General features: G+C 72.7%; 101 protein-coding genes and 2 riboswitches (2 of these 103 cut by a window edge). Of the genes, 69 read left to right on the forward strand and 32 right to left on the reverse strand.

The window, feature by feature from the left end:
* A protein-coding gene (locus tag ABZ719_RS02250; protein WP_366723355.1) for an efflux RND transporter permease subunit crosses the window boundary here: on the forward strand, positions 1-4 show its end. 3,119 nt of this gene lie to the left of the window's left edge; 4 of the gene's 3,123 nt are visible here — the last part of the coding sequence; the start codon falls outside the window, past its left edge; the stop codon is at positions 2-4.
* A gap of 305 nt (positions 5-309) precedes the next feature.
* Here ABZ719_RS02250 and nadA read toward each other — a convergent pair whose 3' ends face one another.
* On the reverse strand, positions 310-1,494 hold the full coding sequence (gene nadA, locus ABZ719_RS02255) for a quinolinate synthase NadA (RefSeq protein WP_366723356.1): 1,185 nt from the start codon (positions 1,492-1,494) through the stop codon (positions 310-312).
* Between the two features lie 306 nt (positions 1,495-1,800).
* Between nadA and ABZ719_RS02260 the strand changes: the two genes are divergently transcribed.
* Positions 1,801-2,157 carry an iron-sulfur cluster assembly accessory protein gene (locus ABZ719_RS02260; protein WP_061919812.1) on the forward strand — a complete coding sequence of 119 codons (357 nt, stop codon included), beginning with the start codon at positions 1,801-1,803 and terminating at the stop codon, positions 2,155-2,157.
* 95 nt (positions 2,158-2,252) lie between these two features.
* Here the strand turns inward: ABZ719_RS02260 and ABZ719_RS02265 are convergent, their stop codons facing one another.
* Complete coding sequence (locus ABZ719_RS02265) at positions 2,253-4,106, reverse strand: hypothetical protein (RefSeq protein WP_366723357.1); 1,854 nt, start codon at positions 4,104-4,106, stop codon at positions 2,253-2,255.
* A 411-nt stretch (positions 4,107-4,517) separates the two neighbouring features.
* A complete protein-coding gene (locus tag ABZ719_RS02270; RefSeq protein WP_366723358.1) occupies positions 4,518-4,742 on the reverse strand; it encodes a hypothetical protein in 225 nt (74 codons plus the stop codon).
* Positions 4,743-4,873: 131 nt separating this feature from the next.
* On the opposite strand from ABZ719_RS02270, the gene ABZ719_RS02275 reads away from it, so the two are divergent.
* Positions 4,874-5,848: a carbohydrate kinase family protein gene (locus tag ABZ719_RS02275; protein ID WP_366723359.1), complete on the forward strand. Its 975-nt coding sequence runs from the start codon at positions 4,874-4,876 to the stop codon at positions 5,846-5,848.
* A 36-nt stretch (positions 5,849-5,884) separates the two neighbouring features.
* Here the strand turns inward: ABZ719_RS02275 and ABZ719_RS02280 are convergent, their stop codons facing one another.
* Positions 5,885-7,264 (reverse strand): aminotransferase class V-fold PLP-dependent enzyme, encoded by a 1,380-nt coding sequence (locus ABZ719_RS02280; protein ID WP_366723360.1) that lies wholly within the window; start codon positions 7,262-7,264, stop codon positions 5,885-5,887.
* A gap of 345 nt (positions 7,265-7,609) precedes the next feature.
* Between ABZ719_RS02280 and coxB the strand changes: the two genes are divergently transcribed.
* The 4 genes from coxB (at position 7,610) to ABZ719_RS02300 (ending at position 12,110) form a co-directional block, all read left to right on the forward strand.
* Entirely contained in the window at positions 7,610-8,569 is a 960-nt protein-coding gene (coxB, locus tag ABZ719_RS02285; protein ID WP_366723361.1) for a cytochrome c oxidase subunit II, read from the forward strand.
* Positions 8,566-10,311 carry a cytochrome c oxidase subunit I gene (gene ctaD, locus ABZ719_RS02290; protein ID WP_366723362.1) on the forward strand — a complete coding sequence of 582 codons (1,746 nt, stop codon included), beginning with the start codon at positions 8,566-8,568 and terminating at the stop codon, positions 10,309-10,311. The genes coxB and ctaD overlap by 4 nt, the downstream gene beginning before the upstream one ends.
* Positions 10,308-10,706, forward strand: coding sequence for a cytochrome c oxidase subunit 4 (locus tag ABZ719_RS02295; protein ID WP_037855887.1), 399 nt, complete (start codon positions 10,308-10,310; stop codon positions 10,704-10,706). The genes ctaD and ABZ719_RS02295 overlap by 4 nt, the downstream gene beginning before the upstream one ends.
* A 132-nt stretch (positions 10,707-10,838) precedes the next feature.
* The gene (locus tag ABZ719_RS02300; protein ID WP_366723363.1) at positions 10,839-12,110 is read left to right on the forward strand and encodes an Ig-like domain-containing protein; all 1,272 of its coding nucleotides are present in this window, start codon (positions 10,839-10,841) and stop codon (positions 12,108-12,110) included.
* 60 nt (positions 12,111-12,170) lie between these two features.
* On the opposite strand, the gene ABZ719_RS02305 is transcribed toward ABZ719_RS02300, so the two are convergent.
* Positions 12,171-12,566 (reverse strand): hypothetical protein, encoded by a 396-nt coding sequence (locus ABZ719_RS02305; RefSeq protein ID WP_366723364.1) that lies wholly within the window; start codon positions 12,564-12,566, stop codon positions 12,171-12,173.
* A gap of 206 nt (positions 12,567-12,772) precedes the next feature.
* Between ABZ719_RS02305 and ABZ719_RS02310 the strand changes: the two genes are divergently transcribed.
* The 6 genes from ABZ719_RS02310 (at position 12,773) to ABZ719_RS02335 (ending at position 19,940) form a co-directional block, all read left to right on the forward strand.
* Positions 12,773-13,393: a heme-copper oxidase subunit III gene (locus ABZ719_RS02310; protein WP_009188180.1), complete on the forward strand. Its 621-nt coding sequence runs from the start codon at positions 12,773-12,775 to the stop codon at positions 13,391-13,393.
* A gap of 62 nt (positions 13,394-13,455) precedes the next feature.
* Positions 13,456-14,265, forward strand: a complete 810-nt coding sequence (locus tag ABZ719_RS02315; RefSeq protein WP_366723365.1) for a c-type cytochrome — start codon at positions 13,456-13,458, stop codon at positions 14,263-14,265.
* Positions 14,262-15,320, forward strand: coding sequence for a Rieske 2Fe-2S domain-containing protein (locus tag ABZ719_RS02320; protein ID WP_366723366.1), 1,059 nt, complete (start codon positions 14,262-14,264; stop codon positions 15,318-15,320). Before ABZ719_RS02315 ends, ABZ719_RS02320 begins: the two co-directional genes overlap by 4 nt.
* Positions 15,317-16,954, forward strand: a complete 1,638-nt coding sequence (locus ABZ719_RS02325; RefSeq protein WP_366723367.1) for a ubiquinol-cytochrome c reductase cytochrome b subunit — start codon at positions 15,317-15,319, stop codon at positions 16,952-16,954. Before ABZ719_RS02320 ends, ABZ719_RS02325 begins: the two co-directional genes overlap by 4 nt.
* A 180-nt stretch (positions 16,955-17,134) precedes the next feature.
* The gene (gene trpD / locus ABZ719_RS02330; RefSeq protein ID WP_366723368.1) at positions 17,135-18,199 is read left to right on the forward strand and encodes an anthranilate phosphoribosyltransferase; all 1,065 of its coding nucleotides are present in this window, start codon (positions 17,135-17,137) and stop codon (positions 18,197-18,199) included.
* Positions 18,200-18,282: 83 nt separating this feature from the next.
* A riboswitch (SAM riboswitch) is annotated at positions 18,283-18,399 on the forward strand.
* A gap of 179 nt (positions 18,400-18,578) precedes the next feature.
* The gene (locus ABZ719_RS02335) at positions 18,579-19,940 is read left to right on the forward strand and encodes an aminotransferase class V-fold PLP-dependent enzyme (protein WP_366723369.1); all 1,362 of its coding nucleotides are present in this window, start codon (positions 18,579-18,581) and stop codon (positions 19,938-19,940) included.
* A gap of 87 nt (positions 19,941-20,027) precedes the next feature.
* Here the strand turns inward: ABZ719_RS02335 and ABZ719_RS02340 are convergent, their stop codons facing one another.
* On the reverse strand, positions 20,028-20,309 hold the full coding sequence (locus ABZ719_RS02340) for an Lrp/AsnC ligand binding domain-containing protein (RefSeq protein WP_018567420.1): 282 nt from the start codon (positions 20,307-20,309) through the stop codon (positions 20,028-20,030).
* Positions 20,306-21,058, reverse strand: coding sequence for a rhomboid family intramembrane serine protease (locus ABZ719_RS02345; RefSeq protein ID WP_366723370.1), 753 nt, complete (start codon positions 21,056-21,058; stop codon positions 20,306-20,308). Before ABZ719_RS02345 ends, ABZ719_RS02340 begins: the two co-directional genes overlap by 4 nt.
* A gap of 155 nt (positions 21,059-21,213) precedes the next feature.
* Here ABZ719_RS02345 and ABZ719_RS02350 point away from each other — a divergent pair, with 155 nt between their 5' ends.
* From ABZ719_RS02350 to ABZ719_RS02370, 5 genes are all read left to right on the forward strand, one after another.
* Entirely contained in the window at positions 21,214-21,453 is a 240-nt protein-coding gene (locus tag ABZ719_RS02350; RefSeq protein WP_018567422.1) for a hypothetical protein, read from the forward strand.
* Positions 21,454-21,512: 59 nt separating this feature from the next.
* Complete coding sequence (locus tag ABZ719_RS02355) at positions 21,513-22,862, forward strand: NYN domain-containing protein (protein WP_366723371.1); 1,350 nt, start codon at positions 21,513-21,515, stop codon at positions 22,860-22,862.
* 291 nt (positions 22,863-23,153) lie between these two features.
* Positions 23,154-24,188: an NlpC/P60 family protein gene (locus ABZ719_RS02360; protein ID WP_366723372.1), complete on the forward strand. Its 1,035-nt coding sequence runs from the start codon at positions 23,154-23,156 to the stop codon at positions 24,186-24,188.
* Positions 24,189-24,503: 315 nt separating this feature from the next.
* Complete coding sequence (locus ABZ719_RS02365; protein WP_366723373.1) at positions 24,504-25,559, forward strand: NlpC/P60 family protein; 1,056 nt, start codon at positions 24,504-24,506, stop codon at positions 25,557-25,559.
* 31 nt (positions 25,560-25,590) lie between these two features.
* Positions 25,591-26,781, forward strand: a complete 1,191-nt coding sequence (locus ABZ719_RS02370) for a hypothetical protein (protein ID WP_366723374.1) — start codon at positions 25,591-25,593, stop codon at positions 26,779-26,781.
* A gap of 102 nt (positions 26,782-26,883) precedes the next feature.
* Here the strand turns inward: ABZ719_RS02370 and ABZ719_RS02375 are convergent, their stop codons facing one another.
* On the reverse strand, positions 26,884-28,131 hold the full coding sequence (locus ABZ719_RS02375) for a glycosyltransferase 87 family protein (protein ID WP_366723501.1): 1,248 nt from the start codon (positions 28,129-28,131) through the stop codon (positions 26,884-26,886).
* A gap of 240 nt (positions 28,132-28,371) precedes the next feature.
* On the opposite strand from ABZ719_RS02375, the gene ABZ719_RS02380 reads away from it, so the two are divergent.
* The gene (locus tag ABZ719_RS02380; RefSeq protein ID WP_366723375.1) at positions 28,372-29,514 is read left to right on the forward strand and encodes a glycosyltransferase family 4 protein; all 1,143 of its coding nucleotides are present in this window, start codon (positions 28,372-28,374) and stop codon (positions 29,512-29,514) included.
* Between the two features lie 226 nt (positions 29,515-29,740).
* Here ABZ719_RS02380 and ABZ719_RS02385 read toward each other — a convergent pair whose 3' ends face one another.
* A complete protein-coding gene (locus tag ABZ719_RS02385) occupies positions 29,741-31,537 on the reverse strand; it encodes an AMP-dependent synthetase/ligase (protein ID WP_366723376.1) in 1,797 nt (598 codons plus the stop codon).
* A 348-nt stretch (positions 31,538-31,885) separates the two neighbouring features.
* On the opposite strand from ABZ719_RS02385, the gene ABZ719_RS02390 reads away from it, so the two are divergent.
* The 6 genes from ABZ719_RS02390 (at position 31,886) to ABZ719_RS02415 (ending at position 37,321) form a co-directional block, all read left to right on the forward strand.
* Positions 31,886-32,641: a metallophosphoesterase gene (locus ABZ719_RS02390; RefSeq protein WP_366723502.1), complete on the forward strand. Its 756-nt coding sequence runs from the start codon at positions 31,886-31,888 to the stop codon at positions 32,639-32,641.
* A gap of 143 nt (positions 32,642-32,784) precedes the next feature.
* Entirely contained in the window at positions 32,785-33,255 is a 471-nt protein-coding gene (locus ABZ719_RS02395; protein ID WP_366723377.1) for an SRPBCC family protein, read from the forward strand.
* A gap of 231 nt (positions 33,256-33,486) precedes the next feature.
* Complete coding sequence (locus ABZ719_RS02400; RefSeq protein WP_366723378.1) at positions 33,487-34,659, forward strand: ArsA-related P-loop ATPase; 1,173 nt, start codon at positions 33,487-33,489, stop codon at positions 34,657-34,659.
* Between the two features lie 57 nt (positions 34,660-34,716).
* Positions 34,717-35,319 (forward strand): DUF5304 domain-containing protein, encoded by a 603-nt coding sequence (locus ABZ719_RS02405; protein WP_366723379.1) that lies wholly within the window; start codon positions 34,717-34,719, stop codon positions 35,317-35,319.
* 90 nt (positions 35,320-35,409) lie between these two features.
* Complete coding sequence (locus tag ABZ719_RS02410; RefSeq protein WP_366723380.1) at positions 35,410-36,363, forward strand: ROK family glucokinase; 954 nt, start codon at positions 35,410-35,412, stop codon at positions 36,361-36,363.
* Positions 36,364-36,580: 217 nt separating this feature from the next.
* Entirely contained in the window at positions 36,581-37,321 is a 741-nt protein-coding gene (locus ABZ719_RS02415; RefSeq protein ID WP_366723381.1) for an endonuclease/exonuclease/phosphatase family protein, read from the forward strand.
* A gap of 117 nt (positions 37,322-37,438) precedes the next feature.
* Here ABZ719_RS02415 and ABZ719_RS02420 read toward each other — a convergent pair whose 3' ends face one another.
* Together ABZ719_RS02420 and ABZ719_RS02425 are read right to left on the reverse strand one after the other, a co-directional pair.
* The gene (locus ABZ719_RS02420) at positions 37,439-37,969 is read right to left on the reverse strand and encodes a hypothetical protein (RefSeq protein ID WP_366723503.1); all 531 of its coding nucleotides are present in this window, start codon (positions 37,967-37,969) and stop codon (positions 37,439-37,441) included.
* Positions 37,970-38,573: 604 nt separating this feature from the next.
* Complete coding sequence (locus ABZ719_RS02425; protein ID WP_366723504.1) at positions 38,574-39,353, reverse strand: alpha/beta fold hydrolase; 780 nt, start codon at positions 39,351-39,353, stop codon at positions 38,574-38,576.
* Between the two features lie 197 nt (positions 39,354-39,550).
* On the opposite strand from ABZ719_RS02425, the gene ABZ719_RS02430 reads away from it, so the two are divergent.
* The 5 genes from ABZ719_RS02430 to ABZ719_RS02450 all read left to right on the forward strand — a co-directional run bounded on the left by ABZ719_RS02430 (position 39,551) and on the right by ABZ719_RS02450 (position 44,829).
* Positions 39,551-40,387, forward strand: a complete 837-nt coding sequence (locus tag ABZ719_RS02430; protein ID WP_366723382.1) for a lysophospholipid acyltransferase family protein — start codon at positions 39,551-39,553, stop codon at positions 40,385-40,387.
* A 122-nt stretch (positions 40,388-40,509) separates the two neighbouring features.
* A complete protein-coding gene (locus ABZ719_RS02435) occupies positions 40,510-41,751 on the forward strand; it encodes a DUF5931 domain-containing protein (protein WP_366723383.1) in 1,242 nt (413 codons plus the stop codon).
* Entirely contained in the window at positions 41,748-42,431 is a 684-nt protein-coding gene (locus ABZ719_RS02440) for a response regulator transcription factor (RefSeq protein ID WP_366723384.1), read from the forward strand. The genes ABZ719_RS02435 and ABZ719_RS02440 overlap by 4 nt, the downstream gene beginning before the upstream one ends.
* A gap of 154 nt (positions 42,432-42,585) precedes the next feature.
* On the forward strand, positions 42,586-43,614 hold the full coding sequence (locus ABZ719_RS02445; RefSeq protein WP_366723385.1) for a 6-phosphofructokinase: 1,029 nt from the start codon (positions 42,586-42,588) through the stop codon (positions 43,612-43,614).
* Between the two features lie 219 nt (positions 43,615-43,833).
* The gene (locus ABZ719_RS02450; protein WP_366723386.1) at positions 43,834-44,829 is read left to right on the forward strand and encodes a 2-hydroxyacid dehydrogenase; all 996 of its coding nucleotides are present in this window, start codon (positions 43,834-43,836) and stop codon (positions 44,827-44,829) included.
* On the opposite strand, the gene ABZ719_RS02455 is transcribed toward ABZ719_RS02450, so the two are convergent.
* Complete coding sequence (locus tag ABZ719_RS02455) at positions 44,781-46,661, reverse strand: anthranilate synthase family protein (RefSeq protein ID WP_366723387.1); 1,881 nt, start codon at positions 46,659-46,661, stop codon at positions 44,781-44,783. The two genes, ABZ719_RS02450 and ABZ719_RS02455, sit on opposite strands and share 49 nt — an antisense overlap.
* Before the next feature lie 142 nt (positions 46,662-46,803).
* Positions 46,804-46,866, reverse strand: a complete 63-nt coding sequence (locus tag ABZ719_RS02460; protein ID WP_107474434.1) for a trp operon leader peptide — start codon at positions 46,864-46,866, stop codon at positions 46,804-46,806.
* A 77-nt stretch (positions 46,867-46,943) separates the two neighbouring features.
* Between ABZ719_RS02460 and ABZ719_RS02465 the strand changes: the two genes are divergently transcribed.
* From ABZ719_RS02465 to ABZ719_RS02475, 3 genes are all read left to right on the forward strand, one after another.
* Positions 46,944-48,278 (forward strand): glycoside hydrolase domain-containing protein, encoded by a 1,335-nt coding sequence (locus tag ABZ719_RS02465; RefSeq protein WP_366723388.1) that lies wholly within the window; start codon positions 46,944-46,946, stop codon positions 48,276-48,278.
* A gap of 96 nt (positions 48,279-48,374) precedes the next feature.
* The gene (locus ABZ719_RS02470; protein ID WP_366723389.1) at positions 48,375-49,727 is read left to right on the forward strand and encodes a class II 3-deoxy-7-phosphoheptulonate synthase; all 1,353 of its coding nucleotides are present in this window, start codon (positions 48,375-48,377) and stop codon (positions 49,725-49,727) included.
* 178 nt (positions 49,728-49,905) lie between these two features.
* Entirely contained in the window at positions 49,906-50,187 is a 282-nt protein-coding gene (locus ABZ719_RS02475; RefSeq protein WP_366723390.1) for a (2Fe-2S)-binding protein, read from the forward strand.
* 23 nt (positions 50,188-50,210) lie between these two features.
* On the opposite strand, the gene bfr is transcribed toward ABZ719_RS02475, so the two are convergent.
* Entirely contained in the window at positions 50,211-50,729 is a 519-nt protein-coding gene (gene bfr, locus ABZ719_RS02480) for a bacterioferritin (RefSeq protein ID WP_366723391.1), read from the reverse strand.
* Positions 50,730-50,910: 181 nt separating this feature from the next.
* Here bfr and ABZ719_RS02485 point away from each other — a divergent pair, with 181 nt between their 5' ends.
* Positions 50,911-51,567 (forward strand): sulfite oxidase-like oxidoreductase, encoded by a 657-nt coding sequence (locus tag ABZ719_RS02485; RefSeq protein ID WP_366723392.1) that lies wholly within the window; start codon positions 50,911-50,913, stop codon positions 51,565-51,567.
* A 90-nt stretch (positions 51,568-51,657) separates the two neighbouring features.
* Here the strand turns inward: ABZ719_RS02485 and ABZ719_RS02490 are convergent, their stop codons facing one another.
* The 5 genes from ABZ719_RS02490 to thiO all read right to left on the reverse strand — a co-directional run bounded on the left by ABZ719_RS02490 (position 51,658) and on the right by thiO (position 56,945).
* Entirely contained in the window at positions 51,658-52,557 is a 900-nt protein-coding gene (locus tag ABZ719_RS02490; protein ID WP_366723393.1) for a deoxyribonuclease IV, read from the reverse strand.
* A gap of 62 nt (positions 52,558-52,619) precedes the next feature.
* A complete protein-coding gene (pknB, locus tag ABZ719_RS02495) occupies positions 52,620-54,560 on the reverse strand; it encodes a Stk1 family PASTA domain-containing Ser/Thr kinase (protein WP_366723394.1) in 1,941 nt (646 codons plus the stop codon).
* 211 nt (positions 54,561-54,771) lie between these two features.
* On the reverse strand, positions 54,772-55,566 hold the full coding sequence (locus ABZ719_RS02500) for a thiazole synthase (protein ID WP_366723395.1): 795 nt from the start codon (positions 55,564-55,566) through the stop codon (positions 54,772-54,774).
* Positions 55,567-55,569: 3 nt separating this feature from the next.
* Complete coding sequence (gene thiS, locus ABZ719_RS02505) at positions 55,570-55,782, reverse strand: sulfur carrier protein ThiS (RefSeq protein WP_366723396.1); 213 nt, start codon at positions 55,780-55,782, stop codon at positions 55,570-55,572.
* Positions 55,779-56,945 (reverse strand): glycine oxidase ThiO, encoded by a 1,167-nt coding sequence (gene thiO, locus ABZ719_RS02510; protein WP_366723397.1) that lies wholly within the window; start codon positions 56,943-56,945, stop codon positions 55,779-55,781. The genes thiS and thiO overlap by 4 nt, the downstream gene beginning before the upstream one ends.
* Positions 56,943-57,054, reverse strand: a riboswitch (TPP riboswitch). Its footprint overlaps the gene before it by 3 nt.
* A 52-nt stretch (positions 57,055-57,106) precedes the next feature.
* Between thiO and ABZ719_RS02515 the strand changes: the two genes are divergently transcribed.
* From ABZ719_RS02515 to ABZ719_RS02540, 6 genes are all read left to right on the forward strand, one after another.
* Positions 57,107-57,448, forward strand: coding sequence for a hypothetical protein (locus tag ABZ719_RS02515; RefSeq protein WP_366723398.1), 342 nt, complete (start codon positions 57,107-57,109; stop codon positions 57,446-57,448).
* A gap of 175 nt (positions 57,449-57,623) precedes the next feature.
* A complete protein-coding gene (locus ABZ719_RS02520; RefSeq protein ID WP_366723399.1) occupies positions 57,624-58,853 on the forward strand; it encodes an FAD-dependent oxidoreductase in 1,230 nt (409 codons plus the stop codon).
* Positions 58,854-58,931: 78 nt separating this feature from the next.
* Positions 58,932-59,297 carry an Rv2175c family DNA-binding protein gene (locus ABZ719_RS02525; RefSeq protein WP_037863461.1) on the forward strand — a complete coding sequence of 122 codons (366 nt, stop codon included), beginning with the start codon at positions 58,932-58,934 and terminating at the stop codon, positions 59,295-59,297.
* 171 nt (positions 59,298-59,468) lie between these two features.
* Entirely contained in the window at positions 59,469-60,128 is a 660-nt protein-coding gene (thiE, locus tag ABZ719_RS02530; protein ID WP_366723400.1) for a thiamine phosphate synthase, read from the forward strand.
* 140 nt (positions 60,129-60,268) lie between these two features.
* Entirely contained in the window at positions 60,269-61,192 is a 924-nt protein-coding gene (gene metF, locus ABZ719_RS02535) for a methylenetetrahydrofolate reductase [NAD(P)H] (RefSeq protein WP_366723401.1), read from the forward strand.
* A 56-nt stretch (positions 61,193-61,248) separates the two neighbouring features.
* Entirely contained in the window at positions 61,249-62,271 is a 1,023-nt protein-coding gene (locus ABZ719_RS02540) for a hypothetical protein (RefSeq protein ID WP_366723402.1), read from the forward strand.
* A 233-nt stretch (positions 62,272-62,504) separates the two neighbouring features.
* On the opposite strand, the gene ABZ719_RS02545 is transcribed toward ABZ719_RS02540, so the two are convergent.
* Entirely contained in the window at positions 62,505-64,001 is a 1,497-nt protein-coding gene (locus tag ABZ719_RS02545) for an NAD(P)/FAD-dependent oxidoreductase (RefSeq protein WP_366723403.1), read from the reverse strand.
* A gap of 429 nt (positions 64,002-64,430) precedes the next feature.
* Entirely contained in the window at positions 64,431-65,060 is a 630-nt protein-coding gene (locus ABZ719_RS02550) for a TetR/AcrR family transcriptional regulator (RefSeq protein ID WP_037863471.1), read from the reverse strand.
* A gap of 343 nt (positions 65,061-65,403) precedes the next feature.
* Between ABZ719_RS02550 and ABZ719_RS02555 the strand changes: the two genes are divergently transcribed.
* From ABZ719_RS02555 to ABZ719_RS02565, 3 genes are all read left to right on the forward strand, one after another.
* Entirely contained in the window at positions 65,404-65,967 is a 564-nt protein-coding gene (locus ABZ719_RS02555) for an SAV_6107 family HEPN domain-containing protein (RefSeq protein ID WP_366723404.1), read from the forward strand.
* 212 nt (positions 65,968-66,179) lie between these two features.
* Positions 66,180-67,010, forward strand: coding sequence for a methyltransferase (locus ABZ719_RS02560; RefSeq protein ID WP_366723405.1), 831 nt, complete (start codon positions 66,180-66,182; stop codon positions 67,008-67,010).
* A 276-nt stretch (positions 67,011-67,286) separates the two neighbouring features.
* The gene (locus tag ABZ719_RS02565) at positions 67,287-67,676 is read left to right on the forward strand and encodes a DUF3040 domain-containing protein (RefSeq protein ID WP_366723406.1); all 390 of its coding nucleotides are present in this window, start codon (positions 67,287-67,289) and stop codon (positions 67,674-67,676) included.
* A gap of 259 nt (positions 67,677-67,935) precedes the next feature.
* Here ABZ719_RS02565 and ABZ719_RS02570 read toward each other — a convergent pair whose 3' ends face one another.
* From ABZ719_RS02570 to ABZ719_RS02585, 4 genes are all read right to left on the reverse strand, one after another.
* On the reverse strand, positions 67,936-70,320 hold the full coding sequence (locus tag ABZ719_RS02570; protein WP_366723407.1) for a DUF3488 and transglutaminase-like domain-containing protein: 2,385 nt from the start codon (positions 70,318-70,320) through the stop codon (positions 67,936-67,938).
* 151 nt (positions 70,321-70,471) lie between these two features.
* Positions 70,472-71,950 carry a DUF58 domain-containing protein gene (locus ABZ719_RS02575; protein ID WP_366723408.1) on the reverse strand — a complete coding sequence of 493 codons (1,479 nt, stop codon included), beginning with the start codon at positions 71,948-71,950 and terminating at the stop codon, positions 70,472-70,474.
* Positions 71,950-72,963 carry a MoxR family ATPase gene (locus tag ABZ719_RS02580; RefSeq protein ID WP_366723409.1) on the reverse strand — a complete coding sequence of 338 codons (1,014 nt, stop codon included), beginning with the start codon at positions 72,961-72,963 and terminating at the stop codon, positions 71,950-71,952. Before ABZ719_RS02580 ends, ABZ719_RS02575 begins: the two co-directional genes overlap by 1 nt.
* Positions 72,964-73,352: 389 nt before the next feature.
* Complete coding sequence (locus ABZ719_RS02585; RefSeq protein WP_366723410.1) at positions 73,353-73,898, reverse strand: carbonic anhydrase; 546 nt, start codon at positions 73,896-73,898, stop codon at positions 73,353-73,355.
* A 423-nt stretch (positions 73,899-74,321) separates the two neighbouring features.
* Between ABZ719_RS02585 and rsmH the strand changes: the two genes are divergently transcribed.
* The 16 genes from rsmH (at position 74,322) to ABZ719_RS02665 (ending at position 92,479) form a co-directional block, all read left to right on the forward strand.
* Positions 74,322-75,278, forward strand: a complete 957-nt coding sequence (rsmH, locus tag ABZ719_RS02590; protein ID WP_366723411.1) for a 16S rRNA (cytosine(1402)-N(4))-methyltransferase RsmH — start codon at positions 74,322-74,324, stop codon at positions 75,276-75,278.
* Between the two features lie 13 nt (positions 75,279-75,291).
* On the forward strand, positions 75,292-75,903 hold the full coding sequence (locus tag ABZ719_RS02595; RefSeq protein WP_366723412.1) for a septum formation initiator family protein: 612 nt from the start codon (positions 75,292-75,294) through the stop codon (positions 75,901-75,903).
* A gap of 5 nt (positions 75,904-75,908) precedes the next feature.
* The gene (locus ABZ719_RS02600) at positions 75,909-77,867 is read left to right on the forward strand and encodes a penicillin-binding protein 2 (protein WP_366723413.1); all 1,959 of its coding nucleotides are present in this window, start codon (positions 75,909-75,911) and stop codon (positions 77,865-77,867) included.
* 138 nt (positions 77,868-78,005) lie between these two features.
* A complete protein-coding gene (locus tag ABZ719_RS02605; RefSeq protein WP_366723414.1) occupies positions 78,006-79,685 on the forward strand; it encodes a UDP-N-acetylmuramoyl-L-alanyl-D-glutamate--2,6-diaminopimelate ligase in 1,680 nt (559 codons plus the stop codon).
* Between the two features lie 119 nt (positions 79,686-79,804).
* Entirely contained in the window at positions 79,805-81,220 is a 1,416-nt protein-coding gene (gene murF / locus ABZ719_RS02610; protein WP_366723415.1) for a UDP-N-acetylmuramoyl-tripeptide--D-alanyl-D-alanine ligase, read from the forward strand.
* Positions 81,217-82,290: a phospho-N-acetylmuramoyl-pentapeptide-transferase gene (gene mraY, locus ABZ719_RS02615; RefSeq protein WP_360962984.1), complete on the forward strand. Its 1,074-nt coding sequence runs from the start codon at positions 81,217-81,219 to the stop codon at positions 82,288-82,290. Before murF ends, mraY begins: the two co-directional genes overlap by 4 nt.
* Entirely contained in the window at positions 82,272-83,702 is a 1,431-nt protein-coding gene (murD, locus tag ABZ719_RS02620) for a UDP-N-acetylmuramoyl-L-alanine--D-glutamate ligase (RefSeq protein WP_366723416.1), read from the forward strand. The genes mraY and murD overlap by 19 nt, the downstream gene beginning before the upstream one ends.
* Positions 83,703-83,797: 95 nt before the next feature.
* Positions 83,798-85,276, forward strand: a complete 1,479-nt coding sequence (ftsW, locus tag ABZ719_RS02625) for a putative lipid II flippase FtsW (protein ID WP_366723417.1) — start codon at positions 83,798-83,800, stop codon at positions 85,274-85,276.
* A 6-nt stretch (positions 85,277-85,282) separates the two neighbouring features.
* Complete coding sequence (murG, locus tag ABZ719_RS02630) at positions 85,283-86,371, forward strand: undecaprenyldiphospho-muramoylpentapeptide beta-N-acetylglucosaminyltransferase (protein ID WP_366723418.1); 1,089 nt, start codon at positions 85,283-85,285, stop codon at positions 86,369-86,371.
* 27 nt (positions 86,372-86,398) lie between these two features.
* The gene (locus ABZ719_RS02635) at positions 86,399-87,187 is read left to right on the forward strand and encodes an FtsQ-type POTRA domain-containing protein (RefSeq protein WP_366723419.1); all 789 of its coding nucleotides are present in this window, start codon (positions 86,399-86,401) and stop codon (positions 87,185-87,187) included.
* A gap of 278 nt (positions 87,188-87,465) precedes the next feature.
* Positions 87,466-88,683 carry a cell division protein FtsZ gene (gene ftsZ / locus ABZ719_RS02640; protein ID WP_366723420.1) on the forward strand — a complete coding sequence of 406 codons (1,218 nt, stop codon included), beginning with the start codon at positions 87,466-87,468 and terminating at the stop codon, positions 88,681-88,683.
* On the forward strand, positions 88,680-89,411 hold the full coding sequence (gene pgeF, locus ABZ719_RS02645) for a peptidoglycan editing factor PgeF (protein WP_366723421.1): 732 nt from the start codon (positions 88,680-88,682) through the stop codon (positions 89,409-89,411). The genes ftsZ and pgeF overlap by 4 nt, the downstream gene beginning before the upstream one ends.
* Before the next feature lie 6 nt (positions 89,412-89,417).
* On the forward strand, positions 89,418-90,137 hold the full coding sequence (locus ABZ719_RS02650) for a YggS family pyridoxal phosphate-dependent enzyme (protein WP_366723422.1): 720 nt from the start codon (positions 89,418-89,420) through the stop codon (positions 90,135-90,137).
* 127 nt (positions 90,138-90,264) lie between these two features.
* Positions 90,265-90,906, forward strand: coding sequence for a cell division protein SepF (gene sepF / locus ABZ719_RS02655; protein WP_037863360.1), 642 nt, complete (start codon positions 90,265-90,267; stop codon positions 90,904-90,906).
* A 51-nt stretch (positions 90,907-90,957) separates the two neighbouring features.
* Complete coding sequence (locus tag ABZ719_RS02660) at positions 90,958-91,248, forward strand: YggT family protein (RefSeq protein WP_009188102.1); 291 nt, start codon at positions 90,958-90,960, stop codon at positions 91,246-91,248.
* A gap of 52 nt (positions 91,249-91,300) precedes the next feature.
* Entirely contained in the window at positions 91,301-92,479 is a 1,179-nt protein-coding gene (locus ABZ719_RS02665) for a DivIVA domain-containing protein (RefSeq protein WP_366723423.1), read from the forward strand.
* Positions 92,480-92,723: 244 nt separating this feature from the next.
* On the opposite strand, the gene ileS is transcribed toward ABZ719_RS02665, so the two are convergent.
* Positions 92,724-95,879 carry an isoleucine--tRNA ligase gene (gene ileS / locus ABZ719_RS02670; protein ID WP_366723424.1) on the reverse strand — a complete coding sequence of 1,052 codons (3,156 nt, stop codon included), beginning with the start codon at positions 95,877-95,879 and terminating at the stop codon, positions 92,724-92,726.
* A gap of 602 nt (positions 95,880-96,481) precedes the next feature.
* Here ileS and ABZ719_RS02675 point away from each other — a divergent pair.
* From ABZ719_RS02675 to ABZ719_RS02700, 6 genes are all read left to right on the forward strand, one after another.
* Positions 96,482-97,543, forward strand: coding sequence for a TraR/DksA C4-type zinc finger protein (locus ABZ719_RS02675; RefSeq protein ID WP_366723425.1), 1,062 nt, complete (start codon positions 96,482-96,484; stop codon positions 97,541-97,543).
* Positions 97,544-97,800: 257 nt separating this feature from the next.
* On the forward strand, positions 97,801-98,577 hold the full coding sequence (gene lspA, locus ABZ719_RS02680) for a signal peptidase II (RefSeq protein WP_366723426.1): 777 nt from the start codon (positions 97,801-97,803) through the stop codon (positions 98,575-98,577).
* A gap of 78 nt (positions 98,578-98,655) precedes the next feature.
* Positions 98,656-99,600 carry an RluA family pseudouridine synthase gene (locus ABZ719_RS02685; protein ID WP_366723427.1) on the forward strand — a complete coding sequence of 315 codons (945 nt, stop codon included), beginning with the start codon at positions 98,656-98,658 and terminating at the stop codon, positions 99,598-99,600.
* A complete protein-coding gene (locus ABZ719_RS02690) occupies positions 99,597-100,070 on the forward strand; it encodes a GNAT family N-acetyltransferase (RefSeq protein ID WP_366723428.1) in 474 nt (157 codons plus the stop codon). Before ABZ719_RS02685 ends, ABZ719_RS02690 begins: the two co-directional genes overlap by 4 nt.
* Positions 100,071-100,156: 86 nt before the next feature.
* Positions 100,157-101,743, forward strand: a complete 1,587-nt coding sequence (locus tag ABZ719_RS02695) for a Na+/H+ antiporter (RefSeq protein WP_366723429.1) — start codon at positions 100,157-100,159, stop codon at positions 101,741-101,743.
* Between the two features lie 64 nt (positions 101,744-101,807).
* A complete protein-coding gene (locus tag ABZ719_RS02700; RefSeq protein WP_366723430.1) occupies positions 101,808-102,548 on the forward strand; it encodes an SDR family oxidoreductase in 741 nt (246 codons plus the stop codon).
* Positions 102,549-102,567: 19 nt separating this feature from the next.
* On the opposite strand, the gene ABZ719_RS02705 is transcribed toward ABZ719_RS02700, so the two are convergent.
* The gene (locus tag ABZ719_RS02705) at positions 102,568-103,707 is read right to left on the reverse strand and encodes a mechanosensitive ion channel domain-containing protein (RefSeq protein ID WP_366723431.1); all 1,140 of its coding nucleotides are present in this window, start codon (positions 103,705-103,707) and stop codon (positions 102,568-102,570) included.
* A gap of 236 nt (positions 103,708-103,943) precedes the next feature.
* On the opposite strand from ABZ719_RS02705, the gene ABZ719_RS02710 reads away from it, so the two are divergent.
* Complete coding sequence (locus tag ABZ719_RS02710; RefSeq protein WP_366723432.1) at positions 103,944-104,516, forward strand: dienelactone hydrolase family protein; 573 nt, start codon at positions 103,944-103,946, stop codon at positions 104,514-104,516.
* 81 nt (positions 104,517-104,597) lie between these two features.
* Here ABZ719_RS02710 and ABZ719_RS02715 read toward each other — a convergent pair whose 3' ends face one another.
* The 4 genes from ABZ719_RS02715 to ABZ719_RS02730 all read right to left on the reverse strand — a co-directional run bounded on the left by ABZ719_RS02715 (position 104,598) and on the right by ABZ719_RS02730 (position 109,467).
* On the reverse strand, positions 104,598-106,169 hold the full coding sequence (locus ABZ719_RS02715; protein ID WP_366723505.1) for an alkaline phosphatase D family protein: 1,572 nt from the start codon (positions 106,167-106,169) through the stop codon (positions 104,598-104,600).
* Positions 106,170-106,422: 253 nt separating this feature from the next.
* Entirely contained in the window at positions 106,423-107,241 is an 819-nt protein-coding gene (locus tag ABZ719_RS02720; RefSeq protein WP_366723433.1) for a thioredoxin domain-containing protein, read from the reverse strand.
* 90 nt (positions 107,242-107,331) lie between these two features.
* Complete coding sequence (locus tag ABZ719_RS02725) at positions 107,332-108,048, reverse strand: hypothetical protein (protein WP_366723434.1); 717 nt, start codon at positions 108,046-108,048, stop codon at positions 107,332-107,334.
* Positions 108,049-108,117: 69 nt separating this feature from the next.
* Positions 108,118-109,467, reverse strand: a complete 1,350-nt coding sequence (locus tag ABZ719_RS02730) for a DUF2252 domain-containing protein (protein ID WP_037863657.1) — start codon at positions 109,465-109,467, stop codon at positions 108,118-108,120.
* 249 nt (positions 109,468-109,716) lie between these two features.
* Between ABZ719_RS02730 and dnaE the strand changes: the two genes are divergently transcribed.
* The gene (dnaE, locus tag ABZ719_RS02735) at positions 109,717-113,256 is read left to right on the forward strand and encodes a DNA polymerase III subunit alpha (RefSeq protein ID WP_366723435.1); all 3,540 of its coding nucleotides are present in this window, start codon (positions 109,717-109,719) and stop codon (positions 113,254-113,256) included.
* Between the two features lie 143 nt (positions 113,257-113,399).
* Here dnaE and ABZ719_RS02740 read toward each other — a convergent pair whose 3' ends face one another.
* Entirely contained in the window at positions 113,400-113,573 is a 174-nt protein-coding gene (locus ABZ719_RS02740) for a hypothetical protein (RefSeq protein WP_366723436.1), read from the reverse strand.
* 236 nt (positions 113,574-113,809) lie between these two features.
* Between ABZ719_RS02740 and ABZ719_RS02745 the strand changes: the two genes are divergently transcribed.
* Positions 113,810-115,033, forward strand: coding sequence for an NYN domain-containing protein (locus ABZ719_RS02745; RefSeq protein ID WP_366723437.1), 1,224 nt, complete (start codon positions 113,810-113,812; stop codon positions 115,031-115,033).
* A 128-nt stretch (positions 115,034-115,161) separates the two neighbouring features.
* Positions 115,162-115,343, forward strand: the 5' end (the start) of a protein-coding gene (locus ABZ719_RS02750) for an ABC transporter ATP-binding protein (protein ID WP_037863682.1). 793 nt of this gene lie beyond the right edge of the window; 182 of the gene's 975 nt are visible here — the first part of the coding sequence; its start codon is at positions 115,162-115,164; its stop codon lies off the right edge, out of view.

Genomic DNA, 115,343 nt, shown 5'->3' on the forward strand with positions numbered 1-115,343 from the left:
CTGACACCCTCCGCACCAAGCAGAAAGAAGGACGGCCGGGCCTCTTGGAGGCCCGGCCGTCCGCTTCCCCCGTGTCCGCCCGTCTCCGCCTTCAGGGAGCGGACGAAGCAGTCCAGGACACCGCCCGGGACGACGAGGACGGGGCCGTAGGGGACCGCGCATCACAGGACCGGCGGCGTTCGGCTGACGCGGGCTCCCGGCCTGCCCTCGGTACCGGGAACCGGTCCCTCGATCGTGGCACGCAAGGGGCGCCCCCGGCCGTTGCAAGACGGCCGGGGGCGCCCCTTGTGCGTGCGCGGAGGAGGATCCCTACGGCAGCGCCAGCATCCGTTCCAGTGCCAGCTTCGCGTAGGTCTCCGTCTCCTTGTCGACCTCGATGCGGTTGACCAGGGTGCCCTCGGCCAGGGATTCGAGGGCCCAGACCAGGTGGGGGAGGTCGATGCGGTTCATCGTCGAGCAGAAGCAGACCGTCTTGTCGAGGAAGACGATCTCCTTGCCCTCGGGGGCGAAACGGTTCGCCAGGCGGCGGACCAGGTTCAGCTCCGTGCCGATGGCCCACTTGGAGCCGGCCGGGGCCGCCTCCAGCGCCTTGATGATGTACTCGGTCGAGCCGACGTAGTCCGCCGCGGAGACCACCTCGTGCCTGCACTCGGGGTGCACCAGGACGTTCACGCCGGGGATGCGGGCGCGGACGTCGTTCACCGAGTCCAGGCTGAAGCGGCCGTGCACCGAGCAGTGGCCGCGCCACAGGATCATCTTCGCGCCGCGCAGTTCCTCCGCGCTCAGCCCGCCGTTCGGCTTGTGCGGGTTGTAGACGACGCAGTCGTCCAGGGACATGCCCATGTCCCGCACCGCGGTGTTGCGGCCCAGGTGCTGGTCGGGCAGGAACAGCACCTTCTCGCCCTGCTGGAAGGCCCACTCCAGGGCCCGCTTCGCGTTCGACGAGGTGCAGATGGTGCCGCCGTGCCGTCCGGTGAACGCCTTGATGTCGGCCGAGGAGTTCATGTAGGAGACGGGGACGACCTGCTCGGCGACGCCCGCCTCGGTCAGGACGTCCCAGCACTCGGCGACCTGCTCGGCCGTCGCCATGTCGGCCATCGAGCAGCCGGCGGCGAGGTCCGGCAGGACCACCTTCTGCTCGTCGTTCGTCAGGATGTCCGCGGACTCCGCCATGAAGTGCACACCGCAGAAGACGATGTACTCGGCCTCCGGCCGCGCCGCCGCGTCCCGGGCCAGCTTGAAGGAGTCGCCCGTGACGTCGGCGAACTGGATGACCTCGTCACGCTGGTAGTGGTGGCCGAGCACGAAGACCTTGTCCCCGAGCTTCTCCTTGGCCGCGCGGGCGCGTGCCACCAGGTCCGGGTCGGACGGGGCGGGGAGGTCGCCGGGGCACTCGACGCCGCGCTCGCTCCTCGGGTCGGCCTCGCGGCCGAGCAGCAGCAGGGCGAGGGGCGTCGGCTGAACGTCGAGCTCCTGGGTCTGGGCGGTGGTCACGACACGCACCCTTTCTACTTTTCGTCGAATTGACGTTATCTATCATAACCGCTTCACGTCACTTTGACGATGGCCATCGTGTCGATGTGACGTGAATCCCGGCACCGCCACGGCCCGGGGCCGGCGCACACCCACGGCCCCGGCCGGTCGTCCACAGGGCCCTGCCCGGTCCCCGGAGGGTGTGCGAGCATGAAGGGGACGAGCATGGACAAGAGAACAATCAAGTGCCCGGCCCGGAATGAATCCGCGGCCTTGCCGGTTGCACTCGTCGGCAAGCAGTCTCCGTACAACCCGGGAGAGATGTAGATGTCCGTATCGGACGAGACCACCACCGTCACCGACGGCATCATCCTGACCGACGCCGCCGCGTCGAAGGTCAAGGCCCTGCTCGACCAGGAAGGCCGCGACGACCTCGCCCTGCGGGTCGCCGTCCAGCCCGGCGGCTGCTCCGGCCTGCGCTACCAGCTCTTCTTCGACGAGCGTTCGCTCGACGGCGACGTGGTGAAGGACTTCGGCGGTGTCAAGGTCGTCACGGACCGCATGAGCGCCCCGTACCTCGGCGGCGCCACCGTCGACTTCGTGGACACCATCGAGAAGCAGGGCTTCACGATCGACAACCCGAACGCCACGGGTTCCTGCGCCTGCGGCGACTCCTTCAGCTGAGCCGCGGCTCCGGCACGACGGGAAACGCACGGAACACGCACGGAAGGCGGCAGCCCCCGCGAGGGCTGCCGCCTTCCGTGCGTCCGCGCCCCGGCTCAGCGCACCGGCGTCCCCGACTGGGGGAGTCCGGCACCCGCCGCCCGGGAGGGGATCGCCCGCCCGTCCGGCCCCACCACCGCCCGGCCGTCGAGCGGCCGGTCCAGGCGCACGGTCCGGTGGAACACCTTGGCGATCATGATGCAGACCTTGCCCCGCCAGGGCGTCTCGGTCACCGTGACCGTCACCCGCCCGGAGTCCTCCCGGGCCGAGACCCGGTAGTCGGCGCAGACCCCGCCCTCGAAAGTCACGGTCAGGTCCCTGCCGTGGGCGCTGTAACCGGCCGGCCGCACCTCTCGGACGGCCGGAGCGGCGGTGCCCGCACCGGCCGCGGGGCCGGACGGGGCCGATCCGCGCGGCCGCGGCTCGGCCTGACCGGTCGGCGCGCCCGACGAGGCCAGGTACTTCGGGTCGACGGCCGGGTACGTCACCGTGAAGGCGTCCTGCCCGGCCGCCCCCCGCACCCTGAACAGCCAGGACGGCACCAGCGTCTGCCGCCCGCCGGACGGGTGCGCCGCCAGCCCGAACACGGCCTTGTCGACGGTCAGCGTGTTCCGCGTGCCCTTGCCGGGGCCGGACGCGCCGCACGGGGTCTCCAGCCGGTCCTTCAGCGGCACCGGCTCGGCGCAGCCGCCGATGCCCGCGCGTCGGTCGGTGCCCTGCGCGGCGTTCATCAGCTCCAGCGTCCGGCGCGCGTCGAGCACGGGATACGTGTCGCCCTTCACCGGCGCCTCCAGCTGCCCGCTGCCGCCGGTCACCCTGCCCTGCGCGTCCAGGACCAGGCTCGTCGCCCAGCCCTGGGTGGGCAGCCCGCCGACCACCGGATCGGCGTTCACCACCCGCTGCGCGCCCTGGGTCCGGCTCGCGTCCACCTTCGCGCCGTCCTGACCGGCCGCCTTGAGCACCGGCGCCGCCGCCTTCATCGCGGCGGCCACGCCCACCGGATGCGCGGCGGGGGCGGCGGGGCCGCGCCCGCACACCACGCCCTTGCAGTCGTCGGTGCCCGGGGCGTACCGGTCGAACGTCCAGCTGCCCGGCGCCGACCTGCCGATCCGCAGCACCGGACCACCGCCGTCCTTCGCGTTGCCGGCCCGCCACACCTGCCCGTCGGCCACCGGCGTGACCGTGATGCCGAGCGCCGCGGCGAGCCGGGCCGCCTCGTCGCGGGTGACCTCGCCCCGAGCCGTGTACACCGGCGCCGAACCGGGGCTCCCGGGCAGTGTGCCGACGGCCCGGTACGTGGTGCCGTAGGGGTCGGGCTCCCCGGGCGCGATGCCGTGGGCACCACCCGAGCCGCCCGCGCCCCCGGGGCCGCCCGTGCCCGCTCCCGTGCTCGCGCCGGCGGAGACGTGGTCGTCCAGGACGAGCGGCGGGGGAGTGCCGTGCCCGCCGCCGGACGCCGCCGTGTCCGTACGGTCCTCAGAGGCGCCGGAGGCGCTCGTGGCGAGGTACGCCCCGCCGCCCACCAGCAGGACGGCCGCCGCGACCGAGGCGGCGACCAGGGGCGACCGCCCGCGCCCCGGACGCCCGCCACCGCCCCCGCCGGGCGCACCGTCGCCGCCCTGCCCCTGTCCGCCGCCGGGCCCGCCGCCCTGCCCGGCGCTCCCGCCGCCTCCGGTACCGCGCTCCGGGCCGGCCGGCATCCCCGTCTCCGGAGTCCTCTTCTCCGGGGCCCCGCCCTCCGGGGCGCCGTTCCCCGGGGCCCCGTTCTCAGGCGCCTCGGCAGCGCGCTCCGGGGGTTCCCCGGCGGGCCCGGCGGCGCCGCCGCGCGCGCCCGCGTCTCGGGCAGTCCCCGCGGACCCCGCCGTCGCCGTCTCCACCGCGTCCTCGTGGTCGGGTCGCTCGGTGTTCACCGCATCGCTCCTTCGACTGCGCAGCCGTCCCGGTGACCCTGACCCGGCCCTGACAAAGTCAGCGGCCGACGGGTCGTGTCCCGCGTCCCCCCTACGGAGGACAGCGATGGGACGCACGGGAGGAGCGCCCGGTTCCACCCACCGCCCACCGCCCCTCGCCCACGGACCGCAGGCCGGTCGGACCACCGACGGACCACCGGCGGACAGCCGACCGCTCACGGCCGCCCGCACCGCCGGCCGCTCGCCGACGGCCGGACGGCCGGACCGCCCACGGCCGGCCGGACCGCCGACGGAGGGCGACCGCCCACGGACGGCCGCTCACGGACGCCCGGCCCGCCCCCCTCCCCGGCCGCCGAAAACGCAACCCCAGAGCGGTCCGGCCGCCTCCGCCGGCCCCCGAGCGCGGCGCGCTCAGTCCCCGTACTCGGACATCGACTCCAGCAGCCGGGCGGACGAGTCCGGTACCGACACGCCGTGGATCCGGGCGGGGGACACCGCCCCCGGCCCCTTTGGCCCGGACTTCCGGCCCGGCGCCGACCAGCGCGGGGCCATCCGGGCACAGTCACCACGCAGCGACGCCAGATCACCGTCCAGGTCGGCGGGGGCGGGGGCAGCATGGACCTCGTGGTTCGTCATGACCGAACCGTAAGCACGTCACACCCCGCCGAGAAAGATCTACTATCGGGTAGTTTCGCCCGCTTCAGCGCTCTGTGCGGAACGGGTAGCGTGAACTGTCCGTCCCTCCGCCCACCAGGAGCGTCCACGCCGTGCGCATCGCAGTCACCGGCTCCATCGCCACCGACCACCTCATGACCTTCCCCGGCCGCTTCGCCGACCAGCTCGTCGCGGACCAGCTGCACACGGTCTCGCTCTCCTTCCTGGTCGACCAGCTGGACGTGCGGCGCGGCGGGGTCGGCGCCAACATCGCCTTCGGCATGGGCCAGCTCGGCACCCGTCCGGTGCTGGTCGGTGCCGCCGGCGCCGACTTCGGCGAGTACCGCGCCTGGCTGGACCGCCACGGCGTCGACACCGCCTCGGTACGCATCTCCGAGACGCTGCACACGGCCCGCTTCGTGTGCACCACCGACGCCGACCACAACCAGATCGGCTCCTTCTACACCGGCGCGATGAGCGAGGCCCGCCTCATCGAACTGAAGACCGTGGCGGACCGCGTCGGCGGCCTCGACCTGGTGCTGATCGGCGCCGACGACCCGGAGGCGATGCTGCGGCACACCGAGGAGTGCCGCTCGCGGTCCATCCCGTTCGCCGCCGACTTCTCCCAGCAGATCGCCCGGATGAACGGCGACGAGATCCGGATACTGCTGGACGGCGCCACGTACCTGTTCTCGAACGAGTACGAGAAGGGCCTCATCGAGACCAAGACCGGCTGGAGCGACGCCGAGATCCTCGACCGCGTCGGCCACCGGGTGACCACCCTCGGCTCGCGCGGCGTGCGCATCGAGCGGTCCGGCGAGGACCCGGTCGAGGTCGGCTGCCCGGACGAGGAGCGCAAGGCCGACCCGACCGGCGTGGGCGACGCCTTCCGCGCCGGGTTCCTCTCCGGCCTGGCCTGGGGCGTCTCCCTGGAGCGCGCCGCCCAGGTCGGCTGCATGCTCGCCACGCTGGTCATCGAGACCGTCGGCACCCAGGAGTACCAGCTGCGCCGCGCCCACTTCATGGAGCGCTTCACGAAGGCGTACGGCGACGAGGCGGCCCGCGAGGTCAGGGCCCACCTCGCCTGACACGGTCCGTCACGGCCGTCGGGCCGGTCGGGCGTGTCAGGAGATCCGGCGGACGAGGTAGGCCGTACCCCGCTCCGCCGGTTCCTCCCCGGCGTACTCCTGACCCCGCATCGCGCACCAGGCCGGGATGTCCAGGCGCGCGGCCTCGTCGTCGGCCAGCACCCGGACCGTGCCGCCGACCGGAACGTCCCCGATCACCTTCGCCAGCTCGATCACCGGGAGCGGGCAGCGCTTGCCCAGGGTGTCGAGGACCAGCTCCCCCGGGCGCGCGGCCGTCTCGGGGGCGGGCGGCGCGCCCAGCTTCTCCCGTACGCCCGCCACCACGCCCGGCAGCACCGACAGGAACCGCTCGACGTCCTCCTCCGGCGTCCCGGCGGGCAGTGACACCCGGACGTTGCCCTCGCTCAGCACTCCCATCGCCTTCAGCACATGACTGGGAGTCAGGGTGCTGCTGGTGCAGGAGGATCCGGACGAGACCGAGAAGCCCTCGCGGTCCAGCTCGTGCAGCAGGGTCTCCCCGTCGACATAGAGACAGGAGAAGGTGACGACCCCGGGCAGCCGGCGGACCGGGTCGCCCACCACCTCCACGTCGGGCACCGACCGAGGCACCCGCGCCCGGATCCGCTCGGTCAGCTCCCGCAGCCGTACCGCCTCCGCCGCCGCCTCCGCCCGCACCGCCCGCAGCGAAGCCGCCGCGGCCACGATCGCCGGGAGGTTCTCGAACCCCGCCGCCCGGCCCGACTCCCGCTCGTCCACCGGGCCGCGGAGCGCGAACCGCACCCCCTTGCGCACCACGAGCAGTCCGACCCCGGGCGGCCCGCCCCACTTGTGCGCGCTCGCCGTCAGCAGCGACCAGCCGCCGCCCACCGGCCCCCAGCCCAGCGACTGGGCCGCGTCCACCAGCAGCGGCACACCGGCCGCCCGGCACACCTCGGCCACCTCGGCGACCGGCTGTTCGGTGCCGACCTCGTGGTTGGCCGACTGCAGACAGGCCAGCGCGGTGTCCGCGCGCAGCGCCCGCTCGTACGACGCGGCGCTCACCGCACCGCCCCGGTCGACCGCGACCCGGGTGACCGTCCCGCCGTCCGCCTCGTGCGCCTCGGCCGAATGGAGCACCGAGGAGTGTTCGACGGATGACACGATCAGGTGACGTCCGACCCGGCGCCGGCCGGCCAGCGCCCCCGCGACACCGGTGTGCACCGCCCGCGTGCCGGACGAGGTGAACACCAGCTCGTCGGGCCGGCACCCCACCGCGGCGGCCGCCGCCTCCCGGGCCGCGTCCAGCAGCAACCGCGCCCGCCTGCCCTCCTTGTGGAGGCGGGCGGGATCGGCCCACCCCTCGTCGAGCGAGGCGAGCAGCGCCTGCCGGGCCACGGGGTGCAGGGGGGCGGCGGAAGCAGCGTCGAAGTAGGACACGTGCTCACGCTAAGCGCTCCGCGGGGGCCCGGGACAGTGCCCGGCATGCGACCGCGCCGCGGGGCGCGGGAATCCCCGCACGGCCCCTGGCCACCACGAACGGCGTACCGGCGGGCCGAAGAGGGCCGCAACTGGCCCGGCCAAAGCACGCCACTTCGGGGCATCCCACCCGTCGGCGTGACCCGCGGCGCGTTGGGCACCCCTCCCCGCGACCCGCCGGAAGGCGTCCAGTAGGGTTTGGTCCGCATAAACATCCAAACCCCTGCCCGACGCAGGGCGGCGACCGACCAGCGAGAAGGCAGGCCGCAGCCAACCGCGCGGGCGAGACTCTCGGGAAGGCGCTACGTGAGTCCCAACGGCTCCGACCGCTCGCCGCGGCGCCCGATGCGGCGGAAGCTGCTGCAGGCACTGACTGCGGGCCTGGTCCTGGCGACCGCGACCGGTTGCACATACAAGGACTTCCCCCGGCTGGGTATGCCCACCCCGGCCACGGAAGAGGCTCCGCGGATCCTCTCGCTGTGGCAGGGGTCCTGGGCGGCCGCGATCGCGGTCGGCGTGCTGGTGTGGGGTCTGATCCTGTGGAGTGCTTTCTTCCACCGGCGCAGCCGCACCAAGGTCGAGGTACCTCCGCAGACCCGGTACAACATGCCCATCGAGGCCCTGTACACGGTGGTTCCGCTCATCATCGTCTCGGTGCTCTTCTACTTCACGGCCCGCGACGAGTCGAAGCTCCTCGACGAATCCAAGAAGCCCGACGTCACGGTCAACGTCGTCGGCTACCAGTGGAGCTGGGCCTTCAACTACGTCGCTCCCGTCGCCGGTTCGGCGGGTGACGCGAAGACCGACAAGAACCTGCTGGCCATTCCGGACCGGTTCAAGAAGGACTTCCCGGCGAACGCCGGCGGTGTCTACGACTTCGGTACGCCGGCCACGCGGAACCCGCAGAACGGCAACCCGGGTCCGACCCTGTGGCTGCCCAAGGGCAAGACCGTCCGCTTCATCCTCACCTCACGGGACGTCAACCACTCCTTCTGGGTGCTGCCGTTCCTGATGAAGATGGACGTCATCCCCGGCCACACCAACTCCTTCCAGGTGACCCCCAACCAGGAGGGCACCTTCCGGGGCAAGTGCGCCGAGCTCTGCGGCCAGGACCACTCCCGGATGCTGTTCAACGTGAAGGTCGTCTCGCCGGACCGTTACGAGCAGCACCTCAAGGACCTCGCTAAGAAGGGGCAGACCGGTTACGTTCCCGCCGGCATCGCGCAGACGAGCCACGAGAAGAACCGGGAGACGAACAACCTGTGAGCATCCTCAACGAACCCCAGGGTGCCGCGGCGGCTGAGGGCTCTTACGAGAGCGAGCTGCCGGTCCGGCGCAAGCAACCCGGGAACGTGGTGGTGAAGTGGCTGACGACCACCGACCACAAGACGATCGGCACGCTGTATCTGGTGACGTCGTTCGCGTTCTTCTGCATCGGTGGCGTGATGGCGCTGCTGATGCGTGCCGAGCTGGCCCGGCCGGGCCTGCAGCTCATGTCGAACGAGCAGTTCAACCAGGCGTTCACGATGCACGGCACGATCATGCTGCTGATGTTCGCGACGCCGCTGTTCGCCGGCTTCACGAACTGGATCATGCCGCTGCAGATCGGCGCCCCGGACGTGGCGTTCCCGCGGCTGAACATGTTCGCCTACTGGCTGTACCTGTTCGGCTCGCTGATCGCGGTGGGCGGCTTCCTCACCCCCCAGGGTGCGGCCGACTTCGGCTGGTTCGCCTACGCGCCGCTGTCCGACGCGGTGCACTCGCCGGGTATCGGCGGCGACATGTGGATCATGGGTCTGGCCTTCTCCGGCTTCGGCACGATCCTCGGCTCGGTCAACTTCATCACCACGATCATCTGCATGCGCGCGCCCGGCATGACCATGTTCCGCATGCCGATCTTCACCTGGAACGTGCTGCTGACCGCGGTGCTGGTCCTGCTCGCCTTCCCGGTGCTGGCCGCCGCGCTGTTCGCCCTGGAGGCGGACCGCAAGTTCGGTGCCCACGTCTTCGACGCGGCGAACGGCGGAGCCCTGCTCTGGCAACACCTCTTCTGGTTCTTCGGCCATCCAGAGGTGTACATCATCGCGCTGCCGTTCTTCGGCATCATCAGTGAGGTCATCCCGGTCTTCTCCCGCAAGCCGATGTTCGGCTACATGGGTCTGATCGGTGCCACGATCTCCATCGCGGGTCTGTCCGTGACGGTGTGGGCCCACCACATGTACGTCACCGGTGGTGTGCTGCTGCCGTTCTTCTCCTTCATGACCTTCCTGATCGCGGTCCCGACCGGTGTGAAGTTCTTCAACTGGATCGGCACCATGTGGAAGGGCAGTCTGTCCTTCGAGACGCCCATGCTGTGGGCGACCGGCTTCCTGATCACCTTCACCTTCGGTGGTCTGACCGGTGTCATCCTGGCCGCGCCGCCGCTGGACTTCCACATCTCCGACTCGTACTTCGTGGTGGCGCACTTCCACTACGTCGTCTTCGGCACGGTGGTCTTCGCGATGTTCTCCGGCTTCCACTTCTGGTGGCCGAAGTTCACCGGCAAGATGCTCGACGAGCGTCTGGGCAAGATGACCTTCTGGATGCTGTTCATCGGCTTCCACGGCACCTTCCTGGTGCAGCACTGGCTGGGTACCGAGGGCATGCCGCGACGCATTCCCGACTACCTGGCGGCCGACGGCTTCACCGCGCTGAACACGGTGTCGACGATCTTCTCCTTCCTGCTCGGCCTGTCGATCCTGCCGTTCTTCTACAACGTGTGGAAGACGGCCAAGTACGGCAAGCCGGTCAACATGGACGACCCGTGGGGTTACGGCCGCTCCCTGGAGTGGGCGACCTCCTGCCCGCCGCCGCGGCACAACTTCCTCACCCTGCCGCGGATCCGCAGCGAATCCCCGGCGTTCGACCTGCACCACCCGGAGATCGCCGCGCTCGACCAGCTCGAGAACGCCGGTCACGGGGGCTCCGAGAAGGCCGCCCTCGCCGGTGGCAAGGAGGCCGGCAAGTGAAGATCCAGGGCAAGATGTTCATCTGGCTGAGCGCCTTCCTGCTCGTCATGGCGATCGTCTATGGCGTGTGGTCGAAGGAGCCGGCCGGCACCACGGCCCTCTTCCTCTCCTTCGGCCTGAGCATCATGGTCGGCTTCTACCTCGGCTTCACGGCCAAGCGGGTCGACGCGGGCGCTCAGGACAACAAGGAGGCCGATGTCGCGGACGACGCCGGTGAGCTGGGCTTCTTCAGCCCGCACAGCTGGCAGCCGCTCGCCCTCGGCGTCGGTGGCGCGCTGGCCTTCCTGGGTGTCGCCCTCGGCTGGTGGCTGCTGTACTTCGGAGCGCCGATCGTCTTCCTGGCGCTGCTCGGCTGGGTCTTCGAGTACTACCGCGGTGAGAACCGCACCCAGTAGCACACACTGAACACCGGGGAACCCGGGCACTCCATCGGACGAGTGCCCGGGTTCCCTCTTTTTGTCGTACCGGCATCCCCCGGACGGACGACCCACCGTGCCGGAGTTGACGAAGCTCCTTAGCGTGCTGCCATGAGCACCACACTGTTCTCGCGGGGCGCAAAGGCCGGTGTCAGCTGCACTCTTCTGGTGGTCGCCCTCGGCGCGGGCGTCACCGCCTGCGGTGCGGACGACAACCCCCTGGCCGCCGACCCCTACGACGCGGCGGACCAGATCTCCTTCAGCGGCCTCACGGAGGCCGGCAAGAAGGCCGACCCGGAAAAACCCCTGGTGGTCACCGCCTCGGGCTCCGAGGGGCGCATCACGGACGTCACCGCCGTGGACGCCACCGGGCGGCACGTCTCCGGTGAACTCGCCGCCGACGGCAGCCGCTGGCACAGCACCTCACCACTGGCCGCCGGCGCCCACTACACCCTCACGGTGAGCACCGAGAACGACGACGGCGCACCCGGCCGCAAGGTCGTCGGATTCGACACCAGCAAGCCCGCGACCACCAAGCGCCTGAACGTCACGTTCGGCCCGGAGGCGGGCACCTACGGCGTCGGCGAGCCCGTCGTGGCCGAACTGGACCAGCCCGTGAAGGACAAGGCGCAGCGCGCCGTCGTGGAGCGCGGCCTCCAGGTCGTGTCCACGCCCGCCGTGCAGGGCTCCTGGTACTGGGTGGACGACAAGCAGCTCCACTACCGGCCCAAGGACTACTGGCCCGCGAACGCCACCATCCAGGTGCACAGCACCCTCCAGGACATCCGCATCGGCGACCAGCTGTACGGCGGCACCGCCAAGCCGCTGACCATCACCACCGGGGACCGGGTCGTCGCCGTCACGGACGCGGCCACGCACCGGCTGACGGTCTACCGGAACGACGAGAAGATCAAGGAGATCCCCGTCACCACCGGCAAGCCCGGATTCGAGACCCGCAACGGTGTCAAGGTGGTACTCGCCAAGCAGTACTTCGTGCGGATGAAGAGCACCACCGTCGGCATCGCAGCGGGCTCCTCCGACTCCTACGACCTGCCGGTGTACTACGCCACCCGGGTCACCTGGAGCGGCGAGTTCGTGCACGCCGCCCCCTGGTCCGTCGGCTCCCAGGGCAGCGCCAACGTCAGCCACGGCTGCACGGGCATGAGCACGCCGAACGCCAAGTGGTTCTTCGACAACATCCACGAGGGCGACGTCGTCCAGGTCGTCAACTCCAAGGGCGACCCCATGGAGCTGTTCGACAACGGCATCGGCGACTGGAACCTGTCCTGGCAGAAGTGGCTCCAGGGCAGCGCCCTGGCCACCGGGACCCGGTCGGCCGCCCCGCAGGGGAACCAGGCGCGGCTGAGCCCGCAGAGCCTCTGAGACCACCACCCCGGGGCGGCCCGCACCCGCCGGGCAGCCGGCCGCCCCGGGGAGCCGCTCCTACACCAACGCGGGCTTGCGCAGCAGCGCGGCCAGTGCGGCGGCGAACTCCACCGGCTCCACCGGCAGGGTGACCGCCGCGTCCGCGCGGCTCCAGGTGGCCAGCCAGGCGTCCTGCGGCCGTCCGATGAGCAGCAGCACCGGCGGGCAGCGGAAGACCTCGTCCTTGATCTGGCGGCACATCCCCATGCCGCCCATCGGCACGGCCTCGCCGTCCAGGACGCAGACGTCGATCCCGCCCCGGTCCAGCTCGGCCAGGACCGCCGCGGGCGTGGCGCACTCCACGAACTCCACGAGGGGCGCGTCCTGGGCCGGCCGCCGGCCCGTGGCCAACCGCACCTGCTCCCGGGTGTTGGCGTCGTCGCTGTAGACCAGGACCGTCGCGGTCGCCTGCATTGTTCCTCCACGCCTCTTGAGAAGAGCTTGAGAAGACACAGCATTGTGCGGGACTTCCGGGTACCGATGGCGCGGATGCTACTCCCTCGCGGACCCGCTCAACACCGCCTTGAACACCCCTTCGATGGGCCATACGGGCTGGACACACCCCACAGACACTCCGAACGGCACCCCCCGGAGTGAGGGCGGGATAAGCGACCGACATAATGTCGGTCGTGGCGACAGCAACGACAGTAGAAACCGGGCACGCGCACCCGTCGGTCAACCGGCCGAACCTCACCAGCGTCGGAACCATCATCTGGCTGAGTTCCGAGCTGATGTTCTTCGCGGCCCTCTTCGCGATGTACTTCACCCTGCGATCGGTGACGGGTCCGGCGCACTGGAAGGAGATGGCGGACCACCTCAACGTCCCCTTCTCGTCGGCGAACACCACGATCCTGGTGCTCTCCTCACTCACCTGCCAGCTCGGCGTCTTCGCCGCCGAGCGCGGTGACGTGAAGAAGCTCCGGGGCTGGTTCATCGTCACCTTCATCATGGGTGCGATCTTCATCGGCGGTCAGATCTACGAGTACACCAGCCTGGTGAAGGAGGACGGGCTCTCCCTGTCCTCCGACCCGTACGGCTCGGTGTTCTACCTGACCACCGGCTTCCACGGCCTGCACGTGACAGGCGGTCTCATCGCCTTCCTGCTGGTCCTCGGCCGTACCTACGCGGCCCGGAGGTTCACCCACGAGCAGGCGACCGCGGCCATCGTCGTGTCCTACTACTGGCACTTCGTCGATGTCGTCTGGATCGGCCTCTTCGCCACGATCTACCTGATCAAGTAGCCGACGAACCGATCCAAGTCCGCAAAGCATCGACGCAGAAGATCCTGACACCGGGGTAATCCGTGAAAAAGCTCTCCGCACGACGACGCCATCCGCTGGCGGCGGTCGTCGTCCTCCTTCTCGCGCTGGCGGCCACGGGGGGGCTGTACACCGCGTTCGCGCCCGCGAGCAAGGCGAAGGCCGACGACTCCGCTCAGTCCCTCACCATCGAGGAGGGCAAGAAGCTCTACCAGGTCGGCTGCGCAAGCTGCCACGGCACCGGTGGTCAGGGCACCACTGACGGTCCGTCCCTGGTGGGCGTGGGCGCCGCCGCAGTCGACTTCCAGGTCGGCACCGGCCGTATGCCGGCCCAGCAGCCGGGCGCTCAGGTCCCGCGCAAGAAGGTCATCTACACGCAGCCCGAGATCGACCAGCTGGCGGCGTACATCGCCTCCCTGGGTGCCGGCCCGGCCGTGCCCACGAAGAACGAGTACAGCCCCCAGGGCGCGGACATCGCCAAGGGTGGTGAGCTGTTCCGCACCAACTGCGCCCAGTGCCACAACATCACCGGCAAGGGCGGTGCGCTCACGCACGGCAAGTTCGCGCCGGACCTCGCGGGCGTCGACCCGAAGCACATCTACGAGGCCATGCAGACCGGCCCGCAGAACATGCCGTCGTTCCCCGACACCACGATGTCCCAGAAGAACAAGAAGGACATCATCGCGTACCTGAACGCGGTCAACGGCGACCAGACGGAGAACCCCGGCGGTCTGGAACTGGGCGGCCTCGGGCCGGTCAGTGAGGGCCTGTTCGGCTGGATCTTCGGGCTGGGCGCCCTGATCGCCGTCGCCGTGTGGGTCGCCGCCCGGACCGCAAAGGCCAAGAAGTCATGAGTAGCCAAGACATTCCAGAAGAGAACCTGCCTGCCGAGCAGGGCACGGCGCACGGCGCCGTAGGGGTCGCGGACGACAAGAACCCGTTCGCCGACCCGGGCCTGCCGCCCCACGAGCACCGGATCCAGGACATCGACGAGCGGGCCGCCAAGCGGTCCGAGCGTGCCGTCGCCCTGATGTTCACGGTGTCGATGCTGGCCACCGTCGGCTTCATCGTCTCGTACGTGACCATCCCGAACGACAAGTCGATCTACGTCTTCCCGATCGGGCACCTCAGCGCGATGAACTTCGCGCTGGGCCTGACGCTGGGCGTGGCGCTGTTCTGCATCGGCGCGGGCGCGGTCCACTGGGCCCGCACCCTGATGTCGGACGCGGAGGTCGCCGACGAGCGTCACCCGATCGAGGCGTCCCCCGAGGTCCGTGCGAAGGTCCACGCGGACTTCAAGCAGGGTGCCAAGGAGTCGGCGATCGGCCGCCGTCCGCTGATCCGCAACACCATGCTGGGCGCCCTCACGCTGGTGCCGCTGTCCGGGCTGTTCCTGCTGCGCGACCTGGGCCCGCTGCCCAAGGAATCGCTTCGCCACACCATGTGGGCGAAGGGCAAGCGCCTGGTCAACATGAACACCAACCAGCCGATGCGTCCCGAGGACATCGCCGTCGGCTCGCTCACCTTCGCCAAGCCCGACGGCCTGGAGGAGACGAGCGAGGAGTTCCAGCAGGAGATCGCCAAGGCGGCCCTGATGATCGTCCGGCTGCAGCCGGACAACATCAAGGACAAGCGCGAGCTGGAGTGGTCGCACCAGGGTGTCGTGGCCTACTCGAAGATCTGCACCCACGTCGGTTGCCCGATCTCCCTGTACGAGCAGCAGACGCACCACGTGCTGTGCCCGTGCCACCAGTCCACCTTCGACCTCTCCGACGGCGCCCGAGTCATCTTCGGCCCGGCCGGTCACGCCCTGCCGCAGCTGCGCATCGGCGTGGACAGCGAGGGGTACCTCGAGGCGCTCGGCGACTTCGAGGAGCCCGTCGGTCCTGCATTCTGGGAGCGCGGATGAGTACTTCAGCGAGCAACCCGTCCCGCGCGCGCGGGAAGGCACCGGCCGGCGAGAAGCTCGCCGACTGGGCCGACGGCCGGCTGGGCATCTACAGCCTGGCCAAGGCCAACATGCGCAAGATCTTCCCCGACCACTGGTCGTTCATGCTGGGTGAGGTCTGCCTCTACAGCTTCCTGATCATCATCCTCACGGGTGTGTATCTGACGCTGTTCTTCCACCCGTCGATGAACGAGGTGGTGTACCACGGCAGCTACGTCCCGCTCCAGGGACAGCTGATGAGCGAGGCGTTCAACTCGACCCTGCACATCTCCTTCGAGGTGCGCGGTGGTCTGCTCATCCGGCAGATCCACCACTGGGCCGCGCTGATCTTCCTCGCGGGCATGTTCGTGCACATGATGCGTGTGTTCTTCACCGGCGCGTTCCGCAAGCCGCGTGAGGTCAACTGGATGTTCGGCTTCCTGCTGTTCGTCCTGGGCATGTTCACCGGTTTCACCGGTTACTCGCTCCCGGACGACCTGCTGTCCGGCACCGGTGTCCGTTTCATGGAGGGCGCGATCCTGTCCGTGCCGATCGTCGGCACGTACATCTCGTACTTCCTCTTCGGCGGCGAGTTCCCCGGTCACGACTTCGTGGCCCGGTTCTACTCGATCCACATCCTGCTGCTGCCGGGTATCATGCTCGGCCTGGTGGTCGGCCACCTGATCCTGGTCTTCTACCACAAGCACACGCAGTTCGCGGGCCCCGGCAAGACCAACAACAACGTCGTCGGCATGCCGCTGCTGCCGGTCTACATGGCCAAGGCCGGAGGCTTCTTCTTCCTGGTCTTCGGTGCCATCGCGGCCATCGCGGCGATCGCGCAGATCAACCCGGTCTGGGCCATCGGCCCCTACCGTCCGGACCAGGTGTCCACCGGCGCCCAGCCCGACTGGTACATGGGCATGGCCGAGGGTCTCATCCGTGCGATGCCCGGCTGGGAGATCAACTTCTGGGGCCACACGCTGGTCCTGGGCGTGTTCATCCCGCTGGTGCTCTTCGGTGTGGTCCTCGCGGTCATCGCGCTGTACCCGTTCATCGAGTCCTGGGTCACCGGCGACCGGCGCGAGCACCACATCCTGGACCGTCCGCGCAACGTCCCGACCCGTACGGCCTTCGGTGCGGCGTGGATCGCCTGGTACTTCGTGCTGCTGGTCGGCGGTGGAAACGACCTGTGGGCCACCCACTTCCACCTGTCGATCAACGCGATCACCTGGTTCGTGCGCATCGCGTTCTTCCTGGCGCCGATCGTCACCTTCGTCGTCACGAAGCGGATCTGCCTCGGCCTGCAGCGCCGGGACAAGGACAAGGTGCTGCACGGCCGCGAGTCCGGCATCATCAAGCGCCTGCCGCACGGTGAGTTCATCGAGGTCCACGAGCCGCTCAGCCAGGAGCAGCTGTACACCCTCACGGCCCACCACCAGTACGAGCCGGCCGAGATCGGCCCGACGGTCGACGAGAACGGTGTCGAGCGCAAGGTCGGGGGTACGGAGAAGCTGCGCGCCAAGCTCAGCAACGCGTACTTCGGTGAGGACAGCCAGATCGCGAAGCCGACCGTCGAGGAGTACAAGGAGATCACGAGCGGCCACGGCCACCACTGATCACTGACCCCTGAGCGTCGCCACGCCAGGCCGAAGGGCCCCGTCCTCCCCCAAGCTCAGAAGAGCAGGGGGTGCCCCAATCCCGGACGGGGCCCTTCGCCGTGCCCGGGGCTGGATAGGGTGGACATCGGTACGAGAGATAGCGTCCGGGAGCCCCGGGCACCGATTCAGGAGCGGCTTATGAGCGCTGTGACCCCCGCTGGAGGCGACACCGCGGCGGGCCGTTCCTGGCCCCGGATGCTGAACGGTCTGCTGGAGGGCCGGGACCTGGTCGCCGACGACACCGCCTGGGCCATGGACCGGATGATGGGCGGCGAGGCGACCGACGCCCAGATCGCGGCCTTCGCGGTGGCCCTGCGCGCCAAGGGCGCCACCGTCGAGGAGATCACCGGCCTCGTCCGCACGATGTACGAGCACGCCAACGTGATCCAGGTGCCCGGCGCCACCGTCGACATCGTCGGCACCGGCGGCGACGGCGCCAAGACGGTGAACATCTCCACCATGTCCTCGATCGTCGTCGCGGGCACCGGCGCGAAGGTCGTCAAGCACGGCAACCGGGCAGCGTCCTCCGCCTCCGGCGCCTCCGACGTCCTGGAGAAGCTCGGCGTCAACCTCGACCTGACGCCGCGGCGGGTGGTCGAGGTCGCCGAGGAGGCCGGGATCACGTTCTGCTTCGCGGTGAAGTTCCACCCGGCGCTGCGCCATGTGGGCGCCGCCCGCGGGCAGTTGGGCATCCGCACGGTGTTCAACCTGCTCGGTCCGCTGACCAACCCGGCCAAGGTGAAGGCCCAGGCGGTCGGCGTCGCGGTGGCGCACGAGGCGCCGATCGTGGCGGGCGTCTTCGCCGAACGCGGCAACTCCTCCCTGGTCTTCCGCGGCGACGACGGGCTCGACGAGCTGACCACCACCGCGACCTCGCGGGTGTGGATCGTCCGGGACGGCAAGGTCACCGAGGAGGCCTTCGACCCGCGCGACGTCGGCCTGGACCTGGTGCCGGTGGAGGCGCTGCGCGGCGCGGACGCCTCCTACAACGCCGAGGTCGCCCGCCGGCTGCTGGAGGGCGAGAGCGGCCCCGTGCGGGACGCCGTCCTGCTGAACTCGGCGGCGGCCCTGGTCGCCCTGGAACCGGGCTCGGGGACGCTGGCGGAGCAGATCCGGGCCGGGATGGAGAAGGCCGCCGAGTCGATCGACTCCGGGGCGGCCCGGCGCACGCTGGAGCGCTGGGTGGCCGCCAGCAACGCCTGAGCCGTGCGGCGCGGCGCGGGGCGCGGTCCACGATCCGGACCGCGCCTTGCGCCGGGAAGATCGTGTGGCAAGATGTTGGACCAGGTCATGAGTGACAGCCATGTGGCCCCGGCCGGCTGTCCGGCAACCCTCCGTCCGTGGCGGGGTGCCCCGGGTGAAGACCAGGTCGTAGGCAGCGAGGTCTACGGCAAGCGCGGACCCCTCGCATCACCAGGGGTCCTGGTCGTACGAGGGAGCCTTCCGTGAGCAACCGAATGCGTTAGGGCGACCGGCCCCGAGGCCGCAGAGCCCCGCCTCCGCACACCTCTTCTCACTCCACCACGCTGGAGCCCTGTCCGCTCGCGTGGTGGATTCGCCCTGCTTTCACGGGAGTTCACCCATGTCTGTCTCCACCGTCGCCGCCGACCAGTCCGTTTGTGCCCCGCTGCCCGTTCTGGGACGGGATGTGACCGTGCCGCTGGTGACCGGCGGCGAGGTCACCTACGCGGCCCTCGACTACGCGGCCAGCGCCCCCGCGCTCCAGCGGGTCTGGGACGACGTGGCCGCGTACGCCCCCTACTACGGCAGTGTCCACCGCGGGGCCGGCTACCTCTCGCAGCTCTCCACCGACCTGTTCGAGAACGCCCGCCGCACCGTCGCCGGGTTCCTCGACTGCCGCGCGGACGACCAGGTGGTGTTCACCCGCTCCACCACCGACTCCCTCAACCTGCTGGCCCGCGCCGTCCCGGCCGACTGCCGGGTGTTCGTCTTCGAGACCGAGCACCACGCGTCCCTGCTGCCCTGGCGCGACGCGCAGGTGACCTACCTCAACGCCCCGCGCACCCCGGAGCAGGCCGTGGCGACCCTGGAACGGGCGCTGGCCGACCGCGAGCCCCACGGCCCCGCCCTGGTCTGCGTCACCGGCGCCTCCAACGTCACCGGCGAGCTGTGGCCGGTGCGGGAGCTGGCCGCCGCCGCCCACGCGCACGGTGCCCGGATCGTCCTGGACGCCGCCCAGCTCGCCCCGCACCACCCGGTGTCGGTCAAGGACCTCGACGTCGACTGGGTCGCCTTCTCCGGGCACAAGCTGTACGCCCCCTTCGGCTCCGGTGTGCTGGCCGGGCGCGCGGACTGGCTGCGGGAGGCCGAGCCGTACCTCGCGGGCGGCGGCGCCAGCCGCCGGGTGACGCGGCGCGCGGACGGGGGAGTGGAGGTGCAGTGGCACGACAGCGCCGCCCGCCACGAGGCCGGCTCGCCGAACGTCATCGGCGCCTACTCGATCGCGGCGGCCTGCAAGGCGCTGACCGAGGCCGGGTTCGACACGCTGGTGGCCCGCGAGCAGTACCTCATCGGCAAGGTGCGCGACGGGCTGGCCGGGGTGCCCGAGGTGAAGGTGCTCTCCCTGTTCGGGGACGACGCCCCGCGGGTCGGCGTGCTCTCCTTCGTGGTGGCGGGCTGGAACAGCTCGCACTTCGCCGCCGCGCTCTCCGCCGAGTACGGCATCGGGGTCCGCGACGGCCTGTTCTGCGCCCACCCGCTGGTGCGCACCCTGCTCGGCAGCGACCCGCAGACCCAGGGCGAGTGCGGCGCCCCCGAGGCCGCGCCCGGCGAGAAGTCCCTCAACGCCATCCGCGTCAGCTTCGGCGCCGGCACCCCCGACGAGCACGTGGAGCGCTTCGTGGCGGCGGTGCGGGAGCTGGTGGCCGAGGGCGCGAAGTGGACGTACCGCACCGAGGACGGCCGCTGCGTGCCCGCCGTGTGAGGACCCGCGTCCCGTGGCCGGTGACGAGCCGGCGCTGTGCCGCGGGAGGCCGCGGCGGACGGTGCTCCGGGGGCGGCGGTCGGACGGTCAGGAGTCCAGCCCGATCGCGAACGCCGCCTCCAGGTCGTGCTGCGAGTACGTGCGGAAGGCGACGTGCGTGTCCGTGGCCTCCACGCCGGGGATCTTGCTGATCCGGCCGGGGATGATCTCCGCCAGGTCCTCGTGCCGGCCCACCCGCACCATGGCGATCAGGTCGTAGGTGCCGGTGACGGAGAAGACCTCGCTCACGCTCTCCAGCGAGGCGATCCGCTCGGCGATCTCGGGGATCCGGTCCACGCTGGTCTTGATGAGGACGATCGCGGTGATCACGGCTGGTTCTCTCCCTCGGGGGCCGGAGCAGGGGTGGCCTTCACTCTAGTCGGCCGCCCGAACCTGGCCCACGCGTAGCCGAAGCCGAGCGCGAAGCCGATGACGTGGGCCAGGTAGGCCACGCCGGGCCCGTCGGGGGCCCGGCCGGCGGCCAGCCACTGCAGGGCGGCCCAGAAGGGCAGGACGACCCAGGCGGGCAGGCGCAGCGGCAGGAAGAAGAGGAACGGCAGCACGCTGGTGACCCGGGCCCGGGGGAACAGGTAGAGGAAGGCGCCGAGGACCGCCGAGATCGCCCCCGAGGCCCCGACCAGGGTCTGGCCGGAGTCCGCGTGGGCGCCGGCGTACCCCAGCAGGGCCAGGTAGCCGCAGCCGAGGTAGAACAGCGTGAACTCGACGCGGCCCAGGCGTTCCTCCGTCAGCGCGCCGAAGACGTGCAGGAAGAGCATGTTGCCGAGCAGGTGCACCCAGCTGCCGTGCACGAACAGGGCCGTGGCGGGGGTGAGCGCGGCCCGGGCGGAGCCCGTGAACAGGTCGGCGGGGATCACGCCCCAGCGCCGGAAGTAGGCCTGCTGGGCCTGGAGCAGGGTGTCCCCGGTGCCGTGGGCGGGGAGGAGTCCGGCGGCCGGGCTGATCGCGAAGGCGGCGCAGCACAGGACGATCAGGGCGGTCGTCACCGGCGCCGATGTGGACCGGACCGCCCTGAGTGCCCTGACCGTCCGGGCGGCCACCGCGTTCCTGGAGCTGATCATGTGTACAGAGCATGACGTAACAGGACGCATCCGCACACACCGCCTCGCCGCCGTGGACAGCCGGGCGCCGAGTGGCCTCCAGGCCGTAGGGTTACGAGCCGGCGCACCGGGGAAGCCGGCGCGTCGCGGAATCCGGAAGGAAAGTGAGCAGCCCGATGACGGTTCCCCTGCCGACCGCCACGACGCGGTGGCGCTGCACCCTCTGCGGCAACCTCACCCGTTTCGACGTGACGCGCTCCTCGAAGGTCGTCGAGTACGTCCACCTCGACCTGGCCGGGGAGCCCACGGTCGAGGAGCGCGAGGTCGTCAGTGAGACCATCGAGTCGGTGCGCTGCCGCTGGTGCAACGCGGTGGACAAGGTGGAACTCGTGGACAGGCCGGGCGCCGGCTCCTGAGCGGAGCGGACCCGCACAGGCGACCCCGGGAGGGGTCCCGTGAGGCATTGGGGTGACGGATGGCGCAGACACGAGGCGGGGAGCCGGGCGACGGCGCCGCTGAGGTGCTCGACTGTCCGCTGCCCGACGGCGTGCGCCGCAGGGTCGTGCAGATCGTGGCCGACGCCTTCGGCCGGCTGACCGTCGCCGAGCTGCCCGCGCAACTGCGCCAGTACGCCCGGTTCGCGCCCAACCGCCGGGCCAAGTTCGCCGGCAACGCGATGGCGGCGGCGCTGGAGACCGACACGCTGTTCCGGCAGCGGGTCGGGGAGAAGTTCCGGGAGGCGCAGGCGGAGCTGTGCGACGCCCTCGACTCCGGCGCGCCGCCCCCGGCCGCGGACCCGCTCGACGTGGCCGCCGCGGCCTACGTCCTGCGCCCGGCGGGCTGGGTGAAGCTGGTGACCGCCGCGGGCGAGGAGGCGCTGCGGGCGCACGCCGAGCGCGCCGAGGAGGAGAGCCGCGCCGAACTGGAGCGGCTGCGCGAGCAGCTCGCCGCCGCCCGCGAGCAGGCCCGCGCCGAGACCGAACGCCTGCGCACCGAGCTGGACGCGGCGCGCAAGGAGGCCGATTCGCTGCACCGCAAGCTGCGCGCCGCGCTCAGCGACGTCAAGCGCGGCGAGGCGGCGCTGCGCAAGACGCGCGGCGAGACGGAGACGGCGCGCGCCGAGGCGCAGGTGCAGGTGTCGGCCGCCGAGAGCGAGAACCGGCGGCTGAAGGCGCGTCTGGGCGAGGCGGAGGCCGCCCTGGAGGCCACCCGCAAGGCCGCCCGTGAGGGCCGCAGCGTCGAGGACATGCGGGTGCGGCTGCTGCTGGACACGGTGCTCGACGCCGCCCAGGGGCTCCGGCGCGAACTCGCCCTGCCGCCGGTGTCCGTACGGCCCGCCGAGACCGTCGACGCGGTGGAGCCGGGCCGGATGACACCGAAGGACATCGCCGCCCGTGCGCTGTCCGAGCACGACCCGGCGGTCCTCGACCAGTTGCTCGCGCTGCCGCAGGTCCATCTGGTCGTCGACGGCTACAACGTCACCAAGACCGGCTATCCCCAGATGCCGCTGGAGAAGCAGCGTCTGCGGCTCCTCGGGCAGCTCTCGCAGCTCGCCGCGCAGACCGGCGCCGAGGTCACCTGTGTCTTCGACGGGGCCGAACTGGCCGCGCCGGTGCTGCTGGCGCCGCCGCGCGGGGTGCGGGTGCTGTTCTCCAAGCCGGGTGTCACCGCGGACGAGCTGATCCGTCAGCTGGTGCGCGCCGAGCCGCCGGGCCGGCCGGTCATCGTCGCCTCCACCGACCGCGAGGTGGCCGACGGTGTCGCCCGCGCGGGGGCGCGCCCGGTGGCGTCGGCGATGCTGCTGAAGCGTCTGTCCCGCGGCTGAGGACGGGCACGGGCGGGCCGCGGTGGCCCGCCGGCCGCTCCCCTGGATCCGCAAAACGGTCATAAGCCGATCTACGTCTCATTCACAACGTAGAGGTTTGATGCCCGAATTGACGGATCCGTCACGCAACGTAGCGTCAACCGTGCCTCACCCCTGGTGAGTTGAGGGCAAAGAATGCGGGCTGTGACGGAATTTCTTGGTGGGAGGATTTGAATTCATCACGATGAGGTCACTAGGGTCTGGGCTCGAACCTCCGAGCGGGTGGTCACTCACAAGAAGGAGCTTTCTTCCGTGGCGTCCCACCGTCGACCCAAACAGCCCAGTCGCGCACGCGTGACGATGCTCACCACCGCGGCCGCCGCCGCCGTCGCGATCAGCGCGCAGGCGGCCAACGCGGCTCCGAGTGAGAAGCCGAGCAAGGACGAGGTCAAGTCCAAGGTCGACGCGCTCTACGAGCAGGCCGAGCAGGCCACCGAGAAGTACAACGGGGCCAAGGAGAAGCAGGAGAAGCTCCAGAAGGAGATCTCCACCATCCAGGACAACGTCGCGCGCGGTCAGCAGGACCTCAACAAGCTGCGCGACGGCCTCGGTTCGATGGCGGCGGGCCAGTACCGCTCCGGCGGCATCGACCCCTCCCTCCAGCTCTTCCTCTCCTCGCATCCGGACGAGTACCTGGACCAGGCCGCCACCCTCGACCAGGTCAGCGGCCAGCAGGCCGACGCGCTGAAGAAGATCCAGGACAAGCAGCGCCAGCTCGCCCAGCAGCGCGCCGAGGCCACCGCCAAGCTCAAGGACCTCGCCGCCACCCGCACCGAACTGGGCAGCAAGAAGAAGGAAGTCCAGGGCAAGCTCGCCGAGGCGCAGAAGCTGCTCAACACGCTCACCGCCAAGGAGAAGCAGCAGCTCGCCGCCGCCGAGCAGACCCGCGCCACCCGGGGCACCGAGCGGGTCTCCATGGGCAAGATCACCCCGGGCAGCGGCCACGCGGGCGCCGCCTTCTCCGCCGCACAGAGCAGGATCGGCAGCCCGTACGTCTACGGCGCCACCGGCCCGTCCTCCTTCGACTGCTCGGGGCTGACCTCCTGGGCGTACGCGCAGGCCGGCGTCTCCATCCCGCGCACCTCCGAGGCGCAGGCCAACGCGGGCCAGCGCATCTACTCGCAGAGCCAGCTCCAGGTGGGCGACCTGGTCCTGTTCTACGGCGACCTGCACCACGTCGGCCTCTACGCCGGCAAGGGCATGGTCCTGCACGCCCCGCACACCGGTGCCAACGTGCGCTACGAGTCGATCGGCAACATGCCCTTCCAGTTCGGCGTGCGCATCTGACGCGGCGCCACCCCGCACCCGCGCCTCGGCCACCGCACGCACACCGTCTGCCCCGGCCTGCGCACCGCACACCCCGGCACGCTGTCACACCGCCCGAACGGGCGAATCGCATCAACGCACGCTGACCCCGCGCCCCGCCCCTGACCTGTGTCGGAGGCGGGGCGCCCGGTTGTGCGCCCCCCGAGGTCTTTGGCCGGTGCCCGTCGGCGCGGCTACTGTCGGGCGCGTTTCCCCCCCTGCCGCCGCGGCGCGTGCGCCCGGCACACGGCAGCGGGGAGACAGTCCGTGCTGGCCAGTGGAGGAGTTCGGCTTCCTGTGGGGTCCCATCGCCGCCTTGCACCATCCGCGTCCGACCGGGGCACCGGTGCCGCCCGCGCCGCCGTCACCCTGCTGTCCGCGGCGGCCGCCGCCCTCGGCGCCCTCCCGGTCACCTCGGCCGCCGCGGCGCCGCACGGCGACCCGCGGGCCGAGGTGGACCGGCTCTACCACGAGGCCGAGCAGGCGACCCAGGCCTACGACCGGGCCGACGAGCGCGCCGATGTGCTGCGCCGTCAGGTGCGCGACGCACAGGACCGCATCGCCCGGCACCAGCAGCACGTCAACACGCTGCGGGAGTCGATCGGTTCGGTGGCCGGGGCGCAGTACCGCTCCGGCGGCATCGACCCGTCCCTGGCGCTGCTGTTCTCCCGCGACCCGGCCGAGTACCTCGACAAGGCGACCACGCTCGACCGGATCGGCGCCCACCAGGCCGGCGAACTCCAGGAACTGCGCCACGCCCTGCGCGCACTCGCCCAGGAACGCGCGGAGGCCACCGGCGCACTGGCCGAGCTGGAGAAGAGCCGCAGGGCCGTCGCCGCCCACAAGCACACCGTCGAACGGAAACTGGCCCGGGCCAGGCGGCTGCTCAACTCCCTCACCCGCTCCCAGCGCGACGCCTACGAGCGGGCCTCCCGCTCCGCCGGCGACGGCCCCCTGTCCGGCCGCGACGACCTGCTGTCCGGTCCCGGCGGGGGCCCCGCCGCCTCCGCGCGCGCGGCCGCCGCCGTCGCCGCGGCCCGCTCGGCCCTCGGCCGTCCCTACGTGTGGGGCGCCAACGGCCCCTCCGGGTTCGACTGTTCGGGCCTCATGCAGTGGGCGTACGCCCAGGCCGGGGTGCACCTGCCGCGCACCTCGCAGGAGCAGCGCTACGCCGGCCGGCGGATCCCGCTCTCCCAGGCCCGCCCCGGCGACCTCGTCGTCTACCGCTCCGACGCCAGCCACGTGGCGATGTACGTGGGCGACGGCCGGGTGATCCACGCCCCCTACCCGGGCGCCCCCGTGCGCTACGACTCCGTGCACATGCTGCCGGTCTCCTCGGTCACCAGGGTCTGACGGCGCACCCGAGCGGTCGTACGATCGGAAAATGGCTGGTCGAGGGCGGGTGCCGGGAACGATGGCGGCGGCGGCGTCCCTGCTGCTCGCCTCACTGACGGCCTGCGGCGGGCACTCGGCCACCGACACCGCCCGTGACCAGGTGCAACGGCTGCTCGACTCGCGTGCGGCGGCGGTCCTCCACCACGACCCGGCGGCCTACGCCACCACCGGCGACCGGGCGCCGTACACGAAGCTCGACGCCGTCCCGTTCACCGCCTGGTCCTACCGCGTCACCGCCCTGCACCGCAGCGGCGGCCGCACCACCGCCGACGCCGACCTGAGCTACCGGGTGACCGGCTACGACACCGCCCCCGTCACCGTCGGGCGCTCCCTGACGCTGTCCACCACCGCCGACGGGAAGTGGTACGTCGACTCCGACCGGCCCGCGCGCGGCTTCGCGCAGCAGCTGTGGGACCAGGGGGCCGTGTCGGTGGTGCGCGGCCGCAGCAGCATCGTCCTCGGCGTCGGACAGAGCGCCGGGGCGCTGCGCGGTTACGCCGGGCTGGCCGACCAGGCGGTGCCCGCCGTGTCGGACGCCTGGGGCACGGACTGGAGCCGGCGGGTGGTCGTGCTCGTCCCCGGGTCGCTGGACGGGATGGCGGCGCTGCTCGGCTCACCCGCCGACGACTACCGAGGCATCGCCGCCGTCACCACCGGCGAGGCGGGCGGCGGCGTCCGGGCGCCGGCCGACCGGGTGGTCATCAACCCGGACGCGTACAGCCTGCTCGGCCCGCTCGGCAGACAGGTCGTGCTCACCCACGAGACCACCCACGTCGCCACCCGCACCCACACCGACGCCGCCACTCCGCTGTGGCTGTCCGAGGGCTACGCCGACTGGGTCGGCTACCGGCGCTCGGGACGCACCCCCGAGCAGGCCGCGCCCGAACTCCAGCACGCCGTGGCCGACGGGCAGGTGCCCGCCGCGCTGCCGTCCGACAAGGACTTCGGCTTCGCCGGGGACCCCACCCGTCTCGCGCAGGCCTACGAGGGCGGCTGGCTGGCCTGCCGGATGATCGCCGCCCACTGGGGCGAGGACCGGCTTGACGCCTTCTACCGCGCCGTCGGCGCGCACCAGCGCCGGGCGGGGGCGGTAGAGGACGCGCTCCGCACGGAGCTGGGCACGACCCTCCAGCGGTTCACCGGGCAGTGGCGGGAGTACGTGCGGGCGCAGCTGGGATGAGGGGGTGCGGGGCCGAGGGGAGCCGCGGGGGCGCGGGGGAGGGTTCCGGAACAGGGGCCTTCGGGTGGGGGAGCCTGCGGGGGACTTCGGCGGGGAGAGCCTTCAGGAGGCGGGGGAGGGCTGCCTGCCGTGGGCGGCGGTCTGCTCCGGCAGGGACGGCTGCCCGCCTTCCGCGGCGGGGTGCCACAGCCTGCGGGCCGCGCCGACAGCGGCGGCCACCAGCAGGCCGTTGCGCAGGAACAGCAGCGTGAGGCCGAGCAGGTCGCTCGCCACGACGTTCCCGAAGTACACCGGGAACTCCAGCACCGTCACGAAGGCCGCGGCCAGGACCAGACCGACCGGCAGCCGCATCCGGCTCCCCGCGAAAGTCCCGCAGACCGCACCGAGCCCCACCAGCCACACCAGGTACTGCGGACTGATCACGCGGCTGGTGACCGTGAACAGCAGCACCGCCGTGAACGCGGCGTCCGCGACCGTGTGCGGCGCCGGGGACGGCACCTGGTGCCGCGCGGTCCGCCGCGAGCGCAGCCGCCACCACAGCAGCCAGCCGAAGGCCGCCGCCGTCAGCGCCTGGGCGCCCGCGCTCACCGCGCCGACGTGCGGACCGATGAACTCCATCGAGCCGTAGTGGAGCCGGACCTCACCGTGCCAGCCGAGGTGCCGGGCCACGTGCAGGACGAGCGCGCCCAGGGACTCCACCTCCGTGCCCCGGCCGCCCTGCGCGCCCAGGAACGACAGCGCCCCGGGCACGAGGGCCGCGCACAGCGCCACCGGCACGGCCGCCGTCACCGCCGCCGCCGTCCACGCCCGCCGCCCGGCCGACGCCCGCACCCCCGCCAGCAGCAGCACCGGCCACACCTTGAGCAGCGCCCCGAAGCCCGCCAGCGCCCCCAGGACACGCGGTCTGCGGGTGCCCGCGAGGAGCGCGGCCACGGCCACCGCGGTCACCATCACGTCGTAGCGGGCGTACAGGGTCGGGCCCAGCAGGGGCGCGCCCGCCGTCCACACCCAGGCACCGCGCAGCGGGCGCCCGGGCCGCCGGCCGCCGTACCGCAGCAGGCACAGCACCGCCAGGTCCGCCGCGCACGCCAGGACGAAGAACGCCGGGGCGTAGCCGAGGAACGGCAGCGCCGCCGGGGCGAGGACGGCGAGCGCGGCGCCGGGCGGGTACTGCCAGGCGACGTCACCGGAGGGGAAGACGCCCTGCCGCAGCACCTCGTACCAGTCCCGGTAGATCACCGACACGTCGCTGGTGACGTCCGGGCCCGGGAAACCGACCACCCCGGACACGACGAGCAGCAGCACCGCCCGGGTCACCGCCCAGGCCGCCAGGAGCCCCGCCCAGGGCACCGCCCGGACCGCCGCCGGGGGCCCGGCCGGACGCCCCGCCGTCCCCGCCTCGTCCACCACGGCCTCTCCCCGTCCCTTCGCACCTACTGCCGTCCCGGGCTCCCATGCTCTCCGGGCCCCGGTGCGCGGGCCACGCGAGTACCGCCGCACGGGGGCCGGCGGGGCGGGCGGACGGCCGCGAGGGGGCCGGGCCGGGCGGGGATCCGGGGCGGGCGGGCCGATTGGGTAGGGTCTGCGGCGATGCACAAGACCCTCGTCGTCACCAACGACTTCCCGCCCCGCCCCGGCGGGATCCAGGCGTTCCTGCACAACATGGCGCTGCGGCTGGACCCCGAGCGGCTCGTCGTCTACGCCTCCACCTGGAAACGGAGCGCCGAGGGCGTCCGGGCCACGGCCGCCTTCGACGCGGAGCAGCCCTTCACTATCGTGCGCGACCGTACGACGATGCTGCTGCCCACCCCGGACGCCACCCGGCGCGCGGCCGGACTGCTGCGGGAGCACGGCTGCACGTCGGTGTGGTTCGGCGCGGCGGCCCCGCTGGGGCTGATGGCCCCCGCGCTGCGCAGGGCCGGGGCCGAGCGGCTGGTGGCCACCACCCACGGCCACGAGGCCGGCTGGGCCCAGCTGCCCGCGGCACGGCAACTGCTGCGCCGCATCGGGGAGTCCACGGACACGGTCACCTACCTCGGCGAGTACACCCGCTCCCGGATCGCCGCCGCGCTGACGCCCGCCGCGGCCTCGCGGATGGTGCAGCTCCCGCCGGGCGTGGACGAGAAGACCTTCCACCCGGGATCCGGCGGCCACGAGGTGCGGGCCCGGCTCGGGCTCACCGGCCGGCCGGTGGTCGTGTGCGTCTCCCGGCTGGTGCGGCGCAAGGGGCAGGACACCCTGATCCGGGCCATGCCCGCGATCCTCTCCGCCGAGCCGGACACGGTGCTGCTGATCGTGGGCGGCGGACCCTACGAGAAGGACCTGCGGCGGCTGGCGCGCGAGACCGGCGTGGCCGCCTCCGTACGGTTCACCGGACCGGTGCCCTGGAGCGAGCTGCCCGCCCACTACGGCGCCGGGGACGTCTTCGCCATGCCCTGCCGCACCCGGCGCGGCGGACTCGACGTCGAGGGCCTCGGCATCGTCTACCTGGAGGCGTCCGCGACCGGACTGCCCGTCGTCGCCGGGGACTCCGGCGGCGCGCCCGACGCCGTGCTCGACGGTGAGACCGGCTGGGTCGTGCGCGGTGGCTCCCCCCAGGAGACCGCCGACCGCGTCACCGCCCTGCTGGCCGACGGGGAACTGCGCCGCCGGATGGGTGAGCGGGGCAGGCAGTGGGTCGAGGAGAAATGGCGCTGGGACCTGCTGGCGGAACGCCTGCGAGAGCTGCTCTAGCGGGCCGGAGGGGACGAGGGGACGCGCGCGGCCTTCGGGGGCGGGGGCGGAGCCTCGCGGGGGTGCGCGGGAGTGCGCCTCGCGGGGGTGCGCCCGGCGCGCTCGCCGGGACGGGCGGCCGGCGGGTGAACTCCCTCCGGGGCCCGGGGCGGAGCCCCGCGAGGGCGTCCGGCAGGCCGCCGGGCCGGGCGGCGGGAGGGACGGGCGAACCCCACCCCCCGCCGCACTACTTCGCGTAGATCGCCTCGATCTCGTCCGAGTAGTCCTTCGCCACCACGTTCCGCTTCAGCTTCAGCGACGGGGTCAGATGCCCCGACTCCTCGGTGAACTGCGCCGCCAGCACACGGAACTTGCGTACGGACTCCGCCTTCGACACCGCCGCGTTGCCGTCGTCCACCGCGCTCTGGATCGCCGCGAGCAGATCCGGGTCCTCGCGCAGCGACGCCGCGGTGGACCCCGCCGGCTTGCCGTGCTCGGCACACCAGCGGCCCAGGAACTCCTCGTCGAGGGTGACCAGCGCGCCCACGAACGGCCGTCCGTCCCCGACCACCATGCACTCGGCGACCAGCGCGTGCGCCCGGATGCGGTCCTCGATCACCGCCGGTGCGACGTTCTTGCCGCCCGCCGTGACGATGATCTCCTTCTTGCGGCCGGTGATCCGCAGGTACCCGTCCTCGTCCAGGGTGCCGATGTCACCGGTGTGGAACCAGCCGTCCGCCAGCGCCTCCGCGGTGGCGCCGGGGTTGTTCCAGTACTCCTTGAACAGGTGCTCCCCGTGCAGCAGCACCTCCCCGTCGTCCGCGATCCGGATCACCGAACCGGGCAGCGGCTGCCCGACGGTGCCGATCTTCGGCCGGTCCCACGGGTTGAAGGCGGTGGCCGCGCAGGACTCCGTCAGCCCGTACCCCTCCAGCACGGTGAAACCGATGCCGCGGAAGAAGTGGCCGAGGCGCTCACCGAGCGGGGCGCCCCCCGAGATCGCGTACTCGCCGCGCCCGCCGAGCACCGCGCGCAGCTTGCTGTAGACCAGCTTGTCGAACGCCTTGTGCTTGAGCTTGAGGCCGAGCGACGGACCGGACGCCGTGTCCAGCGCCCTGCTGTAGGCGATCGCCGTGTCCGCCGCCTTGTCGAAGATCTTCCCCTTGCCGTCCGCCTGCGCCTTGGCGCGCGCCGAGTTGTAGACCTTCTCGAACACCCGCGGGACACCCAGTATCAGCGTCGGGCGGAAGGCGGCCAGCTCGTCGGTGAGGTTCTTGATGTCCGGGACGCAGCCCAGCTTGATCGGCGCCATCATCGGCGCGATCTGCACCAGCCGCCCGAAGACGTGCGCGAGGGGCAGGAACAGCAGCACCGAGCACTCACCGGTGCGGAACAGCGGACGCAGCCGCTCCACCACGTTGCCGCACTCGGCGAAGAAACTGCGGTGGGAGAGCACGCAGCCCTTGGGGCGGCCGGTGGTGCCGCTGGTGTACACGATGGTCGCCGGGTCGTCGGCCTTCGCCAGCGAACCGCGCTCCTCGACCGTGGCGTCGCTGATCCCCTGGCCCGCCCGGCCCAGCTCCGCGACCGCGCCGGCGTCGATCTGCCAGACGTTCTTCAGCGCGGGCAGGCTCTCGCGCACCGACTCCACGGCGGCGGCGTGGGCGTCGGTCTCCACCAGGCAGGCCGTCGCCCCCGAGTCGCCGAGGATCCACTGCACCTGCTCGGGCGAGCTGGTCTCGTACACCGGCACGGTGACGGCGCCCGCGCTCCAGATGGCGAAGTCCAGCAGCGTCCACTCGTAGCGCGTGCGGGACATCAGGCCGACCCGGTCGCCCGGCTGGACGCCGGAGGCGATCAGGCCCTTGGCGGCGGTGTGCACCTCGGAGAGGAAGTCCCGCGCGGTGACGTCCTGCCAGCCGCCGTCCGCCTTGCGGGCGATCACGGCGACCTCGGGATGCTGCGCGGCGTTTCTGCGGACGATGTCGGTCAGATTCCCGTCCGTGGGGACCTCGTACAAAGCCGGAAGGCTGAACTCGCGCAAGACTGCTGCTCCTCATAGGGCGCCGGCGCCACGACGTTGTGTGATGCGACGGTGCGGTCCAAGGCTCGGTCGGGTGCCCAGGGGCTTCGCCAAGGAGCCGCTTCGGGCCCGGTGGTTGAAATCCAGAGCACGACTGGACTGCCCGGAGGTTACCCGTCGGTATGCCTTTTTCGACAGGGGGTCCCCGTGAGATGTTCGCTGCGTCACACGATGGGTGTTTCCTCGCGCACAGTAGTCGACCGGCTGAACGACTGGCCAGTAACCGCAGGTCCGGCCGCCAGTGTTCACCGCATACCCTTTGTCTCCATGGCGCCCACACCACCCCGTCACAGCGGCACACGTGTCCATGTGGTCAGCGACGTGCACGGCAACGCCCGTGACCTCGCCCGGGCCGGCGAGGGTGCCGACGCCCTGATCTGCCTGGGCGACCTGATCCTCTTCCTCGACTACGCCGACCACTCGCGCGGGATCTTCCCCGACCTGTTCGGCGTGGAGAACGCGGACCGCATCGTCGAGCTGCGCACCGCCCGCCGCTTCGGCGAGGCACGCGAACTCGGCGCCCGGCTGTGGGCCGGCCTGGACGGCGACCGCGCCACGGTCGTCGAACAGGCCGTGCGCAAGCAGTACGCCGAACTCTTCGCCGCCTTCCCCGCCCCGACGTACGCCACCTACGGCAATGTCGACATGCCGCCCCTGTGGCCGGAGTACGCCCGCGAGGGCACCACCGTCCTCGACGGCGAACGCGTCGAGATCGGCGGCCGCGTCTTCGGCTTCGTCGGCGGCGGCCTGCGCACCCCCATGAGAACGCCGTTCGAGATCAGCGACGAGGAGTACGCCGCGAAGATCGAGGCGGTCGGCGAGGTCGACGTGCTGTGCACCCACATCCCGCCCGACGTGCCCGAACTCGTCTACGACACCGTCGCCCGCCGCTTCGAGCGCGGCAGCCGCGCCCTGCTCGACGCCATCCGCCGCACCCGCCCCCGCTACGCCCTGTTCGGCCACGTCCACCAGCCGCTGGTCCGGCGCATGCGCGTCGGCGCCACCGAGTGCGTGAACGTCGGCCACTTCGCCCGCACCGGCACACCCTGGGCCCTGACGTGGTGAGCGCGCCCGCCCGCGGACGCGCCCTTCCCGCCATGTCCGCAGGTGGGGGTGGAGTCCGCCGCTCGCCTGCGCGGTAGCCTTCACGCTGCACACCCGTGCGCACGACGACCGACTTCCGGCCCGCATCTGGAGGAGCCACGGCGATGGCGGAACACACCAGCTCGAGCATCACGATCGAGGCGGCCCCCGCCGACGTCATGGGGGTGATCGCCGACTTCGCCCGCTACCCCGACTGGACCGGCGAGGTCAAGGAGGCCGAGGTCCTCAGCACGGACGACCGCGGCCGCGCCGAGCAGGTCCGCCTGGTCATGGACGCGGGCGCCATCAAGGACGACCAGACCCTCGCCTACACCTGGACCGGCGACGACGAGGTCTCCTGGACCCTGGTCAAGTCCCAGATGCTGCGCTCCCTCGACGGCTCCTACCTGCTCCGGCCGGCCGGCGCGGGCGCCACGGAGGTCACGTACCGCCTCACCGTCGACGTCAAGATCCCCATGCTCGGCATGATCAAGCGCAAGGCCGAGAAGGTCATCATCGACCGCGCCCTGGCGGGACTGAAGAAGCGGGTCGAGTCGGGCGAGATCCACGACGAGTTCCACGAGTCCGAGAAGTAGAGGGGGCCGCGGGGCCACGCCGCTCCCCGCCGCGCGTCGGGGCTCACCCTCCGCCGGGCGCGGGCCGCGCGTCCGCCCACGCGCCGGCCGGGGGAGTGCCGCCGGGGGTGCGCCGGTGCAGGCAGCGGGAGCGCACGGCGGCGCGCGGTGCCGCGCAGGCACGCGCCGGCGACACCGGCCCGGGCGCCCCGCGGGCGAACGCACCGCCGGACACGGCTAGCGTTCACCCCCATGCGCACCCTGCTGATCACCGGACCGGGCGGTTCCGGTCGTACCACCGTGGCCGCGGCCACCGCGATCGCCGCCGCCCGCGAGGGCACCCGCACCCTCGTCCTCAGCGGCGACCGCACCGACACCCTCGGCGCGGCCCTGGGAGTGCCCACCGGCGCGCGCCCCGGCCCGGCCGCACCGGACCTCACCGCCTGGCGTCCCGACGCCGCCGCCGGCTTCCGGGCCGACCTCGCCGCCTTCCAGGACCGCGCCGCGAGCGTCCTCGACCTGCTCGGAGCCTCCCGGCTGGACGCCGAGGAGGTCACCCCCCTGCCCGGCGCCGAGGAACTCGCCCTGCTGCGCGCGCTGCGCGACGCCGCCCTCAGCGAGCGCTTCGAACTGCTGGTCGTCGACCTGCCGCCCGCTCGGCAGGCCCTGGCCCTGCTCGCCCTCCCCGCGGAACTCCGCCGCTACCTGCGCCGCCTGCTGCCGCCCGAGCGGCAGGCCGCCCGCGCGCTGCGCCCGGTCCTCGGCCGCCTCGCCGGTGTCCCCATGCCCGCCGACCGGTTCTACGAGACGGCCGCCCGCTGGGACGTCGAGCTGGCCGCCGTCGAGGCCGTCGTCGCCGACCCGGGCACCGCCGTCCGGCTGGTCGCCGAGCCCGGCCCGGCCGGCACCGACGCCCTCCGCGACACCGCCCTGGGCCTGGCCGTGCGCGCCCTGCCCGTCGAGTCCCTGGTCGCCAGCCGCGTCCTGCCCGACGCCCCGGCGGACTCCTGGCTGACCGGCCCGGCCGCCCAGCAGCGCAAGGCCCTGGAGGAATGGGGCCAGACGTACACCGTCCACCCGGCCGCCCACCTGGGCCGGGACCCGCGCGGCCCCGACGACCTCGCCGCGCTCGCCGTCCCCGCCGGACCGGCCCCCCTCGCCGCGCCCGTCGAGTGGCCGGTCGAGGACCGGCTGGCCGAGGACGGCGTCCTGGTGTGGCACATCCCGCTGCCCGGCGCCCGGCGGGACGGACTGGACCTCGTGCGGCGCGGCGACGAACTCGTGCTCACCGCCGGCGGCTTCCGCCGCATCGTGGGCCTGCCCTCGGCGCTGCGCCGCTGCACCGTGGCCGGCGCCGCCCTGCGCGAGGGCGAGCTGCGCATCAGGTTCGCGCCGGACCCGGCGCTCTGGCCCCGCGACAGGTGAACCGGCGCCCCGCGTTCGGGTAACGTCGGAAGGACGAACCGTAGTCAGGAGTGCGCCATGAGCGAAGAGCGCCCACCGTCCGACGACGCCGCACGGGACGACGCCGCTCAGGAGCGGACCGAGCAGGAGCGCCGGGCCGCGGACGCCGACGCGTGGGCCACGGCCTGCGCGGAGGACCTGGAGGCGGAGAAGGCGCGGCGCCGCGCCCAGTACGGGCCGCCCCCGGGTTCGGCCGCCGAGGAACTGCGCAAGCTCGTCGACACCGTCGCGGACAAGCTGTCCTCGCTGCGCTCACCGCTGCTCGGCCCGGTCGCCGGACCCGCCGCCCAGGAGATGGTGCGGCAGGTCGTGCAACAGGCCAAGGCCGCCGTGGAACCGGTGCGCGAACGCAACCCGGACGTGTTCGGCCACCTCGCGGCGGCCGGCGGCGAACTGCTCGCCGCCTACCGCTCCGCCGTCCAGGCCCAGGAACGCCGCTGGACCTCCCGTACGGGCGTCCCCGAGGACGACCGCGGGGACGGCGCCCTCGGCGAGGACGGCTCGCGCCGAGGCCCGCAGGACGGCCCGCACAACCGTCCGCGCGGCGGCGGGGAGGGCCCCGGCGACCGCCGCGACAAGGGCGAGGGCACCGGCGGCGGGGAACGCATCGACCTGGACTGACCCTCCGCCGGGACACCGCCGCCGGGACCCCGACGGCAGTGCCTCGGGTACGGTTGGCCGTAGCGGGGCTCGACCGGAACTGAGGGATTCATGGGACTCACCATCGGCGTCGACATCGGCGGCACGAAGATCGCGGCCGGCGTGGTCGACGAGGAAGGCAACATCCTCTCGACCTTCAAGGTGCCGACCCCCACCACACCCGAGGCCATCGTGGACGCCATCGCCTCGGCGGTGGAGGGCGCACGCGCGGGGCACGACATCGTCGGTGTGGGCATCGGCGCCGCCGGATACGTCAACCGGCAGCGCTCCACCGTCTACTTCGCGCCCAACATCGACTGGCGCCAGGAGCCGCTCAAGGAGAAGGTCGAGGCGCGCGTCGGCCTCCCCGTCGTCGTGGAGAACGACGCGAACGCCGCGGCCTGGGGCGAGTACAAGTTCGGTGCCGGCAAGGGCCACCGCAACGTCATCTGCATCACCCTGGGCACCGGCCTCGGCGGCGGCATCATCATCGGCAACAAGCTGCGCCGCGGGCACTTCGGCGTGGCCGCCGAGTTCGGGCACATCCGGATGGTCCCGGACGGCCTGCTGTGCGGCTGCGGCTCGCAGGGCTGCTGGGAGCAGTACGCCTCCGGGCGCGCCCTCGTGCGCTACGCCAAGCAGCGCGCCAACGCCACCCCGGAGCGCGCCGAGGTGCTGCTCGCCCTCGGCGACGGCACCCCGGACGGCATCGAGGGCAAGCACATCTCCATGGCCGCCCGCCAGGGCTGCCCGGTCGCCGTCGACTCCTACCGCGAGCTGGCCCGCTGGGCCGGTGCGGGCCTGGCCGACCTGGCGTCCCTGTTCGACCCGTCCGCCTTCATCGTCGGCGGCGGCCTCTCCGACGAGGGCGACCTGGTCCTCGACCCCATCCGCAAGTCGTACAAGCGGTGGCTGGTCGGCGGCAACTGGCGTCCGGTCGCGGACGTGATCGCCGCCCAGCTCGGCAACAAGGCCGGACTGGTGGGCGCGGCCGACCTGGCCAGGGAGCCCGACCCGGTCATGTGAGGCACCCGCCGCGGGGCCGGCTCCGGCCGCCCGCGGCGCACACGAGGCCATGAGCGCCCACCGTCCCCTCCGTCCGGGCCGGTGGGCGCCGTCGTACGGGCAGGCCGTGGGCCGGCGTACGAGACCGCGGGGACGGCGGACCGCCGCGCACGGGCGCCCGCGACACCGGGCCGACCGCCGTGCGGAAGCGGTTCCGTCGCCGCGTATGTTGATCGTCATGCAGCTGCCCAACTCCCGCACTGAACCCGACGGTTCCGCCGTCGTCCGCGTCCTGAGCCTGAACATCCGGTCGATGCGGGACGACACCGCCGCCCTCGCCCGGCTGATCAGCGCCTGCGCGCCCGATCTGGTCCTCCTCCAGGAGGCGCCCCGGTTCTTCCGCTGGCGCAAGAAGCTGGCGCGGCTGGCCTCGGCGGCGGACCTGGTCGTCCTCACCGGCGGTGCGACGGCCGCGGGGCCGGCGGTGCTGTGCTCGCTGCGGGCCACGGTCGAACGCACCGAGGACGTCCTGCTGCCGCTCACCCCCGGCCTGCACCGGCGCGGCTTCGCCACGGCCGTGGTCCGGTTCGGGGGCGTCCGGCTCGGTGTGCTCGGCTGCCACCTCTCGCTCGACAAGGAGGAGCGGTACGCGCAGAGCGGCATGCTCCTGGACCGGCTGGCCGGGATGGGGGTGGAGCACGCGGTCGTGGGCGGCGACCTGAACGAGGGGCCGGAGGGGCCCGCCTTCCGCCGGCTGGCGGGCGGGCTCCAGGACGGCTGGGCCACGGCGCCGTGGGGCGGCGAGCACACCTGGACGGCCCGCGACCCGCAGCGGCGTATCGACGCGGTGTTCGCGACGCCGGGCGTCGAGGTGCTCGGCTGCGGGGTGCCGCACGGCCTGGTCACGGAGGCGGACCTGAAGGCGGCCACGGACCACCTTCCGGTCCTGGCGGCCCTCCGCATCCCGGCCGACGCCTGACGCGCCCGGCGCGGACGACGCTCTGACCCGACGGGCCCTGTCCCGCGCCCGCGCGACGGCCTCCGCCCGCGCTAAACGACGGCCCCGGCCCGCCTTAGACGACGGCCCCGGCCCGCCCTAGACGACGGCCCCGCGGCCGGGGTCGTCGTCCTCCTCGTCGCCCGGGTTCATGCGGGCCACCAGGGTGGCGACACCGCCGATGAAACCGCCGATGCCGAGGGTGGTCAGCCACCAGGTCATCTCCCAGCCGAGCAGGACGGCCAGCAGGAGCAGGACGGGGCCGCCGATCACGCCCAGCCAGGCGAACTTCGCGGTCGCGTCCGCCTCGGGCAGCGGCGGCGGTTCCGGCGGGACGAAGTGGCCCTCGTCGTCCGCGTCGAAGTCGTCGTCGGAGGGCTCGCGCGACGCGAAGTCGCGCGGACCCGTACCGGGTGCGGCCAGGCCGGGCGCGAAGGACACCGAGCTGCCCAGCGGCTTGGCCGGGTTCGTCTCGCCGCCCTCGGCCCCGTCCGCGTCCGGCGGTTCCGGCAGCATCAGGTCCTCGATGGGCTTGAACGGCCTGGCACCCGGCGGGTCCGGCGGCTCCTGCCCGTACCCGGCGACGATCGCGGCCCACGCGGCCTCCTCGTCGAAGCCGGCCCCACCCACGCCGGACCCGGCACCACCGGCGGGAGCCCCGGTGGCACCGGGGGCGGCGGAGGTCCCGGTGCCACCGGAACCGGCAAGGGTCCCCGAGCCGTCGGCACCCGGGGAACCCCCGGAACCGCCGGAACCGTCGGCACCCCCGGAACCCTCGGTGTCGCCGGAGCCGCGAGGTCCGGCAGACCCCCCGGAGTCCAGGGAGCGGCCGGTCTCAGCCGACTCCACGGCCTCGGCGGCCTTGACGGGCTCGGCGGCGTTGACGGGCTCGGTCGCGTTGACGGATTCGGCGGGCAGCACGGGCTCGGTGGCCTCGGAGACGGCGCGGGGCGGGCTCGCGGTGACGGGCTCGGCGGGGAGCACGGGCTCGGCGGGGAGCACGGGCTCGGCGGCCTTGACGGGCTCGCCGGGCGGCACCGTCTCCTCGCTCCGCCCGGCGTCCCCCGGCCGCACCAGGCCCCCGGGCCGCGCCGGCTCCACGGCGTCTGCCGGTCCCACGGCGTCTGCCGGTCCTGCGGCATCCACGGAGTCCGCTGCCCCTACCGGTTCCGTGGCCCGCGCCGGGTCGACCGTGGGCTCGCGGTGCTCGCGGCCCTCGCGGTCGGAGTCGTGCTCAGCCACCTGCGGCCGTCCCTTCCTTGCCGACACTGGGTGCGATCCGGCCGATGAAGGCGAGGCTCTCCTCGAAGATCCGGTCCGCGTCGTGGTCCAACGTCGCGACGTGGTAGCTCTGTTCCAGCAGGATCTCCGTGACGTCCACGGAGGAGACCCGGCTGAGGATCCGCGCCGAGTCGGCGGGCGGCACCACGTGGTCCTGCGGGCTGCGCAGCAGCAGCAGCGGCTGCGTGACCTGCGCCAGCTCGCCGTCCACCAGCCGGAAGAAGGTCCGCAGGGAGTGCGCGCAGTGCAGCGGCACCCGGTCGTAGCCCAGCTCCGCGCCGTCCTCCTTGGCGATGTCGCTGGCGATGCCCTTCGTCGTGCGCACCAGGTGCCGGGCCACGGGCAGCGCGTACGCCGACAGGCCGTGCACCTTGTTGGCCGGATTGACCACCACCACCCCGGCGACCGCGTCCCCGTGCTTGGCGGCGAGCCGCAGCGCCAGCGCGCCGCCCATGGACAGCCCGGCCACGAACACCCGCGCGCACCGCTCGCTCAGGGCGCGCAGCTCGCGGTCCACCTCCGCGTACCAGTCCTGCCAGCCGGTGACCTGCATGTCCTCCCAGCGCGTGCCGTGCCCGGGCAGCAGCGGCAGCGAGACCGTCAGGCCGTGCTCGGCCAGGTGACCGGCCCAGGGGCGCAGCGACTGGGGGGAACCGGTGAAGCCGTGGCAGAGGAGGACGCCGACCTCGCCGCCCTCGTGGCGGAACGGCTCGGCTCCGGGGAGGACCGGCACGTCGGTCTCCTGTTCGTGAAGTGGGCTGGGCACGTCGGTGACAGGTGTGCGGCGCGGCAGGGTGGTGCGCCGACGGCACACGGCAGCCGATCGCAGGTACTTCACCGTACGCGACGGCACTGACACCGACCAGGGCCGCAGGCGCCTTCCGCGCGCTGCGGGTTATGGTCTGAGCGACACACACGGGAGGCAGTCGGTTGTTCTACGGCACGATGAAGGTCGCCATCGGGGGGCCGCTGAAGCTCGCCTTCAGGCCCTGGGTGGAGGGCGTGGAGAACATTCCGGCCGAGGGCCCCGCCATTCTGGCCAGCAACCACCTCTCGTTCTCGGACTCGTTCTTCCTGCCCGCGGTGCTCGACCGCAAGGTCACGTTCATCGCCAAGGCCGAGTACTTCACCACGCCCGGCGTGAAGGGCCGGCTGACCGCCGCGTTCTTCAAGGGCGTCGGCCAGCTCCCCGTGGACCGCTCCGGCGCGCGCGGCGCGGGCGAGGCGGCCGTGAAGAGCGGCATAGAGGTGCTGGAGCGCGGCGAGCTGTTCGGCATCTACCCGGAGGGCACCCGCTCGCCCGACGGGCGCCTCTACCGCGGCAAACCGGGAGGCCTGGCCCGGGTGGCGCTGGCCACCGGCGCGCCCGTCATCCCGGTCGCCATGATCGACACGGAGAAGATCCAGCCGCCCGGGAAGGTCGTCCCCAAGCTGATGCGGCCGGGCATCCGGATCGGCGAGCCGCTCGACTTCAGCCGGTACCAGGGCATGGAGCACGACCGTTTCGTGCTGCGCGCGGTGACCGACGAGGTCATGTACGAGATCATGAAGCTCTCCGGCCAGGAGTACGTCGACATCTACGCGACCGCGGCCAAGCGGCAGATCGCGGAGGCGGCGAAGGCGGAGAAGGAGGCCGGGAAGGCCGAGAAGGAAGCGGAGAAGGCGGAGAAAGAGGCGGAGAAGGCGGCGCGGACCGCCGTCGCGCAGGACGGGGCCGGCGCCGGGAAGAGCCCGGCGGGCCCCGAGCGGGAGACGGACGCGCACTAGGGTCTTTTTCGGATCAGGGCGGGTCAGGGCCGCGGTGCCGGAGCCGGCGAGCCCTGATTGATCCGAAGGAGAGGCCCTGGCGTCGGGGGCCGGCGCGGGGACGGAACGGGGACTGGGGGGACATGGCCAGGCGCGAGCGCGTCATGAGGATGTCGGTCGAGCAGCCGCTGTGGCGTGCGCTCACCGCCTACCGGGTGCTGACCCTGTTCTACGCGGTCGGCCTGTTCGCCACCGCCTACAGCCGTTTCCCGCACCCCTGGGTCGCCATCGCCTACTACTGCGTGCTGTTCGTGTGGACCCTGGCCACCCTGCCCCGGGTGGCCGGCGCCGCGCACTGCACCAAGCGCTTCCTCGCCGCCGACCTGACGCTCGCGGTGGGCGGCATCCTGCTCACCCCGCTCGCCGACGCGCACGCCCGGATCGCGGGCGGCGGCCCGACGCTGCCGTCGATATGGACCGCCGGCTCCGTCCTCGCCTTCGCCGTCAAGGGCGGCTGGCGCTGGGCCGCCGTGGCCTCCACCGCGGTCGCCCTCGCCAACCTGGTGGAGCGCGGCACCCCGGCCCGCGACACCGTGCACAACGTGATACTGGTCTGGGTCGCCTCCATCGCCATCGGCTACGTCGTCGAGGTGGCCCGGGCCTCCGAGCGCACCCTGGCCCGCGCCCTGGAGATCGAGGCGGCGACCAGGGAGCGCGAGCGGCTGGCCCGCGACATCCACGACAGCGTGCTCCAGGTGCTCGCCATGGTGCAGCGGCGCGGCGCGGTCATCGGCGGTGAGGCGGCGGAACTGGGCCGGATGGCGGGCGAGCAGGAGGTGGCGCTGCGCACCCTGGTCTCCGGCGGGCTGGTCCCCGTCTCCCGGGTCTCCCACGACGCGGCCGACGGCGCGGTGGTCCGGGTGGTCGAGGAGCACGAGGGGCACGGGGAGGAGGACGGCGACGAGCCGGTCGACCTGCGCGCGCTGCTCGCCCCGTACGCCGGTTCCCGGGTCAGCCTCGCCGAGCCCGGCGCCCCGGTCCCGCTGCCGCCGGCCGCCGCCCGGGAGGTGGCCGCCGCGGTCGGGGCCGCGCTGGACAACGTCCGCCGGCACGCGGGGCAGGACGCGCGCGCGTGGATCCTCGTCGAGGACGAACCGGACGCCGTGCTCGTGACCGTGCGCGACGACGGGCCCGGCATTCCGGCCGGGCGGCTCGCGCAGGCCGAGGGCGAGGGCCGGCTCGGCGTGGCCCAGTCGATCCGGGGCCGGCTGCGCGACATCGGCGGCACCGCCGAACTGGTCTCGGTGCCCGGCCAGGGCACGGAAGTCGAACTGAACGTACCGAAGCGGGCGAAGCCGGCGCGGGGGAAGGCGGAGAGCCGATGAGCACACAGCAGGACCCGATCAAGGTGATGGTGGTCGACGACCACCCCATGTGGCGCGACGCCGTCGCCCGCGACCTGGCCGAGTCCGGGCTCCACGTGGTCGCCACCGCGGGCGACGGCGAGCAGGCGGTGCGCCGCGCCAAGGCCGCGGCACCGGACGTGCTCGTGCTGGACCTCAACCTGCCCGCCAAGCCCGGCGTGCAGGTCTGCAAGGAACTCGTCGCGCACAACCCGGCGTTGCGGGTGCTGGTGCTCTCCGCCAGCGGTGAGCACGCCGACGTGCTGGAGGCCGTGAAGTCGGGCGCGACCGGCTACCTGCTGAAGTCGGCCTCCACGGAGGAACTGCTGGACGCGGTGCGCCGGACCGCCGTCGGCGACCCGGTGTTCACCCCCGGGCTGGCCGGGCTGGTGCTAGGCGAGTACCGGCGCCTGGCCGCCGAGCCGGTGCCCGCGGACGCCGTGGCCGACAGCGGTCCGAAGGCCCCCCGGCTCACCGACCGCGAGACCGAGGTGCTGCGCCTGGTCGCCAAGGGCCTGAGCTACAAGCAGATCGCCGAGCGTCTGGTCATCTCGCACCGCACCGTCCAGAACCACGTGCAGAACACCCTCGGCAAGCTCCAGCTGCACAACCGGGTGGAACTGGTCCGCTACGCCATCGAACGCGGACTCGACGGTGAGTAAACCCGCGTACGCGGCGCACCCACTCTTTCGAGTGGTTTCGCGGTGATCAACTACCGGACATTCCACCGGAATTGACTTTTCCGCCCATGTTGGAGTGACGTGGGTCACCATTAACGTGCCCTTCACCAGGCAACCGCGGCGAAGGGACATTTCCATGCGCGTCGGAGTACTGACCGGTGGCGGCGACTGCCCCGGGCTCAACGCCGTCATCCGGGGCGTCGTCCGCAAGGGCGTGCAGGAGTACGGCTACGACTTCGTCGGCTTCCGGGACGGCTGGCGCGGCCCCCTGGAGAACGACACCGTCCGCCTCGACATCCCCGCCGTCCGCGGCATCCTGCCCCGCGGCGGCACCATCCTCGGCTCCTCGCGCACCAATCCGCTCAAGCAGGAGGGCGGCATCCGGCGCATCAAGGACAACCTCGCCAAGCAGGAGGTCGGGGCGCTCGTCGCGATCGGCGGTGAGGACACCCTCGGTGTGGCCGCGCGGCTGAGCGACGAGTACGGCGTGCCCTGCGTGGGCGTGCCCAAGACCATCGACAACGACCTGTCGGCCACCGACTACACCTTCGGCTTCGACACCGCCGTCGGTATCGCCACGGAGGCCATCGACCGGCTGCACACCACCGCCGAGTCCCACATGCGGGTGCTGGTCTGCGAGGTGATGGGACGTCACGCCGGCTGGATCGCCCTGCACTCCGGCCTCGCGGGCGGCGCCAACGTCATCCTCGTCCCCGAGCAGCGCTTCGACGTCGACCAGGTCTGCGCCTGGATCACCTCCCGGTTCAAGGCGTCCTACGCCCCGATCGTCGTCGTCGCCGAGGGCGCCATGCCCAAGGACGGCCAGATGGTGCTCAAGGACGAGTCGCGGGACTCCTTCGGGCACGTCCGGCTCTCCGGGGTGGGGGAATGGCTGGCGAAGGAGATCGAGCGGCGCACCGGCAAGGAGGCCCGGACCACCGTCCTCGGGCACATCCAGCGCGGCGGCACGCCCAGCGCCTTCGACCGCTGGCTCGCCACCCGCTTCGGCCTGCACGCCGTCGACTGCGTCCACGACGGCGACTTCGGCAAGATGGTCGCCCTGCGCGGCACCGACATCGTCCGCGTCCCGATCGCCGAGGCCACCGCGAAGCTGAAGACCGTGGACCCGAAGCTCTACGAGGAGGCGGGGGTCTTCTTCGGCTGACGGCGCGGACCGGGCGCGGTGCGAGCCGGTCGCGGTGCGGGGCCGGGCACGGTGCCGGCCGGTCGCGACGCGCGCCCGATCGCGACGCGGTCCGGTCGTGGCGCGGGCCCGCGCGCGGTGCGGGCCGGTCGCGCGCGGGCAGGGGCCGTCCGCCGTCCGCCCCCGTATATTCGGGATGTCCGGCGTATCGGCCCATACCCCACCAGAACGGGAGCCGCTGTGGAGATCCTGGCCTTCGGAGTCCAGGCCGACGAGAAGCCCCTGATCGAGCACGCCTTCCGGGACCACCACGAGGTGCGCTGCCTGGACGTCTTCCTCAACGAGGACACCGCGCCCATCGCCGCCGGCTACGAGATCGTCTCCACCAGCGTCAACGCCGAACTGGGCGCCCGCGTCCTGGAGACCCTCGCGGCCGGCGGCACCCGGCTGGTCGCCCAGCGCTCCACCGGGTTCAACAACATCGACCTGCACGCCGCCGAACGGCTCGGCCTGACGGTCGCCCGCGTCTCCTCCTACTCGCCGTACGCGGTCGCCGAGTTCGCCTGGGCGCTCGCCCTCGCCGTCAACCGGCGCATCGTGCGCGCCTCCACCCGCACCCGCGACTTCGACTTCCGGCTCGACGGGCTGATGGGCCGCGACCTGCACGGCCGCACCGCCGGGGTGATCGGCACCGGCAAGATCGGCGAGGCGTTCGCCCGGATCGCCCACGGCTTCGGCATGCGGCTGCTCGGCTGGGACATCGCCGAGAACCCGTCCTGCATGGAACTCGGCATGAAGTACGTCCACAAGGACCAGCTCCTCGCCGAGGCCGACCTGGTCTCCCTGCACGTCCCGCTGATGCCCCAGACCCAGCACCTGATCGACGCCCGCGCCCTGAAGACGATGAAGGACGACGCGATCCTGGTGAACTCCAGCCGCGGCGGCCTCGTCGACACCGCGGCCCTCGTCGCCGAACTGCGCGAGGGCCGCTTCACCGGCGTCGGCCTGGACGTCTACGAGTCCGAGGAGGGCGTGTTCTTCCTCGACAAGTCCCTGGAGGCCATCGAGGACGACACCCTCGCCCGGCTGGTCACCTTCCCCAACGTCCTGGTCACCTCCCACCAGGCGTACTACACCGAGGACGCCCTGAGGCAGATCGTCGACACCACGGTGCGCAACGTCCTGGACTACAAGGCGGGCCGCCGCTCGGAGAACGTGCTGGTGCCGCACAGCTGACCCACCAGGTCCGTCACCACGGCCGCCCCGTTCAGCGTCAGCACCGACTCCGGGTGGAACTGCACCGAAGCGAACCCGGGGCCGCGCAGCGCGTGCACCTCGCCGCTTTCGCCGCGGCTCACCTCGACGGCGTGCGCGGCCAGTTCGGCGTCGGCCTCGTCGTCGCAGCGGGCCACGAAGCTGTTGTAGAAGCCGACCGTCTCCGGACGCCCGAACAGGTCGATCACCGTCTGCGCGCCCTGGTACGGCACCTCCTTGCGGACGATCTCCAGGCCCAGCTCGGCCGCGATCAGCTCGTGCCCGAGGCAGACACCGAGCACGCCGTGCCGGTGGCCGGCGATCACCTCGGCGGTCAGCGCGCGCAGCGACCGCATCTTCGGATCGGCCAGGTCGCAGGGGTCGCCGGGGCCGGGCCCGAGCACCACCGGGCCCTCGTGGGCGAGGACCGCCTCCCGCAGCCCGGGCTCGTCGTGGCGGCGGACGGTGACGTCCAGCCCCGAGGAGCGCAGCACGTGGGCGAGCATCGCGGTGAACGTGTCCTCGCCGTCCACCACCAGGGCGTGCCCGGACAGGACGTCCGACGCCTCCTGCATCCGCAGCCAGAACGGCGCGAGCGAGGCCCGGCGCCCGTCCAGCGCGGCCCGCACCCGCGGATCGTCGGCGAGGCGCGGCAGCTCGCGCTCCGCCCGCGGCCGGCAGGGGCGTACGCCCAGCGCGGCCAGCACGCCGGCCGCCTTCGCGTGCGTCTCCGCGACCTCGCCCGCCGGGTCCGAGCCGCGCACCAGCGTCGCGCCGACCGGGACGCGCAGCCGGCCGGCCGCGTCGATGTCGGCGGTCCGGATCAGGATGGGGGAGTCCAGGGTCTGGGCACCGCCCGCGTCCCGGCCGAGCAGCGCCAGCGCGCCCGCGTAGTAGCCGCGCCCGCCGGTCTCGTGGCGTTCGATGACCCGGCAGGCGTTCTGCACCGGCGACCCGGTGACGGTCGCCGCGAACATGGTCTGCCGGAGCACCTCGCGCACGTCCAGCGACGACCGCCCGCGCAGCTCGTACTCGGTGTGCGCGAGGTGCGCCATCTCCTTCAGCCGCGGCCCGACCACGACCCCGCCCATGTCGCCGACCGTGCACATCATCTTCAGTTCCTCGTCGACGACCATCGACAGCTCCTCGATCTCCTTGCCGTCGGCGAGGAAACCGAGCAGGTGCCCGGGGGTCGGCCCCTCGGCGGGATAGCGGTACGTGCCGCTGATCGGGTTCATGACGACCGTGCCGCCGGACATCCGCACGTGCACCTCGGGGCTCGCGCCCACCAGCGTCCGGTCCCCGGTGTGCACGACGAACGTCCAGTACGCCCCGCGCTCGCCCTCCAGCAGCCGCCGGAACAGCGCCAGCGCGTCGGCCCGGGAGAACCCGGGGACCGCGCCCTCGTACGTCCGCCGGATCACGAAGTTGGCGCCCTGGCCGGTGCCGATCTCCTCGCGCAGCACCCGGGCGACGGTCCGCGCGTACTCCTCGTCGCCGACGTCGAAGCCCCCGCCCTCCACCCGGACCTCGTGCGCGGGCAGTTGCGCCAGCGCCCCGGCGAGCGGGAGGGCGTACGTCTCCTCGGAGACCAGTACCGACAGCGGGGTGCCGTCGTCACGGACGTCGAAACCGCGCTCGCGGATCTGCCGGAACGGCACCAGCGCAAGGCCCTCCCCGGGCAGGTCCGCGAGGCGCTCGCAGGTGGTCACCGGGCCGAGGAACACCTCGACCAGGTCGTGGTCGTGCCCGGGGGTGCGGCGCCGGAGCAGCGCGAAGGGGCGGTCGTCGTGCAGGAGCCGGGTCAGGTCCATGGGTCCTCTTCCGTCGGGGGGAGCGACCGATGCGGTCACGGACGTGGTGACCGATGCGGTGATCGATGTCGGTGAGGAACGACCCCAAAAACGCCGAAGGCCGCCCCTCGGGCGGCCTTCGCGAAGTCTGGGATACGCGCAGTCAGCGGGCCGCCGGAGAAGCGGTCCACCACCAGTTCTGGATCTGGGTCGAGTGCGCGAACATGCCCGCACCCTACCGCATCCGGCCCGCACGCCGGGTCGCCCGGACGCACCACACCCGGTTTCCGCCGGGCACGGGCGGTGGAAGGACGGCGGGCGTCCGCACCCCGCCCGACCGAGGAGCACACCATCTCCGCACCCCGCCCGCCCCGCGCCCTGGCCCTGCTGTCCGCGCTGACCGCCTGCGCCGCCCTCGCCGCCGGCGCCACCTGCGGCCCGGCCGCCGCCCGCCCCGCGTCCGGCACCGAGGCCGGCCGTGTCTTCGGCACCGCGTCCGGCCGTGCCTCCGGCGCCGCGTCCGGCGCGACCAGGAACGTCGCCTACCGAGGCCACACGTTCACCGTCCCCGCCGACTGGCAGGTCGTCGACCTCACCGCCGACCCCACGGCCTGCGTCCGCTTCGACCGGCACGCCGTCTACCTCGGTGACCCGGCCGGGAACCAGGACTGCCCGGCCCGGGTCACCGGCCGCACCGAGGCCCTGTGGGTACGGCCCGCCACCACCGTGAAGGCCGCCGTCACCGAGAACCGCACCGCCCACCTCTTCCACGCCACGGCCGCCGCCGAGGGGATCGCCGTCACCGCCCCCTACCGCGACGACCGGGCGACGGTCGAACGGGTGCTGGACAGCGCCGGGCTGCCCGTGGCCACCGCCCGCGCCGAGACGGCCGACCCGTCGGCCGACCCCGCCCAGTCCGTCCCGGCGCTGCCCGCCGACGCGACCGCCTACCGGGGCAAGGGCTTCGACACCTGCGCCGCGCCGGGCCAGAGCGCCATGGACGCCTGGAAGGCCGGCTCGCCCTACGGCGCCGTCGGCATCTACATCGGCGGCGTCAACCGCGCCTGCGCCCAGGCGAACCTGACCGCCGACTGGGTGCGCACGCAGTACACCAAGGGCTGGCGCATCCTGCCGCTCTACGTCGGCCCGCAGCCCTCCGCGGGCGCCGGGAGCTGCGCGGACGACTGCGCCGCCATCACCGACCCGGCGGCGCAGGGCAGGGCCGCGGCCGAGGACGCGGCCGTCCAGGCCGGCGCGCTCGGGCTGGGCAAGGGCGCGGTGCTCTACAACGACCTGGAGCAGTACACGCCCGGCGCCGCCGTCACCACCCGGGTCCTCGGCTACCTGGAGGCCTGGACCGGCCGGCTGCACGAGCTGGGCTACCGCTCCGGCGCCTACGGCAGCGTCTCGTCCCTCGTCGCCGACCTGGTCGGCAACGCCACCGCGACCACCCTGCCCGACGTGATCCACTTCGCGCACTGGAACGACGAGGCCGTCACCACGGACGCGGCCCTGCCCGCCGCCCTGTGGGCCGACGGGCAGCGGGTCCACCAGTACGCGGGCGACCGGACCGAGACGTACGGCGGGGCGAAGATCAGCATCGACCGGGACCAGCTGGACGTGGGCACCGGCGCGTGACGCGGGCGCGCGCGGGGTGTCCGCGACCGAGCGCCGTTCGTCTCACTTGATGAGCAGATGAAGGGACCCGCTGAGTGACCCCGTAGTGTTTGTGGTGTGACCGTGAACGCTAAGACCAGCGCGAGCGCTGGCAACACCTGGCGAAACCTGCCCGCGGCGCAGCAGCCCGAGTACCCCGACGCCGAGGCTCTGCGCGCAGTGATCGCGGACCTCGAGTCGTATCCGCCGCTCGTCTTCGCGGGCGAGTGCGACCAGCTGCGCGCCCGGATGGCGGCCGTCGCCAAGGGAGAGGCGTTCCTCCTCCAGGGCGGCGACTGCGCCGAGGCGTTCGACGCGGTGTCCGCGGACCACATCCGCAACAAGCTCAAGACCCTGCTCCAGATGGGCGCCGTGCTGACGTACGCCGCCTCGGTGCCGGTGGTGAAGGTCGGCCGGATCGCCGGCCAGTACTCCAAGCCGCGCTCCAAGCCGACCGAGACCCGCGACGGCGTGACGCTGCCGACCTACCGCGGCGACTCCGTCAACGGCTTCGACTTCACCGAGGCCGCCCGCGTCCCGGACCCGGAGCGGCTGAAGCGGATGTACCACGCCTCGGCCTCCACGCTGAACCTGGTGCGCGCCTTCACCACCGGCGGCTACGCCGACCTGCGCCAGGTGCACGCCTGGAACCAGGACTTCGTGAGGTCCTCCCCGTCCGGCCAGCGCTACGAGCAGCTCGCCCGGGAGATCGACAACGCGCTGAACTTCATGCGGGCCTGCGGCACCGACCCGGAGGAGTTCAAGACCGTCGAGTTCTACTCCTCGCACGAGGCGCTGCTGCTCGACTACGAGTCCGCGCTCACCCGCACCGACTCGCGCACCGGCCAGCTGTACGACGTCTCCGGGCACATGGTGTGGATCGGTGAGCGCACCCGGCAGCTCGACCACGCGCACATCGAGTTCGCCTCCAGGATCCGCAACCCGATCGGCGTCAAGCTCGGCCCGACCACGACGGCCGAGGAGGCGCTGCAGTACATCGAGCGCCTGGACCCGGACCGGGAGCCCGGCCGGCTGACCTTCATCGTCCGCATGGGCGCCGACAAGGTCCGCGACAAGCTGCCCGAGCTGGTCGAGAAGGTCACCGCCTCGGGCGCGACCGTGGCCTGGGTGACCGACCCGATGCACGGCAACACGTTCGAGGCGGCCTCCGGGCACAAGACCCGCCGCTTCGACGACGTGCTCGACGAGGTCAAGGGCTTCTTCGAGGTGCACAAGGGGCTGGGCACGCACCCGGGCGGCATCCACGTCGAGCTGACCGGTGACGACGTCACCGAGTGCGTGGGCGGCGGCGACGAGATCTTCGTCGACGACCTGCACCAGCGCTACGAGACGGCCTGTGACCCGCGGCTCAACCGCAGCCAGTCGCTCGACCTGGCCTTCCTCGTCGCGGAGATGTACCGGGACCAGTAGGCGCCGCACGGGGCCGCCGGGAGCCGGCGGTCCGTCGGTGCCGGACTGGGGCGCGGATCACACACGGTCCGCGCCCCACCCGCTTTCCCGGGTCCGGGCCGAAAGGTAAGGTTAGGTTTGCCTCACCGAGAAGTCGGGGCGGCACCACTGATCGATCCCGGCGGGAGGTGAGCCCAGCGTGTACGTCTGCAGTTGCTTCGGCATCACCGAGCAGCAGGTCAAGCAGCACGCGGAGAGCGGCGCCTGCACGCCCCGCCAGATCGCCTCGGCCTGCAAGGCGGGCACGGACTGCGGCGGCTGCGTCCGCCGTATCCAGGCCCTGCTCGGCCGGGGCGCGTGCCCGCGCCGGGAACTGATCGAACGGCGCGCCCCGGCGTTCGCGCAGCTCGGCCCCCAGGCGTCCGACGCCGCTGCGCGGTCCGCCGACGCCGCCCCCGGGGAACTGGGCGACGCCGCCTAGCGGCCCGGCCGGCCGGAGGCCCCTCAGTGGGCGGAGAAGCCGCCGGTACCCGGGCCGGACGAGTCCGGCTGGCTCTGCTCGATGACCGTCGACAGGTACAGCGCCTCGCCCAGCTTGTCGACCAGCTCCAGCTGGGTGTCCAGGTAGTCGATGTGGTGTTCCTCGTCGGCCAGGATCGCCTCGAAGACGTTCGCCGAGGTGATGTCGCCCTTCTCACGCATCACCTCCACGCCCCGGCGCAGCCGGTCGATGGCCTCCACCTCGATCTGCCGGTCGGCCCGGAACATCTCGGTCACCGTCTGCCCCACCTGCACGTGGAAGAGCCGCTGGTAGTTGGGCAGGCCGTCCAGGAGCAGGATCCGGTCGGTCAGGATCTCCGCGTGCCGCATCTCGTCGAACGACTCGGCCCGGGTGTACTCCGCGAGCTTCGACCACCCCTTGTGGTCCTGGAGCTTGGCGTGCAGGAAGTACTGGTTGATCGCGGTCAGCTCGGCGGTGAGCTGCTCGTTGAGCAGTTCGATGACCTCGGGGTCGCCTTGCATGCGGGTAACTCCTTCTGGCTGACGGGGCTGACTGGACGGATATGGGCCGATGCGGACCGATATCCGCCGCATGATTTCACCGGCACCCACGGCCGTCCAGTAAGTGCATGCTTAGTGCGAGTTGTCCGGATCGGTGCGGGGCTGGTCCTGCGCACCCCGTCCGGTCTGTCAGGATGGAGGCATGGGTCAGCCGGTGGAACGCGCATCTGGGGAGGCGTCGGGAGCAGCGCCGGGAGCAGCGGCACAGCCGGAGCTTCCGCCGGGGCAGCGGCTGCAGCGGGGCTGGCCGGTCACGCACTACGGCCCGGTGCCGAAGTTCCGGCCCGAGCGCTGGGACTTCCGGGTCTTCGGCGCCACCGCCGACGGCGAGAAGCACTGCTGGAACCACGACGAGTTCACGGCCCTGCCGTACACCACCGTGGTCGCCGACCTGCACTGCGTCACGAAGTTCAGCATGCTCGGCGCCGAGTGGGGCGGCATCCCGGCCCGTACGATCCTGGACATCGCCCCGCCCGCGCCGAACGTCACCCATGTGATGGTCTGGGCGGAGTACGGCTTCAGCTCCAACCTGCGGCTGACGGACTTCACCGCCGACAGGACGCTGTTCGCCACCCACAAGGACGGCGAACTGCTGACCGCCGAGCACGGCTTCCCGCTCCGCCTGATCGTCCCCCACCTGTACGCCTGGAAAGGCCCCAAGTGGGTCCGCGGCGTGGAGTACATGACCGCCGACCGCCGCGGCTTCTGGGAGGAACGCGGCTACCACAACATCGGCGACCCCTGGCAGGAACAGCGCTACTCCTACCAGGAGGGACCCGGTGACGGCCCGGGGCTGTGACCGGGGACGGGGTGCGCGGGCGCCCCGGGACGCGGCCGGCCGGGCCTGAGCCCCAACCGGGGTCCGGCCCCCGCCGGATCCGGGTGCGGCTCAGCCGTCCCTGAGCTTCTTCAGGCGGGCCACGTCCGCCGCGTGCCCCTCCTTGCCGCCGGGCGTCTCGATGACCAGCGGCACGCCCGCGGTCGCCGGGTGGGTCATCAGGGCGCGGAAGGGATCCTCGCCGATGTGGCCGCCGCCGATGTTCTCGTGCCGGTCCTTGTGGGCGCCCACCACGTCCTTGGAGTCGTTGGCGTGGATCAGCTTCAGCCGGCCCTCGCCGACCGTGTCCACCAGCAGGTCCAGCGTCCGGTGCATCCCGTCCGGGCCGGTCAGGTCGTGCCCGGCGGCGAAGATGTGGCAGGTGTCCAGGCACACGCCCAGCTTCGGATGGGCGTCCAGCGCCTCGAAGTACGGTCCGAAGTCCCAGGTGCGCGAGCACAGCGACGCGCCCTGTCCGGCAGTCGACTCCAGCAGCAGGTACGGGTCGTCGTCACGGGTCAGCTCCTCGAGCAGCGGCAGCAGGTGCTCCCGTACCTGCCTCAGGGCCGGCGCGCGGTCCCGGCCGCCGGTGGCGCTCCCCGTGTGCACGACGACCCCGAGCGCGCCGATCTCCCGCCCGCGCCGCAGCGAGTGCCGCAGCGAGTGGACCGAGCGCTCCACGGTCGCCTCGGTGTGCGAGCCGAAGTTGATCAGGTACGGAGCGTGGACGTACGCCGGGAGCGACGCCTCGGCACAGGCCGTGCGGAACGCCTCGTCCTGGCGCGGGTCACCGGTGGGCGTGGCCCAGCCGCGCGGGTTGGCGACGAAGACCTGCACGGTCTCGGCCTCCAGCTCACGGGCGTAGGACAGGCCCACGGAGTGGAGGCCGCCGGCCACCGGCACATGGCCGCCGATCGGATTGCGGGCGGCGCCCGTGGGGGGAGGGGAAGCGGGGGACTGCTGACTGCTCACCCGTTCAGGGTGTCACGACGGCCCGCGGCCGGTGGCCGCGGGCCCTCGTGATCCCCGTCTCGTCACCTGATGGTGATCTTTATCGTGGAGCCCTTCGGCGCCTGGTCGCCGCCCTGCACCGACTGCTTCTTGACGGTGTCGCCGAACAGACCGAGGAGCCCGCGGTCCTCCTCGACCTGGAAACCGGCGTCCTGGAGCGCCTTCTTCGCGTCGTCGACGCTGTCGCCCGTGACGTCGGGGACGTCGACCATCTCCGGGCCCTTGGACAGCGTCAGCGTGACCGTGTCGCCCTCGGCCGCCCTGCCGTCGGGTCCCGGCGTCTGCCGCGCGACCTGGCCCTTGTCGAACTCGGAGTTGACCTGCCCGGACGCGATCGTCACCTTCAGGCCCGCGTCCTCCAGGTCGGACTTCGCCTGGTCCAGGTCCTCGCCCGTGACGTCCGGCACGTCCACCGGGCGGCCCCTGCTGACGACGAGCGCGATCGCCGAGCCCGCGTGACGCGCGGTGCCCGTCCCCGGGTCCGTGCTGATCACCGAGCCCGCCGCGACGTCCTCGCTGAAGGCGCGGCTCACCATGCCCGGCTCCAGCCCGGCCTTCCTCAGCCGCTCCTGGGCCTCCTCCAGCGGGCGGCCCTTCAGGTCCGGCACCTTCACGGTCTCCGGGCCGTCGGAGACGGTGAGGGTCACCGAGTCGTGGCTGCGGATCCGGGCGCCCGCCGCGGGGTCCGTACTGATGACCGTGCCGCGCTTGACGGTGTCGCTGTAGGCGTGCTTGACGTCCTTGACGTCGAGACCGGTGTCCCGGAGCCGCTCACGGGCCTGCTCCTCGGTCTTCGCCAGCAGCGGCGGGACCTTGGTGAACTGGCCGGAGTTGATGTACCAGACGCCCCCGCCCAGGGCGAGGACGAGCAGGACGGCCGCGACGATTGTCAGCACCAGCCGCCGGGGCCGCCGGGCCGGGCGCCGGGGCGCGGGGGCCGCGGGCGCCTCCAGGCGGCTGGTGCGGTGCAGCGCGGCGCCCGCAGCGGCGCCCTCGTCGTCCTCGTCGACGGGCAGCGGGCGCGGCATCGTCAGCGCGCGCGGGATCACGCTCGTGCGGTCCTGCGCGTTGTCGTGCTCCGCGGTGCGGGCCTGCGGCGGCAGGGCGTCCAGCTGCTGCGCGCTGAGGGCCGCCCGGGCCTCGCGGGTCCGGGCGAGCAGCGCCACCGCGTCGTGCGGCCGCACGTCCGGGGTGCGCGCGGTGGCCGCCGCGACCAGATCGTCCAGCTCGACGGGCAGCCCGGGCACCGCGGCGGACGGGGGCGGCACGTCCTGGTGCAGGTGCTGGTACAGCACCTGGGCGGGACTGTCGCCCTGGTGGGGCTTGGCGCCGGTCAGCATCTCGTACAGCACCACACCGCACGCGTACACGTCGACCCGGGGGCCGGCGGTGCCTTGCTCGATCTGCTCGGGGGCGAGGTAGGAGACGGTGCCGAGGACGGCGCCGGTGGTGCTGGTGACCGAGTCCACGGCCCGGACCAGACCGAAGTCGGCGACCTTGACCCGCCCGTCGTCCCCTATCAGGACGTTCTCCGGCTTCATGTCGCGGTGCACGAACCCGGCGCGGTGCGCCGCGCCGAGCGCCGCGAGCACCGGCTCCAGGATGTCCAGCGCGGCCCGCGGCTGCAGCGCCCCGCGCTCGCGCAGCACGTCCCGCAGGGTGCAGCCGGCGATGTACTCCATGGCCAGGTAGACGTACGACCCGTCGGTGCCCTGGTCGAAGACCTGCACCACGTTCGGGTGGTCCAGGCGGGCCACCGACTTGGCCTCCCGGATGAACCGCTCCACGAACGACCCGTCGGCCGCGAGCGCCGGGTGCATCACCTTGAGGGCGAGCACCCGGTCCAGGCGGGTGTCCAGGCCCCGGTAGACCGTGGCCATCCCGCCGACGGCGATCCGCGCGTCGACGCGATACCGGCCGTCGAGCACCTGCCCGACGAGAGGGTCCTGAAGGGTCGTATCCACGCAGGGGAGTCTACGAGCCGCCACGGACACCCGAGCCGCCGAGCGGCGCTCCGCGCCTCGACTGCGACCGACCTGTGACGCTTCCCACGCGCGCGGGCGGCGAGCCGGGAGCGTGCGCCGGGCGCGCGGGCGAGGCGCGCCCTCGGGCGGCGACCGGGGCCCCTCCCTGTGCGAGGGACCGCGGAAGACCGGGGGTGCCCGGCCGGCCGGCTCAGAAGGCCGGGCGTTCCGGGTCCAGGTCGGCCAGGCCCTCCACCGGGGACGAGGCCTCGGCGAAGTGGCGCCGCGGGATGCGGCCCGCCAGCCGGGCCAGGCGGCCGGCCGTCACCGCGTGCCGCATCGCCTCGGCCATGACCGCCGGCTCCTGCGCCCGCGTCACCGCCGAGGCGAGCATCACGCCCGCGCACCCCAGCTCCATGGCCAGCGCCACGTCCGAGGCCGTGCCGGCGCCCGCGTCCAGGATCACCGGCACGCGCGCGTGCTCCACGATCAGCTGGAAGTTGTGCGGGTTGCGGATGCCGAGCCCGGAGCCGATGGGCGAGCCCAGCGGCATGACCGCGGCGCAGCCGACGTCCTCCAGCTTCCGGGCGAGCACCGGGTCGTCGTTCGTGTACGGCAGCACCGTGAAGCCGTCGTCGACCAGGGTCTCCGCCGCGTCCAGCAGCTCGATCGGGTCCGGCAGCAGGGTGCGCTCGTCGGCGATGACCTCCAGTTTGACCAGGTCGGTGCCGAGCGCCTCCCGGGCGAGACGGGCCGTGAGCACCGCCTCGCCCGCCGTGAAGCAGCCCGCGGTGTTGGGCAGCACCCGGATGCCGAGCCTCTCCAGCACGGACAGCACGGAGCCGTGCACGGAGGGGTCCACCCGGCGCATCGCGACCGTGGTCAGCTCCGTGCCGGAGGCCACCAGGGAGCGTTCGAGGACGTCCAGGCTGGGCGCACCGCCGGTGCCCATGATCAGCCGGGACGTGAAGGACGTACCACCGAGGACGAAGGGGTCGTCGGCCATGGGTCAGCCTCCTTGGACGGCGGTGAGGATCTCGACGCGGTCGCCCTCGGCCAGGGCGGTGGAGGGCCACCGGTCGCGCGGCACGACGGTCTCGTTGAGGGCGGCGGCCACCCCGGAGGGCGCCGCGGTCAGGGTCCGTACGACGGCGTCGAGGGCCGTGCCGGGCGAGAACTCGCGCGGCACGCCGTTGACGGAGATGCGGACGGGGGTGCTCATGCGGACTGCTCCGTGAGGGTGGCGGCGTGGAAACGCCGAGGGCTGAAGGGGCGGGCCTCGTCCGGCAGCTCGCCGGTGGCCAGGACGTGCGCCATGACGTCACCGGTGACCGGGGTGAGCAGCACCCCGTTGCGGTAGTGCCCGGTGGCCACCAGCAGCCCGTCCAGGCCGGTCGGGCCGAGCAGCGGCGCGTTGTCGGGGGAGCCGGGGCGCAGCCCGGCGCGGGTCTCGGTCAGCGGCAGCTCGGTGATGCCGGGCACCAGCTCGTGCGCGTCGCGCAGCAGCTCGTAGACGCCGCCCGCCGTCACCGTGGTGTCCCAGCCCAGCTCCTCGCTGGTGGCCCCGACGACCAGCTCGCCGCTGAGCCGCGGCACCAGGTAGAGGTGGCCGCCGCGCACCACGGCCCGCACCGTGCGGCTCAGGAACGGCGCGTACCGCTGGGGCACGGTCAGCCGGAGCACCTGCCCCTTCACCGGCCGCACCGGCGGCAGCAGGTCGTCCGGGACCCCGGCGAGGCGTCCGCTGAGGCTGCCGGCGGCCAGTACCACCTGCCCGGCGCCGAGCGCGGTGCCCTCGCGCAGCACGCAGCCCGTGGCCCGCTCCCGTTCGACGGTGAGCCGCTCGGCCCAGGCGCGGTGGAAGACCACGCCCGTGCGCTCGCAGGCCACGACCAGGGCGGCGGCCAGCCGCCGCGGGTCGATCTGGTGGTCGCCGTCCACCCGGAGCCCGCCGCGCACGCCCGGCGCGAGCATCGGCTCCAGGCGCCGGCACTCGCGCCCCGACAGCCACTCCGACTCCAGCCCCGAGCGGTGTTGCAGGGCGTGCAGTTCCCGCAGGTGGGCGCGGTCGTCGGCGTCCAGCGCGACGGCCAGCGTGCCGCACCTGCGGTAGCCGAGGTCGTGGCCGGTCACCTCGGTCAGCTCGGCCGCGAAATCCGGGTAGCGGCGGGCCGAGGCCAGGTTCAGGCCGAGCAGGGTCTCCTCGCCGTAGTGCAGTTCCGTGACGGCGGCCAGCATCCCGGCCGCCACCTGCGCGGCACCGCCGCCCGGCTCGGGGTCCACCACGGCCGCGGACAGTCCGCGCCGGGCGGCGCGCCAGGCGGTCACGAGCCCGATGATCCCGCCCCCGATGACGAGGACGTCGGACGTACGTGGCAACGACATGGGCGTCCAGCCCCTCCCTTCGCCGGCATGACCCGGATCAGGTTCGTACGGTCGGAGGCCGCCAGCCTCCCTCTCAGCCCGGTGCGTCCGGGCTCCCGCGAGTGCTTGTACGGTGGCCACCCTAGTCCTTGGAGCAGCGCTTTTGTAAGGGAGCCTCCCGTATGCCGCCCTCGCTGGACGGTCTCGTCCTCGCCCCCGTCGCCGATCAGGCCCCCGGTCAGGTGGGCACCCGGACCCGCTTCACGTACCACGAACGGGGCGGGGAGATCTGGGCCGAGTACGCGGGCGGCGACGTCGTCCGCGGTCACCTGGTGGGCACCAGGGAGGGCGACCGGCTCGACTTCCGGTACGTCCAGCTCAAGCACGACGGCACGACCTCCTCGGGGCACTGCGTCTCCACGGTGGTGGAACTGCCCGACGGGCGGGTGCGGTTGGAGGAGAGCTGGGAGTGGGAGTCGCAGGCGGGGAGCGGCACGAGCGTGGTGGAACAGGTGGGCGACTGACGGCGGCGGGCGCGGCGCGGCCCGGCGGGGGCGGCGTGACCTCGGCCGGCGGGACAGGGAACCGGCGGGCGTGGCACGGCCTCGGCCGGCGGGACAGGGACGCGGCGGGCGTTGTGGAGCACGTCACTCCGCACGCCCCCTGACTGACTGAACGTCAGCTGACTATGGTGATCAGGTGAGCGAGCAGACGCAGGAACAGGGCACCGCCCAGCCGCGGCGGGTGGTCGTCGCCGGCGCGGGCATGGCCGGTGTGCAGACCGCGGTCGCGCTGCGCGAGCAGGGCTTCACCGGCACGATCACACTGATCGGCGCCGAACCCCACCAGCCCTACGACCGGCCACCGCTGTCCAAGGCCGTCCTGCTCGGCAAGGCCGAGGGGTCCGCCTTCGACGTCGACTTCGAGGCGCTCGGCCTGGAGCTGCGGCTCGGCTGCGAGGCCCTGGCCGTCCGCTCCGAAGCACATGTGCTCGACACCTCCGAAGGACCCGTCCCCTACGACGTCCTCGTCCTCGCCACCGGCGCCGAGCCGGTGCGGCTGCCCGGCGCGGAGGACGTCCCCGGCGTGCACCTGCTGCGCACCCTGGACGACGCCGGACGGCTGCGGCCGGTCCTCGCCGAGCAGCACGACGTCGTCGTGGTCGGCGCCGGCTGGATCGGCGCCGAGTTCGCCACGGCCGCGCGCGAGGCGGGCTGCGCGGTGACGGTCGTGGAGGCCGCCGACCGGCCGCTGGCCGGTGTGCTGCCCGCCGAGGTGGCCGCCCCGATGACCGCCTGGTACGCCGACAGCGGCACCGTGCTGCGCACCCGCGCGCGCGTGGCACGCGTCGAGCCCGGCGCGGTCGTGCTCGACGACGGCTCACGGCTGCCCGCGGGCGCCGTCGTCGTCGGCATCGGCGCCCGCCCCGCGACCGCCTGGCTGGCGGGCTCCGGCGTCGAGCTGGGCGAGCGCGGAGAGGTGCTCGCCGACGACCACCTGCGCACCAGCGTGCAGGACGTGTACGCGGTCGGCGACTGCGCCTCCTTCCCGTCGGGCCGGTACGGCGAACGCCTGCTGGTCCACCACTGGGACAACGCGCTCCAGGGCCCGCGCACGGTCGCCGCCAACGTGATCGGCCTGACCCCGGCCGTCTACGACCCGGTGCCGTACTTCTGGTCCGAGCAGTTCGGCCGCTTCGTGCAGTACGCCGGCCACCACACCGCGGCCGACGCCACCGTCTGGCGCGGCGAGCCCTCCGGCCCGGCCTGGACGGTGTGCTGGCTGCGCGACACCCGGCTGGTCGCCCTGTTGGCGGTCGGCCGCCCGCGGGATCTCGCCCAGGGCCGACGGCTGATCGAGGCCGGTGCGGTGATGGACGCGGGGCTGCTGGCGGACCCGTCGAGGCCGCTGAAGACGGCCACCGCGTAGCCCGCTCGCCGGACGGTCTCCGCCCAGGTGGACGGGGTCGGCTTCCGAGTGTCGGTGGCAGATGGCACGCTTGGTCCCGTGACCGAGATTGACGCGAAGACCGATGCGCTCGTCCCCGCCTGGCTGACCCTGCCCGACATCGCCGAGATGCTCGGCGTCGACGTGACGCGTGTGCGGCAGCTGGTCAAGGAGGGCCAGCTCATCGCCGTACGCCGCGGTGAGAACCGCGCGCTGCACGTCCCCGCCGCCTTCATCGACGGGGACAAGGTCGTCAAGGGCCTGTCCGGGACCCTGACGCTCCTGCGGGACGACGGCTTCACGGTCGAAGAGATGATCGAGTGGCTCTTCACCCCCGACCCGACCCTGCCCGGCACCCCCGCGCAGGCCCTGAGCGAGAATCGCGGCACGGAGGTGAAGCGCCGCGCCCAGGCGCTCGCCGTCTGACGCCGGGCGCCACCGACAGGGCGGCCCGCCGGCAGGGCCGCCCGCCGCCCGGACCGAACCGTTCGTCCGGCGTACGGGTACCGCCGCCGTGCCCCGGGCCCCCGCCCGGGCCACGGAGCCGCGGCCCGTACGCCATCGACACCACCGCAACCCACCACGGGGGGACCACGCATGTCCGACACCGCCGCAGCCGCCGCCCGCGCCCGCCTGGCCGACGCGCGCCTGTACCTGTGCACGGACGCCCGCAGGGACCGCGGCGACCTTCCCGAGTTCCTCGACGCCGTGCTCGCGGGCGGCGTCGACATCGTGCAGCTGCGCGACAAGGGCATGGAGGCCGGGGAGGAACTGGAACACCTCGCGGTGTTCGCCGACGCCTGCGCCCGCCACGGCCGGCTGCTCGCGGTCAACGACCGCGCGGACGTCGCGCACGCCGCCCGCGCCGACGTGCTGCACCTCGGCCAGGGCGACCTGCCGGTCCCCGCGGCGCGCGCCATCCTCGGCGACGACGTCCTGATCGGCCGCTCCACGCACGCCGGGTCCGAGGCCGCCGCGGCCGCCGCACAGGACGGCGTGGACTACTTCTGCACGGGCCCCTGCTGGCCCACCCCGACCAAGCCCGGCCGCCACGCGCCCGGCCTCGACCTGGTCCGTTCCACCGCCTCCCTCGGTACCGACCGCCCCTGGTTCGCCATCGGCGGCATCGACCTCGGCAACCTCGACCAGGTGCTGGAGGCGGGCGCCCGGCGCGTCGTCGTGGTGCGGGCGATCACCGAGGCCGACGACCCGGGCGCGGCGGCGGCCGAGTTCGCGAAGCGGCTGCGGCAGGCCTGACCGGGCCGGCGCCGGCGATCACCGAGGCGCCCGGGAGCCGATGCGCCGAAGTGTCCCACGGAGTGGACAACAAGTCGGCAAATCGGTCAAAACGCCAGCGTTCGGTTGGGGGACCGCCGCACCCTGGCTAACCTGCGGGTATGGCCCTCGGCACCGCATCCACCAGGTCGGACCACGCCCGCACCGTCCGCGACATGCTCGCGACCGGCAAGACGACGTATTCCTTCGAGTTCTACGCCCCCAAGACCCCGAAGGGCGAGCGGAACCTGTGGAACGCGCTGCGCCGGGTCGAGGCCGTGGCGCCCGACTTCGTCTCCGTGACCTACGGCGCGGGCGGCTCCACCCGCGCGGGCACGGTCAAGGCGACCGAGGCCATCGCGTCGGACACCACCCTCACCCCGATCGCCCACCTCACCGCCGTCGACCACTCCGTGGCCGACCTGCGCAACATCATCGGGCAGTACGCCGACGCCGGGATCCGCAACATGCTGGCACTGCGCGGCGACCCGCCCGGCGACCCGATGGGCGAGTGGGTGCCGCACCCCCGCGGCCTGCGCTACGCCGCCGAACTCGTCGAACTGATCAAGACGTCCGGCGACTTCTGCGTCGGCGTCGCGGCCTTCCCCGCGATGCACCCGCGCTCCGCCGACTGGGAGACCGACGTCCGTCACTTCGTCCACAAGTGCCGCGCGGGCGCCGACTACGCCATCACACAGATGTTCTTCCACCCGGAGGACTACCTGCGGCTGCGCGACCGGGTCGCCGCCGCCGGCTGCGAGACGCCGATCATCCCCGAGGTCATGCCGATCGCCGGCGCCAAGACGCTCGCGCGGATCCCGTCCCTCACCAACGCGGCCTTCCCGGACGCCCTGAAAGAGCGGATCCTCGCGGCGAAGGACGATCCGGCCGCTGTACGCTCCATTGGCATCGACTTCGCCACCGAGTTCTGCGCGCGGCTGCTGGCCGAAGGAGTGCCCGGGCTGCACTTCATCACGCTCAACAACTCCACGGCGACACTGGAAATCTACGAGAACCTGGGTCTGCACCACCCGCCGCAGGCCTAGACCGGTCGCACGCCTGTACGACACACTGCGGAGCGACCACTGGGAGAGGGGCGTACATGGGCTGGGCGGTCCTCTACATCGCGTTCGGCGGCGTCGCGCTGTGGTTGCTCGGCGAGGTGCTGCTGCAGTACAAGGCGCGCCTGCGCTGGCGGCTGCTCGCCTTCGGCGGCTTCCTCTGCGTCGTGCTCGGTGTGCTGATGCCCTCCGTCCTGGTGATCGCGCTGGGGGCGATCGCGTTCGCCGTCGGGCAGACCTTCGTGACGCTGTCCTTCCGCCGCGGTTTCGTCGCGGGCTGGGCGGTGCGCCACCCGGGCGCCGAGGTCGCCGGCAGCAAGCGCCGCCGCGGCCGGGGCGGCCGCAAGGACCCGGCCCCCGACGCCGCGGGCCCTGACACCGTCGACGGCGCACCCGCCGAGCCGGCGGGCGAGGAGGGGCAGGCCGGCGCGGAGGGAGCGGACGGCCGGTCCGTGCACGACGCTCCGGCGTACGGCCGCGACGACGACGAGCACGACGACGTCTTCACCCCCGCCCGCCCCCTGGAGCCCACGGCCGCCGAGTCCACGGCGGTGTACGCGCCCCAGCCCCTGCCCGACGACACCGGCTCCTACGGCGTCTACGGCGACTTCGGCGGCCAGTCCGGCCGGTCCGGCCGGTCCGGCGGGGCCACCCCGGACCCGTACGCCGCCACCGCCCAGGGCTCCGACGCGGGCTACGGCTACGACTACTCCGGGTACCCGCAGCAGGGCTACGGCTACGACGGCACGGGCCAGCAGCAGTACGCCGCCTACTCGGACCCGTACATCGGCACCCAGGCCTACGACGGCGCCCCCTACACCGGCGGTTACGGCCAGCAGGGCTACGGCACCCAGGAGCCGTACGCCCCGGGCGGATACGGCGGGGAGACCCCGGCCGGCGGGGTGTGGGTCCCGCAGCAGCGCGCCGATGACCCCTACGGCGGGGAACTCCCGGCGGAGCAGACCTATCCGTACCAGGGCGACGGCCAGGGCGGCACCGCGTCAGGGCACGGACAGGGGCAGGGACAGCACGGCGCGGGCTACGACGAGCAGTACCGTTTCTGAAACTCCCTCACGAGTTCCCGCCGGACTTCCGGTCCGGTGCCGGGCTTCGGGCCCCGTGCCGGACGATCGGCCGCTCGGCGGCTTCCCGGTCCCGTGCCGGACCACCGGGCCGCGCCGGGGTGCCGGCCTCGTGTTTGTCCATCGGTCCCGTGCTGGGGTGCCGGCCTCGCGCTTGTCCACCGGCCCCGCGCCGGGGTGCCGGCCCCGCTCCGGGCTTCCGGTCCGGTGCCGGTTCACTGGGAGCCGCGGAACTCCGGTCCCTCGACGATCAGTCCGGACACCAGCGCCCCCGACATCCCGGCGTGCGGCAGCCCGCCGCCGGGATGCGACCAGCCGCCCACCGTGTAGAGGCCCTCGATCCGCGTCGAGTTCGCCGGGTGCAGCAGCCGCCCGCCGGCCGCGGCCAGCGCCGGTGCGGGCACGGCGCCGCCCGCGGCGCCCGTCACCCGCTCGATGTCGGCGGGGGTGCGCACCTCGTGCCACAGCAACCGCTCGCGCAGACCGGGCACGGCCCGGTCGGCCACGCCGATCATCCGCGCGACACGGTCCTCCACGGACCCGTGCCCCGTCCCGCCCGCCGGGACCGTGGCCGTGAGCGTGACCGCCTCGTGGGCGGTGTCGGGCACCAGCGCCGGGTCACCGGGACGCAGCACGGTGACGGTCGCGTCCGAAGCCGCCACCGGAGCCGTGCCGAACAGGCCGTCCAACTCGGCGTCGCGGTCCCGCGCGTGCACGACGGTGCGGTGGGCCGTCCCCTCCGGACGGCCGCCGCGCAACGCGAGGAGCACGGTCAGCCGGCTCGGCATGCCCCGCTGGGGCGGCACCGCTCCCTCGCCGCGAGCCCCCGGGGCGAGGCCGCTCAGCGTCCCCGGTGCCACACCGGCGACCACGTACTCCGCGTCCGCCGTGTCCCCCGTGGCCAGCTCCACGCCCGCCACGCGGCCGTCCTTCTCGGTGATCCGCGTGACCTCGGCGCCGAAGACGAACTCGACCCGGCGCGCCACACACCGCTCGTACACCGCCCGCGCCAGCTCGCGCAGCCCGCCGCGGACGTACCACATGCCGAACGCGTGCTCCATGTACGGCAGCACGGCCGCGCTCGCCGGAGCGGTCCGGGGGTCGAGGCCGTACGCGAGGGCGTGACTCTCCAGCAGCGCGGCCAGGCGCGGATCCCGCAGCTCCCAGGCACCCACCTCCGCGAGCGTGCCCGCCCGCCGGGTGCGCAGCAGCCGCTTGTGCGGCACCGCCGGATAGGGCTCCCGCTCGGCGAGCACCTGCCAGTCGGGCCACAGCGGCTCTTCGAGGAGGGGGCGGCGGGTGCGGTCCCAGGCCTCGCGCGCCCGGACCAGGAAGTCGCCCCAGCGCTGTCCGGCGCCCGCGCCGAGCGCCTCGTCCAGGGCCGCGACGACACCCGCGCGGGACGCGTTCGGCAGGGAGACCTCGGTGCCGTCCGCGAAGACGTGCCGGGCGGCGGGGTCGACCTGGACCAGCTCGACGCGGTCCTCCAGGGGCTCCTTGCCGGTCTTCACGAACAGGTCGCGGTAGACCGCGGGCAGCGGGAGCAGGCCGGGACCGGTGTCGAAGGCGAAACCGTCGCGCTCGAAGCGGCGCATCGCCCCGCCGTAGGTCTCCGTCCGCTCGTACACCGTCACCCGGTGGCCCGCGAGGGCCAGCCGGGCAGCCGCCGCCATCGCGCCCGTCCCGGCGCCGATCACCGCAATCCCTGCCATGCCCGCGACTTTAGCGACCACCGCTGACAATCCCGGCCCTGGGGGCGGTGACCAGCGGCTTTCCAGCCGGCCCGCACCGGGTGGGGCGGGTGCCCGGGGACCTGCGCGCAGGGCTGAGTACGTGTACCTAGGCGGCGAGATGAGTACCTGCGCGGATGGGCCGCGGCCCGCGCGGAGGAGAGAGTGGAGGCACGGGAAGGGGCACGGCACCGGTACCGCCGACACGGGGCGGCGGAACGGCGCCGCCCTGGACCGCTCCTTCCGCCGGCTCGCGTCGGCGGGAGCGAGGCACGGGGGAGCCCGGAGCCGACCGAACGGGGTCCGACGGGGGAACGGGGGACACGGGGGGACGGGTTCGGGGGAGCAGGAGAGGGCGCCGGTGCGTGGTGGCCCGCGGCGACGCGGCCACGGCGCACCGGCGCCCTCGTCTCAGCGCAGGCCGCTCACCCTGCCCTGCAGGAGCCTGGACAGCGCGGCGTGGACGTCGTCCAGGGAGCGCTCCGGCTGGAACGCCTTCCAGTCCAGGGCGGCCACCAGCACCATGCCGACCAGCGCGGCGGCGGTCAGCGGCACATCGATCTCCTCGCTGAACTCGCCGCTCGCCACCCCGTCGCGCAGCACGTCCTCGACGACCGCGACCGCCTGCCGCCGGACCACCATGAGCGTGGACTGCCAGGCCCGGTTGGTGCGCCACAGTTCCGCCACGTACAGCTGGGTGAAGGCGGGATAGCGGTCGATGAAGACGAGGCCGGCCCGGATCATGGCGTCCAGCGCGTCGACCCGGCCGCCGCCCTCCCGTGCCGCGCCCTCGGCCGCCTGCTGGAGGGAGGCGGTGAGAAGGCCCACGCCGTGCCGCAGCAACTCCTCGAAGAGGACGGACTTGCTGGCGAAGTTGTAGTAGACCGTGCCTTTGGCGACCCCGGCCCGCTCGGCGATCTCGTCCACCGTGGTCGCGGAGAAGCCCTGCTCGGCGATGAGGGTGACGGCCGCCTCGTAGAGCTTCTGCCGGGTGGCCTCGCGGCGGGTACGGCCGCCCGACGTGGCGCTGCTGCTTTCCATGGCCCTGATTGTCACAGGAGCGCCCCGCCCGCCGACGGGCGCCACCGGTGGCACCGGTCGGCGGGCGGGGTGTCGGTGGCAGAAGGCGACCGTGGCGGCGAACGGTGGGAGCGGGCGCGGCGCAGGGGGATGGTGGCGGCGGGCGCGGCGCACCGGGACGGCGGTGCGGGCGGCGGCGCCCGGCCCATGGCGCGCGGGCCACGGCTCACGGCCCACGGGAAACGGGTCCCGGCAGAGCACCGCGAAGGACGAAAAGACCAGGTCAGAACGGATTGTCAGTGGCATACCTCACGATGGGTACATACGGCACCCGTGCCGTGACCCAGACGACAGGAGGTTCGTCATGGCCAACTCGCCCGCAACCGCCGCCCGTCGGCGCCGCGCCACCGGCCCTGCCCCCTCACTGACCGGCCCGGCGAGCGACGTGCACCCCGTGCTCCGCCGGGCCACGGCCCCGCCCGCCGCCCTCGACCTGCTCGCCCAGGCCCGCGCCGGGCTGGAAGAAGCCGCAGCCCTTCCCACCCCGAACGAGCGTTACGCGACGGCCCACCTCGCCGCCCTGCGCACCGCCGCGGCCGTCCTCGCCGCGCGCGGGCGCCCGGAGACCACGCCCCGCAGGCGGGCGCGGATACGCAGCGCCTGGGAGGTGCTTCCCGAGATCGCTCCCGAACTGACCGAGTGGAGCGCGCTGTTCGCCTCCGGCGCCCGCCGCCGCGCCCTGGCCGAGGCCGGTGTCCAGGGCGCGGCCTGCCACCGGGACGCCGACGACCTGATGCGGGACGTGGCGATGTTCCTCCGCCTCGTCGAGCGCATGCTGGTCCTCCAGCCGGTCCTGCCCCCGCCCCGCCCCACCGAGGAGGACCACAAGCCCCACCCCGCCGGCGGCGACATGCCGAACGCGGGCTGAGGCCGCCCCCTGACCGCCGGTGCTCCGCGGCCGGCCGCGGCCACCCGCCGCCGGCGGTCCGGCGTGCGGACGCGAGGAGCGGAGCGTGAGGGACAGGCAATAGGGTGGAACCCGCCTGAAGCCTTCCCACCTCCCGTGTTCCGGGCGGCCGGGCGGGCAGCCCGATCGCTCCGCCGTGTCTGAGGCGGTGCCGCCGCGAGGAGTCAACTGCCGTGTCGGACCCGATGCGCCCGCCCGTCTCCCACCACCACTCCCGACCGACGTCGTCGCTGCGCTCCGACCCCTCCCGTTCCCGCGCCTCCCTGCGCACCGCCGTGGTCTGGGACGTCCTTCAGGACGCCCTCGACCGGCGGGTCAAGGCCACGGGCCGCACCGCCCTGGACGTCCTGGACACCGGCGGCGGCAGCGGCAACTTCGCCGTGCCCGTCGCCCGCCTCGGCCACCGCGTCACCGTCGTCGACCCCAGCCCCAACGCGCTCTTCGCGCTGGAGCGCCGTGCCGCCGAGGCGGGTGTGGCCGACCGGGTGCGGGGCGTGCAGGGCGATGTGCACGGGCTCTTCGACGTGGTCGAGCGCGGTGGCTACGACGCGGTCCTCTGCCACGGCGTCCTGGAGTACGTCGACGACCCGGCCGAGGGCGTGCGCAACGCCGCCGCCGCCCTGCGCGAGGAGGGGGTGCTCAGCCTGCTCGCCGCCGGTCTCGGTGGTGCCGTCCTCGCCCGGGCGCTGGCCGGTCACTTCAAGGAGGCCCGGCAGGCGCTCGGCGACCCGCAGGGGCGCTGGGGCGACAGCGACCCCGTGCCGCGCCGTTTCACCGCCGAGCAGCTCACCTCCCTCGTCGACGGGGCGGGGCTGACGGTCGGCGCGGTGCACGGCGTACGGGTCTTCGCGGACCTGGTGCCCGGGGTCCTGGTGGACACCGAGCCGGGGGCGCTGGACGCGCTGCTCCAGCTCGAGGCGGCGGCCGCCGAACTGCCCGCGTTCCACTCCGTGGCCACACAGCTCCACGTGCTCGGCGAGACCACGGGTGCGGCAGCGGCCTGAGCGGGCCGGTGGGGAGGGCCGGTGATCGGCGTCCCGGCCGGGGATGGAGTGTGCCACAGGCCCCCCGATCCAGGTGCGGGCGCCGTATGATCGAGGGAGACCGTCCGGCATGACGGGTCGGCCGCCGGGGAATGGAAGCCTCAGCGAGTCGGCTCCGCCGTGGCGGATTCGGTTGGCCGATTGGCGCAGAGGGGCGGGTTTCACGGGGGCGATTCCCTGCCTATCCTGAAGGGACCCCCCGGGTCGCCCCGGCGACTGCACGATGAGGAGGACTCCGTGCCGCTCTCTGAGCACGAGCAGCGCATGCTCGAGCAGATGGAGCGAGCGCTGTACGCCGAAGATCCCAAGTTCGCGTCGGCGCTCGAGGGAAGCGGGCTGCGTACGTACACCCGGCGGCGGGTCTACCAGGCGGTCGCGGGCTTCCTCGTAGGTATCGCGCTCCTCATGGCAGGTGTGATCGCCCAGTACCCCTGGGTGAGTGTGGTGGGCTTCCTGGTCATGCTGGGATGCGCGCTGCTGGCCGTGACCGGCTGGCGCAAGGCCCCGAAACCGGGCGAGCAGCCCGCCGGCGGCCCGCACGCCCGACGCCAGGTGCGACCCAAGCGCTCCATGATGGACCGTATCGAAGAGCGCTGGCAGCGCCGCCGTGACGAGCAGGGCCGCTAGCGCAGTTCCGGGGTCCCCCTGAGTTCCGTGCAGCGGTTCGCGTAGCGGTACTCCAAGACCGTGCCGAGGGGCCGGCCACGAGAAGTGGCCGGCCCCTCACGCATCGCATGACAGGACCGGCGCAGCCCGGTCAGCCCGGCGGGGCCGACAACTGCCGCGCCGGACGACCGCCCCGCCCTTGCGCGCCGGACCGCCGCCCCGCCCTTTCCCTCCGGGCGCCGGACGGCCCTCACCCTCGGCCGTCCGCAGCCCGTGCTGCTCAGCCCTGCTGCCGTGAGGGTCTGCGCAGGGCCGGGCGGACCGCTGCCGCCCGGGACCGCAGGGCCGCCCAGCGGGCCGAGAGCGCCCGGACCAGCCGCGTGGCCGAGCGGGGGGCGAGCACGGCGCGCAGCCGGGCGCCCCGCGAGGCCGTGTCCCGCAGTCCCGCGACGACCTGGCGGACGTCCTGCGCGAGCCCCGGCATCGGCCGGGGGCTCGGCGCGTAGAGCACCTGCTCCAGGGCGTCGGCCAGCCGGTGCACCGAGGCGGCGGCGGCCGCGTCGAGGCGTCCGAGCCGGGCGATCCGCGCCGCTGTCTTGCGGGGAGTCTGCGACTCGTCCGGCAGGATCCCGAAGTCCCAGGCGGTGTCGATGAGTTCCTGCCAGAGGGCGAGCCGGTGGGCGGCCGCGTCCGCCGCACCGCGCCCGTGCGCACCTAGCCGGACCGCTCTCCTGCGCTTGCGCCACAGCAGGGGTGACAGCAGCAGGACGAGGACGGCGAGTCCGCCCAGCGCCCACCCCGTGACCGCGTACCACTTCGGGCCGTCCCCGCCGGTGGCCTGCGCGGCCTGCGCGGACGGGCTCGGGCACTCCTGGAGCTTCTTCATCTGCGGCGTGCACCCGGTGCTCCCCGACGGCGCGGTGGAGGGACGCGAGCTGCTCTGCGGCGAGGGCACCGCCGGGTTCGGCAGCGTCGTGGTCGAAGGGTCCGACTCGGTGTACTGCGGGACCGTGCCCCGCGTCGGCGTCGGCTCGAAGCGGGTCCAGCCGACGCCCTCGAAGTACAGCTCGGGCCAGGCGTGCGCGTCCTTGAGGCCCACCGCGACGGAGCCGTCGCCGCCCGGCGTCCCGGGCGCGAAGCCGACCGCCACGCGGGCGGGTATGCCCAGGGTGCGGGCCATCGCCGCCATCGCGAAGGAGAAGTGGACGCAGAAGCCGCGCCTGTCCTTCAGGAACCGTGAGATCGCCTCGGAGCCGGTGCCCGCCTCGACCTGGGTGTCGTACTGGAAGCCCCCCTCGAAGGCGAACCAGTCCTGGAGCTTCACCGCCTGCTCGTAGTGGTTCGCCGCGCCCTCGGTGACCGCCCGGGCGGTGTCGGCCACCACCCCCGGCACCGATTTGGGCACCTTGGTGTACTCGCGGACCACGGCGGCCGGTGGCTGTCCGGCGAGGGCGAGCTGGTCCGCGGTGGGCTGCACCTCCAAGCTCTTGACCTGGTAGTTCAAGCCGCGAGTGTTCTGCCCGTGGTCACCGACCAGGGTCATGCCCACGGGTTCGTAGCGCCAGTTGCCGTCGATCCGGACGCCGCTGGGCGGGTACGGCATCGGCAGCCAGTCCTGCGCGTACCAGTCGGCGGCGGCGATCGACGTGGTGATCTCCGTGCGCCGGACGGCGCCGTTCAGGCCGGCCGGGGCGGGGAAGGGGTCGGGCACGCCGACGATGCGCCGCTGCGACGGTTTCCAGGTGGTGCCGTCGAAGTCGTCGAGGGACACGATGCGCAGATAGAGGTCGGAGACGTCCTGCGAATCGGTGCGCAGGGTCAGGACCGTGCGGTCCTCGTCGACGTTCAGGCTGTCGCGCAGGGAGACCAGCGGGTTGACCGCGGAGATCGTGCCGCCGCCTCCGATGCCCGAACCGGCCCCGGCCCCGGTGGCGTCCAGCAGTCCGCCCCGCATCCCGGGCAGCGCGAGCGGCACCACCAGGGCGACGCCCAGTGCCACCGCGCCGATCCGGCGCCCGGTACGGACGGGCGCCACCGCCCCGCCGGACTCACCGCCCGCCGCGCGCGAGGCGCCGCTGAACACCCGGCCCCACTGCGAGAGCCGCTCCCGGCCCTCGGCCAGCAGCAGCATCAGGTAGCCGGCGGCGGCGAGGAGGAACCAGAGCCAGGCGGTGCCGCCGTCGGACAGTCCCGCGGCCACCGAGTACAGCGCGAGCAGCGGCAGTCCCGCGGGCGCCGCGCTGCGCAGGGTGACCGCGAGGGTGTCCACGATCAGTCCGATCACCAGGACCCCGCCGATCAGCATCAGCCGGATGCCGTCGGACAGCGGTGCCGGGATCGCGTACCGGCCCACGTCCTGGCCGCCCTGCTGCAACAGCGCGGCCAGGTGGCGGAAGGCCTGCGGGCCGGGGAGCAGCCCGGCGACGGCCTGTGCCCGGGCGAAGACCAGGGTCAGCAGCAGCAGGGTGACCAGGGCCTGCGCGGCCACGGTGAGCGGCCGGGCCAGCGGCACCCGGCGCGCGGCCACGCCGACGCCGGACTGCACCGCGAGCATCAGCGTCACCTGCAGGATCCAGGTGGCGGGGGAGACCAGGGGCAGCAACGCGCACGCCGCCATCAGCGTGGCCGCCGCGGCGCACAGCGCCAGCCGTGTCCGCCCGCTCATGCCCGCACCTTCCCCCGGCCCACCGGACCTGTCCCGCCCCGCATGCCTCCGCCTTCACTCACCTTTCCGGAACACCGCCCACAGCCCGGCCCGCCACCGCGCCCGCTCCGGCCGCCCGAGGCCGCGCACCGCCCCCGGTTCCGCGGGCCGCTCACGAAGGTCCCGCCCCGGTGCCCGTCCCGCGTGCCGCGCCCGCGGCCGTCGCGGGCCCCGGGCCGGCGGCCGTGCCGGGGTCCGTCGCGGCGGGCACCCCCGGCGCCGCCCCGGGCGGGGCCGCGAGGTCCGGCCGATCCGCCGCGCCCGCGCGCGTCCGGTCCGCGTGGCGCCAGGCCTCGTCCAGGGAGGTGCCCCGTGCCACGCTCACCACCGTCCAGCCCGCGTCGTGCAGCATCCGCAGCCGCTCCGCCGCACGGTCGGCCGGGCCGCCCGGCCCGTCGGACGCCTCGCCTCCCCAGGCCTCGCTGTCCAGCACGAAGGCGACCGCGCCCCCGCTGCGCTGCCGCATCTTGGCGGCCATCGTGGCCTGTGCCTCGTCGAGGTCACCGAGGAAGGCCACCAGCAGGCCCTCGTTGCCGCCGCGCAGCACGTCGTACGCGCGCGACAGGCCCGCCCCGTCCGAGTGGTCGATCACGGCGAGCGTGTCCATCAGCAGCCCGGCCGCGTCCGCCGACTCCTGCCCCGAGCCCGCGAACCCGTCGGAGCCCTCGCCGGGCACGGAACTGCCGGTGTCCGTCAGCAGCCGTACCGAGAAGCCGCGTTGCAGCATGTGCACGAGCACGGAGGCGGCCCCCGACACGGCCCATTCGAACGCCGAGTCGGGGCCCGCGCCCCGGTAGGCGGCCGCGCGGGTGTCCAGGAGCACGGTGCAGCGGGCGCGCTGGGGCTGTTCCTCGCGGCGCACCATCAGCTCTCCGTAGCGCGCGGTGGAGCGCCAGTGCACGCGGCGCAGGTCGTCGCCGTGGCGGTACCCGCGCGGGATCACGTCGTCCTCACCGGCCAGGGCCAGTGCACGCTGCCGGCCGTCGCCGTACCCCTTGGCCTCGCCGCCCAGCCGCACCGGTGGCAGCGGCTCCACGCGCGGGACGACGGTGAGGGTGTCGTGCGTCGAGAAGGAGCGGGTCAGCTCGCACATCCCGAAGGGATCGGTCAGCCGCAGTTGCAGCGGGCCCAGCGGATAACGCCCCCGCAGGTCGGATCGGACCCGGTAGGACACCTCGCGGCGACCGCCCGGCTCCACCCGGTCGAGCACGAAGCGGGGCCGGGGCCCGAGGACGTAGGGCACCCGGTCCTGGAGCATCAGCAGGCCCGTGGGCAGCCGGGAGACGTTGTCCATCCGCAGGTGCACGCGGGCCTCGGCGCCGGCGGGCACGCGCGCGGGGGAGAGGCGGCGGCTGCCCGCGACCCGGTGGCGCGTGCGGTACAGGACGGCCGCGCAGACCAGGGGCAGGACGGCCAGCAGCAGCCCGACGCGCAGCAGTTCGCTCTGCCCGAGGAGGTAGGCGCAGACGGCCGCCGCGATCCCGGCGGCCAGGAAGGACCGTCCGCGGGTGGTGAGCCCGTTCAGCGCGGTGCGCAGGCCGCCCCGGCCGCCCTGCTCGTCCTCCGCGCGTGCGGGCCCCCCGTCCGTCATCACAGCCTCCGCGGCTGCTGCCGGCCGAACTCCGGCGTGGTGTGGCCCATGCCGAGACCGCCGCCCGCCTGGGCCGCCGCGGGCACCGGCGTGTGCTGCACGATCTCCTCGACGACCTGCTCGGCCGTACGCCGGTTGAGCTGCGCCTGCGCGGTCGGCAGCAGGCGGTGCGCGAGCACCGCCACGGCGAGCGCCTGCACGTCGTCCGGCAGCGCGTACTCCCGTCCGCTGAGGGCGGCGGACGCCTTCGCGGCGCGCAGCAGGTGCAGCGTCGCGCGCGGGGAGGCGCCGAGTCTCAGGTCGGGATGGGTGCGGGTGGCGGCGACCAGGTCGACGGCGTAGCGCTGCACGGCCTTGGCGACGTGCACCGAGCGCACAGCCTCCACGAGCTTGACGATGTCGTGCGCGTGCGTCACCGGCTGCAGGTCGTCCAGCGGGCTGACCCCGCCGTGCACGTCCAGCATCCGCAACTCCGCCTCCGGGGCGGGGTAGCCGATGGACACCCGGGCCATGAAGCGGTCGCGCTGCGCCTCGGGCAGCGGGTAGGTGCCCTCCATCTCGACCGGGTTCTGGGTGGCCACCACCATGAAGGGACTGGGCAGTTCGTAGGTCTGCCCGTCGATGGTGACCTGGCGCTCCTCCATCGACTCCAGCAGCGCGGACTGGGTCTTGGGCGAGGCGCGGTTGATCTCGTCGCCGATCACGATCTGCGCGAAGATGGCGCCCGGCTTGAACTCGAAGTCCCGGCGCTGCTGGTCCCAGATGGACACACCGGTGATGTCCGACGGCAGCAGGTCGGGCGTGAACTGGATGCGCCGCACCGAGCAGTCGATGGACCGCGCCAGCGCCTTGGCGAGCATCGTCTTGCCCACCCCGGGGACGTCCTCGATCAGGAGGTGCCCCTCGGCGAGCAGCACGGTCAGTGAGAGCCGCACGACCTCGGGCTTGCCCTCGATCACCGCCTCCACCGAATCGCGCACCCGCTCCACGGTGGCGGTCAGATCGTCCCCCACGCTCGACCTCGCTCGCGCGGGGGCACCCCCCTGGCTCGCTCGATCGTCATAGGTCGTCACCCGGCCCTCCTCGCCCTTCCCCGCGCCCGTCACCGGGCGGGGGATTCCCCGACTTTCCGGGCCGACGTCCCGCTGCGCGGACCGGGCCCACCCCGAACACGGACACCACGCCGCAATGGTTCCGCGTGATGTCACACCCGCATTCTTGCCGCCGTTACCGATTCGTGTCACTCGCCTGTGGACAACTGACCGCGATATTCGGGTTCTACGACTTTTCGCTGGGGGCGGCGCGAGGCCCGCCCCTGGTCACCCGGGCCGGCCGTGCACCGGCTCGGCGCGGGTGGGCGGTGGCACCGCCGGTGCCGGACCGCCGGGGGCGGGCAGGCGGGTCACGCGGGGTCGATCTCGCGCAGCCGGCCCGTCCTGACGTCGAACACGAATCCGCGTACGTCGTCGGTGTGCAGCAGGAACGGCGAGGTGCGCACGCGCTGCATCGACTGCCGCACGTCCTGGTCGGCGTCCTTGAAGGCCTCCACCGCCCACGAAGGCCGCTGCCCGACCTCCATCTCCAGGTCGTGCCGGAAGTCCTCGGTGATGGTCTGCATGCCGCAGCCCGTGTGGTGGATGAGCACCACGCTGCGGGTGCCGAGCGCGCGCTGGCTGATGGCCAGCGAGCGGATCACGTCGTCGGTGACCACACCGCCGGCGTTGCGCAGCGTGTGACAGTCGCCGAGCCGCAGGCCGAGCGCGGCGTGCAGGTCGAGACGCGCGTCCATGCAGGCCACCACCGCGACCTGGAGGACGGGCCGCGCGTCCATGCCCGGGTCGGTGAACTTGTCGGCGTAGGTCCCGTTGGCCGCGACGAGCCGGTCGATCACGGAGCGGTCGGTTATGGCGCCCTCGGAGTTGGCGGGAACTGATGCGGAAGTCGTCATACTCATGACGTTACTGGGCGTGCCCGCCGCGGTCGCGTCATGGGAGGGGACAAAGAACGCCTCCGTGGCTTGTTGTGAGCGACTCCACACGCAGGGCGAGGCGCGTCCGTGCGGGTGAATTCCGGCGGGCGGCCGTGTCCCGGCACTCCGGCGGGCGACGCGCAGGCCGGTTGATTGACCGGGCGACCGGGTCGACTAAAGTGGCGCGAGGCGGGAGGCGCGGCCCTCCCTGCCGCACTGCATCCACCGGAGACCCCGGCATACACCCGAACGGTCTCCCCACGTGCGCGGCGCGTACGTACGGCTCGGCCTCCACCCGCTCCCGGTCGGCTGACGCCTCTGGCGCCGGCAGGGCCCCATCGTCTCGCGAGCGGCCGGGGACCCGGCGGTGCGTGCGGGGCGCGCCGGACCTGAGAGGGCCCCTTGAGCGACAGCCGACACGTCCCCGTGATGCTCCAGCGGTGCCTGGACCTCCTGGCACCCGCCCTGGAGCGGCCGGGAGCGGTGGTCGTCGACTGCACCCTCGGCCTCGGCGGGCACAGCGAGGCGCTGCTCACCCGCTTCCCCGAGGCCCGCCTCGTCGCCCTCGACCGCGACAAGGAGGCGCTGCGCCTGTCCGGTGAGCGCCTCGCCCCCTTCGGCGAGCGGGCCACCCTGGTGCACGCCGTCTACGACGAACTGCCGGACGTGCTCGACCGGCTGCGCATCCCGCGCGTGCGGGGCGTCCTGTTCGACCTCGGGGTCTCCTCCATGCAGCTCGACGAGGCCGACCGCGGCTTCGCCTACGCCCAGGACGCGCCCCTGGACATGCGCATGGACCAGTCCACCGGGATCAGCGCCGCCGAGGTGCTCAACACCTACCCGGCCGGTGAACTCGTGCGCATCCTGCGGGCCTACGGCGAGGAGAAGCAGGCCAAGCGGATCGTGGCCGCCGTCGTGCGCGAACGCGAGAAGGAGCCGTTCAGCAACAGCGCACGCCTGGTGGAGCTGATCCGCGACGCGCTGCCGCAGGCCGCCAAGCGCACCGGCGGCAACCCGGCCAAGCGCACCTTCCAGGCCCTGCGCATCGAGGTCAACGGCGAACTCTCCGTGCTGGAGCGGGCGATCCCGGCCGCCGTGAAGGCGCTCGACGTCGGGGGACGGATCGCCGTACTGTCGTACCAGTCGCTCGAAGACCGCCTGGTCAAGCAGGTGTTCGCGGCCGGCGCGGCCACGACGGCGCCGCCCGGCCTGCCGGTCGTCCCCGAGCGCTACCAGCCCCGGCTCAAGCTGCTCACCCGCGGTGCCGAACTTCCCACCGAGGAAGAGATCGCCGTGAACCGGCGGGCGGCACCGGCCCGGCTGCGCGGGGCCGAGCGCATCAGGGAGGACGCCGAGTGAGCCAGGGGGACCAGTGAGCAGCAAACCCGAGCTGCGGGGCCGTGCCGCCCGGCTGGCGCGGCTCCTGCCGGGGAAGGGGCGGCAGGCGGCCCGCGCCCCCTTCGTGCTGCTCGTCGTGCTGCTCCTGGGCGGCGGCCTCATCGGCCTGCTGGTGCTGAACTCCGCGCTCAGCGAGGGCGCGTTCCGGATGGACGACCTGAAGAAGGACACCAAGAGCCTCACGGACGAGGAACAGGCCCTCCAGCGGGACATCGACTCCTACTCCGCCCCGGACGCCCTCCAGCGCCGCGCCCTCGAACTGGGCATGGTGCCCGGCGGCGACCCGGCCTTCCTGAACCCCGACGGCACCGTCAAGGGCGTGCCCTCGGCCGCCGAGCAGTCCCTCGCGCAGGACCTGCCCGTGTCCGTACGGCCGCCCGAGAGCCTCACGGCCGCGAACGCCGGCTACCCCGGGACCACCACCGGCACCACCGCCCCGGCCGCCGGGCAGGCCGGTCCCGCCGCACCCCCGCAGACCCCGTCCCCCACGGTCCCGGGAAGCGGCACGGCCACCGACGCCGCCCCCGGCGGCCCGGCCGCCATGACCGCCCCCCAGCCCGCCACGACCCCGACCCCCGGCAGGTGACGGAAGTGACCGACAGGGAACCGCCGCGCCGCCGCGTGCCCGGACCCGCCAGGCCCGCCCGCCCCGGCGGCAGCCGGCCGCGCCCCGGCCCCGGCGCCCGTCCGGCCCGGCGCCCCAGCTCCACCTGGCGGCCCCCGCCGGTGCGCGTCCTGCGCCTCGGCAGCCCCCGGCCCCGGCTGCGCATGGTCGCCCTCGCGCTGACCCTGGTGATGCTCGTCTTCGTGGTCCGGCTGCTGCAGGTGCAGGCCGTCGACGCGAGCGCCTACGCGGCCAAGGCCGACGCGAACCGCTACGTGGTCCACACGATCGCCGCCGAGCGCGGCGCCATCACCGACCGCACCGGCGTGGCCCTCGCCACCAGCGTGGACGCCGAGGACATCACGGCCGACCCGACCATGTTCACCCGCGAGACCCTGAAGGTCGGCGACGGACCCGAACAGGCCGCCGCGCTGCTCGCCCCGATCATCGGACAGGACCAGGCCGGTCTGGCGAAGAAGCTGCGCACCCCGAACACGCGGTACGTGCTGCTGGCCCGCCGCCAGACCCCGCAGGTGTGGACCCAGATCAAGGACCTGAAGGCCGCGCTCACCAAGAAGGGCCAGGCGGACGGGTCCACGGTCAACGTGCTGGCCGGGGTCTTCTCCGAGCCCAGCACCAAGCGCGTCTATCCGGGCGGCGACCTCGGCGCCGCGCTCCTGGGCTGGGTCGACGCCGCGGGCAAGGGCGGCGGCGGCATCGAGCAGCAGCTGGACAAGCAGCTGGCCGGCAAACCCGGCAAGATCCGCTACACCCAGTCCGGCGGCCGGGAGGTGCCCACCGCCGGCTCCAGCGGGACGCCGGCCGTGCCGGGCACCGACGTCGAGCTGACCATCGACCGCGACATCCAGTGGGCCGCGCAGAACGCCATCACCGAGCAGGTGCGCAAGTCCGACGCGGACCGCGGCTACGTGATCGTGCAGGACACCAGGACCGGCGAGATCCTCGCCATGGCGAACTCCCCGGGCTTCGACCCGGGCGACCTGGCGCACGCCGACCCGGCGGCGCTCGGCAACGCCGCGGTCCAGGACGCCTTCGAACCCGGCTCCACCGCCAAGGTCATGTCCATGGCGGCGGTCCTGGAGAAGCAGGCGGCCACACCGCTCACGCACGTCGTCGTGCCCAACCGGCTGCACCGCGGCGACCGGCTCTTCCAGGACGACGTCGACCACGAGACCTGGTACCTCACGCTCAACGGGGTGCTCGCCAGGTCCAGCAACATCGGCACCATCATGGCCACCGGCCGGCTCGGCCGGACCCAGGCCGAGGCCAACAAGGTCCTCTACTCCTACCTGCGCAAGTTCGGCATCGGCAGCTACACCGGCATCGGCTTCCCCGGCGAGACCAAGGGCATCCTGGCGCCGCCCGAGAAGTGGTCGACTTCGCAGCAGTACACGATCCCGTTCGGCCAGGGCTTCTCCATCAACGCGCTGCAGGCGGCGTCCATCTACTCGACGATCGCCAACGGAGGGGTCCGGATCCAGCCGACCCTGGTGCGCGGCACCAAGGGGCCCGACGGCCGTTTCAGCCCCGCCCCCGAGCCGGAGAAGCGCCGGGTGGTGAGCGCGGGGACCGCGAAGGAACTGGCCCAGATGCTGGAGTCCGTCGTCGACGACGAGCACGGCACCGGCCTGAAGGCGCGCATCCCCGGCTACCGCGTCGCCGGCAAGACCGGTACGGCCAACCGTGTGGATCCGGCCACCGGCAGATACCGCGGTTACACGTCGTCCTTCGCCGGGTTCGCGCCCGCCGACAACCCCCGCGTCACCGTCTACTGCGCGATCCAGAACGCCACCGAGGGCAGCTACTACGGCGGTGACATCTGCGGTCCGATCTACAAGCAGGTCATGGAGTTCGCGCTGAAGACGCTCCAGGTGCCGCCCACCGGCGCGCAGGCCGCCAACCTGCCCGTCGAGTTCAAGCCCTGACCCCGCCGCCCCCCGGCCGGCCGAAGTCCCCACGACCCACCCGAGCCCCCCGGCCCCCGAGAGCCCCCACGGCCCCGACCGGCACCGCGGCACCCGCCGCGGCCCGTACCACCGGAACAGAACCACCAGGAACAGCCCGTGACGACGATCACCCCGGAACCCGGGAACCGCCCGCAGCCGTCGCCCTCGCTTCGCCCGCAGGCGGGTACGCCCGGTACGCTCACCGCCGTGCCACACCCTGATCAGTCCCAAACCACCCAGAAGGGCGCTTCCGTGACATATCCGGGGCCGCCGCGACCGGTTCAGGTCACCGCCACCACCCTCGCGGAGCTGGCCGGTCAGCTGGGTACCGCGCAGCCGGACAGCACCGCCGAGGTCACGGGCATCACCCACGACTCGCGCGCCGTGCGCCCCGGCGACCTGTACGCCGCCCTGCCCGGGGCCCGCGCGCACGGTGCCGACTTCGTCACCCAGGCGGCGAGCCTGGGCGCGGTCGCCGTGCTCACCGACCCGGCCGGCGCCGAGCGCGCCGCCGCGACCGGCCTGCCGGTGCTGGCCGTGGCGGACCCGCGCGCGCGGATGGGTGAACTGGCGGCCACGATCTACGGCCGGCCCGGCCGCGATCTGCTCCAGATCGGCATCACCGGCACCTCGGGCAAGACCACCACGGCCTACCTCGTCGAGGGCGGCCTGAAGACCGCGCGGTCCACCGGCCTGATCGGCACGGTGGAGATGCGCATCGGCGAGGAGCGCATCAAGTCCGAGCGCACCACCCCCGAAGCCACCGACCTGCAGGCCCTGTTCGCCGTCATGCGCGAGCGCGGCGTCGAGGCGGTCGCCATGGAGGTCTCCAGCCACGCCCTGGTGCTCGGCCGGGTCGACGGCTGCGTCTTCGACATCGCCGTCTTCACCAACCTCAGCCCGGAGCACATGGAGTTCCACTCCGGCATGGAGGACTACTTCCAGGCCAAGGCGCAGCTCTTCACGCCCCGCCGCAGCAGGCTCGGCGTCGTCAACCACGACGACGAGTACGGCCGCAGGCTCGCCCGGGAGGCCACCGTCCCGGTCGTCACCTTCTCCGCCGAGGGCCACCCGGACGCCGACTGGCGCGCCGAGGACGTCCAGGTCGGACCGATGGACTCCACGTTCACCGTGATCGGCCCCGAGGGGCAGCGGATCAACGCCCGGTCCCCGATCGCCGGCCCGTTCAACGTCGCCAACACCCTCGCCGCGATCGTCGCGCTGGCCGCCGCGGGCCTGGACCCGCAGAGCGCCGCCGACGGCATCGGGGCCGTCCCGGGCGTGCCGGGCCGCCTGGAGCGCGTCGACGCCGGGCAGCCCTACCTCGCGGTCGTCGACTACGCGCACAAGACGGACGCCGTGGAGTCGGTCCTCAAGGCGCTGCGCAAGGTCACCAAGGGGCACCTGCACGTGGTGCTCGGCTGCGGCGGCGACCGGGACACCACCAAGCGCGCCCCCATGGGCGCCGCCGCGGCCCGGCTCGCCGACACCGCGGTCCTGACCTCCGACAACCCCCGTTCCGAGGACCCCCTCGCGATCCTCGCCACCATGCTCCAGGGCGCCGCCTCGGTGCCCGCGCACGAGCGTGGCGAGGTGCTCCTGTTCGAGGAGCGGGCCGCCGCGATCGCGGCCGCCGTCGGCCGTGCGCGGCCCGGTGACACGGTCCTGGTCGCGGGCAAGGGCCACGAACAGGGCCAGGACATCGCGGGCGTCATCCGTCCCTTCGACGATCGCGAGGTCCTGCGCGAAGCCATCCGGAGCACCCAGCGCGAAGCCGTCGGGGACACCCGGGGATGAACGTCCGCCAGACCCCGGCGGCGCGCCCGTGCCGGACCCGGGGACGACCGTGAAGACCCAGGGACGACCGTCCGAACGACCCAGGGATTGAAAATCCAGAAGACCCAGGGGATGAACTTGTGATCGCCCTCTCCCTCGCCGAGATCGCAGCAGTCGTCGGCGGGCAGACGCACGACATACCGGATCCGTCCGTCCAGGTGACCGGACCCGTCGTCCGGGACTCCCGGGAGGCGGTGCCCGGCAGCCTCTTCGTCGCCTTCGCCGGCGAGCGCGTGGACGGCCACGACTTCGCCGCCGCCGTCGTCGAGGCCGGCGCGGTCGCCGTGCTGGCCACCCGTCCCGTCGGCGTGCCCGCGATCGTGGTCGAGGACGTCCAGTCCGCCCTCGGCGCCCTCGCCCGCCACGTCGTGAACCGGCTCGGCGCCACCCTCGTCGCCCTGACCGGCTCCGCGGGCAAGACCAGCACCAAGGACCTCATCGCCCAGGTGCTGCGGCGCAAGGCTCCGACCGTGTTCACGCCCGGCTCGCTCAACAACGAGATCGGGCTGCCGCTGACCGCCCTGAGCGCCACCGAGGAGACGAAGTTCCTCGTGCTGGAGATGGGCGCCCGCGGCATCGGGCACATCCGCTACCTCACCGGACTGACCCCGCCGAAGGTGGGCCTCGTGCTCAACGTCGGCAGCGCCCACATCGGCGAGTTCGGCGGCCGGGAGCAGATCGCCCAGGCCAAGGGCGAACTGGTCGAGAGCCTGCCGCCGGCCGAGGAGGGCGGGACCGCGATCCTCAACGCCGACGACCCGTTGGTCCGGGCCATGGCCTCCCGTACGACGGCGAAGGTGCTCCTTTTCGGAGAGTCCGACGAAGCGGACGTACGCGCCGAGAACGTGAGACTCACGGACAGCGGACAGCCTTCCTTCAGCCTTCACACACCCTCCGGTGCATGCGATGTGACCATGCGCCTGTACGGTGAGCACCACGTGTCGAACGCGCTCGCCGCGGCCGCCGTCGCCCATGAGCTGGGCATGTCCGCAACCGAGATCGCCACCGCGCTCTCCGAGGCGGGCTCCCTCTCCCGCTGGCGGATGGAGGTCACCGAGCGCCCGGACGGCGTGACCGTCGTCAACGACGCCTACAACGCCAACCCGGAGTCCATGCGGGCCGCCCTGCGCGCGCTCGCGGCGATGGGCCGGGGGCGGCGGACCTGGGCGGTGCTCGGCAAGATGGCCGAGCTCGGGGACGAGGCGCTCGCCGAGCACGACGCGGTCGGACGGCTCGCCGTCCGACTCAACGTCAGCAAGCTCGTCGCGGTCGGGGGCAGGGAAGCGTCCTGGCTGCAACTGGGCGCATACAACGAGGGTTCGTGGGGTGAGGAGTCGGTGCACGTGTCCGACGCACAGGCGGCGGTCGACCTGTTGCGCAGCGAGTTGCGCCCGGGGGACGTCGTGCTCGTGAAGGCGTCCCGTTCGGTCGGTCTGGAGAGCGTTGCCCAGGCGCTCGTCGAGACCGGTGCCGAGGGTGAGGTCGCGGCCCGATGATGAACCAGATCCTGTTCGCGGGAGTCATCGGCCTCTTCCTGACGCTGGTCGGCACCCCGCTGCTGATCAAGCTGCTGGCCCGCAAGGGCTACGGCCAGTACATCCGCGACGACGGCCCGCGCGAGCACGCCAGCAAGCGCGGTACGCCGACCATGGGCGGCATCGCCTTCATCCTGGCGACGGTCGCCGCCTACTTCCTGTCCAAGGTGATCACCGGCAAGCCCCCGACCTACTCGGGTCTGCTGGTGCTCGGCCTCATGGTCGGCATGGGCATGGTCGGCTTCCTCGACGACTACATCAAGATCGTCAAGCGCCGTTCGCTGGGTCTGCGCGCCAAGGCCAAGATGGCGGGCCAGCTGATCGTCGGCATCGGCTTCGCGGTCCTGTCGCTGATGTTCTCCGACAACCGCGGCAACACCCCGGCCTCCACCAAGCTGTCGTTCATCACGGACTTCGGCTGGACGATCGGCCCGGTGCTGTTCGTGATCTGGGCGCTGTTCATGATCCTCGCGATGTCGAACGGCGTGAACCTCACCGACGGCCTGGACGGCCTGGCCACCGGCGCCTCCGTCCTGGTCTTCGGCGCCTACACCTTCATCGGCGTCTGGCAGTTCCAGGAGTCGTGCGCCAACGCGATGACCCTGACCAACCCCAACGCCTGTTACGAGGTGCGCGATCCGCTCGACCTCGCGGTCGTCGCCTCCGCGCTGATGGGTGCCTGCCTCGGCTTCCTGTGGTGGAACACCTCACCGGCCAAGATCTTCATGGGCGACACCGGTTCGCTCGCGCTCGGCGGTGTGCTCGCGGGCCTGGCCATCTGCTCCCGCACCGAGCTGCTGCTCGCGCTGCTCGGCGGCCTGTTCGTGCTCATCACCATGTCGGTGGTCATCCAGGTCGGCTCCTTCCGGCTCACCGGCAAGCGCGTCTTCCGGATGGCGCCACTCCAGCACCACTTCGAACTCAAGGGCTGGTCCGAAGTGCTCGTCGTGGTCCGTTTCTGGATCATCCAGGGCATCTGTGTGATCGTCGGACTGGGCCTCTTCTACGCGGGATGGGCAGCGGACAAGTGACCGACTGGCAGGGGAAGAACGTCACCGTCGCCGGACTCGGCGTCTCCGGGATCCCGGCGGCCAGGGTCCTGCACGGCCTCGGCGCGCACGTCACCGTCGTCAACGACGGCGACGACGAACGCTCCCGCGCCCAGGCGGCCGAACTGGAGTCCCTGGGCGTCACCGTGCGCCTGGGGGACGGCGATTCCCTGCCCGACGGCACCGAGCTGATCGTCACCACCCCCGGCTGGAAGCCGGACAAGCCGCTGTTCCAGGCGGCCGGCAAGGCCGGCGTCCCGGTCTGGGGCGACGTCGAACTGGCCTGGCGGCTGCGCGGTCTGGACGGCCGGGAACCGGCCCCGTGGCTGGCCGTCACGGGCACCAACGGCAAGACCACCACCGTGCAGATGCTCGCCTCCATCCTCCAGGCGGCGGGCCTGCGCACGGCGGCGGTCGGCAACATCGGCGTCTCGCTGCTGGACGTCGTCCTCGGTGAGGAGCGCTACGACGTGCTCGCCGTCGAACTCTCCAGCTACCAGCTGCACTGGGCGCCCTCGCTGCGCGCCCACTCCGCCGCCGTCCTCAACCTCGCCCCGGACCACCTCGACTGGCACGGCTCCATGGAGGCGTACGCCGCCGACAAGGGCCGCATCTACGAGGGCAACCGCGTCGCCTGCGTCTACAACGCCGCCGACCCGGCCACCGAGGAACTGGTGCGCGCGGCGGACGTCGAAGAGGGCTGCCGCGCCGTCGGGTTCACGCTCGGCACGCCCGCGCCCTCCCAACTCGGCGTCGTGGAGGGCATCCTGGTCGACCGTGCCTTCGTCGAGAACCGGCAGAAGAACGCCCAGGAGCTGGCCGAGGTCGGCGACATCGACCCGCCCGCCCCGCACAACATCGCCAACGCCCTTGCCGCCGCCGCCCTCGCGCGCTCCTTCGGCGTCCCGGCGACGGCCGTGCGGGACGGCCTGCGGGCCTTCACCCCCGACGCCCACCGCATCGCGCACGTGGCCGACGTCGACGGCGTCGCCTACGTCGACGACTCCAAGGCCACCAACACCCATGCCGCGCAAGCCTCGTTGGCGGCATATGAACCGATCGTATGGATTGCGGGCGGTCTGGCCAAGGGCGCGGTCTTCGACGAACTGGTCGCGGGCGCGGCGAAGCGGCTGCGCGGCGTGGTCCTCATGGGCGCCGACCGCGCGCTCATCCACGACGCCCTGACGCGACACGCGCCGGAAGTCCCCGTCGTCGACCTCGACCGGACCGACACTGGGGCGATGCTCCAGGCCGTCCAGGAGGCGCGGCGGCTCGCCCGGCCCGGCGACACGGTGCTGCTGGCCCCGGCCTGCGCCTCCATGGACATGTTCGCCAACTACAACCGGCGTGGTGACGCGTTCGCGGAGGCCGTTCGCGAACTCGGCGCCCGCTGACCCCGGCCGCCCCCGCTGCCGGGCGACCTTGGAGGGACGCGTGGGATCCGCGAACCGAGCCAGACGCAGGCGGCCGACGTACAGCGGAGGCTCAGATGCCCGGTAGTCCCGGCAGCCGGGCGGGCCGTCCGCCCGCGCAGCGGACCACCCGGCGGCCCGCCGCCGGCCCGGCCGCGCGCGACAACGCCGTCCGCACCCTCGTCACCCGCGCCCGCAAGGCATGGGACCGGCCGCTCACCGCGTACTACCTGATCCTCGGCGGCAGCTCGCTGATCACCGTGCTGGGCCTGGTGATGGTCTACTCGGCCTCCCAGGTCACCGCGTTGCAGATGGCGCTGCCCGGCTCGTACTTCTTCCGCAAGCAGCTGCTCGCCGCCGTGATCGGCGCCGGGCTGCTCCTGGCCGCCGCCCGCATGCCGGTGAAACTGCACCGGGCGCTGGCCTACCCGATCCTGGCGGGCGCGGTGTTCCTGATGGCACTGGTGCAGGTGCCGGGGATAGGGATGTCGGTCAACGGCAACCAGAACTGGATCTCGCTGGGCGGCTCCTTCCAGATCCAGCCCAGCGAGATCGGCAAGCTGGCCCTGGTGCTCTGGGCCGCCGACCTGATCGCGCGCAAGCAGGAGAAGCGGCTGCTCACGCAGTGGAAGCACATGCTCGTGCCGCTCGTGCCGGTCGCCTTCATGCTGCTCGGCCTCATCATGCTCGGCGGCGACATGGGCACCGCGATCATCCTCACCGCCATCCTGTTCGGGCTGCTGTGGCTCGCGGGCGCCCCCACCCGCCTGTTCGTGGGCGTCCTCTCGGTCGCCGGCCTCATCGGCCTGGTCCTCATCAAGACCAGCCCCAACCGCCTGGACCGGTTCGCCTGCGTCGGCTCCACCGACGTGACCAAGTGCTGGCAGGCGGTGCACGGCATCTACGCCCTGGCCTCCGGCGGATTCTTCGGCTCCGGCCTCGGTGCGAGTGTGGAAAAATGGGGCCAACTCCCCGAGGCCCACACCGACTTCATCTTCGCCGTGACCGGTGAGGAACTGGGCCTGGCGGGGACGCTGTCGGTACTCGCCCTGTTCGCGGCTCTAGGCTATGCGGGCATCCGCGTGGCCGGACGCACGGAGGACCCCTTCGTGAGGTACGCCGCGGGAGGCGTGACGACGTGGATCATCGCGCAGGCGGTGATCAACATCGGTGCGGTGCTCGGCCTGCTGCCGATCGCCGGCGTCCCGCTCCCGCTGTTCTCCTACGGAGGGTCCGCCCTGCTGCCGACCATGTTCGCCATCGGGCTGCTGATCGCCTTCGCGCGGGACGAGCCCGCTGCGCGGGCGGCGCTTGCCATGCGGCAACCTCGGTTTGGTAGAAAGCGGGCGTCGGGCTCCGCGGCCGGCCGGAGAACCGGCCGCAAGCCCGACCGGACCTTCGGCCGCAAGCCCGGCCGGGAGTCCGCCGGGAGACCCGGCCATGGCTCGGGTCAGGGATCCGGGGCAGGATCGGGGCAGGGGTCCGGCCAGGGGCCCCGCAGATGGAACACGATGCGACGGCGCGCCTCGGCGGCGCGTTCGTCCGGAGAGCGGTGAATTTCGGTGCATGTCGTACTCGCCGGCGGAGGTACCGCGGGCCACATCGAGCCCGCGCTCGCCCTCGCGGACGCCCTGCGCAGGCAGGACCCGACCGTGGGGATCACGGCCCTGGGCACGGAGCGCGGTCTGGAGACCCGGCTCGTCCCGGAGCGCGGTTACGAGCTGGCGCTGATCCCCGCGGTCCCGTTGCCGCGCAAGCCCACCCCCGAGCTGATCACCGTCCCGGGCCGGCTGCGCGGCACGATCAAGGCCGCCGAGCAGATCCTGGAACGCACCAAGGCCGACGCCGTGGTCGGTTTCGGCGGTTACGTCGCCCTGCCCGGCTACCTCGCCGCCAAGCGGCTCGGCGTGCCCATCGTGATCCACGAGGCCAATGCCCGCCCTGGCCTGGCCAACAAGATCGGCTCGCGTTACGCGGCCCAGGTCGCCGTCTCCACCCCGGACAGCAAGCTGCGCGGCGCCCGCTACATCGGCATCCCGCTGCGCCGGGCCATCGCCACCCTGGACCGGGCCGCCGTACGCCCCGAGGCCCGCGCGGCGTTCGGGCTCGACCCCAACCTGCCCACGCTGCTGGTCACCGGCGGCTCGCAGGGCGCCCGCCGGCTCAACGAGGTGGTCCAGCAGGTCGCGCCCTGGCTCCAGCAGGCGGGCATCCAGATCCTGCACGCCGTCGGCCCGAAGAACGAACTGCCGCGCGTGCACCAGATGCCGGGTATGCCCCCCTATATCCCGGTAAGTTATCTGGACCGGATGGACCTCGCGTACGCCGCGGCCGACATGATGCTCTGCCGCGCGGGCGCGATGACCGTCGCCGAACTCTCCGCCGTCGGACTCCCGGCCGCCTACGTCCCGCTGCCCATCGGCAACGGCGAACAGCGGCTGAACGCCCAGCCGGTGGTCAAGGCGGGCGGCGGACTGCTGGTCGACGACGCGGACCTCACCCCGGAGTGGGTGCAGCAGAACGTCCTGCCCGTGCTCGCCGACCCGCACCGGCTGTACCAGATGTCCCGTGCCGCCGGTGAGTTCGGCCGCCGGGACGCCGACGACCTGCTCGTCGGCATGGTGTACGAGGCCATCGCCTCGCGCCGTTAGGACCATATGAACGAAGGGGTTTGAGACGTGGCCGGACGGACGACCGCCGAACGCGGTGAACGCCAGCAGCAGTCGTCCGGCCCGCTCCGGGGCCGCCGGCTGCGGCGGCCGCCCCTTCGTGCGGTCGTCGTCCTGGCCCTGGTCGTCCTCGGCTGCGGAACCCTCTGGGTCCTGTACGGCTCGTCCTGGACCCGGGTGGAGCGGGTGTCCGTCTCCGGCACCCGGGTGCTGACCCCCGCACAGGTGCGCGCGGCCGCCGAGGTCCCGGTGGGCGATCCGCTCATTTCCGTCGACACCGCCGCGGTGGCGGCCCGCCTGCGCCGCCAATTGCCCCGAATTGACTCGGTTGATGTCGCTCGTTCATGGCCGCACGGAATCCAGCTGAAAGTGGTCGAGCGCACCCCGGTCATGGTGGAGGAAAAGGGCGGAAAGTTCGTCGAAGTGGACGCGCGGGGCGTGCGGTTCGCCACGGTCGCCCAGGCGCCGAAAGGCGTCCCCGTCCTGGAATTGTCCCTTTCCCGGTCCGCCTCGGCGGCCGCGAGCCTGCGGCGCTTCGACGAGGCCCGTCTGGTGCGCGAGGCCGTCACGGTCGCGGGCCGCATCCCGGCCGCGGTCTCCCGCCGGACGCGCGCCGTCAAGGTCCGTACCTACGACGACATCTCGCTCGAGCTGAGCGGGGGCCGCACCGTGGTGTGGGGCAGCGGCGAGAGCGGCGCCGAGAAGGCCCGCGCCCTCACCGCGCTGATGAAAGCGGCGCCCGGCGCCCGGCACTTCGACGTCAGTGTCCCCACCGCGCCTGCGTCATCGGGGAGTTGACGGGTATACGTGCAGGCCAGCACCCTGGTTGGGCACCGCTATGCCTGATCACATAGGGTGAAAAGAAAAACGGGAGGTTCGGCGTGTTCGTTGAACGGGCGCCACTTGTCGACTTAGTGTCCTGTTCAGAAGACTTCAGGGAACAGGCACACTGGTAACCCTAAACTTCAGGGTTAGGGTTCGGGTCGGCGTTACGGACCGTCCCATTCGGCATCAGCCGTCGCGGCGCGGACAGCGCGCAACGACGGCGACGTAATTCGAGGCGAGAGGCCTTCGACGTGGCAGCACCGCAGAACTACCTCGCAGTCATCAAGGTCATCGGTGTCGGCGGCGGTGGTGTCAATGCCATCAACCGGATGATCGAAGTCGGTCTCAAGGGCGTCGAGTTCATCGCCATCAACACCGACGCACAGGCGCTGTTGATGAGCGACGCCGACGTCAAGCTCGACGTCGGCCGCGAACTGACCCGCGGACTCGGCGCCGGAGCCAACCCGGCCGTCGGCCGCAAGGCCGCCGAGGACCACCGCGAGGAGATCGAAGAGGTCCTCAAGGGGGCCGACATGGTCTTCGTGACGGCCGGTGAAGGCGGCGGCACCGGCACCGGCGGCGCGCCGGTCGTGGCCAACATCGCGCGCTCCCTGGGCGCCCTCACCATCGGCGTGGTCACCCGCCCGTTCACCTTCGAGGGACGGCGCCGCGCCAACCAGGCCGAGGACGGCATCGCCGAACTCCGCGAAGAGGTCGACACCCTCATCGTCATCCCCAACGACCGGCTGCTGTCCATCTCGGACCGCCAGGTCAGCGTGCTCGACGCGTTCAAGTCCGCGGACCAGGTGCTGCTGTCCGGTGTGCAGGGCATCACCGACCTGATCACCACCCCCGGCCTGATCAACCTCGACTTCGCCGACGTCAAGTCGGTCATGTCCGAGGCCGGTTCCGCCCTCATGGGCATCGGCTCGGCCCGCGGCGACGACCGCGCGGTGGCGGCCGCCGAGATGGCGATCTCCTCCCCGCTGCTGGAGGCCTCCATCGACGGCGCCCGCGGCGTGCTGCTCTCCATCTCCGGCGGCTCCGACCTCGGTCTGTTCGAGATCAACGAGGCTGCCCAGCTGGTCAGCGAGGCCGCCCACCCCGAGGCCAACATCATCTTCGGCGCGGTCATCGACGACGCCCTCGGCGACGAGGTGCGGGTCACCGTGATCGCGGCCGGCTTCGACGGCGGCCAGCCCCCGGCCCGCCGGGACAACGTCCTCAGCTCGGCGTCCTCGTCCCCGTCCGCCGCGTCCTCCCCGCGCCGCGAGGAGCCCGCGCCGGTACGGCAGCCCGAGAGCCGTCCGTCCTTCGGCTCGCTCGGCAGCGTGAAGCCGAAGGAGGAGCCGGAGCCGGTCGCGCCCGAGCCGCTGAGCGACCTCACCCCGCCGCCGGCCCCGCCGGCGCCGCGGACCTACACCGACAGCGCGGCCGAGGAACTGGACGTACCGGACTTCCTGAAGTGATAGGACAGCGCGACACCGTGAACGGCGCGCACTTCGCCTTCACCGACCGGTGGGGCGGGGTGAGCGCCGTTCCGTACGAGGAGCTGAACCTCGGCGGCGCGGTCGGCGACGACCCGGCCGCTGTACGGACCAACCGCGAACTGGCCGCCAAGTCCCTCGGACTGGATGCGGCCCTGGTGGTCTGGATGAACCAGGTGCACGGCGCGGACGTGGCGGTCGTGGACGGACCGTGGGACACCGCGGCCGGCATCCCGTCCGTCGACGCGCTCGTCACCACCCGGCGCGGTCTCGCCCTCGCCGTGCTCACCGCCGACTGCACACCGGTGCTGCTCGCCGACCCGGTCGCCGGGATCGCGGCCGCGGCCCACGCGGGACGGCCCGGCCTGGTGGCCGGGGTGGTGCCCGCCGCCGTACGCGCGATGGTGGAACTCGGCGCCGACCCCGCCCGGATCACCGCCCGCACCGGGCCCGCCGTGTGCGGCCGGTGCTACGAGGTGCCCGAGGCGATGCGCGCCGAGGTGAGCGCGGTGGCGCCGGCGGCGTACGCCGAGACGAGTTGGGGTACGCCGGCGCTCGATGTGAGCGCCGGGGTGCACGCGCAGCTCGAAGCCCTTGGCGTGCACGACCGGGAGCACTCGCCGGTGTGCACGCGCGAGTCGGACGACCACTTTTCGTACCGCCGCGACCGCACCACCGGTCGGCTCGCGGGCTACGTCTGGCTGGACTGATGGGGCATGACGGAACGTAAGGACGAACTCGCCGCGAATCTGGCGAGGGTTCAGGAGCGCATCGCCGCCGCGTGCGCCGCCGCGGGACGCCCGCGCGAGGACGTGACCCTGATCGTGGTCACCAAGACCTATCCGGCGGCGGACGTGCGGATGCTGGCGGACCTCGGAGTGCGGCACGTCGCCGAGAACCGCGACCAGGACGCGGCACCGAAGGCCGCGGAATGTTCGGATCTGCCCTTGAGTTGGCATTTTGTCGGTCAACTTCAGACCAACAAGGTGCGTTCCGTCGTCGGTTACGCGGACGTCGTGCAGTCCGTCGACCGCTCCCGGCTCGTCACGGCGCTCTCCAAGGAGGCCGTGCGCGCGGAGCGCGAACTCGGGTGCCTCATCCAGGTCGCGCTGGACGCCGGGGTGAGCGGCCGGGGCGAGCGGGGCGGCGTGGCACCCGAGGGGATCGGGGAGTTGGCCGACCGGATCGCGTCCGCCGAGGGGCTGCGGCTGGACGGGCTGATGACCGTCGCGCCGCTGACCGGTGAGTATGCCGGGCGTCAACAGGCGGCGTTCGAACGGCTCATGGATTTGTCGACCTACCTGCGCCGGACCCATCCGGCTGCCACCATGGTCTCGGCAGGGATGAGCGCGGACCTCGAAGAGGCCGTGGCCGCCGGAGCGACACATGTGCGCGTCGGCACCGCGGTACTCGGAGTCCGCCCCAGGCTCGGGTAACGTCGCCAAGAAGTCGGACCACAGCAGAAAATATGGTCAATACCGCCGAAGAAGGCGCAACGACCTCGTGGATCGCGGGGACTTGGCGGTCGTCAGTCGATCCACCACAGAGCGGAGGACTCAGAGCATGGCCGGCGCGATGCGCAAGATGGCGGTCTACCTCGGCCTCGTGGAGGACGATGGGTACGACGGCCGGGGTTTCGACCCCGATGACGACTTCGAACCCGAACTCGACCCGGAGCCCGAGCGGGACCGCCGACGGCACGAACCGTCGCACCAGCCGCACGGAACACATCAGCCGCAAAGGGACGAACCGGTACGCGTGGTGCAGCCTCCGGCGCCACGCGAACCTGTGTCCCATTCCGCTTCGCTCCCGGCGGAATCCCCTCGTCCGGCGCGCATCGCGCCCGTGGCATCCATCACACAAGAACGCGCCAGCCTGGAGAAGAACGCACCGGTGATCATGCCCAAGGTCGTGTCCGAACGTGAGCCGTACCGGATCACCACACTTCACCCCCGGACCTACAACGAGGCCCGTACCATCGGGGAACACTTCCGTGAAGGCACCCCGGTGATCATGAATCTGACGGAGATGGACGACACGGACGCGAAGCGACTTGTCGACTTTGCCGCCGGTCTGGTGTTCGGTCTTCACGGCAGCATCGAGCGGGTGACACAGAAGGTGTTTCTGTTGTCGCCTGCTAACGTCGATGTCACGGCGGAGGACAAGGCCCGCATCGCAGAGGGCGGGTTCTTCAACCAGAGCTGAGACGCACCACCGGAAAACAGGCACGGAACAGGGGAGAGGGAAGCACCGATCATGGGCGTGGCCATGGAGGTTCTCTACATCGCGCTGATGGTGTTCCTCATCGTGCTGATCTTCCGTTTGGTCATGGATTATGTGTTCCAGTTCGCCCGCTCGTGGCAACCCGGCAAGGCGATGGTGGTCGTTCTGGAGGCCACCTACACTGTCACCGATCCACCGCTGAAGCTTCTGCGGCGGTTCATTCCGCCGCTGCGTCTCGGGGGCGTGGCGCTCGACCTGTCCTTCTTCGTCCTGATGATCATCGTCTACATCCTGATCTACATCGTGGGGAACCTCGCGACGTGACTGTGGACGATACGGTCTTGCCGACTGCCGATGACTACGTTGAGGTGAAGAGATGCCGTTGACCCCCGAGGACGTGCGGAACAAGCAGTTCACGACCGTCCGCCTCCGAGAAGGCTATGACGAGGACGAGGTCGATGCCTTCCTCGACGAGGTCGAGGCCGAGCTGACCCGCCTGCTCCGCGAGAACGAGGACCTGCGCGCCAAGCTGGCCGCGGCCACCCGGGCCGCCGCGCAGAACCAGCAGAACATGCGCAAGCCTCCGGAGCAGCAGGACCAGCAGCACCCGCAGCAGGGTCCCGGTGGCCCCGGCATGCCTCAGCAGGGCGGGATGCCCCAGCAGGGCGGCATGCCGCAGCAGGGCATGCGAGGTCCCGGCGCTCCGGTGCCCGCCGGCATATCGGGCCCGCCGCAGCAGCAGATGGGCGGCCCCATGGGTGGTCCGCCCCAGCTGCCGAGCGGTGCCCCGCAGCTGCCCGCCGGCCCCGGCGGACAGGGCCCGCAGGGCCCCGGCCCGATGGGTCAGGGTCCCGGACCGATGGGCCAGGGCCCCGGTCCGATGCAGGGGCAGATGGGTCCGGGTCCGATGGGCGGCCCGAACCCCATGGGTCCCGGCCCGATGGGCCAGGGTCCCGGTGGCGACAGCGCCGCGCGCGTCCTGTCGCTGGCCCAGCAGACCGCCGACCAGGCGATCGCCGAGGCGCGTTCCGAGGCCAACAAGATCGTCGGCGAGGCCCGTTCGCGCGCCGAGGGTCTCGAGCGTGACGCCCGTGCCAAGGCCGACGCCCTGGAGCGGGACGCGCAGGAGAAGCACCGCGTCGCGATGGGCTCCCTGGAGTCCGCCCGCGCCACGCTGGAGCGCAAGGTCGAGGACCTGCGCGGCTTCGAGCGCGAGTACCGTACGCGACTGAAGTCGTACCTGGAGTCGCAGCTGCGTCAGCTGGAGACCCAGGCCGACGACTCGCTGGCCCCGCCGCGCACCCCCGCGGCCGCCTCGCTGCCGCCGTCCCCGGCGCCGTCGATGGCTCCGGCCGGCGCGAGCGCCCCGTCCTACGGCGGCAACCAGTCGATGGGCGGCGCGCCCAGCCCGTCCGGTCCGTCCTACGGCGGCCAGCAGCAGATGTCCCCGGCGATGACCCAGCCGATGGCACCGGTACGTCCGCAGGGCCCGTCCCCCATGGGCCAGGCGCCGTCCCCGATGCGCGGCTTCCTCATCGACGAGGACGACAACTGAGGAGCCCTGACGGGTTCCTGAGCGAAGGAACGAACAAGGCGTCGGCAGCCTGAGAGAAAGGCCCCGGAGGAAACCCTCCGGGGCCTTTCTCGTACACGGATGCGCTTCTCGGGGGCGCGGGAACTGCTCTTGAGGGGCGCGGGAAACTGCGCGGAAGGGGGGCTGGGGGCGAAGCCCCCATTGGGCGGGGAAGAGCGGGGGGCGGCGGGGGCGGACGCCCTTCAGGCGCCCGCCCCCGCGCCGCTCACGCCTTGCGCAGACGGAACGTCAACGACAGCCCCTCGTCGGTGAACACGTCACCGTACGTGCCGTCGGCCTCGCCCTGCGCGAAGTCCGTCGCGAGAACCTCCTCGGCGATGAGCCCGGAGTGCTCGGACAGCGCGGCGATCACCGCCGCGTCCGTGGACGTCCACCGCAGCGCGATCCGGTCCGCGACGTCGAGGCCGCTGTTCTTGCGCGCCTCCTGGATCAGCCGGATCGCGTCGCGCGCGAGCCCGGCCTGCCGCAGCTCCTCCGTGATCTCCAGGTCGAGCGCCACGGTCGCGCCCGCGTCGGACGCCACCGACCAGCCCTCGCGCGGGGTCTCCGTGATGATCACCTCGTCCGGAGCGAGCGTGACCGTCTCGCCGTCGAGCTCCACCGACGCGGTGCCCTCGCGCAGCGCCAGCGACAGCGCCGCCGCGTCGGCCCCGGCGATCGCCTTCGCCACGTCCTGGACGCGCTTGCCGAACCGCTTGCCCAGCGCCCGGAAGTTGGCCTTGGCCGTGGTGTCCACCAGCGATCCGCCGACCTCGCTCAGCGACGCCAGCGAGGAGACGTTCAGCTCCTCCGTGATCTGCGCGTGCAGTTCCCGGTCCAGGGTGTCGAAGCCCGCCACCGCGACCAGTGCGCGCGACAGCGGCTGACGGGTCTTGACGCCCGACTCCGCGCGCGTGGCGCGGCCCAGCTCCACGAGCCGCCGCACGAGCACCATCTGCTGGGACAGTCCGGGGTCGATGGCCGCCAGGTCGGCCTCCGGCCAGCTCGCCAGGTGCACCGACTCCGGGGCGCCCGGCGTGACCGGCACGATCAGGTCCTGCCAGACCCGCTCGGTGATGAACGGCGTCAGCGGCGCCATCAGCTTCGTCACCGTCTCGACGACCTCGTGCAGCGTGCGCAGCGCGGCCTTGTCGCCCTGCCAGAAGCGGCGGCGCGAGCGGCGGACGTACCAGTTGGACAGGTCGTCGACGAACGCGGAGAGCAACTTTCCGGCACGCTGCGTGTCATAGCCCTCCAGGGCCTGCGTGACCTGGTCGGTCAGCGCGTGCAGCTCGCTCAGCAGCCAGCGGTCGAGCACCGGGCGGTCGGCCGGGGCCGGGTCCGCCCCGCTGGGCGCCCAGTTCGACGTACGGGCGTACAGCGCCTGGAAGGCGACCGTGTTCCAGTACGTCAGGAGCGTCTTGCGGACGACCTCCTGGATGGTGCCGTGACCGACCCGGCGGGCCGCCCAGGGGGAACCGCCGGCCGCCATGAACCAGCGCACCGCGTCGGCGCCGTGCTGGTCCATGAGCGGGATCGGCTGCAGGATGTTGCCCAGGTGCTTGGACATCTTGCGGCCGTCCTCGGCGAGGATGTGGCCCAGGCACACGACGTTCTCGTAGGACGACTTGTCGAACACCAGCGTGCCGACGGCCATCAGCGTGTAGAACCAGCCGCGGGTCTGGTCGATCGCCTCGGAGATGAACTGCGCCGGGTAGCGGCTCTCGAACAGCTCCTTGTTCTTGTACGGGTACCCCCACTGCGCGAACGGCATCGAGCCCGAGTCGTACCAGGCGTCGATGACCTCCGGCACACGCGTGGCCACCGCCCCGCAGCCCTCCTGCGGGCAGGCGAAGGTGACCTCGTCGATGAACGGGCGGTGCGGGTCCAGGCCCGACTGGTCGGTGCCGGTCAGCTCGGTCAGCTCCGCGCGGGAGCCCACGCAGGTGAGGTGGCCCTCCTCGCAGCGCCAGATCGGCAGCGGCGTGCCCCAGTAGCGGTTGCGGGACAGCGCCCAGTCGATGTTGTTGTTCAGCCAGTCGCCGAAGCGGCCGTGCTTGACGGTGTCCGGGAACCAGTTGGTCTTCTCGTTCTCCTGGAGGAGACGGTCCTTGACCGCCGTGGTGCGGATGTACCAGGACGGCTGGGCGTAGTACAGGAGCGCGGTGTGGCAGCGCCAGCAGTGCGGGTAGCTGTGCTCGTAGGGCAGGTGCTTGAAGAGCAGGCCCCGCTGCTGCAGGTCCTCGGTGAGCTTCTCGTCGGCCTTCTTGAAGAAGACACCGCCGACCAGCGGGACGTCCTCCTCGAAGGTGCCGTCCGGACGGACCGGGTTGACGACCGGCAGGCCGTAGGCGCGGCCCACCTTGAGGTCGTCCTCACCGAAGGCGGGGGACTGGTGGACCAGACCCGTGCCGTCCTCGGTGGTGACGTACTCCGCGTTGACGACGAAGTGCGCGCCCGCCTCGGCCTCGGGGAACTCCACCAGCTCGAAGGGGCGCTGGTAGGTCCAGCGCTCCATCTCCGCGCCGGTGAAGGACTCACCGGTGGTCTCCCAGCCCTCACCGAGCGCCTTGGCGAGCAGCGGCTCGGCGACGACGAGCCGCTCCTCGCCGTTCGTCGCCACCACGTAGGTGACGTCGGGGTGCGCGGCCACGGCCGTGTTGGAGACCAGGGTCCACGGGGTCGTCGTCCACACCAGGAGCGCGGCCCGGCCGGCCAGCGGTCCGGAGGTGAGCGGGAAGCGGACGTAGACGGACGGGTCGACGACCGTCTCGTAGCCCTGCGCCAGCTCGTGGTCGGACAGGCCGGTGCCGCAGCGCGGGCACCAGGGGGCGACCCGGTGGTCCTGGACCAGCAGGCCCTTGCCGAAGATCTCCTTCAGGGACCACCAGACGGACTCGATGTACTCGGGGTCCATCGTGACGTAGGCGTCGTCGAGATCGACCCAGTAGCCCATGCGGGTCGTCAGCTCGGAGAAGGCGTCGGTGTGCCGCAGCACGGACTCACGGCACTTGTCGTTGAAGGCCGCGATGCCGTACGCCTCGATGTCCTGCTTGCCGGAGAAGCCCAGCTCCTTCTCGACGGCCAGCTCGACGGGCAGCCCGTGGCAGTCCCAGCCGGCCTTGCGTGCCACGTGGTAACCGCGCATGGTGCGGAAGCGGGGGAAGACGTCCTTGAAGACGCGGGCCTCGATGTGGTGGGCGCCGGGCATGCCGTTGGCGGTGGGCGGGCCCTCGTAGAACACCCACTCGGGGCGGCCCTCGGACTGCTCCAGGCTCTTGGCGAAGATCTTCTGCTCACGCCAGAAGTCGAGCACCGCGTGCTCGAGCGCGGGCAGGTCGACCTGGGCGGGCACCTGACGGTACTGCGGCTGCGTGTTCAACGAGCTTCCTCCGGCGGATGTGCTGCCTTCCGTCGGAGGGACGAGAGCCTTCGTGCTGCCTACGCCGTGTGCGGCGCGCTCCCGCGGTACCACCCTCCTTGGCCCCCCGGTGCGCCGTCCGCTCCGGTGAGCCCCCTCATTGGGCTCGCGATGCCGGTTCTACTCGCCCCTCGGGCTTTCTTCCGGCGGCTCCGGGGTGATCTTCACGCCGCGCTCGCCCCCGGGCTCACACCGTCCCCGGGTCGCTCTGGGCTGCGTACGCCGCTACTCGTCCCCATCCACGCTTCTCGCTGCGCCCAGTGTACGGCGCCCCGGGAGCGGCGGCCGACCGGTTTTCGGGGCGGCGCGCGGGCCGGGCCCAGGGAGGGCGGAGACGGGGCGCGGGTGACCCGAACGGCGCCGGTGCCGCCGGTCGGATCGTAGGACACCCGGCTCGTCGGATTACCCGGCGGGGAGCTGGGCACAACGCATGCATGCCCACCGCGCGGTACGCGCGAGGCGGGCGAATCGGGCGGCGTGCCCCGTTGCCGCGGGACTGAAGTCGATTTATCGTCCCAGCACGATTCGCGAGCAAGATCACAATATGTGAAGGGGCCGCGGCCATGGTGGCGAAGAAGACCGCCGAGCAGTCGGCGTCCGGCGGGTCCCGGCACACCGGCGCCGAGGGCGGCGCGGCCGAGCCCGCGACGCCCGGCACCGCCATGCCCGGCACCGCGGCGCATGGCGCCCCGAAGCGAGGCGCTACGGCGACGGCGAGGAACCGCCGGGCGGCCGGCCGTACGGCGCAGGCGAAGGAGGCGGAGGTCCCCGGGTCCGGGGACACCGGGGACCCCGCGCGCGGGGAAGCCGGTGCCGGGCGCACCACGGACGGGCGCACCACGGACGGGCGCACCCCGGCGCGGAAGACCGCGGCGCGGAAGCCCCCCGCGCGGGAGGCCCCCGTGACGGATGCCCCCGTGAGGAAGTCCGCGGGGAGGACCGCCGGGCGGAAGCCGTCCGGGCGGAAGCCGTCGGAGCCGGAGCCGGAGTCGCAGGAGCCGGAGTCGTCCGGGGCGGAGTCCGCCGGGGCGCGGTCGTCCGGACCGAGTGCCTCCGCGCAGGGTGGGACCGGGGCCGCCGTGGGCAGGAAGAGCACGGGCAAGAAGGTGGGCGCGGCCGAGGCCGCGAAGCAGACGGGAGCCACGACGGTGGTTGCGAAGAAGACCCCTGGTACGGCCACGGCGGCCACGACCGCCCTCCCCAAGGCACGCGTCGCCGCGGCGGTGGACCCGGGAGACCTCGCGGTGCGGGCGGGTGAGGACCCGTGGTCCGAGGAGGAGGTCGCCGAGGCCCGTGCGGAGCTGGAGTCCGAGATGCAACGCCTGAGCGCCGAGATCAGCGCGTCCGAGGCGGCCCTGGCCGGACTGATGCGCGACTCCGGGGACGGCGCGGGCGACGACCAGGCGGACACCGGCACCAAGAACATCACGCGGGAGCACGAGCTGGCGCTGGCCGCCAACGCGCGCGAGACGCTCACCCAGACCCAGCGCGCCCTGGACCGCCTGGAAGCGGGCACCTACGGCGTGTGCGAGAACTGCGGCAACCCGATCGGAAAGGCCCGCATGCAGGCCTTTCCGCGGGCCACCCTGTGCGTGGAGTGCAAACAGAAGCAGGAGCGCCGTTAGAGCTGCGGACAAAAGGGGCGCCCGGCTCGCGACGCCCGGCACGCACGCTCGCGGCGTTGCCGAAAGGCCCTGGTGGCTCCGCTACAAGGACCTTCCGGCGCCTTGCGATCGCACGCACCGGACGCCGCGAGCCGATCGGAATCCCCTTTTGACCGCAGCTCTTGCTGAGCGGGCGGCGGGCCCCTCCTGAGCACGCCGGCCGGGGGAGGCGTGCCGTAGTCTCGTCCTCAGTCAGGTACCTAGGTCGAGGGACTCACGTGGCAGAGGCGGAGCGCATCATCGGTACGCCGGACGGCACCCCGAAGGACGCTGAGCGTCCCGGGCGGCAGCGGCAGCCCGACGTCGCGGCGGAGACGGCCGCCGCACCTTCAGGAACGACGCCGGACGCGCCGGACGCGCCGGACGCCGGGAGCGCGCCCGCCGCGCCGGACGGCTCCGCCGAGGCCCCGCGCGCGGGTGGATCCGCCGAGGACCCCCGCGCGGACGGGCCCGAGGCGGTCTCCCGCACGGACGAGCGGTCCGGCACCGCCACGGACGAGCGGCCGCGGGGCAGGCGGCGGATCGGGGTGCTGTTCACGGTGGCCGCCGTGGCCTACGCCCTCGACCTCGTCAGCAAGCTTCTCGTCGTGGCGAAGCTGGAGCACCACGCGCCGGTGGACATCATCGGTGACTGGCTCCAGTTCCAGATGATCCGCAACTCCGGTGCCGCCTTCAGCTTCGGCGAGGCGTACACGGTGATCTTCACGGTCATCGCCGCCGCCGTGATCGTGGTGATCGTCCGGCTCGCCCGCAAGCTCTACAGCCTGCCGTGGGCCATCGCGCTCGGACTGCTGTTCGGTGGAGCGCTGGGCAACCTCACCGACCGGATCTTCCGCTCGCCGGGCGTCTTCAAGGGCGCGGTCGTCGACTTCATCTCCCCGAAGCACTTCGCCGTCTTCAACCTCGCCGACTCGGCGATCGTCTGCGGCGGCATCCTGATCGTGCTGCTCTCCTTCGGCGGCCGTGACCCGGACGGCACCGTGCACAAGGACTGAGGCGCCCGGGGCCCGAGTTTTCCACAGGGGCAGGGCCGCGCGTGCGGGAGTGTCCGGCCCGTCCGGCATACTCGACGGGTGAGCACGCTTCCCGAGATCCGTACCCTGCCCGTGCCCGACGGCCTGGAGGGCGAGCGCGTCGACGCCGCCATCTCCCGCATGTTCGGCTTCTCCCGCACGAAGGCGGCCGAGCTGGCCGCGGCGGGCAAGGTGCTGGTCGACGGCGCGGCGGTCGGCAAGTCCGAGCGGGTGCGCGGCGGCGCCTGGCTGGAGGTCGAGATGCCGCAGGCGCCCGCGCCCGTGCAGATCGTCGCCGAGCCGGTCGAGGGCATGGAGATCGTCCACGACGACGACGACGTCGTGGTGATCGTCAAGCCGGTCGGTGTCGCCGCCCACCCCAGCCCCGGCTGGACCGGACCCACGGTCATCGGCGGACTCGCCGCCGCCGGGTACCGGATCTCCACCTCCGGCGCCGCCGAGCGCCAGGGCATCGTGCACCGCCTGGACGTGGGCACCTCCGGCCTGATGGTGGTCGCCAAGTCCGAGTACGCGTACACGTCGCTCAAGCGCCAGTTCAAGGAGCGCACGGTCGACAAGCGCTACCACACCCTGGTCCAGGGCCACCCGGACCCGACCAGCGGCACCATCGACGCCCCCATCGGCCGCCACCCGAACCACGACTACAAGTGGGCGGTCACCGCCGAGGGCAAGCCGTCCGTCACGCACTACGACCTCATCGAGGCCTTCCGCGCCGCCTCCCTGCTCGACGTGAAGCTGGAGACCGGGCGCACCCACCAGATCCGCGTGCACATGGCCGCCCACCGCCACCCCTGCGTCGGCGACCTCACCTACGGCGCCGACCCCACCCTCGCCAAGCGGCTCAGGCTGACCCGGCAGTGGCTGCACGCCGTGCGGCTCGGCTTCGAGCACCCCGGGGACGGCCGGTGGGCCGAGTTCGCCAGCGACTACCCGGCGGACCTCCAGCAGGCCCTCGACCAGGTCCGCGAGGAGACCTACGCATGACCGCCCGGGCCCCCTACCGGACCCGCGTCGCGCGGGACGCCGCCGACCGCGAGGCCTGCCTCGCGGTGCGCAAGGAGGTCTTCGTCGCCGAGCAGGGCGTGCCCGAGGAGATCGAGTACGACGACCTCGACGCCGTCGCGGTCCACGTGCTCGCCGTCCACGACGACGGCACCCCGCTGGGCACCGGGCGGCTCCTGCACGGCGAGGCCGCCGCCGGCCGCACCGGCGGCGACGCGGCCGTCGGCTCCCTTGGCCGCCTCGCCGTCACCGCCGCGGCCCGCGGCCTCGGCGTCGGCGCCGCCCTGGTGCGGGCCCTGGAGGAAGCGGCCCGCGCGCTCGGCCTGACGGCGATGGACCTGCACGCGCAGACCCACGCCCTGGGTTTCTACGAGCGGCTCGGGTACGCGGCGTACGGCCCCGAGTTCCCGGACGCCGGTATTCCGCACCGGGCGATGCGGCGCGCCCTGTAGCCCCCGGGCGAAGAGGCCGGCCGCGGGGACGGCATGGCACGCTGGAGGCTGCCGTGTGAACGTCCGACCTCCCGGAGCGCTGATTCGTGGATCAGTTGGCCCTGTTGTTCGTCGTCCTGCTCGGGGCCGTGATCAGCGTCCCCGTCGGAGACCGGCTCGGGCTGCCCGCCCCGGTGCTCATGACGCTCCTCGGGATCGTGCTCGCGGTCCTGAACTTCGTGCCGAACGTCGACATCCCGCCCGGCCTGATCCTGCCCGCGCTGCTGCCGCCGCTGCTGTACGCCGCCGTACGGCGCACCTCCTGGCGGCAGTTCGCGGCGAACAAACGGCCCATCTTCCTGCTGGCCGTGGCCCTGGTGTTCGTCACGACCATCTGCGTCGCGGTCGTCGCCCACACCATCGTGCCGGGGCTCCCGCTGGCCGCGGCGGTGGCGCTGGGCGCGCTGGTCGCGCCGCCCGACCCGGTCGCCGCGACCGCCGTCGCCGGACAGCTCGGGCTGCCCCGCCGCCTGGTGTCGATCCTGGAGGGCGAGGGACTCTTCAACGACGTCACCGCGATCGTGCTCTACCACGTGGCGATCGCCGCCGCCGTCAGCGGCGAGTTCTCCGCCTGGCACGCCGGACTCGACCTGGTGCTGTCCGCGGTGGTCGCCGTCGTCGTCGGCGTGGCGCTCGGCTGGGGCGCCAACAAGCTGCTCGACCTGCTGGGGGACGCCACCCTCCAGATCGGCCTGACCCTCCTCGTGCCGTACGCCTCCTACGTGCTGGCCGAGGAACTGCACGGCTCCGGCGTCCTCGCCGTGCTCACCACCGCCCTGTTCCTGGCCGAGTACGCCCACGACGCCGACGACGTGCTGAGCCGGCTGGCCGGGCACACCGTCTGGGACGTCGTGGACACCCTCGTCACCGGCGTCGCCTTCGGCCTGATCGGCCTGGAACTGCACAACGCCATCCGCACCGCCTCGGGCCGCTGGGGCGAGCTGCTGGGCTGGGCCGGGGTGGTCGTGGGCGTGGTCGTCTTCGTCCGGCTGCTGTGGCTGCTCCCGGCGACCTGGCTCACCCAACGCCTGCATGCCCGGCGGGACTACGACGAGGACATCCCGACGAGCTGGCGGGAGACCGTCGTCATGTGGTGGTCGGGGATGCGCGGCGTGGCCTCGGTGGCGCTGGCGCTGGCCATCCCGCTGAGGACGGACAGCGGCGCGCCGTTCCCCGACCGCGACGAGATCGTCTTCATCGCCTTCGGAGTGATCATGGTGACGCTGGTGGTGCAGGGGCTCACCCTGCCCTGGCTGGTGAAGCGGCTCGGCGTGCGGGCCGACACCGAACGCGAGAAGGAGTTCGAGAAGGAACTGGCGGTGCGGGCGGCGCGTGCGGCCAAGCGGCGGCTGAAGGAGATCGAGGCCGTCGAGGACCTGCCCGACGAGGTGTCCGAGCAGATGCTGCGGCGGGCCTTCGAGATCGGGCTGCGGATCAACCCGCAGATCGGCGACGAGGAGCGCCGGGAGGCGCAGGAGAACCGGGTGCGCCGGATCAAGCGGCTGCGGCGGATCCAGGGCGAGATGCTCAGCGCGGCCCGGCACGAGGTGCTAGCGGCCCGCAGTGAGCCGGGGGCCGATCCGGAGATCGTCGACCGGGTGCTGCGCCACCTCGACGTACGCAGTCTGCGCTGACCCTCCCGGGCGGGCCGCGCCGCCCGGAGCCTGTTCGCCGGACACAGGGCCTAGGCTCGAGAGCATGACACGCAACGTGGTGATCAGCGGTGGCGGTACCGGGATCGGACTGGCCACCGCACGGATGTTCGCGGCCGGAGGGGATCAGGTCCTGCTGCTCGGGCGGCGGGAGGAGGTCCTGCGCAAGGCGGGGGTGCCGGGGGCGCTCGTCTGCGCCGCCGACCTCGGTGACGTGGACGGCGTACGGCGGGTGGCCCGCTTCGTGGCCGAGGAGATGGGCGCCGTGGACGTGCTCGTGCACAGCGCGGGCGGCACCGGACTGCTCGAACCACCGGTGGAGCGGGACGATCCGCTCGACCGGGTCGCCGACCAGTGGACGGTCAACTTCCGGCTCAACACGCTGACCGCCGTACTGCTGACCGAGGCCCTGCGGCACCGGCTCGCCGAGCCCGGCGGACGCGTGCTGTTCCTCAGCTCCATCGCCGCCTACCGGGGTTCGGGCACCGGCGCCTACGCCGCCTCCAAGGCGGCCCTGCACCCCTACGCCCACGACCTGGCCCGGCAGTTGGGGCCGCACGGCATCACGGTCAACGTCGTCGCGCCCGGCTACATCGAGGACACCGAGTTCTTCGGCGACGCGATGGACGAGCCCCGCCGCGCGCAGCTGGTCGCCGAGACCTCCACGGGCCGCGCCGGCACCCCCGGCGACGTCGCCGCCACCCTGCACTGGCTGGCCTCCCCGGCCGCCGCCCACGTCACCTCGCAGATCATCCAGGTCAACGGCGGCGCGGAACGCGGCCGCTGAGACACCGGCGGACCGACCGTCAGGCGCGGCCGGTACGGGACTTGTCCAAGGAGGGCAGGGAGGGCGGTGCGGGCCGCACCGCCCCGCCGCCGGCCGCACCCCTGCCGCCCGCCCGGCTCCGCGGCGGCTCCGCCTCGGCCGTGTTGACGCGCGGCAGCGCGGAGGGATGTTCCTCGCACAGCCAGCGGAGCATCTCCTCGCGCACCGCGACCCGCACCGTCCAGATGTCGTCGGAGTCCTTCGCGGTCATCAGCGCCCGCACCAGGATGGTGTTCGGGGTCGTGTCCGTGATCTGCAGGTTGTAGGCGCGGCCGTCCCAGGCCGGGCAGGCGCGCAGGATGTCGCGCAGCTTCTCGCGCATCGCCTCCAGCGGCGCCGAGTGGTCGAGGTGCCAGAAGACGGTGCCGGTCATCTGCGGGGTGCCGCGCGACCAGTTCTCGAACGGGTTGGACGTGAAGTGCGAGACCGGCATGGTGATCCGGCGCTCGTCCCAGGTCCGCACGGTCAGGAAGGTCAGGGTGATCTCCTCGACCGTGCCCCACTCGCCGTTCACGACGACGGTGTCGCCGATGCGCACCATGTCGCCGAAGGCGATCTGCAGCCCGGCGAACATGTTGGACAGCGTGGACTGCGCGGCGACACCGGCGACGATGCCGAGGATGCCGGCCGAGGCCAGCAGTGAGGCACCGGCCGCGCGCATCGCCGGGAAGGTCAGCAGCATCGACGCGGCGGCCACCACGATGACGATCGCGGTGACCACCCGCATGATCAGCTCGACCTGGGTGCGCACCCGCCGTACCCGGGCGGGGTCCCGGTGCGCGCGGGCACTGGCGTAACGCGCGTACGAGGTCTCGACGACGGCCGCCGCGATGCGCACGGCGAGCCAGGCCGCGGACCCGATCAGCACCAGGGTCAGCCCCCGGGCGACGCCGTCCCGGTGCTCCTCCAGGAGTTCGGCCCGGTCGTAGGAGCCTCTGAGCAGGGCGGAGCACAGGACGAGTTGGTAGGGCACGCGGGCGCGGCGCAGCAGGCCCCACAGCGGCGTCTCGTGGTGCCGTCCGTCGGCCTTGCGCAGCAGCAGGTCGGTGGCCCAGCCGATGACCAGGGTGAGGACGACCGAGCCGCCGATCACGATGAGCGGGCGGAGTGCGTTCTCCATGCCTGCGAACGTAACCGGCGGTGGCCGGACACGAACATGTGTCTTGCGGCGGTTCCGGGGTAGGGCCGGACCCATGTGGCGAGGCCCACGCAGGACGTTCACATCCGGGCCGCCCACGCGCGGACGCCCGTGCCCCGGACGGGCCCCGGACACCGGGGCCGGTGCGGAGGCGCCGGGCGCCGGTGTCCGGGCGGGTGTGCGCGGGCGTTGTCGTACCCGGCTGGCACCATGGCCTCATGAACATCATGCTCTTCCATTCGACCCACGGCCTCAGACCCGCGGTGCGGCAGGCCGCGGACCGGCTGCGGGCCGCCGGCCACGAGGTGTGGACGCCCGATCTCTTCGAGGGCCGTACGTTCGACTCGGTCGAGGACGGCATGGCGTTCAAGGACGAGATCGGCAAGGACGAGCTGCTGAGGCGGGCCGTGCTGGCCGCGGCCCCCTACTCGGAGCGCGGCCTGGTCTACGCCGGGTTCTCGCTCGGCGCCTCCATCGCCCAGACCCTCGCCCTCGGCGACGACAAGGCGCGCGGCCTGCTGCTCCTGCACGGCACGTCCGACATCGCCCCGGGTGTCCAGGCCGACGAGCTGCCGGTCCAGCTGCACGTGGCCGAACCCGACCCGTTCGAGACGGACGACTGGCTGAGCGCCTGGTACCTGCAGATGGGCCGCACCGGCGCCGACGTGGAGATCTACCGGTACGCCGGGGCCGGCCACCTCTACACCGACCCCGGCCTGCCGGACTACGACGCCCAGGCCGCCGAGGCCACCTGGCGGGTGGCGCTCGGCTTCCTCGACAGCCTCGGGTGAACCCCGCGGCGGCCCGGCACCAGGCCCTGTCCTCGGATTCCCGTCGTCGCCCGCAGGGCGGGAGGAAACCCGCGACACGGCCTAGACCGGGTCGTAGGTCCGCTCGATCCGCTGCGTGCCGCTGCGCGTGCGGTACGAACGCGCCCAGGCCGAGGTCGCGTTCGCGCTCGTGCGGTCGGAGACGACGTAGTAGTCCATCTGCGCGCGCTCGGCGGTGATGTCCAGGACGCCGTAGCCGTGGCGGTCGGTGTCGACCCAGTGGACGTGCCGGTTGGCGGCCCGGATCACCGGCGCGGCGACCGCGGAGACGGCGCCCTCGGGGACCTTGACCATGTCGTCGAGGTTGTCCGAGGTCAGCGAGGTGACCACGAACTCGGTGGCGGCCGAGGGCGACAGCGGGTACGTCCCGGCGTCCACCGGTACGTCGTTCGCCCACGCCATGTGGATGTCCCCGGTCAGGAAGACGGTGTTGCGGACGGCGTGGGCACGCAGGTGGCCCAGCAGTTCGCGGCGGTCGTCGGTGTAGCCGTCCCACTGGTCGGTGTTGACGGCCAGGCCCTCCTGCGGCAGGCCCAGGAGCTTCGCCAGCGGCTTCAGCAGGTCCGCGGAGAGCGAGCCGACGACGAAGGGGGAGATCATCACCGAGTTGCCGACCAGCCGCCAGGTGGTGTCGGAGGCCGCCAGGCCCGCCTTGAGCCAGTCCAGTTGGGCGCGGCCGGTGATCGTACGGTCCGGGTCGTCGACCGAGCCGCTGCCGGTGGACGCCTGCTGGGAGCGGAAGGACCGCAGGTCCAGCAGGGACAGGTCGGCGAGCCGGCCGAAGCGCAGCCGGCGGTAGGTGGTGCCCGCGACGGCCGGGCGCACCGGCATCCACTCGAAGTAGGCCTGCTTGGCCGCGGCCTGGCGGTCGCTCCAGGCGCCCTCGGTCCCCTCGGTGTGGTTGACGGCCCCGCCGGACCAGGCGTTGTCGGCGAACTCGTGGTCGTCCCAGATCGCGATGACGGGTGCCTTGTGGTGCAGCGCCTGGAGATCGGGGTCGGTCTTGTACCGGGCGTGCCGGACGCGGTAGTCGGCGAGGGTGACGATCTCGTGCGCCGGTTCGTGCGGGCGTACGACGGTGCCCCGGGCCGCGTACTCGCCCGACCCGTACTCGTAGATGTAGTCACCGAGGTGCAGCCAGGCGTCGAGGTCGCCGCGGTCGGCGAGGTGGCGGTAGGCCGCGAAGCGGCCGGCCTCCCAGTTGGCGCAGGAGACCACGCCGAAGCGCAGCGAGGAGACGGCGGCGTCGTGGGCGGGCGCGGTCCGGGTGCGGGCCACCGGGGAGTCGGTGCCGCCGGCCGAGAAGCGGAACCAGTAGTCGGTGGCCGGCCGCAGGCCCCGGATGTCGGCCTTGACGGTGTGGTCGCCTGCGGCGGTCGCGGTGGTGGAGCCCCGGGCGACGACGGTGGTGAACGCCTTGTCGAGGGCCACCACCCAGCTCACCTCGGTGTCGGGCCCCTCACCGGAGCCCGGTACGGCCTCCGGGACCGGGGTCACCCTGGTCCACAGCAGGATGCCGTCGGGCAGCGGGTCGCCGGAGGCCACGCCGTGCAGGAAGGCGGGCGTCGCGGTGGCGGCCCGCGCCGGCAGCGCGGCGGCGAGCGGCGCGGCCAGGGCGGCGGTGGCCGCGGCGGCCTTGACGACGGTACGGCGGCGGGGTGCGAGCGGGGGGCCGTCGGGGCGCGGTGGCGTCGGGACGGGGGCGGACGATCTGTGTCGGCTGGTCACGGCCGATCAGATTACTGACGAGTACAGGCGGAGGGCGGGCGAACCGGCAAAAGTTCGCCCGCTCTTCGGCGGGGGTTGGCGTGAACCGGCCCGGACCGGCGCGGACCGCGGGGGGCCGCGCTGATCCGGTCCGCCCGGCTCAGCCCTTCAGCGCGGCGCCGACCACCGAGTCGAAGTCCTGCACGGTCATCGGCGCGTTGTCCGAGCCGGGGGTGGTGAGCTTCTTGCCGTCCATGACCAGGCTCGGGGTGCCGGAGACCTTGTCCTTGTTGTCGTCGAAGGTCTTCGACATCGCCATGGCCCAGGGGTCGTACGTGCCGTTCTTGACCGCCGTCTGGAACTTGGCGTTGCCCTTGAGCGCCGAGACGGTGTCCGCGACCTTCAGCAGGTAGCTGTCGTCCTTGAACTTGTCGTCGTTCTCGTCCGGGTGCCACTTGGCGGAGTAGAGCGCGGTCTTGTACTCCAGGAACGCCTCGGGGCTGACGTCGAGGGCGGCGCCCAGGGCGCTCAGCGCGTTCTTCGAGCCCTCACCGTTGTCGTGGTCGTCGAGGAAGGTGCCGGAGATGAACTGCATCTTGAACTTGCCGTCGTCGAGGTCCTTCTTCAGGGTCGGGCCGACGGTCTGCTCGAACTGGGCGCAGACCGGGCAGCGCGGGTCCTCGTAGACCTTGAGGGTCTTGGCGGCGGTGGACTTGCCGAGGATCACGGTCGTGCCGTCGGTGCCCGAGGTGTTGGCCGGCGCGACGACCTTGTCGTCCTTCACCGCGTCCCAGTGGCCGGGCTTGTTGGCCTGGACGACGGCGTAGCCGATGCCGCCGGCCGCCGCCAGCACGACGACGACGGAGGCGGCGACGGTGATCTGCCGCTTGGCCTTGGCGCGCTTGGCCTCGCGCTCGCGCTCGGCGCGCAGCCGCTCCCGGGCCGCCGTCTTCGCCGACTGGCTGTTCCGCTTGCTCATGGTGGTGTTCTCCTGTGGGACGCGCAGCTTCGTGCGCGGGATGCGTAGGGCGTGGTGGGGGACCGGGCGGCCCGGACCGGCCGTCGCCGCTCAGCCGAGGGCGGCGGCGAGGCGGTGGGCCGGGGCGGCCGGACGCGGTGGTCCGCGTCGTCCCAGGGAGTGCACGAGCAGGCGGGTGCGCAGGGCGGTGCGGTGCGGCGCGGGGCGCGTGGGCCGGTGGACCGCGGGACCGCGGCGGACCGCGGTCACCGCGACCGCGATCAGCAGGGGCCGGAAGGTGGTGGCGGCCACCGCGCGCAGCAGCTGGGCCAGCGCCCGCTCGCCGCGGTGCAGCCAGCCGGCGGCGAGGAGGCCCACGCCGACGTGCGCGCCGAGCAGCAGCCAGGCGGTGGCGGGGTCGGCGTGGGAGAGCAGCACCGCGAGCCGGTCGGTGCCGGTGCCGGTCATCCGGGCCAGCGGGGTGCCGACGTGCGTGCCGTTGCCGCACAGGACGTCCCAGCCGACCGAGCGCAGGGGTCCGGCCAGCGGGCCGCCCGCGGTGCCGTAGCAGACGTGCTGGCCGGCGGTGAAGACGGTGTCGGCCGCCAGCTCCAGCGGGATCAGCAGGGCGGCGATCCGCCCGAAGCCGCGCTCGCGGCCGGCCAGGGCGTAGGCGAGCACGAACACGGCGCCCGCGACCGAGGCCACCGTGTTCAGCGGCAGCGGGACCTGGGACAGCAGGACGTGCGACGCGGTGCTGAGCGTCACGACCACCGCCGTGAACAGCGCCGCGCGCACGGCTCTGAGTCGGGTCCCGGATATGTCCATAGCAGAAGGAGAGTCTGGCACGTGGGCCGGTAAGAGGCTCCTAAAGGGTCCCTGTGAGCGGCCGTCCCGTCACAGACCCGGGATCCGGCCGTTGCGGAACAGGTCGACGAAGATCTGGTGGTCCCCGCGCGCGCGTGCCCCGTAGGCGTGCGCGAAGTCGACCAGGAGCGGGGCGAAGCCCTCCTCGTCGGCGGCGATCGCCGCGTCGATGGCCCGCTCGGTGGAGAACGGCACCAGGGACTCGCCGGACTGGTCGTCGGCCGCCGCGTGCATGGTGGCCGTGGCCCGGCCGAGGTCGGCGACGACCTGCGCGATCTCCTCCGGATCGTCGATGTCGTCCCAGTCCAGGTCGACGGCGTACGGCGAGACCTCCGCCACCAGCTGGCCCGCGCCGTCCAGCTCGGTCCAGCCCAGCCACGGGTCGGCGTGCGCCTGAAGAGCGCGCTGGGAGATCACCGTGCGGTGGCCCTCGTGCTGGAAGTAGTCGCGGATCGCCCGGTCCGTGACGTGCCGCGAGACGGCCGGGGTCTGGGCCTGTTTGATGTAGATCACGACGTCGTTCTCCAGGGCGTCGCTGTTGCCCTCCAGCAGGATGTTGTAGGAGGGCAGCCCGGCCGAGCCGATCCCGATGCCCCGGCGGCCCACGACGTCCTTCACCCGGTAGGAGTCCGGGCGGGCCAGCGACGACTCCGGGAGCGTCTCCAGGTAGCCGTCGAAGGCGGCGAGCACCTTGTAGCGGGTGGCGGCGTCCAGCTCGATGGAGCCGCCGCCGGGCGCGAAGCGGCGCTCGAAGTCGCGGATCTCGGTCATCGACTCCAGCAGGGAGAACCGGGTCAGCGAGCGGGCGTCGCGCAGCGCGTCCAGCAGCGGGCCCTCGGCGGTGTCCAGGGTGAAGGGCGGCACCTCGTCGCTCTTGGCGCCGGTGGCCAGGGCGTGGATCCGCTCGCGGTAGGCGCTCGCGTAGACCGTGACCAGTTCCGTGATCTGCCGGTCGCTGAGCGCCTTGGCGTACCCCACCAGGGCGATGGAGGCGGCGAAGCGCTTGACGTCCCAGGTGAAGGGGCCGACGTAGGCCTCGTCGAAGTCGTTGACGTTGAAGACCAGACGGCCGTTCGAATCCATGTAGGTGCCGAAGTTCTCCGCGTGCAGGTCGCCGTGGATCCACACGCGCGAGGTGCGCTCGTCCAGGTAGGGGCCGCCGGCCGTCCGCGCGCCGTCCGGGCCCGCCTTCCCCCGGGCCAGGTCGTGGTAGAAGAGGCAGGCTGTGCCCCGGTAGAACGCGAAGGCGGAGGACGCCATCTTCCGGAACTTCACGCGGAACGCGGCCGGGTCGGCGGCCAGCAGCTCGCCGAAGGCGGTGTCGAAGACGGAGAGGATCTCCTCGCCGCGCTGCTCGTCGCTGAGCTGGGGGACCGACATCGCGGGGTGCCTCCTGGTACGGGGTGGTGCGTGACATGAGGGGACGGATCTCCCCTTCCACCAACGTCCGACGCCACGGCCGAGTGCCCGGTTCTCGTGTCCGGCGTCACGGACCCCCGGCAGCGTCACGGATCCCGGTGAAGGTACACCCGGCGGGCCGCCGGTTGTCGGTGCCGGGGCATAGACTTCGACGCTGACCCCCAGACCGTCCGCAGCCCGTCGCCGATCCGTTCCCCAGGAGGCCGCACCGTGTCGAAGCCGCCGTTCACGCACCTGCACGTCCACACCCAGTACTCGATGCTGGACGGTGCCGCGCGGCTGAAGGACATGTTCGACGCGTGCAACGAGATGGGCATGACGCACATCGCCATGTCCGACCACGGCAACCTGCACGGCGCGTACGACTTCTTCCACTCCGCGAAGAAGGCCGGGGTCACCCCGATCATCGGCATCGAGGCCTACGTCGCCCCCGAGTCCCGTCGCAACAAGCGCAAGATCCGCTGGGGCCAGCCGCACCAGAAGCGGGACGACGTCTCCGGTTCCGGCGGTTACACCCACAAGACGATGTGGGCGGTGAACCGGGAGGGCCTGCACAACCTCTTCCGCCTCTCCTCCGACGCCTATGCCGAGGGCTGGCTGCAGAAGTGGCCCCGCATGGACAAGGAGACCATCGCGCAGTGGTCCAAGGGCATCGTCGCCTCCACCGGCTGCCCCTCGGGTGAGGTGCAGACCCGGCTGCGGCTCGGCCAGTACGACGAGGCGCTGAAGGCCGCCGCCGACTACCAGGACATCTTCGGCAAGGACCGCTACTTCCTGGAGCTGATGGACCACGGCATCGACATCGAGCACCGGGTCCGCGAGGGCCTGCTGGACATCGGCAAGAAGCTCGGCATCCCGCCCCTGGTCACCAACGACTCGCACTACACCTACGCGCACGAGGCCGGCGCCCATGACGCCCTGCTGTGCATCCAGACCGGCAAGAACCTCTCCGACCCCGACCGCTTCAAGTTCGACGGCACCGGCTACTACCTGAAGTCCACGGACGAGATGTACGCCATCGACTCCTCGGACGCCTGGCAGGAGGGCTGCGCCAACACGCTCCTGGTCGCCGAGATGGTCGACACCACGGGCATGTTCGAGAAGCGCGACCTCATGCCCAAGTTCGACATCCCCGAGGGCTACACCGAGGTCACCTGGTTCAAGGAGGAGGTCCGGCGCGGCATGGAGCGCCGCTTCCCCGGCGGCATCCCCGAGGACCGCCAGAAGCAGGTCGAGTACGAGATGGACGTCATCATCCAGATGGGGTTCCCGGGCTACTTCCTCGTCGTCGCCGACTTCATCATGTGGGCCAAGAACAACGGCATCGCGGTCGGCCCCGGCCGTGGCTCGGCGGCCGGCTCGATCGTCGCCTACGCCATGGGCATCACCGACCTCGACCCGATCCCGCACGGCCTGATCTTCGAGCGGTTCCTCAACCCCGAGCGCGTCTCCATGCCCGACGTCGACATCGACTTCGACGAGCGCAGGCGCGTCGAGGTGATCAGGTACGTCACGGAGAAGTACGGCGCCGACAAGGTCGCCATGATCGGCACCTACGGCAAGATCAAGGCGAAGAACGCGATCAAGGACTCCGCGCGCGTGCTGGGCTACCCGTACGCGATGGGCGACCGCATCACCAAGGCGATGCCCGCCGACGTCCTCGGCAAGGGCATCGACCTCAACGGCATCACCGACCCCTCGCACCCCCGCTACTCGGAGGCCGGCGAGGTCCGCTCGATGTACGAGAACGAGCCGGACGTGAAGAAGGTCATCGACACCGCCAAGGGCGTCGAGGGCCTGGTGCGGCAGATGGGCGTGCACGCCGCCGGCGTGATCATGTCCAGCGAGACCATCACCGAGCACGTCCCCGTGTGGGTCCGGCACACCGACGGCGTGACCATCACCCAGTGGGACTACCCGAGCTGCGAGTCGCTCGGCCTGCTGAAGATGGACTTCCTCGGCCTGCGCAACCTGACGATCATGGACGACGCCGTCAAGATGGTGAAGTCCAACAAGGGGATCGACATCGATCTCCTGAGCCTCCCGCTGGACGACCCGACCACCTTCGACCTCCTCCAGCGCGGCGACACCCTCGGCGTCTTCCAGTTCGACGGCGGCCCCATGCGCTCCCTGCTGCGCCTGATGAAGCCCGACAACTTCGAGGACATCTCCGCCGTCTCCGCGCTGTACCGGCCGGGCCCCATGGGCATGGACTCGCACACCAACTACGCGTTGCGCAAGAACGGCCTCCAGGAGATCACCCCGATCCACAAGGAGCTGGAAGAGCCCCTCAAGGAGGTCCTGGACGTCACCTACGGCCTGATCGTCTACCAGGAGCAGGTGCAGAAGGCCGCCCAGATCATCGCCGGCTACTCGCTCGGCGAGGCCGACATCCTGCGCCGCGTGATGGGCAAGAAGAAGCCCGACGAGCTGGCGAAGAACTTCACCATCTTCCAGGCCGGCGCGAAGAAGAACGGCTACAGCGACGAGGCCATCCAGGCCCTGTGGGACGTCCTGGTCCCGTTCGCCGGCTACGCGTTCAACAAGGCGCACTCGGCGGCGTACGGCCTGGTGTCCTACTGGACCGCCTACCTGAAGGCCAACCACCCCGCCGAGTACATGGCGGCGCTGCTGACCTCCGTCAAGGACGACAAGGACAAGTCGGCGGTCTACCTCAACGAGTGCCGCCGGATGGGCATCAAGGTGCTCCCGCCCAACGTCAACGAGTCGGAGGCGAACTTCGCCGCCCAGGGCGACGACGTGATCCTCTTCGGCCTCTCCGCCGTCCGCAACGTCGGCACGAACGTCGTCGAGTCGATCATCAGGAGCCGCAAGGCCAAGGGGAAGTACTCCTCCTTCCCCGACTACCTCGACAAGGTCGAGGCCGTCGTCTGCAACAAGCGCACCACCGAGTCGCTGATCAAGGCCGGCGCCTTCGACACCATGGGGCACACCCGCAAGGGCCTCACCGCGCAGTACGAGCCGATGATCGACAACGTGGTCGCGGTCAAGCGCAAGGAGGCCGAGGGCCAGTTCGACCTCTTCGGCGGGATGGGCGAGGAGACCAGCAGCGAGCCCGGCTTCGGCCTCGACGTGGAGTTCACCACCGAGGAGTGGGACAAGACCTACCTGCTCGCCCAGGAACGCGAGATGCTCGGGCTCTACGTCTCCGACCACCCGCTCTTCGGCCTGGAGCACGTGCTCTCCGACAAGGCCGACGCGGGCATCGCCCAGCTCACCGGCGGCGAGCACGCCGACGGCGCGGTCGTCACCATCGGCGGCATCATCTCCGGCCTCCAGCGCAAGATGACCAAGCAGGGCAACGCCTGGGCGATCGCCACCGTCGAGGACCTGGCCGGCTCCATCGAGTGCATGTTCTTCCCCGCCACCTACCAGCTGGTGTCCACCCAACTCGTCGAGGACGCCGTGGTGTTCGTCAAGGGCCGCCTCGACAAGCGCGAGGACGTGCCGCGCCTGGTCGCCATGGAACTCCAGGTCCCCGACCTGTCGAACGCGGGCACCAACGCGCCCGTGGTCCTCACCATCCCGGCCACCCGCGTCACCCCGCCCATGGTCAGCCGCCTCGGCGAGATCCTCACCCACCACAAGGGCGACAGCGAGGTCCGGATCAAGCTCCAGGGCCCGTCCAGGACGACGGTGCTGCGCCTGGACCGGCACCGGGTCAAGCCCGACCCCGCCCTCTTCGGCGACCTCAAGGTGCTGCTCGGCCCCTCCTGCCTGGCGGGCTGACCAGCCGCGGCGCCTGGGCCGGGACCGGCTCAGGCGCGCCGGCGGCGAACCGGGCCTCACGAAAGGGGAGAGGGGCGTCCCCGTGCGCATCGGGTACGCCCCTCGAAGGTGCCTGGGCCGGCTCGACGGCCCTCGCCGCGGCCTCAGTTGTGGCCGAAGCGCTTCTGCCGGCCCTTGCGGGCCACGTCCGTGGGACTGAGCTGCGGCCCGTGGTGCTCGGGCTGCGGTTCCGACACGGAGTGCTCCGTCTCGCGCGGGCCGTTCGCGGCCACGGACGTCTTCTGCCGGCTGCGGTCCTGCTTGCGGTTCTTGGCCATGGTGATCAGCCTCCTGTGGGGGATCTAGGGGCCAGGGCCGCGACCAGATTCACATACACCGACAATGAACGCATGTCGGATAATTACCGTATGTAACAAGGCTCATCGGGCCACGGACCGCCGAAACGCCACGCCGAAGATCGAGTTCGGGCCGTTAACCCCGGCGCCGTCGGGCAGACTCGAAAGAAGCCCGAAGCACATCCCTGAGCAACCTCCCCGGAAAGAGGGTGGATCGCGTGGACCGCTGCATCGTCCTGGTGGACGCCGGGTACCTGCTGGGGGCCGCCGCGAGCCTCCTCGCGGGCGAGCCGTCACGGTCCCGGATCACCGTCGACCACACCGCGCTCATCCAGGGGCTGCGCGAACAGGCCGAGTCCGAGACCGAGCGGCCGCTGCTGCGCATCTACTGGTTCGACGGCGCCCCCGACCGCGTGCCCCAGCCCGAGCACCGCCGGCTGCGCGTGATGCCCCGGGTCACCGTCCGGCTCGGCGCGCTGACCCGCAGCGACGGACGCTGGGCGCAGAAGGGCGTGGACGCCGCCATGCACGCCGAACTGACCGAACTGGCCCGCAACCGCGCCTGCTCCGACGTCGTCCTCGTCACCGGCGACGGCGATCTGCTGCCCGGCATGATGGCCGCCAAGGAGCACGGCGTCGCCGTCCACCTGTGGGCCGTGCAGGCCGCCGACGGCGACTACAACCAGTCCGAGGACCTGGTCGCCGAGGCCGACGAGCGCCGCGTCCTGGACCGTACCTGGATCACCAAGGCCGTCCGCGCCAAGGAACTCGGCGGCGTCTGCGCCCCGCCCCCCGCGCCCCGCCCCGAGATCGCGGCGATCCTCTCGGCGCCGCTGCCCGAGTCCGGCCTGTCCGCCACCCGGGAGCGCCCCGCCGAGGAGCCGCGGCCCACCGTGGCCGCCGGGGCGCGCGGCGGCACCGAGGAGCGGCTGCCGGTCACCGCCAAGGGCGTCCCCACCCCCAAGGACCTCGCCGCCCTGCGCGCCCCCGGCGCCCCGCCGGCCGACCGGCAGCCCGCCACCGCCACCCTGCGCTGGTCCTCGGACAAGGGGTGGGTGGACCGGCCCGGCGTGGCCGCCGAGCCGCCCGACGCCGCCTCCATGCCGACTCTCGCCCAGCTCACCACGGCCGAGCAGCGCTGGGCGGACCGCGAGGAGGACATCACGACCGTCGGCGGCGACCCGTACGAGGTCGGACAGGTGTTCGCCAGGCGCTGGATGGAACGCCTCGGTGACCAGTCCCACCTGCAGAAACTCTCGTCGATGTACCCGCGCGTGCCGCACCGCATCGACGGCGAGCTGCTGCGCTACGCCGCCCGGTTCGGGCTGCTCGCGCACAAGGACGACCAGATCGACGAGCACGACCGGTACGCGATCCGGGCCGGGTTCTGGCGGGAGATCGACGTCCGCACGGCCGCCGGGCACGCCCCGGCGGGCGACTGACCCCGGTCCGCGAACCCCGGAGGAACGGGGAGAGGTCGCCCCAAGGACGAGTAAAGGCCGCGGACCCCGTACTCTCGTCCCTTGTGAGTAAGCGCGCGGCACCGGGACTTCGGCACACCGACGACGTCGTGTGCGCGGTGCGCGGACTGACCAAGACCTATCCCGCCGCCCGCGGCCGGCGCGGCACCCCCGGCACCCCCGAGGTGCGGGCCACCGACGAGGTGGAGCTGGACGTCGGGCGCGGTGAGATCTTCGGACTGCTCGGCCCGAACGGCGCCGGGAAGTCCACCCTGGTCCGGCAGCTCACCGG

It is taken from the genome of Streptomyces sp. NPDC006743 (genome assembly GCF_040703815.1).
Taxonomy (GTDB): Bacteria; Actinomycetota; Actinomycetes; order Streptomycetales; family Streptomycetaceae; genus Streptomyces.

Excerpts from the sequence above, each read along its gene's own strand:
- ABZ719_RS02260 (WP_061919812.1), top strand. The coding sequence starts at position 1,801 with ATGTCCGTATCGGACGAGACCACCACCGTCACCGACGGCATCATCCTG.
- ABZ719_RS02270 (WP_366723358.1), bottom strand. The coding sequence starts at position 4,742 with ATGACGAACCACGAGGTCCATGCTGCCCCCGCCCCCGCCGACCTGGAC.
- ABZ719_RS02300 (WP_366723363.1), top strand. The coding sequence starts at position 10,839 with ATGAGCACCACACTGTTCTCGCGGGGCGCAAAGGCCGGTGTCAGCTGC.
- ABZ719_RS02305 (WP_366723364.1), bottom strand. The coding sequence starts at position 12,566 with ATGCAGGCGACCGCGACGGTCCTGGTCTACAGCGACGACGCCAACACC.
- ABZ719_RS02310 (WP_009188180.1), top strand. The coding sequence starts at position 12,773 with ATGTCGGTCGTGGCGACAGCAACGACAGTAGAAACCGGGCACGCGCAC.
- ABZ719_RS02320 (WP_366723366.1), top strand. The coding sequence starts at position 14,262 with ATGAGTAGCCAAGACATTCCAGAAGAGAACCTGCCTGCCGAGCAGGGC.
- ABZ719_RS02325 (WP_366723367.1), top strand. The coding sequence starts at position 15,317 with ATGAGTACTTCAGCGAGCAACCCGTCCCGCGCGCGCGGGAAGGCACCG.
- trpD (WP_366723368.1), top strand. The coding sequence starts at position 17,135 with ATGAGCGCTGTGACCCCCGCTGGAGGCGACACCGCGGCGGGCCGTTCC.
- ABZ719_RS02335 (WP_366723369.1), top strand. The coding sequence starts at position 18,579 with ATGTCTGTCTCCACCGTCGCCGCCGACCAGTCCGTTTGTGCCCCGCTG.
- ABZ719_RS02345 (WP_366723370.1), bottom strand. The coding sequence starts at position 21,058 with ATGATCAGCTCCAGGAACGCGGTGGCCGCCCGGACGGTCAGGGCACTC.
- ABZ719_RS02350 (WP_018567422.1), top strand. The coding sequence starts at position 21,214 with ATGACGGTTCCCCTGCCGACCGCCACGACGCGGTGGCGCTGCACCCTC.
- ABZ719_RS02355 (WP_366723371.1), top strand. The coding sequence starts at position 21,513 with ATGGCGCAGACACGAGGCGGGGAGCCGGGCGACGGCGCCGCTGAGGTG.
- ABZ719_RS02370 (WP_366723374.1), top strand. The coding sequence starts at position 25,591 with ATGGCTGGTCGAGGGCGGGTGCCGGGAACGATGGCGGCGGCGGCGTCC.
- ABZ719_RS02380 (WP_366723375.1), top strand. The coding sequence starts at position 28,372 with ATGCACAAGACCCTCGTCGTCACCAACGACTTCCCGCCCCGCCCCGGC.
- ABZ719_RS02395 (WP_366723377.1), top strand. The coding sequence starts at position 32,785 with ATGGCGGAACACACCAGCTCGAGCATCACGATCGAGGCGGCCCCCGCC.
- ABZ719_RS02400 (WP_366723378.1), top strand. The coding sequence starts at position 33,487 with ATGCGCACCCTGCTGATCACCGGACCGGGCGGTTCCGGTCGTACCACC.
- ABZ719_RS02405 (WP_366723379.1), top strand. The coding sequence starts at position 34,717 with ATGAGCGAAGAGCGCCCACCGTCCGACGACGCCGCACGGGACGACGCC.
- ABZ719_RS02410 (WP_366723380.1), top strand. The coding sequence starts at position 35,410 with ATGGGACTCACCATCGGCGTCGACATCGGCGGCACGAAGATCGCGGCC.
- ABZ719_RS02415 (WP_366723381.1), top strand. The coding sequence starts at position 36,581 with ATGCAGCTGCCCAACTCCCGCACTGAACCCGACGGTTCCGCCGTCGTC.
- ABZ719_RS02435 (WP_366723383.1), top strand. The coding sequence starts at position 40,510 with ATGGCCAGGCGCGAGCGCGTCATGAGGATGTCGGTCGAGCAGCCGCTG.
- ABZ719_RS02440 (WP_366723384.1), top strand. The coding sequence starts at position 41,748 with ATGAGCACACAGCAGGACCCGATCAAGGTGATGGTGGTCGACGACCAC.
- ABZ719_RS02445 (WP_366723385.1), top strand. The coding sequence starts at position 42,586 with ATGCGCGTCGGAGTACTGACCGGTGGCGGCGACTGCCCCGGGCTCAAC.
- ABZ719_RS02455 (WP_366723387.1), bottom strand. The coding sequence starts at position 46,661 with ATGGACCTGACCCGGCTCCTGCACGACGACCGCCCCTTCGCGCTGCTC.
- bfr (WP_366723391.1), bottom strand. The coding sequence starts at position 50,729 with ATGCAAGGCGACCCCGAGGTCATCGAACTGCTCAACGAGCAGCTCACC.
- ABZ719_RS02485 (WP_366723392.1), top strand. The coding sequence starts at position 50,911 with ATGGGTCAGCCGGTGGAACGCGCATCTGGGGAGGCGTCGGGAGCAGCG.
- ABZ719_RS02500 (WP_366723395.1), bottom strand. The coding sequence starts at position 55,566 with ATGGCCGACGACCCCTTCGTCCTCGGTGGTACGTCCTTCACGTCCCGG.
- thiS (WP_366723396.1), bottom strand. The coding sequence starts at position 55,782 with ATGAGCACCCCCGTCCGCATCTCCGTCAACGGCGTGCCGCGCGAGTTC.
- thiO (WP_366723397.1), bottom strand. The coding sequence starts at position 56,945 with ATGTCGTTGCCACGTACGTCCGACGTCCTCGTCATCGGGGGCGGGATC.
- ABZ719_RS02515 (WP_366723398.1), top strand. The coding sequence starts at position 57,107 with ATGCCGCCCTCGCTGGACGGTCTCGTCCTCGCCCCCGTCGCCGATCAG.
- thiE (WP_366723400.1), top strand. The coding sequence starts at position 59,469 with ATGTCCGACACCGCCGCAGCCGCCGCCCGCGCCCGCCTGGCCGACGCG.
- metF (WP_366723401.1), top strand. The coding sequence starts at position 60,269 with ATGGCCCTCGGCACCGCATCCACCAGGTCGGACCACGCCCGCACCGTC.
- ABZ719_RS02540 (WP_366723402.1), top strand. The coding sequence starts at position 61,249 with ATGGGCTGGGCGGTCCTCTACATCGCGTTCGGCGGCGTCGCGCTGTGG.
- ABZ719_RS02545 (WP_366723403.1), bottom strand. The coding sequence starts at position 64,001 with ATGGCAGGGATTGCGGTGATCGGCGCCGGGACGGGCGCGATGGCGGCG.
- ABZ719_RS02550 (WP_037863471.1), bottom strand. The coding sequence starts at position 65,060 with ATGGAAAGCAGCAGCGCCACGTCGGGCGGCCGTACCCGCCGCGAGGCC.
- ABZ719_RS02555 (WP_366723404.1), top strand. The coding sequence starts at position 65,404 with ATGGCCAACTCGCCCGCAACCGCCGCCCGTCGGCGCCGCGCCACCGGC.
- ABZ719_RS02570 (WP_366723407.1), bottom strand. The coding sequence starts at position 70,320 with ATGAGCGGGCGGACACGGCTGGCGCTGTGCGCCGCGGCGGCCACGCTG.
- ABZ719_RS02575 (WP_366723408.1), bottom strand. The coding sequence starts at position 71,950 with ATGACGGACGGGGGGCCCGCACGCGCGGAGGACGAGCAGGGCGGCCGG.
- ABZ719_RS02585 (WP_366723410.1), bottom strand. The coding sequence starts at position 73,898 with ATGACGACTTCCGCATCAGTTCCCGCCAACTCCGAGGGCGCCATAACC.
- mraY (WP_360962984.1), top strand. The coding sequence starts at position 81,217 with ATGATGAACCAGATCCTGTTCGCGGGAGTCATCGGCCTCTTCCTGACG.
- murD (WP_366723416.1), top strand. The coding sequence starts at position 82,272 with ATGGGCAGCGGACAAGTGACCGACTGGCAGGGGAAGAACGTCACCGTC.
- ftsW (WP_366723417.1), top strand. The coding sequence starts at position 83,798 with ATGCCCGGTAGTCCCGGCAGCCGGGCGGGCCGTCCGCCCGCGCAGCGG.
- ABZ719_RS02650 (WP_366723422.1), top strand. The coding sequence starts at position 89,418 with ATGACGGAACGTAAGGACGAACTCGCCGCGAATCTGGCGAGGGTTCAG.
- sepF (WP_037863360.1), top strand. The coding sequence starts at position 90,265 with ATGGCCGGCGCGATGCGCAAGATGGCGGTCTACCTCGGCCTCGTGGAG.
- ABZ719_RS02660 (WP_009188102.1), top strand. The coding sequence starts at position 90,958 with ATGGGCGTGGCCATGGAGGTTCTCTACATCGCGCTGATGGTGTTCCTC.
- ABZ719_RS02665 (WP_366723423.1), top strand. The coding sequence starts at position 91,301 with ATGCCGTTGACCCCCGAGGACGTGCGGAACAAGCAGTTCACGACCGTC.
- ABZ719_RS02675 (WP_366723425.1), top strand. The coding sequence starts at position 96,482 with ATGGTGGCGAAGAAGACCGCCGAGCAGTCGGCGTCCGGCGGGTCCCGG.
- ABZ719_RS02690 (WP_366723428.1), top strand. The coding sequence starts at position 99,597 with ATGACCGCCCGGGCCCCCTACCGGACCCGCGTCGCGCGGGACGCCGCC.
- ABZ719_RS02700 (WP_366723430.1), top strand. The coding sequence starts at position 101,808 with ATGACACGCAACGTGGTGATCAGCGGTGGCGGTACCGGGATCGGACTG.
- ABZ719_RS02705 (WP_366723431.1), bottom strand. The coding sequence starts at position 103,707 with ATGGAGAACGCACTCCGCCCGCTCATCGTGATCGGCGGCTCGGTCGTC.
- ABZ719_RS02710 (WP_366723432.1), top strand. The coding sequence starts at position 103,944 with ATGAACATCATGCTCTTCCATTCGACCCACGGCCTCAGACCCGCGGTG.
- ABZ719_RS02720 (WP_366723433.1), bottom strand. The coding sequence starts at position 107,241 with ATGAGCAAGCGGAACAGCCAGTCGGCGAAGACGGCGGCCCGGGAGCGG.
- ABZ719_RS02725 (WP_366723434.1), bottom strand. The coding sequence starts at position 108,048 with ATGGACATATCCGGGACCCGACTCAGAGCCGTGCGCGCGGCGCTGTTC.
- ABZ719_RS02730 (WP_037863657.1), bottom strand. The coding sequence starts at position 109,467 with ATGTCGGTCCCCCAGCTCAGCGACGAGCAGCGCGGCGAGGAGATCCTC.
- ABZ719_RS02740 (WP_366723436.1), bottom strand. The coding sequence starts at position 113,573 with ATGGCCAAGAACCGCAAGCAGGACCGCAGCCGGCAGAAGACGTCCGTG.